Source organism: Micromonospora sp. NPDC049240, from assembly GCF_040647835.1.
Lineage (GTDB): Bacteria > Actinomycetota > Actinomycetes > Mycobacteriales > Micromonosporaceae > Micromonospora.
The window spans coordinates 1-109594 of the sequence record NZ_JBEZCX010000015.1 but is presented as its reverse complement, the minus strand read 5'-3'; the positions used below and the strand labels follow the sequence as shown (position 1 = coordinate 109594).

Genomic DNA, 109594 nt, shown 5'->3' with positions numbered 1-109594 from the left:
GCCACCGTTGACGTACTTCTCGTTCTTCAGGATGGTGCCCGCCTGGTTGACGGCGGTGGCGATCTGCGGGTCGTTGAACGGGATGCCGTGGGTGGTCCACTTGTCGTAGACCTCGGGCCCGCCGGTGCGCAGCAGGACGTCCTCGATCCAGTCGGTGGCCGGCCAGCCGGTGGCGTCACCGGACTCGATGCCCGCGCACCACGGCTTGGTGCCGCTCGCCGCGATCTTGTCGCTGAGTTCGATCAGCTCCTGCCAGGTGGTCGGGACCGACCAGCCCTTCTCCTTGAAGGTCTTCGGCGAGTACCACACGAAGGACTTCACGTTGGAGCCGAGCGGGGCGCCGTAGAACTGCCCGTTGACGGTGCTGTACTTCAGCCAGTCGGGGGAGTAGTTCTGCTCGGCCATGGCCTTGGTGTCGGCGCTGGCCGGCTTGAGCTTGCCGGAGTCGACGAACCGCTTGAGCAGGCCCGGCTGCGGGATGAAGGCGATGTCGGGGGCGTTGCCGCCGTCCACCCGGACGGGGAGCTGGGCCTCGAACTCGCCGGAGCCCTCGTGGTCGATCTCGATGCCGGTGCAGTCCTCGAACTCCTTCCAGGACTGCTGGAGGCGCTCGTCCTCGATGTCCCGGATCGACGAGTAGATCGAGACCTTCTTGCCGTCGTGGCCCTGGTACTTCTCGTATGCGGCGCACTCCGCCGAGCCCGCCTTGTCGCTCTTCTTGTCGTTGCCGGTCCCGCAGGCGGCGACGCCGAGCGCCAGCCCCAGCACGCCGGTGACCGCGAGAGCCTGGCGCGATCTGGCAAACGCCATGCCGATCTCCTTCCTTGCCGGCGCGTGGGGGAAATCGAATGCGCGCCGGTCCGATGGTCGTCCCCACATGTAAGCGCTTGCATCCCGTCCGGTCCACCCCCGGCCGGACACGGCCCGGTAACAATCCCGAAATTCGGACACCGGCACTGGGCGCGCTCCCAGGGATCTTCCGTCGAACGGAACTTTCTGCCACGCTGTCCGTATCAGATTGAAGACTTTCAACATAGGAGGTAGTGGATGCGCAAGCGGTGGCTCAGTCTGGCGGCGGGTGTGGCGGTCCTGGCCGCGACCCTGGTCCCGGCGGCGCCGGCGATGGCCGCGCCGACGTTCAAGGTTCCGTTCCCGTGCAACCAGTCCTGGTCCGGCCAGACGCGGACCAATCACAGCCCGGCCAACGCGATCGACTTCAACCGCACCGATGACCTCGGCGACCCGGTGGTGGCCAGCGCGCCCGGCACCGTCGACGTGGTGACGAACCTCGGTGACACGAGCTACGGCAAGTACGTCCGGATCAACCACGGCGGCGGCTGGACGACCTACTACGCGCACCTCAACGCGTTCAACGTCTCGGTCGGGCAGACCGTCGGCTACGGCCGGGTGATCGGGTACGTCGGCACCACCGGCGGCTCCACCGGCCCGCACCTGCACTACGAGCAGCGCTCGAACGGCAGCGCCGTGAAGATCAATTTCAACGGCGCGCAGGCCCTCTACTGGGGCACGAAGACCTACACCAGTGACAACGGCTGCGCCGGCGCGGACACCGGGGCCGGCACGGTGAACACCGCCGGCACGGCCCTGACGGTCCGCTCCGGGCCGGGCACCGGCTACAGCGCGGTGGGCACGGTGGCCGACGGGGCCAAGGTGACGATCTACTGCCAGACCAGCGGCACCAGCGTCACCGGCACGTACGGCACCAGCTCCATCTGGGACCGGATCGGCTCCGGCCGGTTCATCTCCGACGCGTACGTCTACACCGGTTACGACGGGTACATCCCCGGCGTGCCCCGCTGCTGACCCCGGTGGGCGCGGGGGTGTCGGCTCCCGCGCCCGCCCCGGTCAGGCGTTCAGTCGCCAGATGGCGAAGTTGAGCGCGGCGGCGAACGTGACCCACGCCCAGTACGGCAGCATCAGCAGCGTCGCCGGCCGGGACACCCGCCGGAACAACGCCACGGTCACGCCGATCGCCAGCCACATCAGCACGATCTCGGCGAACGCCAACCCGTAGCGGCCGGCGCCGAAGAAGAGCGGCGTCCAGACCGCGTTGAGCACCAGTTGGACGCACCAGGCCCAGAGCGCGGGGCCGAACCCGACCCGGCGCCAGACCAGCCAGCCGGCGATCGCGATCAGCGCGTACAGCACGGTCCACACCGGGCCGAACAGCCACGACGGCGGTGCCCAGGCGGGCTGTTCCAGGCTCTGGTACTCCGCGGAGGTGCCCCGGACGCCCAGCCCGCCGATGGCGGCGGCGGCGAACGTGGCGGCGCCGAAGCCGAGCAGGGCCCACCACTTCCGGGCCCCGGCGGTACGCCGGCCGGCGCGTTGCGACATCTCCATGGTCGAGATATTGCCGCTGGCCGGGGGAGGCAAACCCCGCCGGATACGGAAAACGCCGGGATCGTCGGGTCCGGACGCTCCGGTCTGGGAGGACAGAGCGCCGGGCCCGACGACCCCGGCGGGTCTCGGGTGCTGCGGACGGGCGGTTACGTGTTGAAGATGCTGACACCACCCGGGCCGACCAGCAGGCCCACGACGATGAGAACGATGCCCCAGAGGATCTGTCGGCGGAAGAGGGCAAGAATTCCGGCGACCACGAGTACGACTGCGAGAATCCAGAGAATCAGCTCCATGGCGGCTGGATACCCGCCGGCCCGATCCCGGAAACCTCCCTCTCAGTCGACCTGATCCCCGAGGTGGAAGACGCTGTAGGCCTGCTTGATCACGGGGTGCGCGACGTTACGGACCCGCACCCCGCCCGGCGTGGTGCCGCGCTCGGTGCCGTGGTGGGCGTGCCCGTGCAGGGCCAGTGCGGTGGGCGCCGAGTCGATCGCCTGCCCGAGCTGGTAACAGCCGAGGAACGGGTAGATCTCCAGCGGCTCGCCGGCGAGCGTGTCCGGCACGGGGGCGTAGTGGGTGAGCGCGACCAGCGCGTCGCACTCCAGCGCGAGCAGCGCGGCCGCCAGCGCGTCGGCGCTCTCCCGGGTGGTCCGCACGAACGATTTCATCTCCGGCTCGCCGAAGTCGCTGGCGCAGCGCCCGGCGAACCCGCCGCCGAAGCCCTTCACACCGGCCACGCCCAGCCGCCCCCCGGGGCACTCCAGCACCGTGCCGGTGCCCTCCAGCACGGTGATCCCGGCGTCCTGGAGCACCTTGACCACCTGCGGCACCTGGTCGCACTGGTGGTCGTGGTTGCCGAGCACGCTGATCACCGGCACGCCGAGATCGCCGAACTCCCGCGCCACGCAGCGCGCCTCGGCCTCCGTGCCGTGCCGGGTCAGGTCGCCGGCGAGCAGCAGCACGTCGGCGCAGTCCGGCAGCTCCTCCAGCGCCGGACGGAACCGGCCCACCACGTCCTCGTCCACGTGCACGTCGCCGACGGCGGCGATCCGGATCACCATCGAACCTCCCTCACGGCAGTTCCTCCACCTGGGTGGGCGCCTGCGTACGGATCACACCGATGTCGCTGGTCACCGGCGTGTCCGGGAAGCGCTCGGCCACCCGCCGCAGGATCTCCTCGCGCCGGTGCGGGCTCTCCACCTCGCCGGAGAGCACCAGCCCGCGCTCGCGGCGCAGCACCGTGATGCCCTGCTCGGCCACGGACGGGTCCTCCGCCAGCATGTTCTGGATCTCCGCCTCGACGTACTCGTCGGGCGGCACGTCGCCGGGCTGTCCGGTCACGGGGTCTCCCTTCCGCCGGGCACGCCGTCGGGCAGCACGTCCAGCCGGTCGAGCAGCACCAGGAACGCCTCCGCGTACGGCGAGTGCTGCGTTTCCTTGCGTACCCGGTCCCAGTCGATCTGTTCCCGCAGCGAGCGGGCGAGCGGCAGGGCGCGGGCGAAGTCGCAGTAGTGCTGGGAGAAGCTGAGCAGCTTGTGCACCATGAGCTGGCTGGCCGAGAGCACCGGCATGTGGATCGCGTCGACCGGCCGCACGATGGTGTCGGCGAAGGTCTCCTCGGTCACCGGGGTCTCGATCGGCCGGTGGATCAGGTCCACCATCCGGCCCTCGTCGTAGACCTTGACCAGCCAGTCCTCCGGCGGGCGCTCGGCCGTGAAGCCGGCCTCGACCAGCGCCTCCAGCGCCCGGTCGACGTCGGCCTCGCGGAGCAGGAAGTCGACGTCGTGGTCGCTGGAGTGGCCGCCGTGGGCGTACACGGCGAAGCTGCCGCCCAGGGCGAACGGGATCTCGGACTGCTTGAGCACGGCGGCGACCTTCTTCAGCGTGTGGACCAGGGTCTCGTCCCCGCGCTCGGCCATCTGGCTCTCCCGTCGTCGTCGTGGGCGGTGAGATTGAGTTGCCTACCCGGCGGACGCTCCGGTCACACCTTCCGCATCCACCTGGGGAGGAACACGACAAAAGGGCGCTTGCGAGCATCCGTCGGATAACCTCGGGGAGGTGGCCAGCTCACTGCGGACGCGGCGCGGCGGAGCCCGACTGCGCACCGTCGCCCTGATCGGTATCGACGGCTCGGGCAAGACCACCCAGGCCCACCTGCTCGCCGAGGCGCTGACCGCGGCCGGCCACCGGGCCACCTACCACCGCAACGCCGGCGGTCGACGCTGGCTCGGCCGGCTCGCCCAACGGGTCGGCCGCCCGGACGCGCAACGCCTCGTCGGGCGCGACGGCCTGCTCGCGGTCGAGTCCGTGCTGCGGTGGCTGGCCATCGCGCTCGCGCTGCTGAGCTGCCTGGCGACCGGCCGCACGGCGGTGATGGACCGGTGGTCCGTCTGCCAGTACGCCAGCATCCGGGCGCACGGTGGGCAGCGCTGGGAGCGGCTGGCCCGGGCCGGCTACCGGATCTTCCCGCCGCCCCGGGTCACCATCCTGCTGACCGTGGACCCGGCCGAGGCGTACCGGCGGATCGAGCGGCGCGGCACCGACCACGAGAGCATGCGGTGGCTCACCGCCGCCGACGCGGCCTACCGGGCGCTGCCGGAGTACGCCGGCTTCGTGGTGGTGGACGGCAGCGGCCCGCCGGAGGAGGTGTCCCGCCGGATCCGGGCGCACCTGAGCGAGTGGCTGCCGGACGACCCGTCCACACTCGCCGGCCCGTCGCCGGACGGCACCCCGCGCCCGTCGGGCGGCGGCCGGGACGGCCCGGTGCCGGCTCAGGCCCGCCCGTAGACCGGGACGCTCGCGCCGCTCGTCGGGGCGGACTCCGCGCCGGCCAGGAAGCGGATCACCGCCGCGATCTCGGCCGGCGGCACCCACCGCCGGTGGTCCGCCTCGGGCTGGGCGGCCCGGTTGGCCGGGGTGTCGATGACGCTGGGCAGCACCGTGTTGCAGCGCACCCCACGCGGTCGGTACTCCACCGCGATCGCGTTCGCGAACGCCTGCACGGCGGCCTTGGCGGTGGCGTAGCCGGCCGCGCCGGGGAACGGGGCCACCGCCGCCCGCGCCGACACGCAGACCACCGCGCCGCCGCCGGCCGCGACCAGGTGCGGCAGCGCCGCCTGGGTGACCAGGTAGGTGGGGCGCAGGTTGATCCGCAGCATCCGCTCGAACTCCTCGACCGGCGTCTCGTGCACCAGCCCGCCGCTGGCGTACCCGCCGACGAGGTTGACCACGGCGCGCAGCGGCGCCGCGGGCTCGGCGGTGGCTGTCGTCACCGCCCGCGCGGCCCCTTCGGGAGTGAGCAGGTCCGCCACCACGGGGACCGGACCGGACGGCTCGGTCGTCGTCGGGCCGCCCTCCCGACCGGGTACGACCACCCGCCAGCCGTCCCGCAGGAACGCGGCGGTGACCGCGCCGCCGAGCCCACCCGTGCCTCCGGTCACCAGCACCGTCCGATCCGCCATGGCCACACGTTAGCCGCCGGGCGCGTGCGGGGCGGTTCGGCCGGCTGACCGGTGCTTCGGCGGCGGCCGTCCGGGCCGAAAGGACGGCGTGCGGTCGATCGGACGATCCTCCGGCGGGCGCGAGTCGACCGGACCGGAGGAGGCGGCCGGGCTGCGGTGATGGGACCCTGGGCACGGGGATCGGGCGCGGATGGCGGTAAATTTCCCGATACGCGGCGTCATGGTTGACGCTTACGCCCAGTGAAAGTAAGTTTCATCCGTGGCGAAGAGTCCGAAGATTTCTGCGAGTCACGAGCCCGGTGGACTGATCGTCCACATCAGCGGCCTCCTGCCCTCGCTGTCCCCGGCCGAGCAGCGGGTGGCCCGGCTGGTCGTCGCCGATCCGGCGGACGCGGCCCGGCGCACGATCACCGACCTCGCCACCGCCGCCGAGACATCCGAGGCGACCGTGATCCGGTTCTGCCGCTCGGTCGGCATGAACGGCTACCCCCAGCTGCGGATCCGGCTCGCCGCCGAGGCCGCCCGTCGGGTCGAGCCGCCGGACGCGCGGGTCGTCGGCGGCGACATCCCGCCCGGCGCCGACCTGGCCCAGATCATCGCCACCATCGCGTTCAACGACGCACGGGCCGTCGAGGAAACCGCCGAGCAGCTCGACCCGGCGGTCTGCGAGCGGGTGGTCGAGGCGATCGGCGCGGCCGGCCGGATCGACGTCTACGGCGCGGGCGCCAGCGGCTTCGTCGCCTCGGACTTCCAGCAGAAGCTGCACCGCATCGGCCGCATCGCGTTCTACTTCCCGGACGTGCACACCGCGCTCACCTCCGCCGCGCTGCTGGGCCGCGGCGACGTCGCGGTCGGCATCTCCCACACCGGCACCACGTCCGACGTGATCGAGGTGCTGGAGCAGGCCCGGGCGCGCGGCGCCACCACGGTGGCGCTCACCAACTTCCCCCGCTCACCGATCACCGAGGTCGCGGACCACGTGCTCACCACCGCCGCCCGGGAGACGACCTACCGGTCCGGCGCGACGGCCAGCCGGCTGGCCCAGCTCACCGTGGTCGACTGCCTCTTCGTCGGGGTGGCCGCCCGGAGCCGGGCCCGCACCAAGAAGGCCCTCGAAGCCACCGCCGAGGCGGTCCAGTCGCGTCGGGTGGGTCCCGGGCGGAGGCGGGCATGACGGCGGGTCGGGTGGAGCGGGACGAGGTGACCACGGTGCGTCCGGTGGTGCGGGTCGGCGCGCCGACCGAACGGCGCAACCCGCACAGCGTCGACCTCGACCTGATGTCGACCCGGGACGTGCTCGCCGTGATCAACGAGGCCGACCGGCGGGTGCCGGCCGCGGTGGCCGCCGTGCTGGACGAGATCGCCGAGACCGTCGACCTGGCCGTGGCCGCGCTGCGCGGCGGACGCCGGGTGCACTACTTCGGCGCCGGCACCTCCGGCCGCCTGGGCGTGCTGGACGCGGCCGAGCTGGCCCCCACGTTCAACTCGCCCCGGCACTGGTTCTGCGCCCACCTGGCGGGCGGCCCGGAGGCCATGTGGCGGGCCGTCGAGGACGCCGAGGACGACGAGCGTGGCGGCGCCGCCGAGGCCGCCAAGTGTGTCCGCGCCGGGGACCTGGTGGTCGGCCTGGCGGCCAGCGGGCGCACCCCGTACGTCCTCGGGGCGCTCGCCGCGTCCCGGTCCCAGGGTGCCGGGACGGTGCTGCTCTGCGCGAATCCGGAGGCCGAGGCCGCCACGTCGGTGGACGTGTTCATCGGGGTGGACACCGGTCCCGAGGTGGTCACCGGGTCGACCCGGATGAAGGCCGGCACCGCGCAGAAGCTGGTGCTCAACACGTTCTCCACGGCCGTGATGGTGCGTCTCGGCCGGGTCTACTCGAACCTGATGATCGACATGGTGGCCACCAACGCCAAGCTGCGCGGCCGGATGATCTCGATCCTGGTGGAGGCCACCGGCTGCGCCGAGGAGGTCTGCGCCGTCGCGTTGCGGGAGGCCGACGGCGACCTCAAGACCGCCCTCGTCTCGCTGGTCTCCGGCGCCGAGGTGCCCGCCGCCCGGGCCGCCCTGGCCCGCGCCGCCGACCAGGTCCGCGGCGCCCTGGCCCTGCTCGCCTCCTGATTCCACCCGATCCCACCCGCCGGGCGCATCCGCCCGGCGGGTGCGACGCGTATCACGTGGCGGGAGGGGACGGCTCTCCCCGTGCGGATTGTTCAACGAGGCGGAGGGTAATCCTTCCCGTGGCTGAACCCACCGGTCCACGGGCGCGTATCACGCAGTGACCAGGATCCCAGAGCGGCGGTGACGCGGCTCGCTGTGTTCATGGAAAACGCAATGGTGCCATTCCATGGGTGACGGCGATTCCGCTGCTCCGGGCCGCGTCCACCGGGGGGTCCGCAGACCGCCGAGCAGGGGTCCTGACAGGAAACATGGACCCGGCTCTCAGCTAGCACTCAGGCATTCGTGACAGTTTCGACTCACGGCATGGAATCCCCGACACGTCACATCTGTTGTGTAGGTGTCAGCACCTACGGGCACAGCGGAGGTTACGGGGAGGGCTGATGAACGTGGGGATGGCAAGGAACCGGGCAACCGGCGCGAGCGAGGGGACCGTGGCAATCGTGGACAAGAACATCGGCATGCGTACCGACGAGGTCGCCGAGGAGCGGGACCTGGTCGGCGTCTACCTGCACGAGATCTCCCGGACGCCGCTGCTGGACGCCGCCCGGGAGGTGGACCTCTCCAAGTCGATCGAGGCCGGCCTCTACGCCGAGCACCTGATCGACTCCGACCGGATCCCCGACGGGGCCACCCGGGAGGAGCTGGAGCGCGTGGTCGCCGACGGCGAGCGGGCGAAGGACCTGTTCATCCGCGCGAACCTGCGGCTGGTCGTCTCCATCGCCCGGCGCTACGTGCGCTCCGGCATGCCCATGCTGGACCTGATCCAGGAGGGCAACACCGGCCTGGTCCGGGCGGTCGAGAAGTTCGACTACGAGCGGGGCTTCAAGTTCTCCACCTACGCGACCTGGTGGATCCGGCAGGCGATCAGCCGGGCGATCGCCCAGCAGGAGCGGACCGTACGGCTGCCCGTGCACCTGGTGGAGGACGTCAACCGGATGCGCAACGTGGCCCGGCAGCTCACCCGCGAGCTGGGCGCCGACCCCGAGCCGGAGCAGATCGCGGCCTCGCTCGGCGTCACCGTCGAGCGGGTGAACGAGCTGGTCCGCTGGTCGCAGGACACCGTCTCGCTGGACACCCCGGTGGGCGACGACGGCGACACCAACCTCGGTGACCTGGTCGCCGACAGCGACGCCCCGTCGCCGGAGGAGATCGTGCTCACCGGCCTGGAGCGGCAGCGGATCGAGGGGCTGCTCAACCACCTCGACGACCGGTCGGCCGGCATCATGCGGGCCCGCTACGGCCTGGAGGACGGGCGGGAGCACTCGCTGACCGAGGTCGCCTCCCGGTTCTCGCTCTCCCGGGAGCGGATCCGCCAGCTCGAGATCCAGGCCCTCGGCCGGCTCCGCGAGCTGGCCCGCGCCGAGGGGCTACAGGCGGCCTGACCTGGTAGTAATGAACGACGAAACGGCCGGCGTCCGACAGGGGGACGCCGGCCGTTTCGCTGCCGTGGATCAGACCCGGCCGTAACCGGCGATCGACATGATGTTCATGCCGCGTTTGCTGACGTTGCGGCCCGCGCTGGGCGCGTCGATGATCTGACCGCCGCCGACGTAGAGGGCGACGTGCCCGAGCCCGGAGTAGAACACCAGGTCACCCGGTTGCAGCGCGCTGCGGCTGATCCTGGTCGTGGCGCTCCACTGGGCCGCCGCGTTGTGCGGCAGCGACTTCCCGGCGGCCCGCCAGGCGGCCAGCGTCAGGCCCGAGCAGTCGTAGCTGCCGGGGCCCTCGGCACCCCACCCGTACGGCTTGCCGACCGCGCCGTAGGCGTACCGCACCGCCACCCCGGCCTTGCCGGAGACGGCCGGCGGCTTACCCGCCGAACTCGCCTTGGCCGGCGCCTCGGTGGCCCGCCCGTACGCCTGGCGGCGCATCTCGTAGAGGCGGGACAGGTCCCCCTCGATCCGCTTCTTACCGGCGGCGAGCTGCTTGGCCTGCGCCGCCTCCCGGGCCAGCGTGACGTCCAGCTTGGTCTTCTGGTCGATCAGCCGGCGCTGGTCGGCGGTGAAGCCGGTGATGGTGCGCTGCCGCTGGCGGGTGAGCTGGTCGAGCGTGCCCAACCGTTCCGGCAGCGCGGCGGTGCCGCCCGGCTCCAGCAGCGCCGCCGCGGTGCGCATGCCGCCGGTCTTGTACGCCGTGGCGGCCAGCACGGCCACGTCGGCGCGGCTCCGCTCGGCCTGTTCCTGCAACGGGCCGATCTTGGCCGCCAACGTGGCGGCCTCGGCCTTGTTGGCCTTGATGTCCTCGTTGAGCTTGTTGTAGGACTCGACGATTCGCTCCAGCTCAGTCGAGGACTTCTCGATCTGCTTCGTCAGCTCGGCGGGGGTGGGCTCGGCCCGAGCCACCGACGCCGGGGCGAGCAGCGCGGCCGACAGGCCGGCCACCGCCAGCGAGCGGAGCAGCATCCGTAAGGACGACAAGAGCGGAAAGCTCCTCTCCACGGTCGGCGGGCCGCGTCTGGACGACCCGTCGACGCCGGGCCGGCGCCATCCAGGCGGATGGCGGTCGACCGGACCGACCTGGACAACCTAACCCGTGATCGGAGTGAACGGGAGTTCAAGCAGGGGCGAAAGTTGGCAAAGTGTCGGAAAGTGACAATGATGACGTTCACGGTCGGTGACCGTTTTCCGGCATGGCGAATGCGCCACACAATGGGACCCGGATCCGGGATTCCCATCGCGGGATCCGTGCCCCGGGAGGCCACCGTGCAGACCGACCGCTCCGCCACCCACCCGCCCCGCGCCACCGCGCCCGGCCTGCTCTACGCCCGGCCCGGCATCGTCGTCACCGCCGAACGCTTCACCGTCGGCCGCACCAGCTGGCCGGTCGCCGAGATCACCCAGCTCCGGACCGCCCGCGGCCCGCACGACCGGCTCGCCGTCCGGGCGGTCGCCGCCACCGCCGCGCTCATCGCGTCGGCCGGGCTGCTGCTCGGCTTCACCGGCGGCCTGCAACGGCTCACCGCCGGGGCGTACCTCACGCTCGGCGCGGTCGGGCTGCTGCCGCTGCTGCTCGTGCTCGTCGGCGACCGCTGGCGGCCCCCCGCGTACGAACTGTGGGGCCGGCTCCGGGGCACCGAGGAACTGCTGTTCAGCAGCGACGACGAACGGCAGTTCGGTCAGGTCGCCGACGCGCTGCGCCAAGCCCGGGAGCGGGCCCGCCGCGACGGCCGGACCGACCCGCCGAGCACCGGCCCGTGGCGCCCGACGCGCTGAGCCCCGGTCAGCCGGCCACCGGCTCCGGGGTGCGCGACCGGCGCTCGGCGGCCACCCAGTGGCTCACCCGCCGCTCCGCGTAGAACGAGACGAACGGCACGGTGCCGGCCAGCATCACCAGCAGCATCCGCTTCAGCGGCCAGTCCGCCCGGCGGGACAGGTCGAACGTCAGCGCCAGATAGAGCATGTAGAGCCAGCCGTGCGCGACACCCACCACGGCCACCACGCTCGGGTTGTCGAAGCCGTACTTCAGCGGCATGCCGATCAGGACCAGCACCACCAGCGCCACGCCCACGATCCAGGCGATCACGCGGTACCGGGTAAGGGCTCCGCCCACCGTCGTCCGTCCTTCCGCACCGGCCTCAGCCGGGATAGTCGCCGGGCCGGGCGCCCGGATTGGCGTTCAACCAGGAAAGGTAGCGGTTGTACGCGGCCAGCTCGCCGTCGTCCGCGCCCTCGGTCGGCGTCGACGGCACCCGGGCGACGCGCACCGGCCGGCGTACCGCCGGGGTCGGCGCGACCGGCTCGTCGCCGGCGGTCGCCGGCGGCGCGTCCTCCGCCGACGGACCGGGCGCGGCCCGCAGCGCCTGCCGCACCTCGCGCCACCAGACGAAGACCACGAAGCCGGCGAAGACCGGCCACTCGATCGCGTACCCGAAGCTCAGCGCGTTGCCCCCGGCGGCGCGGGTGACCTGCCACCAGCCCAGCCCGAGGAAACCCACCACCAGCACGACCATGGCCACATGGCGGGCGATCCACGCCGGTGTCCGGAGCCGCTGCATGCCATCGAGGGTACCGGGGCCGGCGGTCGTCTCCGACGCGGCGTCGTAGGTGGCGTGGGTTTGGTGGCACAGCGGGTGGGCATCCGTCTAGTCGCCAGCCCGAACGAGACGAGGGGGCGACGATGACCGAATCGGTACGCCGGGACACCAGCCCGGAGCAGCGCGTCACCGAGTGGGACGGTGACCACGCCCGCGCCGGGGCCACCGACGGCGACCTGCCCGGCGTGGATCCCGCCGAGCTGAGCGACGAGGACCTGATCCGGGAGGTGCAGAGCCTGCACCGGACCCGGCTGGACACGCTGCGGCACGCCACCGACTCCGCGCTCGCCAACCACCTGCGCCGCACCGCGGAGCTGGAGACCGAGTACCTGGCCCGGCACCCCGGCCGGGAGATCGACCCGCACCGGCTGCGGGACGCCTGATGGCCAGCCACGCCGAGCGCGGCATGTCCGCGCCGCCCGAGGTGGTGTTCAACACCGCCACCGACCCGGACCGGTCCGCCGCCTGGCTGCCCGAGGAGCTGCGCGGCTCCGGCGCCTGCCGGGTGGAGGTGCTCGACGCCGACGACATGCGGGCGCGGTGGAGCAGCGCCGACTGGTCCGCGGAGATCGACGTGGAACCGGCCGACGCCGGTGGCGCCCGCGTCCGGCTGGACCTGGCCGGCCCCGATCACGGCCTGGCCGACGAGATCCTGGCCAACCTCGACCGCGAGGTCGGCGACAACCTGACCGCCGGCTGAGCCCGGCCGTCATGACGACGAGGGAGACCGGGTTGACCGGGAGTGGCCTGAAGCAGAAGGTGGCGCGTCTGCGCCAGGCGTACGCGCCGCACGAGCACCGGCCGCTGGAGGGCTACCTGAAGGCGATGGGCACCTACGCCGGCGTGACCGGCGCGCTGGTCGGGCTGGTCCGGGCCACCGGCCGACCGGTGCCGGAGCGGCCCTCGCCCGCTGACGTGGTGCTGCTCTCGATCGCCACGCACAAGCTGAGCCGGCTGCTGTCCAAGGACGCCATCACCAGTCCGCTGCGGGCCCCGTTCACCCGCTACGACCACCCGATCGGCAGCGGCGAGGTGATGGAGCAGGTCCGGGACGAGGGCAGTCCCACCCGGCACGCGCTCGGCGAGTTGGTGAGCTGCCCGTTCTGCCTGGCGGTGTGGGTGGCCACCGGGCTCACCGGCGGCCTGGTGCTGGCCCCCCGGCTGACCCGGCTGGTGGCCACCGCGCTGACCGCGGTCGCCGCGTCCGACTTCCTCCAGATGGGGTACGCGGTGGCCCAGCGGGCCGCCGAGGGCGGACACCACGGGGAGTGACCGTACGACGAAGGGGCCGGCGCGTACGCGCCGGCCCCTCCGTCGTGCCGCTCGATCAGGTAGGGGTGGTGCCGTGGTCCTCGCCGGCCCAGCCGCGTGACGTCTCCGGCTCCCGCTCGTCCTCCCCGGTGACGATGTCCCGGTCCACCGCGGTGCGGTCGTGCTCGTTGGCGAAGTCCGGCTCCGGCAGCGTGTCCACGCCCTCCGGGGGCTGGCCGAGCGCCGCCAGGTGCTCGTGCTCGGGTTCGCGGTCGGTCATGTCGGGTCCTCTCGTCGGCGGGGGCTCAGGCGACCGTGCCGCCCAGCAGGTCCGCCACCTCGTCCACCGCGTACTCGCCCTGGGGGAGCGCGGCGATCCGGGTGAGCAGCTCCGCCGGAAGCTCGGCGGCCACCGCGCGGCGGTAGATGTCGGTCTGACTGATCCGCTCCTGGCCGTGGTAGAGGTCGTCGAGCAGGTCGTCGAGCGGCCTGGTGTCCGGCTGCTCGGTCACGGGCGCGTCATCGGTCACGCCGACCACCTACCCGGCCCCGAACCGGTCAAACGCCGCCCAACGGAGCTCAGGCGGGGGTGGGCAGCGCGGCGCGGCGGGCGCGGACCGCCTGGGCCAGGTGGTCGAGCACCTCGTCGGTGGTGTCCCAGCCGATGCAGGCGTCGGTGATCGACCGGCCGTACTCCAGCTCCCGGGTCGGGTCCAGGTCCTGCCGGCCGGCGTGCAGGAAGCTCTCCAACATGATCCCCACGATGCCGCGCTGCCCGGCGGCGAGCTGCCCGGCCACGTCCGCGGCGACCACTGGCTGGTTGCGGTGGTCCTTGCCGCTGTTCGCGTGACTGGCGTCGATCACCACGCGTTCGGGCAGTCCGGCGGCGCGCAGCAGGTCCAGCGCCCCGGCCACCGACTCCGCGTCGTAGTTGGGCCGGCCACCACCGCCGCGCAGCACCAGGTGCCCGTCGGCGTTGCCCCGGGTGTGCATGATCGCCGGGATGCCGGAGACGTCGATGCCGGGGAAGACGTGCGGTACGCCGGCCGCCCGGATCGCGTCGACAGCCGTGCCGATGCTGCCGTCGGGGCGGTTCTTCATGCCGATCGGCATGGACAGGCCGGAGGCGAGCTGCCGGTGCACCTGGCTCTCCACGGTCCGGGCGCCGATCGCGCCCCAGGCCACCGTGTCGGCGATGTACTGCGGGGTGATCGGGTCGAGGAACTCGCAGCCCACCGGCAGGCCCAACCGCAGCACGTCGAGCAGGAGCGCCCGCGCGGTCCGCAGACCGGTGTTCACGTCGCCCGAACCGTCAAGCGCCGGGTCGTTGATCAGACCCTTCCAGCCCACGGTCGAGCGCGGCTTCTCGAAGTAGACCCGCATCACCACGAGCAGGTCGTCGGCGACCCGGTCGGCCGCCTCACGCAGCCGTCCGGCGTACTCCAGCGCGGCGGCCGGGTCGTGCACCGAGCACGGGCCGACCACCACCAGCAGCCGGTCGTCGGCGCGGTCCAGCACCCCGGCGACCGCGCGCCGGCCGGCGATGACGGCCTCGGCGAGCGGCGCGTCGAGCGGCAGGTGATGGTGGAGCAGGGCCGGGGTGGTCAACGGCACGACGCGGTCGATCCGCTGGTCGATGACCCGGCGGGCGTCCGGAGACGTGGTCACGGTGGGAATCCTTCCGCCGACCGCGCCCCGGGGCCGGCGCCCAGGGTGTCGAGCCGGCTGCTCGCATGCGAAAGGGCAGGGAATCATCCCTGCCCGGCCGGCTCGAAGAGGAGGTGACGTCAGCTCACGGTCGAGTCACCGGCTCCTCCAGCCGGCTGCCTAAACCATCGATACGACCGCGTCACGTCAGCCAGCGTACCCGACGCGCCCGGGAATGCCCGTGCCGTTCCGCCAAGCGGGACGCGGGGTATGGGAGAAGCCATGAGCCATCATCAGAGCGACCAGGACCGGATCGAATCCCGTGCGCACCTGCTGCCCGAGGAGGCGGCGGCGGGCAGCGACGACGCGCAGGCCCAGGCCGACGCGATCCTCGCCGAATCGGATCTCCGGGAGGAGGACCAGAACGCCGCCCCGGACACGGTGCTGGAGCACCGCACGTCCGCCGAGACCGTCACCCCCGTCGAGCCTCCCGACTGAGCGGCGCGCCCCGGCCGCGGCGGGACCCCCGGTAACTGGCGTCCCGCAACCGGGCCAGCGGGCCGGTCAGCCGCAGCCCCGGCGGCACGTTGCCGATCGGGTCGAAGGCCGGCACGGCGTCCTCCGGGCCGCCGTGCCGGCCGCTCAGGCGTACCTCGCCGAACGGCCGCCACGGACCCACCGCCGAGGCCACCGCGAGCACCAGCCGGGGCTCGTCGCCGGTCACCGCCGCGTCGGCCTCGGCCAGCGTGCGACCCAGGTCGGGTGAGTCCGGGTCGGCCAGCACGGCCAGGAACAGCCGCCGGGCCCCGGCCCGGAACGACATGATCGAGGTGTACGTCCCGGTGAAGCGCCGCCGGGGCAGCGGCAGGTTGCGCAGCACCGGCGCGGCGCCGCTGGAACTGACCAGCAGATCGATCGGCGGTTCCGGGTCCCGGTGCAGCCGGACCGCCACGCCCAGCACGTCCGGCCAGCCGGGCGGCGTCGGCGTGCCCTTGGAGAGCCGGACCGTGGCCGGCCACCGGCCCGGCAGGTCCAGCAGCGGCACCCCGGTCGGCGGTCCCGGCGTACCCCAGATCATCGCCTCGGCGGCGAACACGCGACCGGCGGGATGCAGCAGCCGGGCGTGCCGGAGCCGGGCCAGCGCGGCGGCGGCCCGCTCGACGGCGGACGGTGCGGGGGTCATGCCGAGCTGATACCCCGTCGCGCGGCGACGACGCGGGCGCGGCTCCCCTTTCCGCCCACCGGATCGGATAGCGTCGTGCCATGCCCGACAGCGGTTTCCCCTGGCCGATCGAGACGACCCGACTGGACAACGGCCTGCGTGTGGTGGTGAGCGAGGACCGCACCGCCCCGGCCGTGGCGGTCAACCTCTGGTACGACGTGGGGTCCCGCCACGAACCGGCGGGCCAGACCGGCTTCGCCCACCTCTTCGAGCACCTGATGTTCGAGGGCTCGGTGAACGTGGCGAAGACCGAGCACATGAAGCTGATCCAGGGCGCCGGCGGCTCACTCAACGCGACCACCAACCCGGACCGGACCAACTACTTCGAGACCGTTCCGGCCGAACACCTGGAGCTGGCGCTCTGGCTGGAGGCCGACCGGATGGGCGGCCTGGTGCCGGCGCTCACCCAGGAGACGCTCGACAACCAGCGCGACGTGGTGAAGAACGAACGGCGGCAGCGCTACGAGAACGTCCCCTACGGCGACGCCTGGCTGCGGCTGCTGCCGCTGCTCTACCCGCCCGGCCACCCCTACCACCACGCCACGATCGGGTCGATGGCCGACCTGAACGCCGCCGACCTGGCCACCTTCCAGACGTTCCACACCACCTACTACGCGCCGAACAACGCGGTGCTCACCGTGGTCGGCGACGCCCCCGCCGCGGAGGTGTTCGCGCTGGCCGACAAGTACTTCGGCGGCCTCGCGCCGCGCCCGGACATCCCGCCCGCCCCGGACGGCCGCACCGTGCCGGCGACCGGCCGTCCGGCGGTGGAGACGGTCACCGCCGACGTGCCCGCCCCCCGCGTCTACCTCGCGCACCGCACCCACCCGTTCGGCGCCACCGGGTACGACGTGACCACGGTCCTCGCCACCGTGCTGGGCAGCGGCCGGGGCAGCCGGCTCTACCAGCGGCTCGCCGACGGGGAACGGATCGCCCAGCCGGACCTGATCGGGGCGTACGGGGTCGACCTGGCGCACGCGCCGGCCCCGCTGATCGCCACCGCCACCGCCCGCCCCGGGGTGACCGCCGAGCGGCTGCGCGACGGGCTGGCCGAGGTGGTCGACGAACTGGCCACCGTGCCGGTGACCGCCGCCGAGCTGGACCGGGCCAAGGCGCTGCTGAGCACCTCGTGGTGGCGGCAGATGTCCACCGTGGACGGCCGCGCCGACACGCTCGGCCGCTACGCCACCCAGTTCGGCGACCCGGCCCGGGCCGCCGACCGGCTGCCCGGCTGGCTCGCCGTCACCGCCGAGCAGATCGCCGAGCAGGCCACCGAGCTGCTCGGCGCCGCCGACCGGGCGATCCTGACCTACCTGCCCGAGGAGACCTCATGACGCTGATCGCCACCCGTCCCGGCCCGGGCGCCGCCCGCGCCTACCGGTTCCCCCAGGTGGTCCGGCGGACGGTGGCCGGTGGTCAGGTGGTCGCCGCGCACCTGCCCGGGCAGAACCTCGCCGTCGCGTTGCTGCTGCTCGACGGCGGCGCCGGCCGGGAGCCGGTCGGCAAGGAGGGCCTCGGCGCGGTGCTGGCCAAGGCGCTGGAGGAGGGCACCGCGCACCGGGACGCCACCGCGTACGCGCTGGCCGTCGAGGCGCTCGGCACCGAGCTGGTGGCCGGGCTCGACTGGGACTCGTTCCAGGTCAGCGTGCAGGTCCCGGTGGAGCGGCTGAGCGCCGCGGTGGAGCTGATGGCCGAGGCGGTCCGCACGCCGCGGCTCGATCCGGCCGACGTGTTGCGGGTCCGCGACGACGAGGCGACCGCGCTGCGGATGGACTGGGCCAACCCGGGCCCGCGCGCCGACGCGGTGCTGCGCGCTGACCTGTTCGGCGTGGCACACCGGTGGGGCCGCCCGCTCTACGGCGACCCGGGCAGCGTGGCCGCGCTGGAGGCGGACGACGTCACGGTCTTCCACTCGGAGTGGTTCATCCGCCCCGGCACGCTGATCGTCGCCGGCGACCTGGAACGGATCGACCTGGAGGCACTCGGCGCGGCGGCGTTCGTCGGCACCGGTGGCGGCCCGGTCGACCGGGGCGGCCCGATCGACGTGCCGCTCGCCGACCGGCGGCGGGTCATCCTGGTCGACCGGCCCGGCTCGGTGCAGTCGACGCTGCGGCTGGGCCACCCGTCCCCGCACCGCGGCCACCCCGACCACGTGCCGATGACGCTCGCCGGCACCGTGCTCGGCGGCGCGTTCACCTCCCGCCTCAACCACCTGATCCGTGAGGTGCGCGGCTACACGTACGGGATCCGGGGCGACTTCGCCTCGTCGCGGCGGTTCGGCCGGTTCGCGGTCAGCTCCGGCGTGCAGACCGCGGCGACCGCGCCGGCGCTCGTCGAGTCCGTGGGGGAGGTCTCGCGTACCCGGGAGACCGGGGTGACCGAGGAGGAGCTGGAGGTGGCCCGCTCCTGGCGGGCCGGGCAGCTCTCGGTCGAGTTGCAGAGCCCGCGGGCGATCGCGTCGGCGCTCACCACGCTGGTGGTGCACGACCTGCCGGACGACTACCACGCCACGCTGCGCGAGGCGCTGCTCGCGGCCACCGTCGAGGAGGTCTCCGCGGCCGCCGCGACGCACCTGCACCCGGAGGCGCTGACGCTGGTGGTCGAGGGCGACGCGGCGGTGATCCGGGACGAGCTGGTGGCCGCCGACCTCGGCGAGGTGGTCGACCACGCGTGACCGGTGGGGCGGCGGGGTGTGTGATTCCCGTCGCCCCGGCCCGCGCGCTGGGAAACGCTTCCCGCCCGCCCGGCCCGGCTGGGTAGCCTCGCGGGCATGAGGATCGGCATTGTGGGTGCCACCGGCCAGGTCGGTGGCGTGATGCGGCAGGTGCTGGCGGAACGCGAGTTCCCGGCGGAGCAGGTGCGGTTGTTCGCCTCGGCGCGGTCGGCCGGGCGCGCGCTGCCGTGGCGCGACGGCGAGGTCACGGTCGAGGACGCGGCCACCGCGGACTACCGCGGCCTGGACATCGTGCTCTTCTCGGCCGGCAAGAGCACCGCGAAGGAGCTGGCGCCCCGGGTCGCCGAGGCCGGCGCCGTGGTGATCGACAACTCGTCGGCGTACCGGATGGATCCGGCGGTGCCGCTGGTGGTCGCCGAGGTCAACCCGCACGCCCTCGCCGACCGGCCCAAGGGCATCGTGGCCAACCCGAACTGCACCACGATGGCCGCCATGCCGGTGCTGCGCCCGCTGCACGCCGAGGCCGGGCTGGTCAGCCTGGTCGTCGCCACCTACCAGGCGGTCTCCGGCGCCGGCCTGGCCGGTGTGGCCGAGCTGGACGACCAGGTCCGCAAGGTGGCCGAGGGCGCGAGCGCGCTCGCCTTCGACGGCACCGCCGTCGAGTTCCCCGCGCCGCGCTCGTTCGCCGCGCCGATCGCGTTCAACGTGCTGCCGCTGGCCGGCTCGATCGTCGACGACGGCTCCGACGAGACCGACGAGGAGCAGAAGCTGCGCAACGAGAGCCGCAAGATCCTGGAGATCCCGGGGCTGAAGGTCTCCGGCACCTGCGTACGGGTGCCCGTGTTCACCGGTCACTCGTTGCAGATCAACGCCCGGTTCGCCCGGCCGATCGACCCGGCCCGCGCCCGCGAGCTGCTCGACGGCGCGCCCGGGGTGGCGCTGCGTGACGTGCCCACCCCGCTGGCGGCGGCCGGCCAGGACCCGACGTTCGTCGGGCGGATCCGGGTGGACGAGACGGTCGAGCACGGGCTGGCGCTGTTCTGCTCGAACGACAACCTGCGCAAGGGCGCGGCGCTCAACGCCGTACAGCTCGCCGAGCTGGTCGCCGCCGAGCGCTGACCCCGCCCGGGACCGCACCGCGGGAGGCGTCCGTGCCGGCACGGACGCCTCCGCAGCGGGTATGCGGGGCCGGTTGCCGGCGACCCGCGCCGGCGGGTGGGGGGAACGATGGCGACCGGATCGGGTACGGAGGACGCCGACGAGGTCGAGACCGGGCTGCGCTCGGACACGGCCCGGGCGATCGGGTTCAGCGACGCGGTCTTCGCCATCGTCGTCACCCTGCTCGTGCTCGACCTGCGTGTGCCCGAGGTGGCGCCGGGCGGGCTGCTGCGCGCGTTGCTCGACCAGTGGCCGGTCTACCTCGCCTACGTCACGTCCTACCTGTACGTGGCGGTGAACTGGCTGAACCACAAGGGGGCGTTCCACCGGGTCCGCTGCGCCGATCGGGGCCTGCACTGGGCGAACCTCGGGGTGCTGTTCAGCGTGGCGCTGCTGCCGTTCGTCACCGCGCTCGTCTCCCGCGCGGTGGAGAAGGGCGACGCGTTCGACGAGCGGGTCGCGGTCACCGCGTACGCGGTGGTCGGCGTCGCCCTCTCGGCGGCCTGGCTCTGGCTCTACCACTACCTGAGCCGGCATCCGGAGCTGCTTCAGGCGGGCGTGAACTCCCGGTTCTTCGAGGTCGAACGGGTCCGGGCGGCGCTCGGCGTGGTCGCGTACGCGATCGCCGGTCTGGTGGGCTGGGTGAGCGTGCCGGTGGCGCTTGTGGTGCTCCTGCTGCTGCCGCTCTTCTACGGGCTGTCCAGCAACGGCTCGTACGAGATCCGCCGGCGGATCCGGCGCCGGGGGTGAACCGCCCGAGTTACCCCGCCTGCGACGGCGGGTAGACCGCGGTGCCGACACCGAGAGGGGAGCACCATGACAACGGTCGGAGAGTTCATGACGACCCGGTTGGTGACGATGGACGGCAACGACACGCTCACCGCGGCGGCGCAGGAGATGCGCGACAGCGCCATCGGCGACGTGGTGGTGACCGACGGCGACAACGTGGTCGGCATCGTCACGGACCGGGACATCACGGTCCGGGGCGTGGCCGAGGACCGTAACCCCGCCACCACCCGGCTCAACGAGATCACCAGCAAGGACGTGGTGACGGTGAGCCAGTACGACGACGCGGTGGCCGCCGCCGACCTGATGCGCACATACGCGGTCCGCCGGCTCCCGGTCATCGAGGACGGGAAGCTGGTCGGCCTGGTGTCGATGGGTGACCTGGCGGTGGAGCGGGAACCCCAGTCGGTGCTCGCGGACATCAGCGCCGACGACCCCAACAACTGACCTGCCGACGCGGTGACGCCGCCCCCGGTTCGGGGGCGGCGTTCCGCATGTCCGGTCCGGTCGCCTCACCCGATCCGGGCGAGGTTGACCCGGGGCGCGGAGGGGACCCGTCCGGTCGACGAGGAGACCGCCGAGCGCGGGAGGAGTCACCTTCGATGGTGGACATGGCCACGAGATTCTTCGAGGACCTGGACCGGCGCGGGTTCGAGCCGCTGCTGGTCAAGACGTCCGGGACGCTCCGGTTCGACCTGCACGAAGGCGCGCGGACCACGCACTGGCTGCTGGAGGTCGACCGGGGCAACCTGCGGGTCCGGCAGGAGGACGGCGAGGCGGACACCGTGATCGGGACCGAGCCCCGGCTCTTCGGGGCGCTCGTCGACGGTGAGGAGAACGCCATCGCGGCGTTGCTGCGCGGCGACATGACAGTCGTCGGCGACCCCCGGCTCGTGTTGCAGATCGAGCGCGTCTTTCCGGGCCCGCCGGACTCCCGCGGGCCGCGCCACGCATTCGCCAGGAGGGCCGCCTGATGGCCGGGAACAACACCGTCCGGATCCTGGACGGCAACACGTTCGTGGTCTCCGAGGACACCGGGGACATCGAGGCCACGCCGACGGAACCGACCGGGCTGTTCTCCCTCGACACGCGGTACCTGTCGAAGTGGGTGCTCACGGTCAACGGCGAGCGGCTCAACGCGCTCTCCTACGACGACCTCCAGTACTACGAGGCGCGCTTCTTCCTGGTGCCCGGCATGGCCACGCACTACGTCGACGCGAAGCTGTCGGTCATCCGGGAACGGGCGGTAGGCGGCAGCTTCCGGGAGACGCTGACCGTGCTCAACCACGACGAGAACGCGGTGGACCTGGAGATCCGGATGGACGCCGGCGCGGACTTCGCCGACCTCTTCCAGGTCAAGGACGAGATCCTCAACAAGAAGGGCGAACTGTACGCCGAGGCGGAGTCGGACCGGCTGCGGCTGGGCTACCGGCGGGGCAACTTCAAGCGGGAGACGGTCCTCTCCGCGAACCAGCCGGCCCGCTACGACAATCGGGGCTTCGCCTGGAGCATCCACCTGGAGCCCAACGAACAGTGGGACGTCCTCATCGACGTGCAGACGTTCGCCATCGGCCCGGGTGGCCGGGACCTGCGGATGGGACTACGCGCACACGGCACCGAGCGGCTCGCGCTCCAGCACGACCTGGAGGAGTGGATCGACCGGGCCCCCAAGGTCAACAGCGAGCACGACCGGGTCGCCGCGACCTACCGGCGGAGCCTGGTCGATCTCGCCGCGCTGCGCTTCTCCCCGCTGTCGCTGGGCGGGCAGACGCTGCCCGCCGCCGGCCTGCCCTGGTTCATGACCATGTTCGGCCGGGACAGCATCCTCACCTGCCTCCAGGTGCTGCCGTTCGCACCCGAGATGTCGAAGACCACGCTGCGCATCCTGGGCGCGCTCCAGGGCACCCGGTTCGACGACTTCCGGGACGAGGACCCGGGCCGGATCCTGCACGAGATGCGGTACGGCGAGACCGCCGCGTTCGAGGAGCAGCCGCACTCGCCCTACTACGGCTCGGTGGACGCGACCCCGCTGTTCGTGGTGCTGCTCGATGAGTACGAGCGGTGGAGCGGGGACGTGGCGCTGGTCAAGGAGCTGGAACGGGAGTGCCGTGCCGCGCTGAAGTGGATCGACGACTACGCCGACCTGGTCGGCAACGGCTACATCTGGTACGAGCGGCGCAACACCGACACCGGCCTGGAGAACCAGTGCTGGAAGGACTCCTGGGACTCCGTCTCGTACGCCGACGGCACGCTGCCGCCGTTCCCGCGGGCGAGCTGCGAGGTGCAGGGGTACGCGTACGACGCGAAGATGCGCGCCGCCCGCCTGGCCCGGGAGTTCTGGGGCGACCCCGCGTACGCCGATCAGTTGGAACGCGAGGCGGCGGAGCTGAAGGCGCGGTTCAACCGCGACTGGTGGGTCGCCGACGGCGGCTTCTACGCGCTCGCCCTGGACCCGGAGGGGCGGCAGTGCGACGTGCTCAGCTCCAACATCGGCCACCTGCTGTGGAGCGGCATCGTCGACGACGAGCGGGCGCCGCAGATCGCCGCGCATCTGGTCGGGCCGCGGCTCTGGTCCGGCTGGGGGGTACGGACGCTGGCCGAGGGCGAGGTCCGCTACAACCCGATCGGCTACCACAACGGCACGATCTGGCCGTTCGACAACTCGTTCGTCGCCTGGGGCCTGCGTCGGTACGGCTTCGCCGACGAGGCGGCCACGGTCGCCAGCGGCATCCTGGACGCGGCCACCTACTTCGACGGCCGGCTGCCGGAGGCGTTCGGCGGCTACCAGCGGGAGCTGACCAAGTTCCCGGTGGAGTACCCGACCGCGTGCAGCCCGCAGGCCTGGTCGACCGGGGCGCCGCTGCTGCTGATCCGGACGATGCTGGGGTTGGAGCCGCACGAGGGGCACCTGGCGGTGGACCCGCAGCTGCCGATCGGCATGGGGCGGATCGAGGTGCTGGACATTCCGGGCCGGTGGGGCCGGGTGGACGCGTTCGCCCGGGGCCGGCTCGACCTGCACAACCCGACCGGCTGACCCCGGCCGGCTGAACCCTGGCCGGCTCAGTGGCCGGCGGGTGGCCCGTCGGCGTGCGCCTCGTTCGGCGGCAGCAGGCAGAACTCGTTGCCCTCCGGGTCGGCCAGCACGGTCCACCGGGGCAGCTCGCGGACCACCGTCGCGCCCGCCTCCAGCACGGCGGCGCGCTCCTCGGCGTCGCCGACCAGGTCCAGGTGGATCCGGCCGGGCGCGGGCAGCTCACCGGCCGGGCTGATCCACAGGTCCGGCCGCCGCCCGTGCGGGTCGCGCAGCAGCACCGCCTCGGCCGGCCCGAGCGTACGGCCGGCGAGCTTCGCCCGGTCCGCCTCCGCCACGGGCAGCCCGCTGACCGCGCTCCAGAACGGGACGAGCAGGTACGGATCGTTGCAATGGATGACTATCGCGGCTAGATCGGGCATACCACCGAACCTAGTCGGCCCGGGCCGCCGGCAGGACGTTGTCCAGGAACGCGGCGGTGACCGCGCGCAGGTCGGGGCGGGCAAGGTCGAGCGCGTGACCGCCGTGGGTGAGCCAGAGGTGCGTCGGGTGGCCGGCGGCGAGCAGCCGGCCGGCCAGCTCCACCGCCTGCGCGGCCGGCACCGGCACGTCGTCCCGGCCCTGCACCAGGAGCACCGGCACGCCGGCGCCGAGATGACTGGCGACGGTGGCGTCGGCGGTGGCCGGATCACCGGCGGCCGGCGGGTGCCCGAGCAGGTCGGCCCACGGGTCGTCGCCCGGGGGCCGGCGGCGCCGCTGCTCGTCGTCGAGCGGGTCGACAGGCGCCCAGTACGCCAGCGTGGCCGTCACGTCGCCCGGCCGGTCCACCCCGCGCAGGGCCAGGTGCAGGGCGAGCGTCCCGCCGGCCGAGTCGCCGCCGACCAGCAGCGGCCGGCCGTCCGCGGAGGCCCGGGCCGCCCGCGCGGCGGCGCGTACGTCGTCGAGCTGGGCCGGCCAGCGGGCCTCGTGCGAGAACCGGTAGTCGGCGGCGACCACCCGAAGGCCGAGCGACGCCGGCTCTGCCCAGGGCAGAGTGGCGCTACGGTCGGGTAACCTACGCGCGGTAAAGTTGCCGGATGCCGGAACTCGTGTACCCGCCCGTGATCACCGCCGCCAAGACGATGTTCCGCGCTCTCGACCTGCGCCTGGACGTGATCGGCAGCCACCACGTGCCGCGCACCGGCGGGGCGGTGCTCGCGTCCAACCACGTGAGCTACCTCGACTTCATCTTCTGCGGCTACGGCGCGCACGAGTCCCGCCGGCTGGTCCGCTTCATGGCCAAGGAGAGCGTCTTCCGGCACCGGGTCTCCGGCCCGCTGATGCGCGGCATGAAGCACATCCCGGTCAACCGCGCCGCCGGCGCCGGGTCGTACGCCGCCGCGGTCGGCGCGCTGCGCCGGGGCGAGGTGGTCGGCGTCTTCCCGGAGGCGACGATCAGCCGGTCCTTCACCGTCAAGGACCTCAAGAACGGTGCGGCCCGGATGGCGCAGGAGGCCGGCGTGCCGCTGCTGCCGGTGGCGCTCTGGGGCACCCAGCGGCTCTGGACCAAGGGGCGCCCGCGCACCCTGACCCGCCGGCACACCCCGATCACCATCCTGGTGGGGGAGCCGATGGACCCGGCCGCCTACCCGGACGCCACCGCCCTCACCGCCGACCTGCGCACCCGGCTGTCGGCGCTCGTCGACCGCGCCCAGCGGGACTACCCGGACCAGCCGGCCGGCCCGGACGACGCCTGGTGGCAGCCGGCCCACCTGGGCGGCGGCGCGCCCACCCCGGAGCAGGCCGTCGAGCTGGACCGCTCCGACCGCCGCTCCCGCAGCGCTTCCTGACCGTGCCGCCCGCGCGGGGGCAGGTGGCCTGCCTTGCCGCGCGGGTCGGGCCATGCCTTGCCGCGCGGGCGGGGAGAGCAATCCGGCAGCCTACGAACTTGATGGCGAGAATGGGTCACGGCCTGCGGAGTGCGGTGGGGCGAAAGCACGGCGGGCCGGACCGGACGAGGCCGCGCCGAGCCCGGCTCGCTTCCCGGCCCGGGCTTTCGCGTCGACTCCGGTCAGGGCTTCGCGCGTGGACCTGCCTTCCGGCCCCGGCCCCGGCCCCGGCCCCGGCCCCGGCCCCGGCCCCGGCTTCGCGGCGCGAGGCTCATGAGTCATCCATGCCATCAAGTTCGTAGGCCGCCCGGACACGTGGACTGGGCCACGTCGGGTCTACCCGGGCGCCGATCGGCAGGACCAGGCGGGCGGCCCTGCGGTCGGGCGGCCCTGCGGTCGGGCGGCCCTGCGCGGCCCCGGGCCGCATCGGGGGGACGACGATCGGCGAGGGTCAGCAGGCGGAGCCGGGTCGGTCGCGGGCCAGGAAGTCGAACCGCGGCCAGGGCGACTCCTCCGCCACCGGCTGACGGTAGTAGTCGTCGCGGGACAGGAACTCCACCGGCAGCGAACCGGGCAGGGTCACCACCCCCACCGTCGGGCCGGGGGACGCCGCGACCCGGGTGGCGAGCGCGTCCCGCTCCGGCGGGGACAGGTCGACCAGATCGGAGTGGGCCAGCCGGAACCCGGCCACCGCGCGGCGTACCTGCCGGGCCAGCGCGGTGACCAGGGCGACCGGGCCGGTGAGCGCCAGCGCCGGCTGCCGGATGGTGCGCAGCGCGTCGCAGACCACCCGCAGCTCCGCCCTGTCGTCGTCGATCTCGACCAGCTCCAGCCGGGACGGCCACTGCCAGCGGATCTGACCGCTGACCAGGCGGGACAGCCGGACCTGGCGCCGGTGCCGGGCGCCGGTCGGGCCGCCCCGCCCGGGGACCAGGGACAGCTCGGAGCCGGTGCAGAGGTACGCCAGCCGCCGGTCGGTCACGGTGACCGACGCCGCGTCGGGCAACGCCCAGCAACGGACGTCCTCGGTGGGGCCGAGCAGGTGACCGGTGACCGGCAGCCGGTGCTGGGCGAGCAGCCGCTCACCGGGGTCGAGCACCAGCGCGTAGCGCCGGTCGAGCAGGGGACGGCTGGGGTCGTCGTCGGCGTCGAAGCGGTGTGGCCCGATGAAGAAGGGTGCGGCGTCCTCCGGCACGGTACGACCTCCCGGGACGGTTGGCGGTACCGGTGAGCCTGACCGATCACCGGGGCGGCTGTCATGACACCCGTTAGGGGGTCGGCCGGTCGGCCGACGCCTGTGACCGGTAGATGCCGATCTCTTCCGGTCGGACGAGGCCGTCCTCGATCGCGCGGGCGAGCAGCGCCGCCTTGGTGGCCGCCGGACGTCCGGCCCGGGTGTACTTGATCCGGGCCCGGTCCACGTACTGCTTCACGGTGTGCTCGCTGATCTGCATCCGGCGCGCCACCGACGCCTTCGACATCGACTGGAACCACAGCAGCAGCGCCTCACGCTCCTTGTCCGACAGGGACGGCCGGTCCGGCCGGGCGTCGCCGACCATCGCGCCGGCCAGTGCCGGCGGCACGTACGGGCGGTCGCTCGCCGCCGCCAGCACGGTGGCCACGCAGTGTTCCCGCCCCTCGTGCTTGGCGAGGAACGCGACCGCGCCCGCGTCCAGCGCGGCCAGCATGGTCTGCGGGTCGGTGTGCTCGGAGTAGACCACCACCCGCCGCCCGGCGGCGCTCAACTCGGCCAGCTTGTCGAGCACCATCCGCCCGTGCAGCCGCAGGTCGAGCAGCACCACCTCGGCCCCCGGCGCGGCCCGCAGCACCGTGTCGGGATCGTCGCCGGTCGCCAGCACCCGCAACCGCGGCTCGGAGGAGAGCCAGGCGCGCACCCCGTCGATCACCACGGGATGGTCGTCGACGATCGCCACCCCGACCGGCTGCCCGGCGTTCACGCCTGCCGCCAGCGGGTCTGCGTCCATCTGATCTCCCCGTCCCGCTCGTGCAGGTACGTTACCGGCCCGTTCCCCTCGGGCGGCGGCAGCGGATCGTCCGAGCCGTCGTGATCCGGTGTCACCAGGCTGACCACCACCTCGTCCGGGCCGGCGACCACCGTCAGCCGCGCCCCGCCGCGGGCGCCGGCGAGCGCCGCCGTGAGCGGGTCGGCCAGGGCCCGCCGCACGTCGACCGGCAGTTCCGGCGGCGTGCCGACCGCCACCAGCTCGATCGGCAGACCGTTCCGCTCGGCCAGGTCGGCGGCGGCCCGCAACTCGTGCAGTAGCGGGTCGGGCACGTCGTCGGACTCGGCGATCAGCCGGCGCAGCCGGGCCGCGGCCAGCACCGCGCGGCGGCGTACCGCCGGGTCGGCCGGGTCGGCGTCGCCGGCCGCCAGCGCCGCCAGCACCTCCTCGGCGGTGCCGCTGACCAGGGCGAGCCGGGCCTGCCGTTCGCTCCGGGCCCGCTCGGCGGCCTCCCGTTCGGCGGCCACGGCCAGCGTCGCCGCGGCGGTTCCGGCCCGGTCCCGGGCCAGCGCGGTGAGCGCCGCCGCGCCGGCGAAGACCGCCACCGGCAACGTGGAGGTGCCGTAGACGTACATCGCGTACCGGCTCAGGTCGGCCGGCGCGGTCGTGCCGTGCAGCACCACCGCCACCAGCGCGATCGTCGCGTGCGCGGCGAGCAGCGCCAGCAGCCAGCGCACCGGCCGCTGCCAGAGCACCAGCAGGAAGAACCAGGCCAACCCGCCCCACACCCAGTTGGCGGTGGTGAACAGGAACCGCTCACCGGCCGCCGCGAAGACCGCCGCGTCGACCGCCAGCAGCACCGCGGCCAGCCGCCGGGCCGGGGGCAGACCACCACCCAGCAGGCGTACGCCGGTGGCGACGCCGACCAGCGCGGTCACCAGCCAGCCGGCCGCCACCACCGCCGGGGCGGCCATGCCCGGCCCCGCCGCCAGCACCGCCGGCAGGCTGACCGCCAGGTGCCAGGCCAACGCGATGCCGACCGCCACGAGCCGGGCGCCCCGGTCCGACGCGTCCGCCACGGCGTGCGCCTGGGGCGCCGCCCCGGCCGTCCCGGCGCGTGCCACCGGCCGGAACCGGGGCGCCGCGCCCACCGCCGGGCCGGTGTGCACCGCGGTCCCGCCCGTCAGCGTCGTACCCGACTCAGCCGCCATCGGACCACTCCAGCCGGACCCGGGTGCCGGCGCCAGGGGCGGAAGTCACCACCGCCCGGCCGTCCACGGTGGCCATCCGCCCGTGGATCGACTCGCGCAGCCCGTACCGGTGGGCCGGGACCGTGCTCGGGTCGAAGCCGGGACCGTCGTCGGCCACCTCGACCGCCACGGCGCCGCCGACGCGGACCAGGCGCAGCGTGGTGGCCGCGCCCGGCGCGTGCCGGGCCACGTTGGCCAGCGCGGCGGCGGCGCTGTCGGCGAGCGCCGCGGCGACCTCCGCCGGCAGCCGGCACGGCGGCAGCGTCGCGGTCACCGTCAGCTCCGGCAGCCCGGCCAGCACCGTGCGCAGCCGCTCGTCGAGGTCCACCTCGCCGGGTGCGGTCCCGGTCCGCGCCCCGGCCAGGGCGCTGAGCGTACGTAGATCCGCCGCGCACCGCTCGCGCAGCGCCACGGAACTGCCTCCGACCGCGCCCAGCCCGACCATGGTCAGCGTGCCGAGCACGGTGTCGTGCAGGTCCCGGTTGTGCCGCCGCTCCGCCTCGCGGGCGGCGCGCGCCACCACCGCCTCGCGGGACAGCCGCTGGTAGCCGGCGAACGCGGCGTCGGCCCGGCCGAGCCAGCCGCGCATCACCGCGGTCATCACCGCCGCGCAGCCGGTCTGCACCAGCAGCGTGCCGGTGTGCGCGCGGGCCTCGACCGGGTTCCCGGCCAGCGTGGCGCCGGTCGCGTAGGCGGCGGTGACGAGCAGGCCGGCCGGCACCGACCAGCGGGCCGGCGCGGTGGCCTGCGCGTTGATCACGGTGGTGCTGGCCAGCACCGCCACCCAGCTCGCCTCGCCGGGCAGCACCTCCGGCGCGACGAGCCACGGCACGGCCAGCGCGGCGGCGGTGGTCAGCGCCACGTCGCCGGCCACCAACGCGCCGCCGACGCCGTGCCGGAACGCGCGGACCGCGTACCAGCCGGACCACGCGGTGAGCGCGACGACGGCCGGGACCAGCAGCGCCACCCGCACCGGCGCCGTCCGCACCGACAGGGCGACCACCGCACCGACCAGCCCGCAGGTGAGCCGGAGCAGCGCCGGCAGCGTGGTGAAGACCAGCGTGAACGCGCCGCCGGCCGGACGGTCCAACGGGGACCGTGGCAGGGTCGTGGCGGCAGCCACCGGCATCGGAGAGGTGTCCTTCCGGCAGCGACCCGTCCGGGTCCGCGCGGCAAAGATTGACGCCGGAGAATAACACGCTTTGTCAGAAACCGTCACCCTCGGTACGCGGCGCGTCGCTACCCGGCCGGCGAAAGCGGAGCTGGACCGTCCGGTTTTCGGGTCAGTCGTGCCGGCGCAGCCACTCCAGGGCCGACCCGGCGTGCCGGAGCACGGAGATGTGCCCGTCCTCGGGGAAACGGCGCAACTCGGCCGACGGGCAACGGCCGGCCAGCCACTCGGCGTGCGCCACCGGCGCGATGCCGTCGCGGTCGCCGTGCAGCAGCAGCACCGGCTGCGCGACGTCAGCCGGATCGAAACCCCACGGCCGCACGTACGCCAGATCGTCGTCGATCAGCCCACCTTTACCGGACGCGACCGCCGGGCCGACCACACTGTCGAACCAGGACCACTCGGCGCGCAGCGCGGCCAGGTCGGTGTCGGTAAACCCGAAATCGTACGACTCGTCGGCGGCCTCGTGCGCCTCCTTGGCGGCCCGTCCCGCGGCGGCGGCCCGCAGCGACGCCGCCCCGGACGGCGCCATGCCGGCGAACCAGTCCAGCCCGGCCGCGCCGTACGGCGCCAGCCCGGCGCCGACCACCACCGCGACCACCCGCTCCGGCAGCAGCGCGCCGCAGGCCAGCGCGTGCGGGCCGCCGCCGGAGTGACCCATCACGGCGAACCGGTCGAGGCCCAACGCGTCGGCCACCGCGGCCACGTCGGACGCCGCCGACGCGACGTCGCGATCCGGCAGCGGGGTGGAGCCGCCGTAACCGGGCCGGTCGTGCGACACCCAGCGCAGCCCGAGGCGGTCGGCGGCGGCGAACAGCGGGGCCGGCGGGGCGCCGACGTTCGGCGTGCCGTGGTGCCAGAACACGGGCAGCCGGCCCGCCCCGCCGGTGTCGTAGACGTGCAGGACGCGGCCGTCGGGCCGGCGGAGATCCGTCTCGGTCACCATGGACGGACCCTAGCGGCGACCGCCGACACTCCCACCCGCGCGGATGCGGATGTGGTGCACTTTCCGGATGGCCCCACCGCCGGCACCTCTTCCGCCCGACGTCGACGCGCGACTCGCCCACGAGCGCAACGCCTGGCTGTGCACGCTGCGCCCGGACGGCTCCCCGCACCTGACGCCGGTCTGGTTCGTCCACGCAGACGACGTCTGGTGGGTCGGCTGCGAGGCCGGCAGCGTCAAGGCCCGGAACGTGGCGGCGGACCCGCGCGTCTCCCTGGCGCTGGAGGGTGGCGACCACCCGGTCGTCGCGGAGGGCGCCGCCCGGCTGCACCACGGCGACTTCCCACCCGCCGTCGTCGCCGCCTTCGCCGACAAGTACGCGGGCTGGGACATCCGGAAACCCGTCACGCCGGACGGGGCACGGGTCCTGCTGGAGATCCCGGTCCGGCGGTGGCTGCTCGCCGGCACGGCACGCTAGCGCCTCGGACCTGCGGGCATCTCATGTGCGCGCCGGTCGTGGTAGACCGGTACGAGAGTCCGGACGGGGAGGACGACAGTGGAACAGCGTGCCTTCTGGCTCGACGAGAACGTCGATCGGGAGCGCGGTGCCGCCGGGCGCGGTCGCTTCGAGAACGAGGTGCTCCGGCGTACCGATGAATTCGCCGCCACGTGGGGTGACATCGCGCCGGTCGCCTTCGCCGCGACGGCCTGGCGGCTCGCCACCGGGCTGACCCCCGGCTACGTCCGCTGGCACCGGCGGATCGTGTCGGCGACCTGCGCGCCGAGCCCGTGGGACGGCAGCCTGATCGGTGCCGTGTCGGTGGTCTCCCGGTGGCCGGCCGAACTCACCTGGACCCGGCAGTGGCAACGCGACCGGGGATGGCGGGACTGGCCGCAGTCGTTCGGCCAGTACACGACGCCGACCGACCAGGACCTGACGCGCAGTCCGCACCTGCGCGCCACGCTTCAGGTGGAGGCGCCGATCCCGCTCGGGGACCTGCCGCCCGCTCCCGACGGTCCGGAGGATTCGGTGGCCTCCGCGGCCCGGCGGGCGGTCGTCGTGCTGACGCGGGAACTCAACGAACTGCTTGGCCCGGTGATCGGTCAACTGGAGGCCGGCGTGCCGGCGAAGGGTGCCTGACCCGTCCTGAAACGAGACCGACCGTCGGTCAGTCCGGCCTGGGGGCGAACGGATTGCGACGGGGTTGCCGCAGCTCCCGGTCCGCCGCGCAGAGGTGGCTCCAGGCGGCGCCCGCCACCGAGGCCAGATCCGGCAGCGCGCTGCCCCACCTCGGCGCGCGGTCGCCGAGGTGATCGAGGTAGCGCTGGTGGACCACCAGCTCGCGGTACCGTCGGTCGTGCCGCCAGAGCGCGTACGGCTGCTCGCGCAGCCACCCGCAGGCCGCATCGCCCTCGGCGATCAGATCCGCGGTCGGCGGCAGCGTTGGAAGCGGCTCGTCGCTCTGCCGGTCGCCATACTGCCGGAGGTAGGCCAGGTATCCGTCCTCGTCCCGAGGATGGGTGACATGGACGCCGAGGACGACGGTGAGTGCTACGGCGAGCACGCCGGCCACCGCGAGTCCCAGCACCGTTCGCAGGTGTCTGCGCGTGCGGCTCTGTATGCGGCTCCGCATGCGGCGATGATAGGTCGAGACGATCGCGCCCGCGGACCCCGAGGATCCTGTATGTCGACCGAACCGGAGCCGGGCCTCGCGCCCGAGCACGTGGGACCCCGCCATACCGGGGACGAGCCGATCATGATGACGGTCGACGGGCAGGAGTTTCGGGTCAGAAGGCGGCTCGGGCGGCCCGCCGTCTACGACTTCGACTGGTTGAGTGGGCCGCACGACTACGGCTTCACCAGTTCCGGTCCGGCGATGACCCGGGCGGAGATGGAGGAGGCCATCCGCGCCTTCCTCCGGGACATCGACCCGGTCACCGGCTACCTGGGGGAGTAGCGGTCGTGCGTCCTGCGCTGGGCGTGGACGAGCCAGGCAGTTTGCTCGACGTGTCGCGGGGTCACCACAGGGCGGCGGCCGGCTGGACGCGCCTTTAATCCGGCCGGGGATAACCCGGCCGGATGTCCAAAGGAATGATTAGTCGCGCACCCGTACGACGCAGTACGTGGTGTCGGGAGTCGCCGGTACGGACAACCGCGCGTTGACCGCGTACAGGCTTGAGCCGAAGGAGACCACAGCCGACGGCTCGTCGAGGTCGCAGTCCCGGATCACGTCGATCGGCGTGGCCCGGGTGAGCTGCTCGTTGAGACGGAACTTGGCGATCACGTTGTTCCGGTTGCGCACCACGTACAGCGTGCGCCCCCGGAGCAGGAGACCGTCGCCGTTGGCGACCGACACACCGCCCGTGCTGATTCGGGCGGCCATGCCCGCGCGGGGGTCGAAGCAGTAGAGCCGGCCGGTCCTGGCCTGCACGACGATGAGCTTGCCCGCCCAGGCGGCGACGATGCCCGTGTTGCAGGCGTCGGCGTCACCGAGCCCGGCCGGCAACGGCAGCGCGCGTACGCCCGACTGCCCGGGCAGCGACCCGTGGCGGCCGAACTCGACGCAGTAGACCTTGGCCTTCTCCGAGTCGGTGAAGAACATGGCCTTGTCCGTGGCGGCCACGCCGTCGATGAACCCGCCGCCGAAGTCGTACGTCGCCAGGCACTCGCCTGTCGACTCACGGTAGACGGCCGCGCCGCCCATGTTGCCGCAGGCCGCCCAGATCCGGCCCCGTTCGACGGCCAATCCCGTCGCCTGGGTGCCGGCCACCGGCGGCACGAGCAGCATTCCGTGGCCGGTGCGCAGGTCGGCGCACCAGATACAACCGTCGGCCATCGAGCTGACGTAGATCTTCGTGCCGGTGCCGCGGGCGATGCCCTCCGGGCAGAACCCGTTCGGCAGGTTGATCACCGAGGGATATCGGCCGTTCCGGTGGTGGGCCGATGCCGGCGCCGCGCCGATGGCGACCCCGACGGGCGCGGCAACGGCCGCGGCCAAGAGCGTTCGTCTGTGCACTGTCGTGCTCCTTCGCTAGGCGAGCGAACACATATATGGATACCTGTGGATCAAATGCCGGAGCTACCTCGTCATTGCTCGGCAGGTGGCCGCACGGAGCCTCGCATGTCGAACTCGCCGATCGGCCGCGAAGCATCTGCGCAGAGATTCGCGCATGCTGGCGGCTTTCCATTCTTTCCCAGAAACGGGAATGCCATCGGGTCGACGATCGCCTCCGGCATTCTCAACCTGGCTCATTTACCTGCTGGTGTCGGTGGCACCGCAGGAGCGGTGGGGTAAGCATCACCCGAGCGTGCAGGCGGGATCGAACCCCGCACCCTTGCCCCTTGCGCAAGAGTGCTCCGTCTGTTGAGCTACCAGCATCATTGCCGCACGAACGCGGCCGGCACCGTGGCATGCGTGGTCAGAACGTCAGGCCGTTTCTCCGTAGCCGGACTGCTCGATCGGTTCGGAGTGGCGCGCATGGGGACCGATCTCGTCGGAGTGAACGAGGCCATCCTCAATGGCTCGTGCCAACAGTGCTGCCTTGGTCGCAGCGGGTCGGCCGGTCCGGGCGTACTTGATCCGGGCTCGATCGATATATTGCTTGACGGTGTGTTCGCTGATTCTCATTCGGCGTGCCACCGATGCCTTCGACATTGACTGAAACCAGAGCAACAGGGCCTCGCGTTCCTTGGGAGATAGAACCGGCCGGTCGGCACTCTGGTCGGCAGCGATCGCTCCAGCCAGGACGGGTGGCACGTAGGGCTGATCGCTGGCCGCTGCAAGTAGTGCCTGGACAAAGTGCTCGCGCGACTCATGCTTGCCAAGAAAGGTGATTGCGCCTGCCTCCAGCAGCGACATGGCAGTATCAGGGCTCGTGTCTTCTGAGTAGACCACCACTCGCCTACCTGCCCTACTAAGTTCGGCGATTTTGTCGATCACCAATCGACCGCCCGACCGCAAGTCGAGCAGGATCACGTCGACTGGTGACTGTTCATCGGCGAGCAAAGTCTCTAGGTCCGCGCCGGTCGAGCGCAGCGCCAGCCGAGGTTCGGCGGCAAGCCACGAGCGAGCGCCTTCGATTACCATCGGATGCTGATCAACGATTGCCACGCTGATGCGGGATTGTGGCGGTGCTTCCTCATCGTCGGGCGGCACTGTTGACTGGTCGGTCGGTCCGGTTGTCTCCCGTTGAGGATCGGTCGGTTTTGTGCGCTGCGACGATGCCAGCGTATGCGTAGCCGACTTGTTGCGATAGTTTGCAATGAACCTGACCGGTTCGGGCGTTTCTCGGCCGAGCTTTTGATCCAGTACGAGGCGCAGTCGGGCGGCTGCCACATGCTCTGCGGTTATGTCACGCTGCTGGGTCATAGCGATGGCCGCCCTCACTGTTACCCGAGAGATCGCTCAAGAGTTCGTCGAGCACACGACCTTGGAACACATCGATCAGCAGGCACTCATCGCGCTTCGCCAAGTCGGACTGGGCGAGCTTGGTCAGCAGCTTGAGTCCTGTGACCCGCTTTACCGGAGCATCATCTAGTGCGAGTTCTGCCGCCCAGGTGAAGCGCCTCCACCATTCCTCACGACGCCCTGCCAGCTCCCGCTGTTCGGTCGCCCGATCAGACCCGTGCACGGACAGTCGGACTCCGATCAAGGCACCGGCCGCAGTCATCAAACCGACCACGACCGCCATACCGGCCTGCAACCAGGTATTCACCATCTCGTCCCGGGCTGTTGAGGTTTGGAGATAGATGCTACTGCCATAGGCGATGGACTGATATCCCACGAGGGTGCCGTGGCTGCCGCAACGATCGTGCGGGTGGTCGGCGACCGTCGTGGCATGGCGATCGCTGCCGCGCCGGCTTCGCTGGCTTGCTTTCAGGAGAGATGTTCCAGGCACCCGGCAAACAGCCATCACCGTGGAAGTGCTGCGGCTGGGCACGGGTGACGCGGTGGGCTCCGAGTGGGGCGGGCCCCCGTCACCCAACAGTGCCGGCCAACGTTTCCGCAGCTAAGAGGGTGTGCGCCCGGCAGGATTCGAACCTGCGGCCTTGGGATTAGAAGTCCCCTGCTCTATCCGCTGAGCTACGGGCGCGCGTCGACGGTCGTCGCGCCAAGAGGGTACCGCCGGCCCCGGCCCGGCCGGGGGTACGGGTGGGCGCGTCCACGTCGCCGCCCAGCGTGCCACGCCGGTGCCCGGACCGGCATCCCCGTTCCGGCGGGTCCCGGCCCGGCGACCGCATCTCGATCCGTACCCTCGGCGGATGCTGCTCGACCAGGACACCGAAAACGAGATCATCTTCGCGCTGTGCCAGCACCTCGGACGGGCCATCCTGCCCGTCTCCGGGGCGACAGGACCGGGGGCTCCGGCCGGCACGGTCGGTACCGCGTTCTTCTACAGCGAGCTGGTCGGCGCGACAGACGACGGGGAGATCGCGCACGAGTGGCTGCTCACCGCCGACGCGCTCACCGACCGGGCGTACGGGGAGATCGGGCTGCGGCCCAGCGTCACCGAGCCGGCCGAGGGTGCGGACGAGCCGATCGAGCTGGCCGGCTTCGCCGACCACTGGCTGCACCTGCCGGAGCTGGGGCTGGCCGCGATGCCCACCGGTGGGCTGCACGGCTACGCCGACGACCGGGGCTGGCGCTGGCGTACCCAGCAGGTGACCGAGGCGGTCGCCGCGCCGGCCGACGCGGTGGCCCGGATCGGTGCGACGCCCAACTCGGCGTTCGTGCTGGCCCTGGGCGTCGCCGAGGACGGGTCACGGCCGTTGGAGGCGGTGGCCGAGCGGGTCGCCCGGCACGGCGACTCGGTGCGGGTGACCACCGAGCTGCCCACCGGTTACGTGGGCGCGCCCGTCTTCGCGGTCGAGGCCGGGCCGGACGGCGGGCCGGTGCCGCACTGCCTGGGTGTGCTGCTGCCGTCCCGCGACGGTGGGCACCCGGTCGCCACGTTCGACCGGATCCGGTCCGCGCTCGTCGAGGTCGTCGACGGCTGACCGGTACGGGCCGGGCCCGCGCCGGCGACGGGATTGTCGGGTCGGCCGCCGGTTCAGCCTTCGGCGGTGGCGCCGGCCGGTTCGTCGGCCGGCCGGCGCGGGGCCGGTGGCGCGGTCTCCGGCTCGGTCGGGCCCACCCGGAGGAAACCCTCCGCCCAGCGCCCGACCTCCGCGAAGACCTTTTCGCGTACGGCGGGACTGGACAGCGTGAGGTCGTGCAACCCGCCGTCGAAGCGGGCCAGGGTGACGTGCCGGCCGAGCCGGGGCGCCCAGCGGACCATGTGCTCCACGTCGAGCACCGCGTCGGCCCCGGTGGCGCTGTCGTGCCACTTCGTGCCCCGGAAGGTGCGGGTGGAGCAGGCCAGCAGCACCGGCACGGGAATGTCCAGGCCGGCGCGTAGCCGGCGCTGGCCGGTGCGGATCGCGTTGAGCCAGCCGGCTCGGACCGGGAATCCGGCGAGCGGCTTCCACTCCAGGTCGTAGCGCCACTCGCCACGGTGGTCGGCGTGCAGGCTCTCGCCGTACACGGTGCCGAGCCCGAACGGCAGGATGCGCTGCGGCGCCCGGCGGCCCAGGCGGGAGACGGCGGCCGCGAGGGGTCGACGGACCACCCAGGGGGCGTTGATGTCGAAGAAGGGACTGTTCAGCACGATGCCGTCGACCAGGCCGGCGTCGCGGCGGGCGTCCGCCCAGAGCGAGATGATCAGCCCGCCGGTGGAGTGGCCCATGGCGAGCAGGGTCTCGTGCCCCTCCTCGGCGCGGATGATCTCCGCGGCGGCGTCCAGCTCGGGGAAGTAGTCGCTCAGGTCACGGCAGAAGTTCGGGGTCTGGTGCGGCAGCAGGCTGCGGCCGTACTTCCGCAGGTCGAGGGCGTAGAAGTCCCAGCCGCGCTCGGCGAAGAAGTCGGCCACGTGGGTCTGGAAGAAGTAGTCGACGAAGCCGTGCACGTAGAGCACGGCGCGGCCGGTCGGCCGGTCGGCCCGCCGGCGGACCAGGGTCGCGACCACCGGCCCCTCGTCGTCGGTGCCCAACTCGATGGTGCGCCGCTCGTAGGGCGCCCCCAGCACGTCCGGTTCCACGACCGCGACGGTACGCCGCCGAGCTACCCGGCGGTAGGGGTGTAAGGAGGGGGCCCGGCTTAACGCATTCGGTAGAGGCGGGGGCCCCGCTTGACAGCGACCTGTCGAGCGGGGCCCCCGCCTGACCGGAAACGGTGGTGGCCCGCCCGCCGGCACCGTGCGGGCGGGCGTACCGGAATCAGGCGGTCTCGGCGTCCTCGCGCTCGCCCACCTGGAGCGGGACGGCCGCGGGCTGCTCCGTCGGGCGCAGGTGCTTGTTGCTGCGCGGCTCCTGCCGGGTCTTCGCGTCGTTGAGCTTGCGGCGCAGATCGTCCCGGACGTCGTTGAGCGCGGCGTGCAGGTCCTCCTCCGTCGAGGTGGTCACGATCTTCTGCCGGCCGGCGACCCAGCACTCCAGCGTCACCTTCTGGCCCCGGGCCTCGCGGTCCTTGACCGACACCTCCAGCTCGGTGGCGTCGGCGTGGAAGCTGGCGAGTCGGGCGTCAAGCGTCCCGAACTGCTCGGCGATCCAGTTGCGGTCACCCTGGGAGAACCCGGCGCCGACCCGCAGGCACTCGGCCACGGTCGCGGGGTTCGCCACGGCGCTCATCGCGCTGCCTCGCGGACGTCTCGGAGAAGCATCGGCGCTCCCTTTCTCTCGGTTGATCATTACTTACCCAGCCGGCGGGTTTCCGGAACGCCCCGCGCCGGTCACTTTCCGATCATGTGTCCCCGCAGGTCGACGCCGTAGGGGCCATCGGCCTAGCAGATCGGGACCTTGATCAGGCGGTTGTCCACAAGGCGGTCCGTCATCCACAGGCGGGAGCCGGCGGGTGGCCCGGGCGGGTCGTCCCGGCCCACGCTCTCCCGGACAAGCCGATCCCTGGGAGGGGCGATGTTCGATACCTACGTCACGATCGTCGGCAACGTGCTGACCGCGCCGGAGTGGCGGCGGACCACGCAGAGCGGAACGCTGGTGGCCAACTTCAAGGTCGCCTCGACCGCCCGCCGGCTCGACCGGGACAGCGGCCGCTGGGTCGACGGCAACAGCCTGCGGGTCCGCGTCAACTGTTGGCGACGCCTGGCCGAGGGCGTGGCCGCCTCGGTGGCGGTGGGCGATCCGGTGATCGTCGCCGGCCGCCTCTACACCCGGGACTGGACCGACGAGGCCGGTAACCACCGCACGCTCTACGAGCTGGAGGCGGTCGCGGTCGGGCACGACCTGTCCCGGGGCCGGTCGCGCTTCCTGCGCAACCAGCCACGCGCGGCCACCAGCTCGGTCGAGGACGCCGAGGCGGAGCAGCGGGTGCACGGCGAGGCGACCGAGCCGGTGCCCGACGAGCAGGTGCCGGCCCGGTTCGACGACCGGCCGCTCGACGACGACTTTCCGCCGCCGGAGTTCGGGCCGGCACGGGTCGGCCTCACCGGCACGCTGGACCGGGTGATCGAACTCGACCCGTTCGACGACCGGCCCGCCGGCCCGGGGACCGGCGGCGGGACGCGGCCGGGCGGCGGCCCGACCGCCGGCCGGGACACCCGGCTCGGTGGACCGGGGGTGGGCGAGGACGACGAACTGGCCGCCGAGGAGGGGGACGGGCCGGCGCTGGCCGAGGACGACGAGTTGGCCGAGATCGAGCTGCCGGCCGAGGCCGAGCTGCCGGCCGAGGCCGAGCTGCCGACCGAGGACGGGTCGGGCGGTGCGGGATCGGCCGGTGCGGCGTCCGCCGGCGGGGCTGCCTCGGGCCGTCGCGGCCGGCGGCGTACGCCGGTGCCTGCCTGAGCGGCCGGCCGGGCAACGGGCAACGGGGGTGCGGGGTGGCGGCGTCGGCGCTGCCACCCCGCGGCACGGCCCGCTCCGGACCGCCGGTACGGCTAGGCTGGCCGGCCGGAGGTGGTGACGGGTGCGGCAGGCGACCGCGATGGCGAACGCGACCGGGCTGGTGGCGGGATACGCGCTCGACGCGCTGTTCGGCGACCCGCGCCGGTTGCATCCGGTGGCCGGCTTCGGCCGCGCCGCCGGTACGCTGGAGCGGCGGGTCTACCGTCCGGACCGCGCGGCCGGCGTCGTGTTCACCGCGCTCGCGGTCGGCGCGCCGGTGCTGCTCGGGGCCGCCGCCGGGCGCGTCACCCGACGGCATCCGGTGGCACGGGCCGCGCTGGTGGCCGCCGGCACCTGGACGGTGCTCGGCGGGCGGACGCTGCGGCACGAGTCCCGTGTGATGGCGCGGGCACTGCGCCGGGCCGACCTGCCCGCCGCGCGGGCCCGCCTCGGTCATCTCTGCGGACGGGACCCGTCGACGCTCGACGAACCGGAGCTGGCCCGGGCCACCGTCGAGTCGGTCGCCGAGAACACCTCCGACGCGGTGGTCGCGCCGCTGGTCTGGGGCGCGGTCGCGGGGCTTCCCGGCCTGCTCGGCTACCGGGCGGCGAACACGCTCGACGCGATGGTCGGCCACCGCTCGCCCCGGTACGCCCGCTTCGGCACCCCGGCCGCCCGGCTGGACGATCTGCTCAACCTGGTGCCGTCCCGGCTGACCGGGCTGCTCACCGTGGCCGTCGCGCCGGTGGCGCACGGGAACCGCGCCGCCGCGTGGCAGGTGTGGCGACGGGACCGGGCCGACCATCCGAGCCCGAACGCCGGGCAGTGCGAGGCGGCGATGGCCGGTGCGCTCGGCGTCCGGCTGGGCGGGCGCAACGTGTACTTCGGTCGCTCGGAGACGCGGCCGTTCCTCGGTGACGGGCCTCGACCGGAGGCGCGGCACCTGAAGCGGGCCGCCCGGGTCTCCGGCGCGGTGGGGTTGGCCGCGCTCGGCCTGGCCGCGCTCTACCCGGTGACGGTGGGTCGGCTCGCCGGTGCCGCCGGCCGGGCCGCGCTGCGCACGGTGGCCGGCTGGTCGGCGGTGGCCGGCTGGTCGGCGGTGGCCGGCTCCCGGACGGTGGCCGGGGCTTCGCCGGCGGGATCGGTCGCCAACCGGGGGAGCGGGCGGTGAGCGGCGGGCTGCTGGTCGCCGGCACCACCTCCGACGCCGGCAAGAGCGTGCTCACCGCCGGCATCTGTCGCTGGCTGCGCCGCCGGGGTGTCCGGGTCGCCCCGTTCAAGGCGCAGAACATGTCCAACAACTCGGCGGTGGTGGTCGGCCCGGACGGCCGGGGCGGCGAGCTGGGCCGGGCGCAGGCGATGCAGGCCGCCGCCGCCGGGCTCGCCCCCGACCTGCGCTTCAACCCGGTGCTGCTCAAGCCGGGAAGCGACCTCGCCAGCCAGGTGGTGCTGCTCGGTGAGGCGGTCGACACGGTCACCGCCGGCAACTACCACGCGTTGCGCCCCCGGCTCGCCGCCGCCGCGTACGCGGCGCTGGCCGAGCTGCGCGCCGAGTACGACGTGGTGATCTGCGAGGGCGCGGGCAGCCCGGCGGAGATCAACCTGCGGGCCGGCGACTACGTCAACATGGGGCTGGCCCGGCAGGCCGGCCTGCCGGCGATCGTGGTCGGCGACATCGACCGGGGCGGCGTGTTCGCCTCGATGTTCGGCACCGTGGCGCTGCTCGACGCCGCCGACCAGGCGCTCGTCGCCGGCTTCGTGATCAACAAGTTCCGGGGCGATCTCGGGTTGCTCCGCCCCGGGCTGGACATGCTGCACCGGGTCACCGGCCGCCCCACGTACGGGGTGCTGCCCTGGGCGCTGGACCTGTGGCTGGACGCGGAGGACTCGCTCGCGTACGGGCGGGTGCTCGGGCGGCCGGCGGCGCCGCGCGGCACCGACTGGCTCGACGTGGCAGTCGTCCGGCTGCCCCGGGTCAGCAACGCCACCGACGTGGAGGCGCTCGCCACCGAGCCCGGGGTCCGGGTGCGGCTGACCGTCGAACCGGCCGAGCTGGCCGCCGCGGACCTGGTGGTGCTGCCCGGCTCGAAGTCGACGGTCGCCGACCTGGCCTGGCTGCGGGAGACCGGCCTGGCCGACGCGGTCCTCGGGCACGCCGCCGCCGGCCGTCCGCTGCTCGGCATCTGCGGCGGGTTCCAGATGCTCGGCCGGGCGATCCACGACCCGGTGGAGAGCCGTCGGGGCAGCGTCCCCGGCCTCGGCCTGCTGCCGGTCGAGGTCACGTTCGACAGGCGCAAGACGGTCCGCCGGGCCGAGGGCACGGCGGCCGGCGACACGGACGTGCCGGTGGACGGGTACGAGATCCACCACGGTCGGGTCTCCGCCGCCGACCCGGGCCTGCCGCCGCTGCTGCGGTACGCCGACGGCACCGGCGAGGGCGCCCGGCTCGGCGCGGTGTACGGCACGCACTGGCACGGCGCGTTCGAATCCGACGCGTTCCGTCGCCGGTTCCTCGCCGAGGTCGCCGGCGTGGCCGGCCGGACCGGCTTCAAGGTCGCGCCGGACACGTCGTTCGCGGCGGCCCGGGAACGGACCCTGGACCTGCTCGGCGACCTGGTGGAGGAGCACCTCGACACCGACGCGTTGTGGCGGTTGATCGAGTCCGGCCCGCCGCCGGGCCTGCCGTTCGTGCCACCCGGCGCACCCGACTGAACCGCCGCGTCGGGCCGCCGGCACCGGCCGCCGCGAACGGGCGACCACGACGGCAGCCGGCTGCCGCGAACGGGCGGCGGGGTGGCTCAGACGCGTACGTCGGCCGGGCGGTCGGACATCGGCAGCCCGGCCTCCCGCCAGCCCTGCACGCCGCCGATCATGTCGGTCGCCTGACGCAGCCCGAGCGTCTGGAGGCTGGCGGCGGCCAGGCTGGAGCTGTAGCCCTGGCGGCACACGACCACGATCTCGCGGTCGTACCCGATGGCCTCCGGGATACGCCACGCGCTGGCCGGGTCGAGCCGCCATTCCAGCACCGTGCGGTCGATGACGATCGCGCCGGGCAGCTCGCCCTCCTCGCGACGCTGCGTCTCGGTGCGGGTGTCGATCAGCAGCGCCCCGTTGCGGACCGCCTCGACGGTCTCGTGCGGGGTGAGCCGGCGGAGGCCGGCGCGGGCCTGTTCCAGGAGGGCGTCGACGCCCGGACACATCACGTCATGGAGCACCCCCAGATCATGCCCACCGGGCCGCCGCGCCGCCCGGTGAAACGGCCCGCCGGGTCGCAGGATCCAGCGGACGGGGGAACGTTAGCGTCGGTCGGGTGAACGTCGAGGTGGTCGAGGCGTACGCCGGGTTGGTCCGCCGGGTGCTGGCCGGGCCGGCGCGGTTGGGGCGTACCCGGCTGGTGGCGGTCGACGGGCCGAGCGGCGCGGGCAAGAGCGTGTTCGCGACGCGCCTCGCGGACGCGTTCGCGGCGGTTCCGGGCGGCGTCCGGCCGCCCTTGGTCCGCACCGACGACCTGCTCGACGGATGGGACGACCAGCTCACGTTCTGGACCCGCCTGGAGGAGTGGGTGCTCGGCCCGGTACGGGCCGGGCGGGCGGGCGGCCACCGCCGGTACAGCTGGGTCCGCCGTCGCTTCCTGGACCGGGTGGTGCCGGTGCCGGCCGGGCCGGTGCTGATCGTCGAGGGGGTGAGCGCGGCGCGTGCCGCGGTGCGCCCCGAGCTGACGCTGTCGGTGCTGGTGACCGCGCCGGCCGAGCTGCGGCTGGCCCGGGCGCTGGCTCGCGACGGGGGCCAGGTGCTGCCGGAGCTGCGTCGCTGGCACGCCGGGGAGCGGGCGCACTTCACCGCGGACGGCACCGCGGCGGCGGTGGACCTGGTGGTGAACGGTGCGCCCGACCTGCCGCACGACGCGGACCGCTACTTCGTGCGCTTCGGCCGGCGACCGGGCTGGGAGGGCGTGGCCGGGTAAGGCCGGCATACGATTCCGGTCATGACCACTCCGATCATCTCCGAGTCCGACGTGCGGGCCGCCGTCGAGCGGGAACTGCCCGGTGTCCGTGCCGACCTGGAACGACTCGTCCGCATTCCGGGCATCGCCTTCGAGGGCTTCGATCACTCGCACGTGGAGCGCTCCGCCGAGGCGGTGGCGGAGCTGCTGCGCGGCTGCGGCCTCGACACCCGGATCGTCCGTTCCGGCGGCCAGCCGGCGGTGATCGGGACGAAGGCGGCCCCGCCCGGCGCGCCCACCGTGCTGCTCTACGCCCATCACGACGTGCAACCGGTCGGGGACCTGTCGCTGTGGGAGTCCGACCCGTTCGAGCCGGTGGAGCGCGACGGCCGCCTCTACGGTCGGGGCGCCGCCGACGACAAGGCCGGGATCATGGCGCACGTGGCCGCGCTGCGCGCGTTCGGCGACCGGCTCCCGGTGGGCGTGGTGCTGTTCGTCGAGGGCGAGGAGGAGTACGGCTCGGACTCGTTGGAGCGGCTGCTCGCCGAGCACCGGGACGACCTCGCCTCGGACGTCATCGTGATCGCCGACTCCACCAACTGGGACGTCGGTGTGCCGGCGCTGACCACCTCGCTGCGCGGCATCGTCAACTGCTTCGTGGAGGTGCGCACGCTCGACCACGCGGTGCACAGCGGCATGTTCGGCGGTGCCGTGCCGGACGCGCTGACCGCGCTGGTGAGGCTGCTCGGCACGCTGCACGACGACGCCGGCGACGTCGCGGTGGACGGCCTGGCCGGCCGCGAGGGCGCCGTCGTCGACTACCCGGAGGACCGGTTCCGCGCGGAGGTCGGCCTGGTCGACGGCGCGCGGTTGTTCGGCACCGGCCGGATCACCGACCGGCTCTGGACGAAGCCGGCGCTGGCGATCCTCGGCATCGACGCGCCGGCCACCGGCGAGGCACCGAACGCGCTGGTCCCGGCCGCGAAGGCGAAGCTGAGCGTACGGCTGGCGCCGGGCGACGACCCAAAGAAGGCATACGCCGCGCTGACCGCGCACCTGGAGCGGAACGCGCCGTGGGGCGCGCAGGTGACGGTGACGTTCGAGCACGACGGCGCGCCGTGCGTGATCGACGCCAGCGGGCCGATGTTCGACGCGGCGCGGGCCGCGTTCCGGGGCGCCTGGGACGGCACCGACCCGGTCGACATCGGGGTGGGTGGCTCGATCCCGTTCATCGCCACGTTCCAGGAGATGTTCCCGCGGGCGGCGATCCTGGTGACCGGCGTGGAGGACCCGCACGCCCGGGCGCACGGCCCGAACGAGAGCCTCCACCTGGGCGAGTTCGCCCGGGTCTGCCTGGCCGAGGCGCTGCTGCTGGCCAAGGTGGCCGAGGCGGGCCGCGTCTGACCGGCGGACGTCGGCAGGCACGGTGGCCGGTGTGGTCAGGGCGGCCGGCGCCGTCACGATGCCCGGCTGCGTCACGGCGCCGGGCTCTGCGTCACGGTGGCCGGCTCTGCGTCACGGTGCCGGCCGTCACGGTGGGTGATGAAAGGGCGAGGCGATGCGGTCGGAAGCGATATGCCTGACGGTCATAATTATGCCTCTGCGGTATATCGCCTTCGACCCACCTCATCGCCCGGTCGCGCCGCGCCCGGTGTCGAAACCGTAACTTCGGGATGGATGTCGGAGTTTGCGGTGTGTCGGCGAGCTGGGTGTTATAGCCTTTCGAACATGCGTACGAACGACGAGATGGCGCGGCTCCAGGCCGCCGTCCGTGCTCTGGGGGACGTCGACGTCTCCGCGTGGCCCGAGGCCACGCTCAAGGAACAGCTCGGTGAGCTCTCTGCCACGCTGGTCACGCTCGACGCGCTGCTCACCCGGGTTGCCGACGGCGTGCGCGGGCGCGGCCTGCGCGTGGAGGAGCCGGTCTCGGCCTGACCTCCCGCCCGGCCGCGCGATCCGGCCGGCTGCGCAACCCGCGCGATCCGGCCGACCGCGCGATCCGCGCGATCCGGCCGACCGCGCGATCGGCTCGGCGGAGCGATTCGGCCGGCCCGGCGCACCCGATGCGGTGGGCCGGGCCGCCGGAAGCGCCCCGCTGTCACAGGTGACTGGCAGGATGTGGGCGTGCGTTTCGCGGAGCTGGCGGCCACCTCGGCCGCGGTCGGTGCCACCGGTGGTCGGCGGGCCAAGGTGGAGCTGCTGGCCGCCGCACTGCGCGGGCTCGACCCGGCCGAGATCGCGGCCGGCGCCGGCTATCTCGCCGGTGAGCTGCGCCAACGGCAGACCGGCGTCGGTTGGGCGGGGCTGCGTGACCTGCCGCCACCGGCCGCCGTGTCGACGCTGACCGTGTCCGGCGTCGACGCGGCGATCGAGGAGATCTCCCGGGTCGGCGGCACCGGCTCCCAGGCCCGCCGACGGGAGCTGGTCGGCCGGCTCTTCGCCGCTGCGACCGCCGACGAGCAACGCCTGCTGGTCGGGCTGTTCCGGGGGGAGCTGCGTCAGGGCGCCCAGGCCGGTCTGCTCGCCGAGGCGGTGGCCCGGGCCGCCGAGGTGCCGGTCACGGTCGTCCGGCGGGCCCTGCTGCTCGCCGGCGACCTGCGGGCGGTGGCGGTCGCGGCGCTCACCGGCGGCGCCGCCGCGCTGGCCGGGTTCGGGCTTCAGGTGGGCCGCCCGCTCGCGCCGATGCTGGCCCAGAGTGCGCCCTCGGTCGACGAGGCGCTGACCGCCACCGGCACGCCGGCGGTGGTCGACGTCAAGCTCGACGGCATCCGCATCCAGGTGCACCGTTCCGGGCAGGACATCGCGGTGTTCACCCGCAGCCTCGATGAGATCACCGGCCGGCTGCCCGAGGTGGTGGCCGCCGTCCGCGCGTTGCCCGCCCGGGAGCTGGTGCTCGACGGCGAGGCGATCGGGCTGGACGCCGCCGGCCGGCCGCTGCCGTTCCAGCAGACGTCGAGCCACGCGGCCCGGCGCACCACGCCCAGCACCACCGGCCGCACCCCGGTCGCGCCGGCCGTGCTCGCCGCCGCCGAGCGTGCCGGCGAGCCGGTGCTCACGCCGTACTTCTTCGACCTGCTGCACCTCGACGGCGCCGACCTGATCGACCTGCCCGGGCGGGAGCGGTGGGCGACGCTGGCCCGCGCGGTCGACCCGGCGCTGCTGGTCGGCCGGGTGGAGGTGGACGACGCGGCGCAGGCCGCGGCGGCGTTCGCCGCGGCGGTCGACGCCGGCCAGGAGGGGGTGGTGGTCAAGGACCCGGCCGCGCCCTACGACGCCGGGCGGCGCGGCGCGGCCTGGGTCAAGGTCAAGCCCCGGCACACGCTCGACCTGGTGGTGCTGGCGGTGGAGTGGGGCAGCGGCCGGCGCCAGGGCTGGCTGTCCAACCTGCACCTCGGCGCCCGCGACCCGGGCACCGGCGAGTTCGTCATGCTCGGCAAGACGTTCAAGGGGTTGACCGACGAGCTGCTGCGCTGGCAGACCGAGCGGTTCCTGGCGCTGGCCGTGGAGAAGGGTGACTGGGTGGTCCGGGTGCGGCCGGAGCAGGTGGTCGAGATCGCCTTCGACGGGGTGCAGACCAGCAGCCGCTACCCGGGCGGGATGGCGCTGCGCTTCGCGCGCGTGGTGCGCTACCGGGACGACAAGACCGCCGCCGAGGCGGACACGATCGACGCGGTCCGGGCGATCCACGCCGGCCGGGTCACCGGCTGAGCCGGCCGGCCCGGGCTCAGGGGGCGGCGGGCCCGGCGGCTGCCGGTTCGGCGGCCCGGTCCACCGGCACACGCGGGCCGTCCAGGCCGGCCCGTCGCCGGGCCTCCCGGCGCGCCACCCAGCCGTAGCCGACCAGGCTCATCACCGCGAAGATCCACCACTGCCACACGTAGCCGAAGTTCTGCCAGTTGTTGGTGTGCCCGATCGGCACCGCCTGGAACGCCGGGTCGGCGGCCGGTGTCTGGCCGTCCAGCAGCACATAACCGCCGGTGACCGGGTAGGGCAGTTGCTTCGCCAGGCGGGAGATGTCGATGCGACGGGCCTCCAGCTTGCCGTCGCGGCGGGCCACCCCACCGCCGCCGCTCTCGCTGCCGACCACCCGGCCGGTGACGGTCACCTCGCCGGCCGGCGCCACCGGCACCGAGGGCTGGACGGTCGCGCCGGCGCCCGGGACGGGCGGGATCCAGCCGCGGTCGACGAGCACCGCGGTGCCGTCGGCGAGCACCAGCGGGGTGAGCACCTCGAAGCCGACCGTGTTGTCGACGGTCCGGCCGCGGATCAGGACGACGTTGGCGTTGTCGTAGCTGCCGGTGGCGGTGACCCGGCTCCAGGTGAGGCGCTCCGCCGGGGCCGGGCCCACGCTGCCCGGGCCGCCGGTCGGGGCGGGCAGCGCGTTCCGCAGCGGCGCGGGCGTCATGGTGGCGCCGGCGTCGATCCGCTCGTTGACCGCCGTCCGCCCGTGGTAGCGGTCCAGCTGCCAGTTGCCCAGGAACACCATCACCGCGGCGGCCACCAGGGTCAGCGCCAGGTAGCCCAGCCAGCGCGGGGTCAGCAGGAACCGGTACACGGTGGTCAAGGCTACCCGTATGAGCGGGGCCACTCGCGGTTGCCGGCGGTGATCGGGGCGGCGGGCGGCCGTCGTGGAGCGGACCGGACGGGTATGGTCACGCGGGCGGAAATCACCCGGAGGATCCAGGAGTCGAGAATGACCGACGTGCCGCGGGTCGTGCTGAGCGCGCCCTCCTCGGGGCACGGCACCGGTGCCCTCTCCCTCGGCCTGCTCGCGGCCCTCGCCGACCGGGGGCTTGCGGTGGCCGGGTTCAAGGTCGGCCCGGACCAGGTGGACGCGGCGTACCTCGGGCTGGCCGCCGGCCGGCCGGGGCGCACGCTGGACCCGCGGCTGGTCGGTCCGGAGCGGGTCGGCCCGCTCTTCGCACACGGTGCGGCCGGGGCCGGGCTCGCGCTGGTGCAGGGCACCATGGGGCTGTACGACTCGGTGGCCGGCCGGCCGGAGAGCGAGTCCACCGCCGCGGTCGCCACCGCGCTGCGCAGCCCGGTGGTGCTGGTGGTGGACGTGGCCGCGATGGGCCAGTCGGTGGCCGCGCTCGTGCACGGCTTCCGGGCGTACGACGAGCAGCTCTGGTTGGGCGGCGTGATCCTCAACCGGGTGGCCTCGCCCCGGCACGAGACGCTGCTGCGGGAGGCGCTGGACGACGTGGGGGTGCCGGTCTACGGCGCGCTGCGCCGGCACGAGCTGCCCCCGGTGCTGCCCGCCCGCCGGCACGGCGCCGCGCCGGTGGTGCGCGGCGACGCCGAGGCCGAGCGCGGGGTGCGTCGGCTCGGTGAGGCGGTGGCCGCCACCGTCGACCTCGACCGGCTGCTCACGCTGGCCCGCTCCGCCCCCGCGCTCACCGTCGAGCCCTGGTCGCCCGACCCGGCGGACGGGCCGTCGGACGCCGCGGAGCGGCCGGTGGTCGCGCTGGCCGGTGGCCCGGCCGGCAGCTACAGCCATCCGGAGACCGTCGAGCTGCTGCGCGCCGCCGGCGCCGAGGTGGTCACGCTCGATCCGCTGCGCGACGAGGCGCTGCCCGCCGGGGCCCGCGCGCTGGTCGTCGGCGGCGCGCTCCCGGAGACGTACGCGGAGCAACTCTCCGCCAATCGCCGGCTCTGCATCGCGGTGGCCGAGCTGGCCCGCTCCGGACGGCCGGTGGTCGCCGAGGGGGCCGGCCTGCTGTGGCTGGCCCGTGAGCTGGACGGTCTGCCCATGTGCGGGGTGCTCGACGCGGTCGGCACGGTCCGGGACGGCCTGGTGGTCGGCTACCGGGAGGCCACCGCGGTCACCGGCAGCGTGGTGGCCCCGGCCGGCGTGACGGTGACCGGGCACAAGCAACACGCGGCGGTGCTCACGCCGCGGGCCGGTGACCGGCCGGCCTGGCAGTGGGGCGGGGGCACGCCGGAGGGCTTCGTCCGCCACGGGGTGCACGCCTCGCAGCTCGTGCCGCACTGGGCCGCGCTTCCCGGTGTCGCCGAGCGGCTGGTGGCCGCCGCCCGGGCGTCCGTGGCGGCTCCGGCGTGATCGGTCAGGTGGCGGTACGCCGGTTCCCGGCGCTGACCGTCTCCACTCCGCGGATCGAGGTGCGCCGGCTGGTCGCGGTGGACGCGGAGGCGGTGGACGAGGTGTTCGCCGACCGGCAGACCCAGCGTTGGCTGCCGCTGGCCGAGGCGGCCGGGCAGATCGACGGGCGGGCCTGGTGCACCGAGCTGGCCCGGCAGCGGCGGGACAGCGGCGACGGTGACCACTGGGCGGTGGTGCGGCGGGAGGACCAGCGGGTGGTCGGCTGCCTCTGGACCCGGCGCACCGACTGGGGCGCCCGGCTCACCGAGGTGTCGTACGCGCTCGCGCCGCACGCCCGGGGCTTCGGCCTGGCGGTGGAGGCGGTGGACGCGGTGGCGATCGCGTTGATCCTGGAGCACGGCTTCCAGCGGGTGGAGCTGCGGGTGGCGCCGGGCAACGTCGCCTCCCGGCGGGTTGCCGAGAAGGCCGGCTTCAGCTACGAGGGCCTGCTCCGCAACGCGGGTTTCGTCCGGGGCGCCCGCGTCGACCTGGAACTGTGGTCCTTCGTAGCCGCCGACCTCCACTGAGCCCCCACCCGCCCCCGGCCCGCCCCCGGCCCGCCTCCCCCACCCCGTCCCGCCCGCCCGATGTCGATCAAGGAGTTCGCGTCGGGGATCGGGCGATCCCGGGGCGCAAACTCCTTGATCGACTAACCCGGGCGCACCCCCGGGCGGTCGGTGGGGCGGTCAGCCGACGATCTGGTCGGAGGGCGGGGTGAACTGGCGCGTCGGTTGGCCCTTCAGGGCGTCGCGCAGCGTCTCGGCGACCGCGTTCACCGGGATCTGGGACTGCCCGTCACCCACCGCGTTGAACGGGTTGTCCGGATCGGCGATGAAGCTCGCCGCGGCCAGCTCCGGGGTGTAGCCGACGAACCACGCCGACCGGGTGCTGTCCGTGGTGCCCGTCTTGCCGGCGACCGGCCGACCGACCGTCTTCCGTACGCTGTCCGCCGTCGACCAGCCGCCGCAGCTCCCCTTGGCCGGGGTGTCGCCGGTCGGGCAGCGGGCCGCGTCGGTGGCGGCCCGGGCCGCGTCCGCGTTGACCACCTGGCGGCACCGGGGCTTGGCCACCTCCCGCCGCACCCCGCCCGGCGTGGACCAGGTGGCCGGCGTGCCGTCCCGATTCATGATCGCGTTGACCGGGATCGCCTCGCAGTAGCGTCCGTCGGCGGCGACGGCCGCGTACGCGTTCGCCATCTCCAGCGGGGTGGCGTCGGAGACGCCGAGCGTGAACGCGCCCCACTTCCTCGCCTTGACCGGTGACGCCTGCTCCTTGTCCACGTCGGTACGCCAGCGCAGCCCGAGCTGTTCGGCCAGGCGCACCCCGGCGTCCGCGCCGACCTTCTCCTCCAACTGCACGAAGTAGGTGTTCACCGACTTGCCGAAGCCGGACCACATGGTCTGCCGGCCGGTCATCGCGCCGCTGGCGTTGGACGGCGCCCAGCCGTCGTAGATCGCCGACTGGTACCGGTAGGGCGAGTCGTACGCGGTGGACAGCGGCATCCCGGCGTTGAGCGCGGCGAGCATCGGGAACATCTTGAACGTGGAGCCGGCCTGGTAGCCGGGGAGCGTCCCGCCGCCGAGCAGCGGCGCCACCGTGTTCGGGTAGTTCGCCTTGACCTTCGGGCCGGCCTCCGGGTTCGAGCTGTTCGGGTTCTCGGCCAGGTCGAGCGAGTAGTTCCGGTTCACCGCCATCGCCTTGATCCGCCCGGTGCCGGGCTCGGCGACCACGATGCCGTTGGCGAACGGGCTGCCGGTGTTGTCCTTGGCGCCGACGTTCTTCTCGGCCGCCGCCTGCGTCTTCGGGTCGAGCGCGAGCACGATCCGGTAGCCGCCCCGACGCAGCTTGTCCATCCGTTCGAGGCGGTTCTCGCCGAACGCGGGCTGGGCGCTCCACCAGTTCTTCAGGTAGTCGCAGTAGAAGCCCCAGGCACGGTGCGCGCCGTCGATCGCGGCGCAGTCGTTCGGCGGGTCGGTCAGCTTCAGCTTGATCGGCTGGGCCTTGGCCGTGGCGGCGGCGTCCGGTGACAGGTAGCCGAGGCGGGCCATGTTGTCCAGCACGTAGTTGCGTCGGCCGGTGGCGTCCTTCTGGTCGGAGGTGATCGGGTCGTACTCGGAGGGGGACTTCACCAGCCCCGCGAGCGTGGCCGCCTCGACCGGGGTGAGCGTGGCCGGCGTCTTGGAGAAGAAGATCTGCGAGGCGGCGTAGATGCCGTACGCCCGGTGGCCGAAGTAGGCCGAGTTGAGGTAGCGCTCGAGGATCTGCTCCTTGCTCAGGTGCTTCTCGATGTCGAGCGCCATGCGCATCTCCTTGACCTTGCGCAGGCTGGTCTGCTGGGTGGCCTCCTGGACCTCCTTCGGCGTGCTCGCGCTGTCCCGCAGCGCCATCCGGACGTACTGCATCGTGAGCGTCGAGGCGCCCTGGGAGACGCCGCCGGAGCGGGCGTTGGAGACGAAGGCGCGCGCCACGCCCTTCGGGTCGACGCCGTGGTGCTGGTAGAAGCGGTTGTCCTCGGCGGCGACGATCGCCTGCTGGATGTTCGGCGACATGTTCTCGATCTTGGTGTACTGCCGGTACTCCTCGTAGAACATGGTCAGCACGGTCTTGCCGTCGGGCGCGTAGAGGTACGAGGTCTCGGCCGGCAGCGCGGTCTTGAGGATGTTCGTCTTCTGCTCCACGGCGTGCGCGGTGGCCTTCGCGCCGATGCCGGTGACGGCGGCCATCGGGTACAACGCGGCGGCGACGACGATGCCGGCGATCAGCCCGGCACGGAGAAGGGGCACGGCACGACCGGCGGACGCAAGGGGTCGGTTGCTCACGGGGTCAAGCTATGACATTTCCGATTCGGAAATGAGAAGAATTCATAAACGGGCGAGCCGTGACGCGACCCACGCCGGGATGCGCTGTCCCGGGACGCGGCTTCCCGGCAGGATCGCGGTCATGCCCGCACCTCCGCCCGCCGCCGCGCCCGTCGAACCCGACCTGGCACACCACGGGGACGCCGAGGCCACGCCCGGCCTGGTGGACCTGGCGGTCAACGTGCGCCGCGCCCCGATGCCCGACTGGCTGGCCGACCCGGTCACCGCCGCGCTGGGCGAGCTGGCCGCGTACCCGGACCCGGCCCCCGCCCGCGCCGCCGTCGGTCACCGGCACGGGCGACCCCCGGACGAGGTACTCCTCACCGCCGGCGCCGCCGAAGGCTTCGTGCTGATCGCCCGCGCGCTGCGCGACACCCGCCACCCGGTGGTGGTGCACCCGCAGTTCACCGAGCCGGAGGCCTCGCTGCGCGCCGCCGGTCACCGGGTGGACCGGGTGCTGCTCGACCCGGCCGACGGCTTCCGGCTCGACCCGGCCCGGGTGCCGGCCGACGCCGACCTGGTCATGGTCGGCAACCCCACCAACCCGACCTCGGTGCTGCACCCGGCGGACACGATCGCCGCGCTGGCCCGCCCCGGCCGGGTGCTGGTGGTCGACGAGGCGTTCGCCGACACCACCGTCTCGCCCGGCGTCGACGGCGAGCCGGAATCCCTCGCCGCCCGCCGCGACCTGCCGGGCCTCGTGGTGGTCCGCAGCCTCACCAAGACCTGGGGGCTGGCCGGGCTGCGGATCGGCTACCTGCTCGGCGCCGCCGACCTGCTGGCCCGGTTCGCCGCCGCCCAGCCGCTCTGGGCCGTCTCCACGCCGGCGCTCGCCGCCGCCACCGCCTGCGCCGGGCCGGTCGCGGTCGCGGCCGAGCGCGCGATCGCCGCCGGGCTCGCCGCCGACCGCGAGCACCTGGTGGGCCGCCTGTCCGGCCTGCCCGGGGTACGCGTGGCGGGGCGCCCGGCCAGCGCCTTCGTCCTGATCCACACCCCCGGCGCCGCCGCGCTGCGGGAGCGGCTGCGCGAGCACGGCTGGGCGGTACGCCGGGGCGACACGTTCCCCGGGCTCGGCCCGGACTGGCTCCGGATCGCGGTACGCGACCGGGCCACCACCGACGCGTTCATCGAGACACTGGCACGGATCCTGGAGGCATGATGCTGGAGTCCACCGTCGCGGCGATCCGCCCGCTCGACGAGTCGGCCATGGCGGCGGCGCGCGAGCTGCAGGGCCGGCTGACCAAGCCCGCCGGCTCGCTCGGCGCCCTGGAGCCGCTCTCGGTACGCCTCACCGGGCTGGCCGGGACCTGTCCGCCGCCGCTGCCCGATCCGGCCGCGGTGGTGATCTTCGCGGGCGACCACGGGGTGCACGCCCAGGGGGTGACCCCGTGGCCGCAGGAGGTCACCGCCCAGATGATCGGCAACTTCCTGGCCGGCGGCGCGGTGGTCAACGCGTTCGCCCGGCAGGCCGGCGCCTCGGTCACCGTGGTCGACGTCGGTGTCGCCACCCCGCTCCCGATCGGCCCGTCCGCCGACCCGGCCGCGCTCGCCGCCGCCTCGGACGATCCGCTCGTCGACCCGGCCGCCTCGGACGGCCCGCCCACCGCCCCGGCGGTGCTCTCCGCCAGCCTGGTCGCGACGCCCGCCGACCCGGCCGGGCCGCGTCTGGTGGCGGCGAACGTGCGGGCCGGCACCCGGGACATGACGGTCACCGCGGCGCTCACCCGGGACGAGGCCCGGGCAGCGGTGGAGACCGGCATCCGGATCGCCGGCGAGCTGGTCGACGCCGGCGCCGGCATCCTGCTCACCGGCGACATGGGCATCGGCAACACCACGCCGGCCGCCGCGCTGGTCGCCGCGTTCACCGGCGTCGACGCGGCGGCGGCGACCGGTCGGGGCACCGGCGTGGACGACGAGACGTACGCCCGCAAGGTCGGCGTGGTGCGGGCCGCGCTGGAGCGGCACGCCCCCGATCCGGCCGACCCGCTGGGCGTCCTCGCGACGGTCGGCGGGCTGGAGCACGCCGCGCTGGCCGGGCTGATCCTCGGCGCCGCCGCGCGTCGGGTGCCGGTGCTCCTGGACGGCGTGATCGCGGTCAGCGCCGCGCTGGCCGCCGCCGCGTTCGCGCCGGACGCGGTGGGCGCCATGGTCGCCGGACACCGCAGCGCCGAGCCGGGCGCCACGGTGGCGCTGCGGCACCTCGGGCTGGAACCGCTTGTCGACCTGGGGCTGCGGCTCGGCGAGGGCACCGGCGCGCTGCTCGCGTTGCCGGTCGTCACCGGCGCGGTCCGGGTGCTGCACGAGGTGGCCACGTTCGACTCGGCCGGGGTGGCCGAGAAGTGAGCGGGCCGGCCCCGGAGGCGTCGCCCAGCCCGTACCCCCTCGGGTTGCGGTTGGCCGGTCGGCGCGTGGTCGTGGTGGGTGGGGGAGCGGTGGCCACCCGGCGGGTGCCCGCGCTGCTCGACGCCGGCGCGGACGTCCTGCTGGTCTCGCCGGAGCTGACGCCGGCGCTGCGTGCCCACGCCGACGCCGGGCGGCTGCGCTGGGAGCCGCGTCGCTTCGCCGTCGGTGACCTGGACGGTGCCTGGCTGGCGCACGTCGCGGTGGACGACCGGGCCGCCGCCGCGGCGGTGAGCGCCGCCGCGGCCGAGCGGCGGATCTTCTGCGTCCGGGCCGACGACCGGGTCGCGGCCAGCGCGTGGACGCCCGCGGTGACCCGGCACGGCCCGGTGACGGTGGCCGTGCTCGGCGGTGGCGACCCGCACCGCGCGAGGGCGGTCCGTGACGCCGTCCGCACCCTCCTGAGCGCAAGGAGGGGCCCCCTGTTAACGGATTCGGTAGAGGAGAGGGACCCGCTTGACGCCCGCACCGCCAGCACCGCCGACGCCTCCGGTGCCGGCCGCGGTGGACGCGTGGCTCTGGTCGGGGCCGGGCCCGGCGATCCGGAGCTGATCACGGTGAAGGGCTGGCGGCTGCTCACCGAGGCCGAGGTGGTGGTCACCGACCGGCTCGTCCCCGGGCTGCTCCTGGACGAGTTGCGGCCGGACGTCGAGCTGGTCGACGCGTCGAAGATCCCGTACGGGCCGTCGCGCGCCCAGGAGGAGATCAACCGGATCCTGGTGGACCGCGCCCGGGCCGGCAAGGTGGTGGTCCGGCTCAAGGGCGGCGACCCGTACGTCTTCGGGCGCGGTGGCGAGGAGTTGCTTGCCTGCGCCGAGGCGGGGGTGCCGGTGACCGTGGTACCGGGGGTGACCAGCGCGATCGCGGTGCCCGGGGTGGCCGGGGTGCCGGTGACCCACCGGGCGGTGGCGCACGAGTTCACCGTGGTGTCCGGGCACGTCGCGCCGGACTCGCCGGCATCGCTGGTGAGCTGGGAGTCGCTGGCCGGTCTGCGGGGCACGCTGGTGGTCCTGATGGGCCTGAAGAACCTGGCGGCGATCGCGGCGACGCTGATCGCGCACGGCAGACCGCCGACCACCCCGGCGGCGGTGATCCAGGAGGGCACCACCGCCACCCAGCGCACTCTCCGCTCGACCCTCGGCGCGGTGGCCGCCGACGTCACCGCCGCCGGCCTCCGCCCACCCGCCATCGTGGTCATCGGCGACGTCGTCAACGCCCTGACGACCCCCTGACCCCCTGACCCCCTGCCCGCGCGCCGCCCCCCGTGACGTCGATCTTGCACTTGGTGCCCCCGAGATGCCCTGATTGGCCCGTTTGGTCGGGGCGGTAAGTGCAAGATCGGCGCGGGTGGGTGGGGTGGGCGATGTGGGGCGGCCCGGGACCGTGGGGTCCCGGGCCGCGTCAGAGGTGGTCGGGTTACTGCTTGAGCATGTTGTCCAGGAGCAGGGCGCAGCGGATCAGGCCGAGGTGGCTGTACGCCTGGGGGTGGTTGCCCAGGCCCCGCTCGGCCAGCGGGTCGTACTGCTCGGGGAGCAGGCCGGTGGGGCCGGCCGTGTCGATCATCTGGGTGAACAGCTCCTCGGCGTCGGTGCGGCGGCCGGTGCGCAGGTACGCCTCGATCAGCCACGCCGTGCAGATGTGGAAGCCGCCCTCCCGGCCGGGCAGGCCGTCGTCCCAGTGGTAGCGGTAGACCACCGGGCCGCTGCGCAGGTCCGCCTCGATCTTGAGCACGGTGGAGAGGAACCGCGGGTCGTCACCGGGGAGCAGCCCGGACAGGCCGATCCAGAGCGACGAGGCGTCCATCTCGTCGTGCCCGTACGCGACGCTGTACGCCTCGGCCTCCGGATGCCAGCCCTCGTCCAGCACGTTGGCCCCGATCCGGTCGCGCAGGTCGACCCACTCCGGCCGGTCCTGGCCGCCGTGCTGCCGCACCACGTGCAGCGCCCGGTCGACGGTCATCCAGAGCATGACCTTGGAGAACACGTGGTGCCGGGGTGGGAGGCGGGCCTCCCAGATGCCGTGGTCGGGCTCGTGCCAGCGGCGGCGTACCGCCTCGACCATGTTCTCCAGCACCCGCCACTCGTCCTCGCGGACCGAGCCCCGGGCGTCGGCCACCGCGGCGATCAGATCCGCCACCGGGCCGAACACGTCGAGCTGGAGCTGGTGGTTGGCCAGGTTGCCCACCCGCACCGGCCGGGAGCCGGCGTAGCCGGGCAGCGTGTCGATGACCGCCTCGGCGCCCAACTCGTAGCCGTCGACGGTGTAGAGCGGGTGCAGCCGCTCCGGGTGCCCGCCGGTGCGCTCCACCACGCCGTCGATCCAGCGCAGCAGCCCCTCGGCCTCCTCGGTGGAGCCGAGGTCGACGAGTGACCGCGCGGTCATCGCCGCGTCCCGCAGCCAGCAGTAGCGGTAGTCCCAGTTGCGGACGCCGCCCAGCTCCTCGGGGAGCGAGGTGGTCGCCGCGGCGAGGATCGAACCGGTCGGCTCGTGGGTGAGGCCGCGCAGGGTCAGCGCGCTGCGGGCGACCAGGTCCCGGGCGGTGGTGGGCAGCCGCAGCGAGGCCACCCAGTCCTTCCAGGGCTGCTCGGCGGCGGCCTGCCGCTCGTGCACCGGCACCCGGTGCGGCTCCAGGCTCTGCGTGCCGAAGCGCAGCTCCAGCACCACCTGCCCGCCGGCGGCGGAGAGGTCCACCACCGCCTTCGCGGTCTCGTACCCGGCGTCGTTGGTGACCTCCCACTCGACGCCGGGGGAGTGCAGCGCGACCGGCTCGTTGGAGCCGAGCACCAACAGCCCGTCGTCGAGCGGCTGGAGTTGCACCGCCACCTGCCCGAACTCGGGGCGCGGGGCGAACTCGACGCGGGCCCGTCCGGTGCCGCTGAGCACCCGGACCAGGGTCGAGTCGCCGCTGACCACGGCCGGGTCGTCAGGTGTGGTCTCCCGGACCGGCAGGTCCAGCCAGTCGGTGACGGTCAGGCCGGACCAGCGGGTCTCCACCGTCATGGTGTTGCTGCGGTAGCGCTGGCCCAGCGGGATGCCGCCGCGCTCCGGGCCGATGGTGAAGTGCCCGGCCGGGCTGCCACCCACCAGGTCGGCGAAGATCGCCGCCGAGTCCGGCTTCGGGTGGCACAGCCAGGTGATCTTGGCTTCCGGTGTGACGAGCGCGACCGTACGCCCGTTGGCGAGCATCGAGTGCCGCTCGATCGGCACCGCCCGCTCCCCGAAGAGCCAGTGCCGCCGGGTCTCCAGCAGCAGGCCGAGCGCGCGGGCCGCCTCGATCGGCTCGGCCACCCGGTAGTCGGCCTGGGTGTCGCCGGGGCCGATCTTGATGCCGACGTCCGGCCCGTGCAGGTTGCCGAACGCGTTCTCGTCGGTGACGTCGTCGCCGATGAAGAGCACCGCACCGGCCGCGAGCTGGGTCCGGAGCTGGTCGACCGCGGTGCCCTTGTGGGTGGCCACCACCGACAGCTCGATGACCTCCTTGCCCTGGGTGACGGTGACACCGTCCCAGGTGGCGGGGCCGCCGCGGACCGCGTCCACGGCGGCGGCGGCGACCTGCGGGTCGACCCCTCGCGTGTGCACGGCGACGCTGGCCGGCTTGCGTTCCAGCCGGACGCCCGGGTGGGCCGCGGCGATCTCGCGCAGTTCCTGGCGGAGCCGGTGCCGGACCGCGATCAGCTCCGGGCTGAGCCGCTCGACGAAGCCGATGTCGAACTCGGAGCCGTGGCTGCCGACCAGGTGCACCTCACTCGGCAGCCGGGAGAGGGTGGCCAGGTCGCGCAGCGCGCGCCCGGAGACCACCGCGACGCTGGTCTGCGGCAGCGAGGCCAGCGCGCGGATCGCGGCCACCGACTCGGGCAGCGGTACGGCCCTGGTCGGATCCTCGACGATCGGCGCCAGTGTGCCGTCGTAGTCGCAGGCGATCAGGAGTTGGGGAGTCCGGGCGATGCGGCCGATGGCGGCACGCAGTTCCGGGTCGAGCACGCCACCGGAGGAGGTGGCGGCAGCGGGCGGGGTCACGCAGCCTCCGTATCGGGGACACCGAGCTCGCTGAGGAACGACTTGGCCCAGTGGCCGACATCGTGGCTGCGCAGATGGCGCTGCATGACGCGCATCCGGCGGCGGGCTTCGGGTTTTTCGACGTGCACGGCCCGGAGCAACGCGTCCTTCACCGCGTCCGGGTCGTGCGGATTACACAGGAACGCCTGGCGCAGCTCGGTGGCGGCGCCGGCGAACTCACTGAGCACGAGCGCGCCGCCCTGGTCGGCGCGCGATGCGACGTACTCCTTGGCCACCAGATTCATTCCGTCTCGCAGCGGGGTCACCATCATCACGTCGGCGGCGACGTACATCGCCGCCAACTCGGAGCGACTGTACGACTGATGCAGATAATGAACAGCCGGCACGCCGACCCGGCCGAATTCACCATTGATCCGGCCAACCTCGCGTTCCACCTTCACCCGAAGTGCCTGGTAGTGCTCCACGCGCTCGCGGCTGGGCGTGGCGACCTGCACCATAACCGCGTCCGGAACTGTCAACTTTCCGTCAGCAAGGAGTTCTCGGAAGGCCTTGAGTCGAAGCTCGATGCCCTTGGTGTAGTCGAGCCGGTCGACGCCCAGGATGATCGTCTTGGGGTTGCCCAGCTCCTCGCGGATCTGCTTGGCCCGGGCCTGGATCGTCGGGTCCTCGGCCAGCCGTTCCATCTCCCTGGTCTCGATCGAGATGGGGAACGCGCCGGCCTTCACCTGCCGGCCGTCGACCTGGATCATCTGCCCCTCGTAGCGCAGGCCGAGCAGGTGCCGGGCCAGCCGGACGAAGTTCTGCGCCGCCAGCCGCTGCTGGAAACCGACCAGGTCGGCGCCGAGCAGGCCGCGCAGGATCTCCGCGCGGAACGGCATCTGCATGAACAGCTCGATCGGCGGGAACGGGATGTGCAGGAAGAACCCGATCTTCAGGTCGGGGCGCAGCTCGCGCAGCATCGCCGGGACGAGCTGGAGCTGGTAGTCCTGGACCCAGACCGTGGCGCCCTCGGCCGCCACGTCCGCCGCGGCCTCCGCGAACCGGGCGTTCACCAACCGGTACGCCTCGCGCCAGCGCCGCTTGTAGGCGGGCGTCTCGACGGCGTCGTGGTAGAGCGGCCAGATCGTCGCGTTGGACTGGCCCTCGTAGTAGCGCTCCAGTTCCTCGGCGCTCAGCGGCACCGGGTGCAGCCGGATGCCCTCCAGGTCGAACGGCTCGGGCGCGGCGCCGGTGCCGCCGGCCCACCCGACCCAGGTGCCCTGGTGCTCGGCGAGCACCGGGTGCAGCGCGGTGACCAGGCCGCCGGGGCTGCGCCGCCACTGCCGTCCCTCGGGTGTGCTCACCTCGTCGACCGGCAGTCGGTTGGCCACTACGACAAAGGAGCTACGGACGGTCACGATCGGCCACCTCCGGGTACTGACGGGTCCACCGCGATGAGCGTACTGAGCGTAGCTGCGGCGTCTGATCCCCCGTGCCGGAGTCCACTACCCGCCCCCGGAACCGCCGAACCCTGCCCGTGATCTTGTCGACACCCGGCTCAGAGGTCGATGACCGGCCATTCCTTCGGCAGCACCTCGCCGAGCAGCTCCCGCCGGTCCGTCATGATCGGTGTGGTGGCCCGAGCGGCCTCCAGCGCCGTCTGGGCCAGGTCCATGCTGCCCAGCGTGCGCGACCAGCCGCCGAGGAACATGCACATGTCGTGGGCGACCGGGGCGACCACCACTTGGTCGAGGTCGCCCAGAATGTCCAGCAGGCGCCACCCGTCGGTGGTCACCCGGCGGTACGCCTCGGCCAGGCAGAGCGCGGGCACGAGCACGGACTGCCCTCGGTCCGCCACCTGGACGATCTGCTCGCCGACCGTCTCGGCGCCCTCGGAATAGGCCAGCAGGCACGCGGTGTCGAGCACCAGCCCGGGGTCAGCCACCGACGGTCAACCGGCCACGGGACGACTCGCTCAGCAGCGCCGCCGCCCGGGCGCGCAGTTCCGGCGTGATCGCTGCCTGGGCCTCGTCGAGCGTGCGTCCCGCCTCGGCCAGCCGGTCCTCGGCGAGTCGGAAGCCGACCTGTCGCAGGGCCCGACGGGTGCGTTCCCCGGCCATCCGCTGCCGCACGCTCTCCGTGACAAAGGCGGAGACGTTGGGTTCCTCCGCCAGTCGAGCCGCGACGTCGTCCGGGACGCTGATCGCGATCTTCTTGGTCATACCGGTAAGGCTATCCAGTGGTATCGAGGGGTGCAATGCGCCACGCCGTACCAGGGCTGGGGTGGGGTGATGTGGGCGCGGCCGCCCGTACCTGTCAGGATTGACGGCGGCGTGCGCACGGCCGGCTCCCGGCCGGCGGCGGCGGGCGGAGTCGAAGCCCGCGCCCCGCACCCCGCAAGCCCGCGATCGCAACCGACGGAGGTAGCCCGCACCGTGGCTCACTACATCTACGTCCTGGAGAAGGCACGCAAGGCGCACGGCGACAAGGTCGTGCTGGACAACGTGACGTTGAGCTTCCTGCCGGGTGCCAAGATCGGTGTGGTCGGCCCGAACGGCGCCGGCAAGTCCAGCCTGCTCAAGATCATGGCAGGGCTGGACCGGCCGAGCAACGGCGAGGCCCGGCTCATGCCCGGCTTCACCGTCGGCATGCTGGCGCAGGAGCCGCCGCTGAACGACGCCAAGACCGTCCTGGGCAACGTCGAGGAGGCGGTCGCCGAGACCAAGTCGAAGCTGGAGCGGTTCAACAAGATCGCCGAGCAGATGGCGACCGACTACTCCGACGAGCTGATGGAGGAGATGGGCAAGCTCCAGGAGGAGCTGGACAACGCCGACGCGTGGGACATCGACTCCAAGCTCGAACTGGCCATGGACGCGCTGCGCTGCCCGCCGCCGGACGCCGACGTGACCCAGCTCTCCGGTGGTGAGCGCCGCCGGGTGGCGCTGTGCAAGCTGCTGCTGGAGGCGCCCGACCTGCTGCTGCTCGACGAGCCCACCAACCACCTGGACGCGGAGAGCGTGCAGTGGCTGGAGCAGCACCTGGCCAAGTACGCCGGCACCGTCCTGGCCATCACCCACGACCGGTACTTCCTCGACAACGTGGCCGGCTGGATCCTGGAGCTGGACCGCGGCCGGGCCATCGGCTACGAGGGCAACTACTCCACCTACCTGGAGAAGAAGGCCGCCCGGCTCTCCGTCGAGGGTCGTCGCGACGCCAAGATGCGCAAGCGCCTCACCGAGGAGCTGGACTGGGTCCGGTCGAACGCCAAGGCGCGGCAGACCAAGTCCAAGGCCCGCCTCGACCGGTACGACGAGATGGCCGCCGAGGCGGAGAAGACCCGCAAGCTGGACTTCGAGGAGATCCAGATCCCGCCGGGCCCGCGCCTGGGCAGCACCGTCATCGAGGCGCACAACCTGACCAAGGGCTTCGGCGACCGGGTGCTGATCGACAACCTGTCGTTCTCGCTGCCGCGCAACGGCATCGTCGGCATCATCGGCCCGAACGGCGTCGGCAAGACCACGCTGTTCAAGACCATCGTCGGGCTGGAGCAGCCGACCGGCGGCGAGGTCAAGGTCGGACCGACCGTCTCGCTGTCGTACGTCGACCAGAACCGGCAGGGCCTCGACGGGGACAAGACCGTCTGGGAGGTCGTCTCCGACGGGCTGGACCACCTCATGGTGGGCAAGGTCGAGATGCCGTCCCGGGCGTACATTGCCGCGTTCGGCTTCAAGGGGCCGGACCAGCAGAAGCCCACCAAGGTGCTCTCCGGCGGCGAGCGCAACCGGCTCAACCTGGCGCTGACGCTGAAGATCGGCGGCAACGTCATCCTGCTCGACGAGCCGACCAACGACCTGGACGTGGAGACGCTCTCCAGCCTGGAGAACGCGCTGCTGGAGTTCCCCGGCTGCGCCGTGGTCATCTCCCACGACCGGATGTTCCTGGACCGGGTCGCCACGCACATCCTGGCCTGGGAGGGCGACGACGCGAACCCGGCCAGGTGGTTCTGGTTCGAGGGCAACTTCGAGGCGTACGAGAAGAACAAGATCGACCGGCTGGGCGCCGACGCGGCCCGGCCGCACCGGGTGACCTACCGCAAGCTCACCCGTGACTGACCGGTTCGTCTACCACTGCGCGCTGCGCTGGTCCGACCTGGACGCGTACGGCCACGTCAACAACGCCCGCTTCCTCACGCTCTACGAGGAGGCCCGGGTGGCGATGATGTTCGCCGGCGGCCGGGCGTGGGGCGTCGACTCGTTCGCCGACGGGGTGGTCATCCGCCGGCACGAGGTCGACTACCTGCGCCCGGTCGACTACGCGCTCGGCCGGGCCAGCGCGGAGGCGGCGCCGACGGTGCGGATCGAGCTGTGGGTCGACGAGATCCGGGCCGCCTCCTTCTCGGTCGCGTACGAGCTGTACGACGGTGACACGCTGGCCGGCACCGCCCGGTCGGTGCTGGTCCCGTTCGACCTGTCCACCCAGCGCCCGCGCCGGATCTCCGCCGACGAGCGGGTGTTCCTGCTCCGCCACGCCCCCGGGCTGACCGGATGACCGGGACGACGGGCGGGCACGGGTTGACCGGGGTGGCCGACGCCGGCGCGTTCCTCGCCCGGCTGGTCCGGCTCGACCCGGCCGTCCTGGTCCGGCTCCGTCCGGTGCCCGGCGCCGGCCGTACCGCCCTCTGGGCCCGCCTGCCGTGGGGGGTGCTCGTGGTGCGTACGGTGCCCGGGGACGCGCCCGGCGACGTCACGGTCGCCGCCGCGGACCTGTTGGCCGAACTCTCCGCCGGTGGCGCGGCGCTGCCGCGGCGACGCGACGACGGTTGGCGCTGGCCGCTGCCGCCACCGGTCAGCCGCCCGGTCGAGCTGCTCCCCGGCGCGGAGCTGCGCCGGATCGCGGACGCGGCGGCCGGGACGCTGCGCGAGGCGGCCACCCACGGGGTGGCGGGCCGGGCGGTCGGCCAGCGGGTGCTGCGGGACGCGCTGCTGGACCACGTCGCGGTGGTGGTGACCCCGGACGGCGAGCCCGGCGCGCCGGTGGAGGTGTCGCAGCGGCTGGTGCAGGGCGTGGTGCGGCTCGGCTTCCTCGGCACCGGCGCCGGCGACGTTCAGGTGCGGGTTGCCGGCCACTGGGTCGGGCTGGTCGGCCCGTACGGGGCGGCATGGTCGCGGACGGTCGCCGACCTTGCACTCACGCCTACCCGGGTTCATCCGAACGGATGACCCGGCATCATTCTTCCGGGCTGGGGCGGCCGGTGGGGGGATGCCTCCTGCCGGCTGTCCGGGTACCGTCCATCCTCGGATCCAACGCACCGTAGGCGGCTGGATCCGCTGGGGAGTGAGGTGCGCGAGCGATGCCGTGGTGGTCATGGCGCCCCGGTCCCGCCGGTGGCGGCGATCCGGAAACCCGAAGCGGGACCACAGTGGACGACAGCGTCCGGGTCGGGCCACCGACCCCACGCCGGCCGGACGACGACGCGGCGGCGCCCGAGCGGCCGGTCATCGCGGACATGCCGGCCACGGTCGCCCCGGTCACGCTGAGCCGGGTCTGTGACGCGCTCGACCTGCTCGACGTGCGTTACCTGGCCGACGGTGACGGCAACCTGCTGGCCATGTGGGAGCGGCACGCCGTGCTGGTCGCGCTGGAGGGGCCGGAGGACGAGATCCTCGTCATGCGGGCCCGTCCACACGCGACCGTGCCGCCGGACTGGGCCGACCGGGCCTACCGGGTGGTGAACGAGTGGAACCACACCCGACGGTTCTGTAAGGCGTACATCGGCGACCCGACCGAGCGTGGCCAGCTCCCGATCTACGCCGAGCTCCAGGTGCCGCTCGGCGCCGGCACCCACGACGCGCTGCTGGTCGAGATGCTCGACTGCGGCGCGGCGGTGGCCACCACGTTCGTCGACTGGCTGCACGACGAGGGCGCCCTGCTCTGAGCCCGCGCCGCCGGGGCGCCGGTCAGCCGGCGGCCGGGTCGTCCGCCACGTTCACCATGAAGTACGCGGCCCGCTCCAGGTAGTCCCAGAGCGCGACGGCGAGCTGCGGCGGCAGGTCCAGCGTGTCCACCGCGTGCCGCATGTGGCGCAGCCAGGCGTCGCGTTCGGCGGCGCCGATCCGGAACGGGGCGTGCCGCATCCGCAACCGTGGGTGCCCGCGCTGGTCCGAGTAGGTGCGCGGGCCGCCCCAGTACTGGATCAGGAACAGGGTCAGCCGGTCCGCCGCCGGGCCCAGGTCCTCCTCCGGGTACATCGGCCGCAGCAGCGGGTCGTCGGCGACGCCGGCGTAGAACTCGTCGACCAGCTTGCGGAAGGCGGGTTCACCGCCGATCGCCTCGAACAGCGTCATCGACTCGCCTGGGGAAGTCACGCTCCCATCCTGCCAGGCGCGCCCCGGTGGCCGCGCCCGCCCGCCCGCCGGGCGGCGGAGGTCACGTCACCGCGTGCCGGTGCCGGGCGGGCTCCCGCCCCCGGTCGCCCCCGGCCGGCTCCCGGGCCGCCGGAGGGCCGCTCCCGGCGGCCGACTCGGCGCGGGCGGCGTCGACGGCGGCCCCGATCGTCGCCGGGCGGGGCCAGGTGACCGCCGCGACGATCATGAGCAGCACCCCGGCCGCGCTCCACAGCCCGACCACCGTCGGGATGGTGAACCGCTCGGCGAGCGCGCCGGTGGCCAGCACCGAGACGCCCTGGAGGATCTGCGTGCCGCTGGCCATCACGCCGAACGCCCGGGCCCGGTAGCCGTCCGGCAGCGCCTGCACGAAGAGGCCGTTGGCGACCGGGACGATGCCGCCGACCGCGAAGCCGCACGCGGCGGCCAGCAGCGCCACCACGACCGGCGGCGGATCGAGGAGCGAGGGTACGAGCACCGCCGGCGCGAGGACCGCCAGCGGCGGCATCAGGGCCAGCCGGCGGGCCGGCGTGGCGAGCCGGCCGATCAGCAGCCCGCCGATGACGTAGCCGATCGGGTTGGCGGCCATGATGACCGCCTGGGCGGTGCCGGTGTCCATGCCGCCGTCGGTGCGTTCGGCGGCCCAACCGGCGGCCAGCCCCTCCGGCACGATCGAGAAGAGCATGGCACTGAACACCAGCACCGCGATGGCGCGCAGCACCGGCCGTTCGAAGACGATGCGGAAGCCCTGCGCGGTCTCCCGCAGCAGGTGACTGCGGTGCGCCTCGGTCATCGACGGGGCGCGGTCGCGCAGGCCGAACCGGACCAGCGCGGCCGACAGCGCGAACGTGCCCGCGTTGAGCAGCAGCGCGGTGCTCGGATCCAGCACCGCGATGGTCGCCCCGGCGAGGTAGCCGACGACCTGGGCGGCCTGCGCCGCGCTGGTCGAGGCGGCGAGGCCCACCACCAACCGGTCGCCGGTGAGGACGTGCGGCAGCAGCGCCGAGCGCGCCGCCTGGCTCGGCGGGTTGGCCAGCGTCGCCAGGAAGATCAGGCCGAGGATCGACCAGGCCGGCATGAACGGCATGGCGACCAGCACCATCAGCGCCATCCGGATCAAGTCGCAGAGCACCATGACCCGGCGGTAGCGGTGCCGTTCGGCGAGCGCCGAGAGCAGCGGGCCGCCGATCAGCCAGGGCAGGTAGCTGGCCGCGAAGGCGGCGGCGGAGAGCGCGACCGACTGGGTCTCGCGCAGCACGAGCACGGTGACCGCGGCCTTGGCGAGGTAGTCGCCGACCCAGGACAGGACGTTGGCGGCGAACAGCGCGCGGAACTCCGACTGGCCGAACACGTCACGGAAGGTGGCCGGACTCTCCTCGGCGGGTCGCTGGTCGGACACCGTCGCCTCCATCGTTCCGAGCCGGCCACTTGTGATGGCCCGACCGGGAACCGTCGTCAGATCAACCGATCGGCGAGGACACGACACACTCCCCGGGGGAGCGTGTTCACCGGATTCTGCCCGATCGTCTGACAACTGACTAGGGCGAACGGATTGATCGTCGCATCTCCGACTGAACGAACGGACGATACCCGAGGGGCCGCGCGAGGCGCGACCCCCGGAAATCGGTCGTCCACGCCGGCCCTCAGGCGGCCCCGCCGGTGCCTGTTCCCTCCGGCCGGAGGGGCGCCGGCGGCTGCGGCGGCAGCCCGGGATAGAGCCGGGCGGCGGCGATCCGGGCGGTGATCCCGGAGTTCTCCAGCGCCTCCGCGAGGCGGCGGCGCAGCTCACGGCCGACCGCGAACTGTCCGTCGGCGGTGGTCTTGACCACGGTCCGGATCACCGCGCCGTCGACGGTCATCTGTTCCACGCCGAGCACCTCCGGCTGCTCCACGACCTGTGGAGCCAGCTCCGGGTCCAGCGCCACCGACGCCGCCGCGGTCCGCAGCACGGCGGTGGCCTCCTCGGTGCCGGCGAAGCCGATCGGCAGGTCCACCACGACCAGCGCCCAGCCCTGGCTCTTGTTGCCGACCCGGATGATCTCCCCGTTGCGGATGTACCAGAGCACGCCCCGGCCGTCGCGGACCGTGGTGACCCGCAGGCCCACCGCCTCCACCACGCCCGTCGCCTCGCCGAGGTCGACCGTGTCACCCACCCCGTACTGGTCCTCGATCAGCATGAACAGGCCGGCGATCAGGTCCTTGACCAGGCTCTGCGCGCCGAAGCCGAGCGCCACGCCGGCGATGCCGGCGCTGGCCAGCAGCGGCGCCAGGTCGAAGCTGAACTCCTTGAGCACCATCAGCAGCGCGATGCCGAAGACGAACGCGGTGACCATGCTGCGCAGCACCGACCCGATCGCCTCGGCGCGCTGCCGCCGGCGTTCCGGCACGAACTGCTCCGGGTCGAGGGCGGCGCTGGGGATCCGCTCGCGCAGCGGACGGAGCATCGTCGGCACCGAGCCCTGCGTGGTGGTGCGCACCAGCCGGTTGATGGTGCGGTGCATCGCCCAGCGGGCGGCGACGGCCAGCAGCAGGATCAGCGCGATCCGCAGCGGCTTCAGCAGGATCCAGTAGCTGCTCTCGGCGAACCAGGCGGAGTTGGTGGCCCGGTACACCCACTCGCAGGAACTGCTGCCCTTGCAGTCCGGGCGCCGGTCGGAGACGGCGGACAGCACGGCGGTGATCAGGTCGGAGACATTCACGGGAAATTCGTACCGCACCGGCGGCGCCGGGACCGCACGGGCCCGCCCCGGCGGCGGCGGGCCGGGCGGCGATCATCCCGGGCGGAACCGGTCATCTTGGTACGCCGGTGTCGTTCCCCGGGAGCGCGTCGACGATTGGTGCGGCAATCCTGATTGGCCGGTGTCGACCTGCTCTTACCCGCATTTACCTGTAGATCACTGGTATTACGGGTCTATTCCCGGCGGGGGAAAGTGTGTTCCGGGAAGTGTGCTGCCGAAACGTGATTCTCATGGATGTGAATGTTTGACGAGTGCGATGGGAAGACCTAGTCTCACGCCATGAACAAGATGAAGCGGATCGTATTCGGTTGGGCCGCAGTTCCGGTCCTGCTGACTCCCCTCGCTGTCGCCACCCCGGCGCAGGCGGCGTTCAGCGATTGCCCGTCGGGGAAGTTCTGTCTGTTCTCCGCACCTCGCGGGGCGGGCGTGCTCGCCACGTACAGCACCGGAGACGTGAACCTCGGCGACGACATCGGCCCGCAGGGCATGAACAACAACACCGAGAGCATGTGGAATCGCACCTCCGACACGTGGTGTGTCTGGGACGGGACGGGCTACCAAGGGGGCTTGGTGGCGCTCATGCCGGCGGGGCAGAAGATTGACGTGATGAGCACGAATACCGAGAACAGGATCAGCTCGCTGAAGCGCTGCTGAAAACCGCCTCCGGCGGAGTGGTCGCTTATTGCGCGGAATGCGTCGCCCAAGCCACGTCGGTGAGCCTTCTCGGACCGGGTGGTCCCGGCGGGAAGTGGTGCCGGCGCGGGATCCGGTGGGACCGGCGTCCGCGCCCGCGCGTCATGGCGGGGCTCGGCGGGACGGCGGCGCCGCCGCCCGGCCGGGCCGCCGCCGTGGCCGGCTCGCGGGCCCGCCTCCGGTGCGCCCGCGCGGGGAGGTGGGCGTCGAGCTTCGACAACTGTCGATGGTTTCTCGACTGCCCCGATGGCGGTCCACCTCGATTCGAGATGATCAATAAACCACTTCCGGGATTAGTGCGTGCAATCCGGGGCGCGATCAGGGACTATTGGCCCAACGGACGTCGGTGATCCGGCCGGCGCCGGGGCCGTTCCGCGCAGTGCGCGGGGCGGTCTCGGCGTGGTGGCGGCGGGAGGGCTGGACCGGGAGGGTGAGCGCGATGCCTGACATACGACCCACGGCGGGCTCCGGTGCACTCGTTCTCAATGCCACCTACGAGCCCCTGTGCGTCGTGTCGGTGCGTCGGGCCGCCATCCTCGTCCTCTCCGCCAAGGCGGTCTGCGTGGCCGACGGCGAGGGCATCCTGCACAGCGCGCGCAACGCGCTCCCGGTGCCCTCCGTGGTGCGGCTGACCCGCTACGTCCGGGTGCCCTACCGCACCCAGGTGGGCCTCTCCCGCCGGGGGATCTTCGCCCGGGACGGGTGGCGGTGCGCCTACTGTCGCGGGCCGGCGGAGACCATCGACCACGTCTTCCCGCGCAGCCGGGGCGGCCGGCACGCCTGGGAGAACGTGGTGGCGGCCTGCGCGCGCTGCAACCACACCAAGGGCGACAAGACGCCCGCCGAGTTGGGCTGGCGGCTGCACCACCTGCCGGCGGCGCCGAAGGGCAGCGCCTGGCGGGTGCTGGGGCACCGCGCCCCCGACCCGCGCTGGGCCGACTGGCTCGACCTGCGCGAGCCGGAGCCCGAGGCGGCCTGACCGGCCGGCCGCTCAGCGCGCCTGCACCAGCGACGCGTAGACGACCAGGTTGTCGGCGTACCCGGTCTCGCCGCCCACCCAGCGCCCACCGCAGGTGATCAGTCGCAGGTTGGGGCGGCTGAAGTCGCCGTAGACCTCCTGCACCGGCAGCTTCTCCTTGCCGTACCGCTCGATCGAGGTCACCTCGAAGACCGCCACCGACCGGTCCTGGCGGGTCACCTCGATCCGGTCGCCGTCGTCGAGTTCCCGCAGCCCGTGGAAGACGGCCGGGCCGGTGGTGGTGTCGACGTGACCGACGAGCACCGCCGGGCCGTACTGGCCGGGGGTCGGGCCCTGGTCGTACCAGCCGACCTCGCCGGCCCGGCTGACGTCCGGCACCGCGATGCTGCCGTCCGGCGCGATGCCCACCCGGTGCACCGGGGCCCGCAGGTTCAGCTTGCCGATGGTCAGGTCGGTCGGCGGGCTGGCCGGCAGCACCGGGAACTTCTTCGGCGGTGGCCGCAGGCCGGCGACGATCCGGTCCGGCAGCACGCTCGCGCCGGTCACCCGCTCCACGCCGAGCATCGCCACGATCAGCGCCATCAGGCCGGCCACCACCAGCACCGGGATGCCGGGGCCGGGCGTCGGGGCGTACCGGCGGGTGGTGGGCGTGGTGGTGCGGGCCGCGACCGGGCGGACGTGCGGGTCGGCGGTGGTGACGCTGGCCGAGAACGCGTGCCCGGCGGCGTGGGCGATCCGGCGCGCGGCCCGGGACGTCACGCGGAGCGCGGCCCGCAGCCGCCCGGTCCGGTCCGGCGGGTCGGCGACGGGGCGGGTCCGGCCGCGGCGGGCGCGGCGCGTTGAGCGGGCCATGGCCGCGTCCCGTCAGACGCGGCCACCGGGCTTGCGGCGGGCGCTCACGCCGGCCACCACGGCCACCGCGGCCAGGCCACCGACCAGCAGCAGCGAGCCGGCGCCCCGACCGCCCGCGGTGCCCCCGCCCCCGGTCGCCGGCCCCTTGCTCGGCTGCGACATGTTCAGCACGGTGAGCATGGTCGAGGCGGTGTTGCCGTTGGCGCAGTCCAGGTTCACCGGGTAGTCGCCGGGCGCCTTGTTGCCGGGCACGGTGACCGAGCCGGTGAGGAAGCCGTTGTTCGACCGCAGCGTCACCCGGCCGAACGCGTCCGAGGTGACCTGGGCCTGGCGGTTGTTGTTGGCGTCGCAGCCGGCCCGGAGGTTCACCCGCGAGCCCGCCTGGACGCTGTTCGGCGTCACCTCGATGAAGACACTCTCCCCGGCCCGGGCCGGTACGGCCGTGGTGAGGACGAACGCCGCGACCAGGCCGAGCAGGCCCAGTACCGCTGACAGCGCGCGATGTGACAGGAGCCCTGGCATGATTCCCCCCTCCCGGTGCGACGGCGCACCGGAATCCTGCTGACGGGCAGCAGGGGCTGCCTTCCCGGCCGGCCGGGGAGTTAACCGGGGGCCGTTCCGCTACCGGAGGCGTTAACCGGGGGCCCCGCCTTTCACCACGGGGTGCCAGGAGAGGGGGGTGGAGAGGACCATGGTGCTGGAAGGCTGGCCGTAGGGGGCCAGGCGGTCTATGACGGCCTCGAAGTCGCCCATCGAGGCGGCGGCGACCTTGAGCATGCTGCACGCGTCGCCGGTGATCCGGTGGATCTCCATGATCTCCGGCCACCGCGTCACCGTCGGGTCGTTGAGGATGCAGCGCGCGCCGTAACAGGACATCCGGATCAGCGCCAGCACGGTCCGCCCGGCCCGGGCCAGGTCCACGTGGGCGTGGTAGCCGGTGATCACCCCGGACTCCTCCAGCCGCCGGACCCGCTCGGCGACGGCCGGCGGGGACAGGTGCACCCGGCGGGACAGCTCGCTGAACGAGAGCCGGGCGTCGGCCTGGAGCTCCCGGAGCAGCGCCCAGTCCATGTCGTCCACGCGGCGGCCTTTCTTCCGTGAAGTCGGAGAGCCGAGATGCTTTCGGCTCGTGAGGTCAGACCACCATACCGCCGTTGAACCGGCATTCCCTCGGCGCGCGTACCGGCGAGATCATGGCGATTACCCCGCGCACGGACGGAGATGACGGTGGAACAGACGACGGCGGTGCGCCCGGCCACCCCGCAGCAGCGGGCGGCCCGAGCGGCGCGCAACGGAGGCGAGCCGACGCTGGAGTTCGCCGAGCGCGTGCCGTACGACGCGTACGTGCACGCCAGCACGCTGCACCAGCTCCAGCAGCCGCTCAGCGACGACCCGGGCGAGATGTCCTTCCTGATGGTCAGCCAGATCATGGAGCTGTACTTCAAGCTGACCTGCCACGAGCTGCGGCACGCCCAGCGTGAGCTGCGGGCCAACCGGATCTGGGAGGCGCTGCCGCCGCTGCGCCGCGCCGCGCTGCACCTGGAGGGGCTCAACGCCGCCTGGCAGGGGCTGCGCTGGATGACGCCGGCCGACTTCAACCGGTTCCGGGACCGACTGGGCGAGGGGTCGGGCTTCCAGTCCGCGATGTACCGGCAACTGGAGTTCCTGCTCGGCCTGCGGGACCCGGCGCTGATCCGCCCGTTCCGCCGGCAGACCGACGTGCACGCCGAGCTGACCGCCGCGCTGGCCACGCCGAGCCTCTGGGACGACGTGGTGGCGCTGCTCGCCCGCCGTGGCTTCCCGCTGCCGGCCGAGCTGCTGGAGCGGGACGTCGCGGTCGAGCACGAGTCGCACCCGGCGGTCGAGGCGGCCTGGGTGCGCGTCTACGGCGACGGTGGTCCGGACAACCACCTGCGCCTGCTCGGCGACGCGCTCACCGAGGTGGCCGAGCAGTTCGGCGACTGGCGGTGGAACCACGTCAAGGCGGTGCAGCGCACCATGGGCGCGAAGGTCGGCAGCGGCGGTTCGGCCGGCCTGGCATGGTTGCAGCGCAGCATGGCCCGGGTGGTCTTCCCGGAGCTGTGGTCGGCCCGTACCGCGATGTGACCGGAGAACACACGATGATCACCCCCGAGAGCGAAGCCCACCGGCTCGACGCCGCCGACGCCGGCCACCGGCACCTGTTCCACGTGCCGCCGGCCGAGGGCGGGCGGTACCCCGACGTGGCGTACCTGGCCGGCAACTCGCTGGGCCTGCAACCCCGGGCCACCCGCGACGAACTCGTCGCCGACCTGGACGCCTGGCGTCGGCTGGGCGTGGAGGGGCACCTGGAGGCGGAGCGGCCCTGGCTGTCGTACCACGAGTTGTTGACCGCGCCGGCCGCGCGACTGGTCGGCGCGCTGCCCACGGAGACCGTGGTGATGAACTCGCTCACGGTGGACCTGCACCTGCTGATGGTGAGCTTCTACCGGCCCGCCGGGGAACGCACGAGGATCGTCATCGAGGACAGCGCGTTCCCGTCGGACAGCTACGCGGTGCGCAGCCAGGCCCGGTTCCACGGCCTGGACCCGGACGCCACGGTGGTGCGGCTGAAGCCGCGCCCGGGTGAGAACACCCTGCGCACGTCCGACGTCACCGACTTCCTGGCGGCCGAGGGGCACACGGTGGCGTTGCTGCTGCTCGGCGGCGTCAACTACCTCACCGGCGAGCTGATGGACATCCCGGCGATCACCGCCGCCGGGCGGGCCGCCGGCGTGGTCGTCGGCTGGGATCTGGCGCACGCGGCCGGCAACGTGCCGCTGGCCCTGCACGACTGGGACGTCGACTTCGCCGCCTGGTGCTCCTACAAGTATCTGAACTCCGGTCCGGGCGCGCTGGCCGGCGTCTTCGTCCACGAACGCCACCTCGGCGACGCGTCGCTGCCCCGGTTCGAGGGGTGGTGGAGCACCGAGGCGGCCACCCGGTTCGAGATGACGCCGGTGTCCCGGCCGCCGGCCACCGTGGAGGCGTGGCAGATCTCCAACCCGCCGATCCTCGCGATGGGCCCGGTACGCACCTCGCTGGCGCTGTTCGACGCCGTCGGCATGCCCGCGTTGCGGGAGCGCAGCCTGCGACTCACCGGCTGGCTGGAACGGCTGCTCGACGAGGTGACGCCCGGCCGGCCGCTGACCGTCATCACACCGCGCGACCCGGCCCGCCGGGGTTGCCAGCTCTCGGTGCGGATTTCCTCGGGTAACGCGGGCGAGCTGACCAAGCGGCTAAGGCACGAGCACGGCGTGATCGCCGACGCCCGGGAGCCGGACGTGGTCCGGTTCGCGCCGGTGCCGCTCTACTCGACGTACCACGACTGCTGGCGGGTCGCCGACGCGCTGGCCGCGACCGTGGAGGCCGCCTCATGAGCACGGAACGCGACGAGATCGCGGTGGTCGGCGCCGGGCTGGCCGGCTGCCTGCTGGCGTGTTTCCTGGCCCGGCGCGGCTACCCGGTGGCGCTCTACGAGCGGCGGGGGGACCCGCGCACCGGCACCGTCGAGCGCGGGCGCTCGATCAACCTGGCGCTCTCCGAGCGCGGCCTGGACGCGTTGCGCCGGATCGGCCTGGACGGGCAGGTGATGGCGGACGCGCTGCCGATGCGCGGCCGGATGATCCACCCGGTCGAGGGTGAGCCGCAGTTCCAGTCGTACAGCGTCTCCGGCGACCGGGCGATCAACTCGATCAGCCGGGGCGCGCTGAACAACGCGCTGCTCGACGCCGCCGCCGCGCTGCCGGGCGTGCGGGTCGCGTTCGACCACCGGCTGGTCGGCCTCGACCCGGTCGGCGGCGAGATGACGTTCGAGACCCCCGAGGGCAAGGTCACCGCCACCGCGTCGGTCGTCCTCGGCGCGGACGGCGCCGGCTCCGCGGTGCGCGGGCAACTGCTGGCGTACGGGGGGCTGACCGAGAGCCTGGACTTCCTCGACTACGGCTACAAGGAGCTGACCATCCCGCCGATCGGCGGGGAGTTCGCCCTGGACCCGGGCGCGCTGCACATCTGGCCGCGCGGCACCTCGATGATGATCGCGCTGCCGAACCCGGACCGCTCCTTCACCTGCACGCTGTTCTGGCCCACCCACGGCAGGAGCAGCTTCGCGTCGCTGAGCAGCCCGGCCGCGATCGAGCGGTTCTTCGCCGACCACTACCCGGACCTGGTGCCGCTCGCGCCGAACCTGGTCGACGACTACCAGCACAACCCGGTCGGCGTGCTCGGCACGGTGCGCTGCACGCCGTGGCAGGTGGCCGGCCGGGTCGGCCTGCTCGGCGACGCCGCGCACGCCATCGTGCCGTTCTACGGCCAGGGCGCGAACTGCGCGTTCGAGGACGTGGTCGAGTTGGACCGTTGCCTCGACGAGTGCGACGACGAGTGGGCCGCCGCGCTGCCGCTGTTCCAGCACCGCCGCCAGGACGACGCGGAGGCGATCGCCCGGATGGCGCTGGCCAACTTCGTGGAGATGCGGGACAAGGTCGCCTCGCCGGTGTTCCGGGCCCGCAAGTCGGTCGAGCACGCGCTGGAACGGGCGCTCCCCGGCCGCTACGTCTCCCAGTACGAGCTGGTCTCGTTCTCCACCACCCCGTACGCGCAGGTGCGCCGCCGGGTCCGCCGGCAGTACGCCGCCGTCGGCGCGGTCGCGGCCGGCGCGGTGGCGCTGCTGGCCGCCGGTGTCGGCGCGGCGTTGGGGAGGCGGCGATGACGCGCTGGGACCCCCGGCTGATGACCGGGCACGCGCCGGACGGCCCCGGCCTGCTACGCAACTTCGTCGGCGGCGCGTTCGTCGACGCCGGCCCCCGGTTCACCAAGCGCAGCCCGGTCACCGGCGAGCCGGTCTTCGAGGTGGTGGAGGCGTCGGAGTCGGTGGTCGACGACGCGGTGGCCGCCGGCCGGGCCGCGCTGCGCGGCCCGTGGGGCCGGATGGGGGAGCGGGAACGCGCCGAGGTGCTGCGCCGGGTCGCCGACGAGTTGGAGCGCCGCTTCGACGACCTGGTGGCGGCCGAGGTGGCGGACACCGGCAAGGCCATCTCGCAGGCCCGCACGCTGGACATCCCGCGCGGCGCGGCCAACTTCCGGGCGTTCGCCGAGATCGTGGCGACCACGCCGACCGAGTCGTTCACCACGGTCACCCCGACCGGCGGCCGGGCGCTCAACTACGCGGTCCGCAAGCCGGTCGGCGTGGTCGCCGTCATCGTGCCGTGGAACCTGCCGCTGCTGCTGCTCACCTGGAAGGTCGCCCCGGCGCTGGCCTGCGGCAACGCGGTGGTGGTCAAGCCCAGCGAGGAGACGCCGGCGTCGGCCACGCTGCTGGCCGAGGTGATGGCCGCGGCCGGCGTGCCGGACGGCGTGTTCAACCTGGTGCACGGCTTCGGGCCCGGTTCGGCCGGCGAGCACCTGACCCGGCACCCGGGCGTCGACGCGATCACGTTCACCGGTGAGTCGGCCACCGGCAGCGCGATCATGCGGGCCGCGGCCGACGGCGTGAAGGCGGTCAGTTTCGAGCTGGGCGGCAAGAACGCCGGCCTGGTCTTCGCGGACGCCGACCTGGACGCGGCGGTCGCCGGCTCGGTGCGGTCCAGCTTCACCAACGGCGGCCAGGTGTGCCTCTGCACCGAGCGGATCTACGTGCAGCGGCCGGTCTTCGAGGAGTTCACCGCGCGGCTGGCGAAGCGCGCCGACGAGTTGGCGTACGGCTGGCCGGCGGACGAGGCCACGGTGAACATGCCGCTGATCTCGCACGCCCACCGGGACAAGGTGCTCGGCCACTACGCGCTGGCCCGTACCGAGGGCGCCGAGGTGCGCGCGGGCGGCGGCACGCCGCGCTTCGGCGACGGCCGCGACGGCGGGGCGTACGTGCAGCCGACCGTGCTCACCGGCCTCGGGCCGGACGCCCGGACCAACCGCGAGGAGATCTTCGGGCCGGTCGTGCACGTCGCGCCGTTCGACTCCGAGGACGAGGCGTACGCGCTGGCCAACGGCACCGACTACGGCCTGGCGGCGACCGTCTGGACCCGGGACGTGGGCCGGGCGCACCGGGCCGGGGCGCGGCTGGACGCGGGCATCGTCTGGGTCAACACCTGGTTCCTGCGGGACCTGCGCACCCCGTTCGGCGGGGTGAAGGCGTCCGGGGTCGGCCGGGAGGGCGGCGTCCACTCGCTCGACTTCTACTCGGAACTGACGAACGTCTGCGTGGACCTGGCGTGAGCGCGAGGAGTGAGCCGGGTTTGCGAGCCCCGCAGTCGCGAACGAAGGGTGGACCTGCGTGAGCGCGAGGAGTGAGCCGGGTTTGCGAGCCCCGCAGTCGCGAACGAAGGGTGGACCTGCGTGAGTGAGAATGGCCGGCAGCCCGAGGACCGTGAGCGAGGAGCCGACATGACCGTGGACATCGAGGCCGCCAACCGGGAGCTGGCGGTGGCCCGGCAGGAGGGGAAACCCTGCCCGCCGCTGCGCGGCCGGCTGCTGCCGGAGGGCGACGTCGAGGCCGCGTACCAGGCGCAGCAGGTCTACACCCGGCAGCGGCTCGGCAAGGGGCGCCGCCGGGTCGGCGCGAAGATCGGCCTGACCTCGCGGGCGGTGCAGGAGAGCTTCGGCGTCTTCCAGCCCGACTTCGGAATCCTCTTCGACGACATGGCCGTCGGCGACGGTGTGGAGGTGCCGATCGACCGGCTGCTCCAGCCCCGGGTGGAGGCGGAGATCGCGTTCGTGCTCGGCGTCGACCTGCCGGACGAGCGGGTCACCACCGTCGACCTGGTCCGGGCCGTGGACCACGTGCTGCCGGCCATCGAGATCGTCGACTCGCGGATCGCCGGCTGGGACATCTCCATCGTGGACACGATCGCGGACAACGCGTCCAGCGGGCTGTTCGTGCTCGGCACCGCGCCGCGCCGGCTGGCCGACGTGGACCTGCGGCTGTGCGGCATGGTGCTGGAGCACGCCGGGGAGCCGGTCTCGGTCGGCGCGGGCGCGGCCTGCCTCGGCAACCCGCTGCACGCGCTGGCGTGGCTGGCCGGCACGCTGGCCCGCGCCGGTGACCCGCTGAAGGCCGGTGACGTGGTGCTGTCCGGGGCGCTGGGTCCGATGGTGCCGGTCACGCCCGGCGCCGCGTACGAGGCGCGGATCTCCGGGCTCGGCTCGGTGCGGACCTGCTTCTCGAAGGAGACCACCTCATGAGTGTCGGCGTGGCGGTGCTCGGGTCGGGCAACATCGGCACCGACCTGATGATCAAGGTGCTCAGGCTCAGCACCGAACTGCGGATGGTGGCGATGGCCGGCATCGACCCGGCCTCGGACGGGCTGGCGCGGGCCCGCCGGCTCGGCGTGACCACCACCGCCGACGGCGTCGACGGCCTCGTGGCGCTGCCCGGGTTCGCCGACGTGGAGCTGGTCTTCGACGCCACCTCGGCCGGCGCGCACCGCCGCCACGACGAGGTGCTGCGCGCACACGGCCGGACCGTGGTCGACCTGACCCCGGCCGCGCTCGGCCCGTACGTGGTGCCGCCGGTCAACCTCGACGAGCACCTGGCCGAGCCGAACGTCAACATGGTCACCTGCGGCGGGCAGGCCACCGTGCCGATCGTGCACGCGGTCGGCCGGGTCACCCCGGTCGCGTACGGGGAGATCGTCGCGTCGATCGCCTCGAAGTCGGCGGGGCCGGGCACCCGGGCCAACATCGACGAGTTCACCGAGACCACCGCGCGGGCCATCGAGGTGGTCGGCGGCGCCGAACGCGGCAAGGCGATCATCGTGCTGAACCCGGCCGACCCGCCGCTGCTCATGCGGGACACCGTCTACTGCCTCTGCCCGGACGCCGACGCCGACCGGGCCGCGATCGCCGCCTCGGTCGCCGACATGGTGCAGACCGTGCAGGAGTACGTGCCCGGCTACCGGCTCAAGCAGGAGGTGCAGTTCGACCCGGTGGACACGTACGCGCCGGTGCTCGGGCGGCACGTCTCCGGGCTCCAGGTCTCGGTGTTCCTGGAGGTCTCCGGCGCCGGGCACTACCTGCCCGCGTACGCCGGCAACCTGGACATCATGACGTCGGCCGCGCTGCGCACCGCCGAGCGGCTGGTCACGCTCCGGAAGGCGGCTGTGCGATGACCGACCTCTACATCCAGGACGTGACGCTGCGCGACGGCATGCACGCCATCGCCCACCGATACACAGTCGACCAGGTCCGCACCATCGCCGCCGCGCTCGACGCCGCCGGGGTGGCCGCCATCGAGGTCGCGCACGGCGACGGGCTGGCCGGCTCCAGCGTCAACTACGGCCACGGCGCGGCCTCCGACGCGGAGTGGATCTCGGCCGCCGCCGAGGTGCTGACGAACGCCCGGCTCACCACGCTGCTGCTGCCCGGCATCGGCACCATCGCCGACCTGAAGGCGGCGAAGGCGCTCGGCGTGACAAGCGTGCGGATCGCCACCCACTGCACCGAGGCGGACATCTCCGCCCAGCACATCGCCTGGGCCCGGGAGAACGACATGGACGTCGCCGGGTTCCTGATGATGTCGCACCTGAACGACCCGGCCGGGCTGGCCGCCCAGGCCCGGCTCATGGAGTCGTACGGCGCGCACTGCGTCTACGTCACCGACTCCGGCGGCCGGCTGCTGATGTCCGACGTGGCGCAGCGCGTCGACGCGTACCGGCAGGTGCTGGCGCCGGAGACGCAGATCGGCATCCACGCGCACCACAACCTGTCGCTGGGCGTGGCGAACAGCGTGCTGGCGGTCGAGCACGGCCGCGTGCTCGGCGACGGTCCGGTCGGCTCGCCGTCCGGGCGCACCGTGCGGGTGGACGCGTCGCTGGCCGGCATGGGCGCGGGCGCCGGCAACGCCCCGCTGGAGGTGTTCGTGGCGGTCGCCGAGCTGCACGGCTGGAAGCACGGCTGCGACGTGTTCGCGCTGATGGACGCCGCCGACGACCTGGTCCGCCCGTTGCAGGACCGGCCGGTCCAGGTGGACCGGGAGACGCTCTCCCTGGGGTACGCGGGCGTCTACTCCAGCTTCCTGCGCCACGCCGAGCGGGCCTCGGCGAAGTACGGCGTGGACGTGCGCTCGATCCTGGTCGAGCTGGGTCGCCGCCGGATGGTCGGCGGCCAGGAGGACATGATCGTGGACGTGGCACTGGACCTGGCCGGTAAGGAGAACTCATGATCGGGCCGGACGTCGCGGGGATCGCCGAGAAGCTGGGCGCGGCGGCCGACTCCGCCACCGCCATCCCGCAGCTCGCCGCCGAGACCGGCCTCGACGTGGACGCCGCGTACGCGGTGCAGGCCGCGTTGGTGCAGCGCCGCCTCGACCGGGGCGAGCGGCTGGTCGGGCTGAAGATGGGGTTGACCAGCAGGGCCAAGATGGCCCAGGTCGGCGTGGACGAGGTGATCTGGGGCCGGCTCACCGACGTGATGCGGGTGCCGGACGGCGGGACGGTCGACACCGGCGGGTTCATCCACCCCCGGGTCGAGCCGGAGGTGGCGTTCCTGCTGGACCGGCTGCCCGAGCCCGGCGAGCCGGTCGGCTCGTTCACCCGGGCCGTCCGCGCGGTCGCCCCGGCGATCGAGCTGATCGACTCCCGGTACGCGAACTTCACGTTCTCGCTGCCGGACGTGGTCGCGGACAACACCTCGGCCGCCGCGTTCGCGATCGGGCCCTGGTCACCGGTGCCCGACGGGCTGGACAATCTGGGCGTGCTGCTGGAGATCGACGGGCGGGTGGCGCAGGTCGGCTCGACCGCCGCCATCCTCGGTGACCCGCGCCGCGCGCTGGACGAGGGCCTGCGGCTGGCCGGCCGGTACGGTGTGCGGCTGCGCAAGGGCTGGGTGTTCCTGGCCGGCGCGGCCACCGCCGCGGTGCCGCTGCGTCCGGGCGCGCACGTCCGCGCCGTGGTGGAGAAGCTCGGCGCCGCCACCCTGAGGGCCCGCCCATGAGCAGCCGCGTGGTGGCCGGGAAGGCCGTGCCGCGCGGCGCGTTCCCGCACGTCAAGGTGGCGGGCGGGTTCGTCTTCGTCTCCGGTACGTCGTCGCGCCGGCCGGACAACACGTTCGCCGGTGTGTCGGTGGACGAGTTCGGCACCACCGACCTGGACATCCGGGCGCAGACCCGGGCCGTGGTCGAGAACATCCGGGACCTGCTCCGGTCGGTGGGCGCGGAGCTGACCGACCTGGTGCAGGTCACCAGCTACCTGGTCAACATGAACGACTTCGGCGGCTACAACGAGGTGTGGGCGGAGTTCTTCGACGCCGCCGGGCCGACCCGGACCACGGTGGCCGTGCACCAGCTTCCGCACCCGCACCTGCTGATCGAGATGCAGGCCGTCGCCCTACTTCCGTCGGGAGGTTCCCATGAGTGAGATCGCCGAGCCGTTCAGCTTCTCCGGCTGGATCGGCGAGAACCAGCACCTGCTCAAGCCCCCGGTGGGCAACAAGGAGATGCTGCCCGGCAGCGACGACTTCATCGTCATGGTGGTGGGCGGGCCGAACCAGCGCACCGACTTCCACGTCGACCCGTACGAGGAGTTCTTCTACCAGGTCAAGGGCAACATGCACATCAACCTGATGACGCCCGAAGGGCCGCGTACGGTGCACGTGCGCGAGGGTCAGATGTGGATGCTGCCGCGCAACACCCCGCACTCGCCGCAGCGTCCGGAGGCCGGTTCGATCGGCATGGTGATCGAGCGGGTCCGCGAGGAGGGCACGCTGGAGAAGTTCCAGTGGTACTGCGCCGAGTGCAGCAACAAGGTGCACGAGGTCGAGTTGCAGGTGCGCGACATCGCCGCCGACCTGCCCCCGGTCTTCGCCGCGTTCTACGCCGACGAGAAGGCCCGCACCTGCGACAACTGCGGCGCGCTGCACCCGGGCAAGGGCTGATGCCGGTGCCGGTCGTCGACGTGCACACGCACGTCGTACCGAAGGGATGGCCGGACCTCGACGCGGCCTGCGGCGGGTCCGGTTGGCCCTGGTTGCGGGTCGACTCCGAGCGCGCCGCCATGATCATGGTGGGGGAGACGGAGTTCCGGCCGGTCGGCGCGGCGTGCTGGGACGCGCCCACCCGGCTCGCCGACATGACCACCGACGGCGTCGACGTCCAGGTCGTCTCGCCGACCCCGGTCTTCTTCGGCTACGACCGTCCGGCCGACCAGGCGGTCAAGGTGGCCCGGATCTTCAACGACCTCACGCTGGAGGTCACCACCGCCGGTGGCGACCGGCTGGTGCCGTTCTGCCAGGTGCCGTTGCAGGACCCGGACGCCGCCTGTGCCGAGCTGGACCGCTGCCTCGCGGCCGGGCACGCCGGTGTGGAGATCGGCAACCACGTCGGCGACCGGGACCTCGACGACGCCGGCATCGTGGCGTTCCTGACCCACTGCGCCGAGGTCGGCGCGCCGGTCTTCGTGCACCCGTGGGACATGCCCGGCGGGCCCCGCCTGAACCGGTGGATGGCCCGGTGGCTGACCGGCATGCCGGCGGAGACACACCTGTCGGTGCTGGCGTTGATCCTCGGCGGCGTGTTCGACCGGGTGCCGGAGACGCTGCGGATCTGTTTCGCGCACGGCGGCGGCAGCTTCCCGTTCTGGCTGGGCCGCGCCGACAACGCCTGGCACCGCCGCGGCGACCTGGTACGCGGCGCGTCCGCCGCGCCGCCCAGCTCGTACGTCGACCGGTTCAGCGTCGACTCGGTGGTGTTCGAGCCCGCCGCGTTGCGGCTGCTGGTGGACACCATGGGCGTCGACCGGGTGCTGCTCGGCAGCGACTACCCGTACCCGCTGGGGGAGCGGCCGGTCGGGCAGGTCGTGCACCGGTCCGACTTCCTCACCGACGCGCAGCGGACCGCGCTGTTGGGCGGCAACGCCCTGCGCTTCCTCGGCCTCGACCGGCGGACCGCCGTCCGCGAGTTGCTGGCGATCGACCGGGACTGGACAGGGCTCATCGACGACAAGTCCCCATCGCCCTGACGGTCGCCAGCAACCGCGGACGGCCGCGCGGCTCAGGAGTGCGGACAGGTGTCGCGGTACTCCTCGATGGCGCTGCCCCGGGGCGCCGGGCAGAGGAACTGCTCGTAGCGGGTGTCGTCGTCGACGAACCGCTTGAGCCAGGAGATGCTGTACTTCGCGACCGTCACGTTCGGCGAGGTCGGCGCGGAGTGGGTCGCCGCGTTCAGCTCCAGGTACGCCTTGTCCAGGGTGGCCGGCAGGCTGGTGTAGAACGGCTCCGAGTGCGACGACACCGGCGCCACCGTGTCGTTCTCGGCGCCGACGACGAGCGTCGGCACGCGTACCGACGACCAGTTCTTCACGGTGTGCCAACCGGTCAGCGGGATCGCCGCCTGGAGCGTGGGGCGGGTGTTGGCCGCGGACAGGCTGCCGCCGCCGCCCATCGAGTGCCCCATCACCGCGAGCCGGTTGCGGTCGATCCGGGTCCGTACCGCGCTGGTGGTGGTCAGGTAGTCCAGGGCGGCCAGGAGTTGGGTGCCCCGGCTGGCCGGCTGGTCGTAGACGGAGAGCGTGTCGATGGTGATGACCACGAAGCCCTGGGAGGCCAGGCGCGGTCCGAGCCAGGCGACCGAGGACTGGCTGGCGGTGAACCCGGGGGAGACGGCCACCGCGCCGAACGTGCCCTCGGCGGTGCTGGTCGGGTAGTAGATCGTGCCACCCCGGAATCCGCTCACGGCCGACGCGGCGACCGTGGTCTGGGCGATGGCGAACGGACCCCGGGTGGCCTCGATGCTGGCCACCGTGGGCGCGGGACCCCGCTCGTAGGGGTTCGCGGCCAGCGGGGCGACCGGGGCGCCGTCGCGGGCCCCGGCCGGCGCGGCGGGCAGCGCGGTGAGCCCGGCGGCGGCCAGGGCGAGGGCGAGCAGCGGGCGGAGGGTACGCGCGAGACGGCGGCGGTGGGCCGGCCGGCCCCGGGGCGGGGGGTCGTGCGGGGCGGTGATGGGTTGCACGGCATGCTCCTGGCGGTGGTCGGGGTGAACATCGATCGAAGATGACCGATTAATTGATGGTCCGTGCCGCGTCCGTCGCGCGGCAATCCCGATCCGGTCATGCCAGCCGGGTATGGCCGGGCCGCCGCCCGGCCGGACGTGTCGGCCGGCGATCCCGCCACGAAGCGGGCAGGATGGTGGCCATGGCCGAGCCGCACGACCTGACCGCGCTGGAGCAGGCCGCCGCGATCCGCCGGGGCGAACTGTCCAGCCTGGAACTGGTCGAGCACCACCTGCGCCGGGTCGACGCGCTCGGCGACACCGTCGGCGCGTTCGTCACGGTCACCGCCGAGCGCGCCCGAGCCGCCGCGCGGGCCGCCGACGCCGTGCCGACGGACGCGCGCGGGCCGCTGCACGGGGTGCCGACCGCGATCAAGGACCTCACGCTGACCGCCGGCGTCCGGACCACGTTCGGCTCGGCCGCGTTCGCCGACTTCGTCCCGCCCGTCGACGCCGACGTGGTGCGCTTCCTGGCCGGCGCCGGGCTGGTCAGCCTCGGCAAGACCAGCACCTCCGAGCTGGGCTGCTCGCTCTACTCCGAGGGGCGGGTCGCGCCGCCGGCCCGCAACCCGTGGGACCTGGCGTACACCGCGGGTGGATCCAGCGGCGGCGCGGCGGCCGCGGTCGCCGCCGGCCTGGTGCCGGTCGCGCAGGGCTCCGACGGCGGCGGCTCGTTGCGCATCCCGGCCGCGCTCTGCGGCCTGGTCGGCCACAAGCCCAGCCGGGGCCTGGTCTCCGGCGGCCCGCTCGGCTTCGGCGCGTTCGGGCTGCCCACCAACGGCCCGCTCGGCCGCACCGTCGCCGACGTGGCGGCGCTGCTCGACGTGCTGGCGCAACCGGTGCCCGGCGAGCCCTACCTGCCGCCGGCCGCGCCCGCCGGCGGCTACCTCGGCGCCGCCCGCGCCGCCGGGCCCGGCCGGCTGCGGATCGGCCGCTTCACCACCGGGATGCTCGCCGACGAGCCGGTCCACCCCGACTGCGTGGCCGCCGTCGACCGGGCCGCCGCGCTGCTCGCCGACGCCGGCCACGACGTGGTCGAGGTTCCCGCGCCGCTCGGCCCGGAGGCGTGGCCGATGTTCGAGACCGTCTGGTACGCGCTGGCGCTCGCCCCCGTCCCGGCCGGTCGGGAGGACGAGCTGCTGCCGCTGACCCGGTTCCTGCGCGAGCGGGGCGAGGCGATCGGCGCCGCCCGACTGATGGCCGCGCTCGGCGAGCTCCAGGCCCAGGTCCGCCGGGGCGCGCGCCGGACCGCCGGCTGTGACCTGCTGCTCTGCCCCACGCTGACGGCCCCGCAGGCGCCGGTCGGCGCGTTCGCCGCGCTCGACCCGGCAACGGATTTCGACAGGCAGCGGCGTTTCTCGCCGTACTGCGCGGTCTTCAACGTCACCGGCGACCCGTCCGTTTCGCTGCCGGTCGGCCGGACCGCCGAGGGCCTGCCGGTCGGGGTGCTGCTCACCGGCCGGTACGGCGACGACGCCACGCTGATCGCCACTGCCGCGCAACTGGAGCACTGCTGTGGCGGGTGGGATCAGCACCCCGCAATCTGGCGGGCCGTCGACTCCGCTAACGTGAACATCACAAGCGAGGTCGGGCGCGGCCCGTCGTGACCGTCCACCCGACCCGGAACATTCCTGGTCTCTCTTCCGCCTGGGGGCGTTGGGATTGTCTGTTACCGAGACGTTGGTGGTCTTCGTCGGCATCCCGGTCGCCGCGGTGCTGGTGATCGCCGGTCTGGCGGCCGCCGGCAGCCGTGGCCACGGTGGCGGCGTCAAGCGCTACCGGCCGGGTCGGCCCTTCGACTTCACTCCGGTCTGGTTCCTGGGCCGCCCGGAGCAGCTGGCCGACTCGGCCGGCACCGCGCTGACCGCCGGCGCGCAGGCGCCGGCGCTGACCAGCCACAAGCAGGAGCAGGCCGGCCGGGAGGCGCCGGCCGGTGGAACCGGAGGCGCAAGTGACCGTTGGTGAAGCGCGGCCCACGACCGGGACGGGCACCCCGCCCGACGTGCTGGACGGGCCGTTCTCGACCCGACAGCTGCTCCGCATCGACGAGGCGCTCCGCCTGGCCGACCAGGGCACCGGCCTGGTCTTCTCGGTCTACGTGGGCGGCCTCGACGAGCCGATCCGGGAGCACGCCGAACGGCTGCACCGGCAGCTCGCCGAGCCGGACAAGTCGGTGCTGATCGCGGTGTCGCCCAACCAGCGGCAGCTGGAGATCGTCACCGGCAAGTACGCCCGCAAGCGCATCCCGGACACGTACGCGAAGCTGGCCGCGCTCTCCATGGTGGCGTCCTTCGGCGGCGGCGACCTGGCCGGCGGTGTCATCCAGGGCCTCGACCAGCTCGCCAGCCACGCCGGCAAGGGCTGAGCAGCCGACCGCACACACGACGAAGCCCGGCCCGCGCGTCACGCGTGGGCCGGGCTTTCTCGTGGGCTCAGCGGGGCCAGGCGGAGGGGTCCAGCCGCATCGGCCACGGCTCGTCGATCTCCACGGGGTCGTCGGGCCCGATGGTGCCGAGCGAGTCGTAGTGGACGCCCTTGGTCAGTTGGTAGCGATAGATGACCGGCCCGAATTCACCCCGCTCCACCCGCCAGTAGTGCTGGATGCCGGCCTCGGCGTAGACGGACGGCTTGGTGAAGCGGTCGTGCCGCCGACTGCTCGGCGACTCCACCTCCACCACCAGCGCCACGTCGGCCGCGTGCAGCCACAGGCCGTCGCGCGGCGCATTCGGCTTGACCACGCTGATGTCCGGAATGAGATTGCTGCCAGGCGCGCGGAGACCGGCTTCCCGGATGACCCGCCATCCTTCAGGCGCAGTGAGACGTAACGCCATGCGCAGATCGTCCGCCAGCTCCTGGTGGGCGAACCCCGGAGGTGGAGTCACGTGGAGGCTCCCGTCGATGATCTCGTAGCGGTTCCCGTCCTCGGGCAGGCTGAACAGATCCTGCTCCCGCCAGTCGCGCTCGGGCGGCCGCCACTCGTAGATCGGCTGTGCCATCACGTCCACCTCCTCCGTACACGATAAAGGGCCGGGGCCGGCGCGGGCTCCCGCCCACGCCGGCCCCGGCCGTCGTATCCCTGCTCAGGCGCTGCGGGCGTCCCGCTCGCGGGCCTTCAACGCACGGACCACGCCGTCGCGGCCCTCGGCCACCAGCCGGCGCAGCGACGCCGGCCGGCCGTCGCGGGCCAGCCACGCGTCGGTGGCCGCGACAGTGTCCTCGTCGACCAGGTACGCCGGGTAGGCGAGCTGCACGAACTCCTGCGCCGGCTCGCTGTCCCGCTGGGCCCACACCTGGTCGACGACGGCGAAGTAGCGCTCCCGGTAGGGCGCGGTCAGCTCCACCTGCGCCGGGTGGGTCAAGCCCTGCAACAGCGCGCGGTTGCGCCAGTTGGGCAGCGCGTCCGGGCCGGTGAGCTGCGCCCACACGGCGGCCTTGTTCGCCTCGGTCGGCACCAGCGCGTACGCGTACGCGGCCTCCCGCTCGCCGCTGGCGGTACGGTCGCTCGCCAGCTCGGCCTCCACCTCGGCGACCCCGGCCGCGCCGTTGGCGACAAGCGACTGGAGCACGGTCCACCGCAGCTCGGTGTCGACGGTCAGACCGGCCGGCACCCCGCTGCCGTCCAGCCAGCCGCGCAGCGTCGCCAGGTCCTCGCCGGAGCGGGCCGACGAGGCGTACGCCCGGGCCCAGGCGAGCTGGAAGCCGCTGCCCGGCTCCGCCGCGGCCAGCGCGGTCCGCGCGGTCCGGGCCAGGTCGGCCCAGCCGGTCGGCGCCCACTCCGGGTCGGCGTAGAACGTGAGCGCGGTGGACGCCTGCCGCAGCGTGGCGGTCACCAGGTTGATGTCGGTCTCGGCGGTCAGCCCGGCCAGCACCAGCGCCACGTAGTCGCGCGCCGACAGCTCGGCGTCCCGGGTCATGTCCCAGGCGGCCGTCCAGCACAGCGCCCGGGCCAGCGACGAGTCGAAACCGGCGATGTGCTGCACCACTGTCGACATGGACCGCTCGTCCAGCCGCAGCTTGGTGTAGGTGAGGTCCTCGTCGTTGAGCAGCAGCACGTCGGCCGCGGGCTTGCCGTGCAGCGCGGACAGCTCGGTCAGCTCGCCGGTCACGTCCACCTCGACCAGCTCGCGCCGGACCAGCCGGCCGTCGGTCAGGTCGTAGAGGCCCACCCCGATCCGGTGGGTACGCAGCGTCGGGTGCCCGGCCGGCGCCTCCTGCCGCACCACCACCCGCTCGTACGCACCGTCGGCGCCGATGGCCACGTCCGGGCGCAGCGTGTTGACCTGCGCGGTCTCCAACCACTGGGCGGCGAACTTGCGCAGCTCCCGGCCGGAGGCCGCCTCCAGCTCGGAGAGCAGGTCGTCGAAGGTGGCGTTGCCCCAGGCGTGCTTGCCGAAGTAGGCCCGCAGGCCGGCCAGGAACGGCTCCTCGCCCACGTACGCGACGAGCTGCTTGAGCACGCTGGCGCCCTTGGCGTACGTGATGCCGTCGAAGTTGACCTCGACCGCCTCCAGGTCCGGCATCTCGCAGTAGACCGGGTGGGTGGAGGAGAGCTGGTCCTGCCGGTAGCCCCAGTTCTTCCGGATCGACAGGAACGTCGTCCAGGCGTCGGTGAAGCGGGTGGCGTGGGTGTTGCACCAGTGGCTGGCCCACTCGGCGAACGACTCGTTCAGCCACAGGTCGTTCCACCAGCGCATGGTGACCAGGTCACCGAACCACATGTGTGCCAACTCGTGCAGGATCGTGTTGGCGCGCTGCTCGTACTCGAAGTCGGTGACCTGCGAGCGGAAGATGTAGTGCGACTCGGCGTGCGTGACGCAGCCGAAGTTCTCCATCGCGCCGGCGTTGAAGTCCGGCACCCAGAGCTGGTCGTACTTGGGCAGCGGATAGCGCACGCCGAACTTCTCCTGGAAGAAGTCGAAGCCCTGCGTGGTGATCAGGTGCAGGTCGTCCGCGTCGAGGTGGGGCGCCATGCTGGCCCGGCAGAAGTAGCCCATGTCGATGCCGTCGTGGGTGTGGCGCACCTCGTGGTACGGCCCGGCGCACAGCGCGGTGATGTAGGTGCTCATCCGCTCGGAGCGGGCGAAGTGCAGCGTCTTCATGCCCTCGTCGGCGGCCTCCTCGCGGGCCACCGGCATGTTCGACACGACCTTCCAGTGGTCCGGGACGGTGGCGTGCCAGGTGTAGACGCTCTTCAGGTCGGGCTGGTCGAAGCAGGCGAAGACCCGCTGCGCGTCGGCGGTCTCGAACTGGCTGTACAGGTAGGTCTCGCCGTCGACCGGGTCGACGGTGCGGTGCAGGCCCTGACCGCTGTTCGAGTAACCGAAGTCGGCGTCGACCACGAGGACGTTCTCGGCGGCCAGGCCGGTCAGCGTGAGACCCCGCTCGGCGGACCAGTCGGACAGGTCGACCGGCTCACCGTTCAGCGTGGCCGACCGCACCGTGTCGGCGGCGGCCTCGATGAACGTGGTCGCCCCCGGTTCGGCGCAGCGGAACCGGACCTCGGTCACCGAGCGGAACGTGCGGCCGGTGGGCTGCACGGCGGTCGACAGGTCGAGGCTGATGTCGTACCCGGTCACCTCGAGCAGGCGGGCCCGCTCGATCGCCTCGACCTGGGTCAGGTTGCGCACTCCCGGCACTGTTCGTCTCCATCCCAGTCGTCTCGCCGCGCCCCGCGGCACCGGCCTCCCCGTCCGCTCGTGACGGGCGGTCCGAAACCGAGTCTTCCATGCAGACGCCCCATTCGGCGGCCGAGGTCAGGCTCTCATTCGGGTGCGTGTCGATGCGGTGCGGGGTGAGACTCGACAGGAGAAGGCGCCGGAAGGCCGGCGCGGGGGGGAATACGCGAAGGGACGATACCGTGACCGAACGTATCACCGCGGACATGTGGTTCGACCCGCTCTGTCCGTGGGCCTGGATCACCTCCCGCTGGCTGCTCGAGGTCGAGCAGGTCCGGGACGTGGACATCCGGTTCCACGTGATGAGCCTGTCCGTGCTCAACGAAGGCCGGGACCTGCCCGAGGAGTACCAGGACATCATGCGCAAGGGCTGGGGTCCGGTACGGGTGTGCATCGCCGTCGAGCAGGCGCACGGCGCCGAGAAGCTGGCGAAGCTCTACACCGCCATGGGCACCCGGATCCATCTCGGCCGGCAGGACCTGGACCGGGACATGCTGGTCGGCGCGCTCACCGAGGTCGGGCTGGACCCGGCGCTCGCCGACGCCGCCGAGTCGACGCAGTACGACGACGCGTTGCGGGCCAGCCACGAGGCCGGCATGCGTCCGGTCGGCACCGAGGTCGGCACCCCCGTGGTGCACGCGCCCGGTCCGGACGGCGGTCAGGTCGCGTTCTTCGGCCCGGTGATCACGCCGGCGCCGAAGGGCGAGGCCGCCGGCCGGCTCTGGGACGGCGTGCTGCTGGTGAGCGCCACCCCCGGCTTCTACGAACTCAAGCGCACCCGTACCCAGCCCCCCATCTTCGACTGAGGTGCAAGGAGGGGCCCCCGCTTAACGCCTCCGGTATAGGCGGGGGCCCTTACTGACACCGTGCCGAGCCCCGCGCCGCCCGTCACCGGGCCGGTGCGGGGCTCGTTTCACCGGGTGTCCCAGCCGGCGGCCCGCTTCTGGCCGCACCACGGCAGCTCCTGGAGGCGTTCTGAATGGGTAAGCACCGCCGCCTGTCCGACGACGCGACGCAGCCGGCGACCGAGGATTCCGGTGCGACGTACTGGTCGGTGGCCGAAGGCGACTGGCCCGCCGGGCCGGCCGGGCTGGCCGACCTGCTGGCCCCGCCGATCGTGGTCGGGGTGGCCCGGGTGGTGGCCACCTCGCGGATCACCCCGCCCGAGGCGGACCGCCCCGCCCGTGTCCCGACCCGGTTCGGCCCCGCCGCCCCGCCGGCCCTCGCCGGGGCGACGACGGTACGCCTCAACGCCGGCTCCCGCCCGTCCACGCCACCCCGTCGACCGGTCGGTCCCGGCCGCCACCGTGACCCCGTCGCCTGAGCCGCCCGGCCGTTGAGAAGGGGCCCCACCTCTACCTCAGGCGTTAATCGGGGGCCCCTCCTTTCACCTGGTGGAAGGGGGCGAGTCCGGCGGCGGGGTCGGAACGGGCGCGGGTAGCGTCAGCGGACATGACGGTCGTGCATCCGATCGCCCGGGCCTGGATCACCACTGGCGGCACCGGCGCGCAGAACTACGACGAGTTCGCCGACGACGCGGAGATCACCGCCATCGTCGAGGCGAATCCGCACAGTGCCCTGGGCATCGAGATGCCCCACCGGGCGCCGGGCAGCCTGGGGAAGTCCTTCCTCGACGCGCTCCCGGACGCGGTGTCCCGCCTCGCCGAGGCCAAGGCGGACGGCAGCTACACCCCGGCCGAGCAGGTGGTGGTGCTCTACCGGATCAGCGCGCCGGGGGAGGAGAACGCGTACGGGCTGTGGGCCATGGTCGACACCGACCAGATCTCCACCCGCGCCGACGAGCCGGGCCTGGTGATCCGCAACGAGGACGTGTTCATCGCCAAGGTGCGGGAGCGCGTCGCGCTGGCGGAGGCCGTCGGCCACCTGCTCTCACCCGTACTCCTGCTTCAGACCGGACGCGGCGACGAGCTGCACGCGGCGCTCGCGGCGGCGACCGAGACGGCCGGCGCGCCCGCCGCGACCGACGTCGACCAGTCCGGCCGGACGCACGCGATCTGGCTGGTCGGCCCCGGCCCCGCGCAGGACGAGCTGACCGCGCTGGCCGGTGGCGGCGAGCTGGTGGTCGCGGACGGCAACCACCGCAGCCTGGCCGCGCAGACCGGCGGCTTCCCGCGCTTCCTCGCGGTGGTCACCACGCCCGCGTCGGTCGCCATCCAGCCCTACAACCGGCTGGTCAGCGAGCTGACCACCACCCCGGACGAGCTGCTCGACCGGCTCCGCGCCGCCGGCGCCGAGGTCACCGAGGCCGCCGGCCCGGTCGGCGTCCCGGCCACCGGCGGCGTCGTGCACCTGCACCTCGCCGGCCGGGGGTACGCGGTGGCGCTGCCGCACGTCGGCGCCGGCCGGCTGGAGAACCTCGACCACGCGCTCGTCGAGCGGCTGCTGCTGCGCGACGCGCTGGGCCTCGACCCGGGCGACAAGCGGATCACGTACGTGGGCGGCGACTACCCGGCGAGCTGGCTCACCGGTGAGGTCGACGCCGGCCGGGCCGAGCTGGCCGTGCTGGTGGCGCCGGTGACCGTGGACGACTTCGTCGCGGTCAACCTGGCCCGGGAGAAGATGCCGCGCAAGAGCACCTGGTTCACCCCGAAGGCGCGGGCCGGCCTGGTCGTCGCCGAGCTGCCCCGCTGAGCACCCGTGTGACGAATCCGCCTCCGGGTCGCCGCCCGCGCGTCGGCCCGGGGGCGGGCCTGTCAGACTGCGCGGTATGCGCGTCTATCTGGGATCCGACCACGCCGGTTTCGAGCTGAAGGTGCACCTGGCCAACCACTTGGCCAAGCAGGGCTACGAGGTGGTGGACGTGGGTCCGCACGCCTTCGACCCGGACGACGACTACCCGGCGTTCTGCCTGCACACCGGCGACCGGGTGGTCGGCGACCCGGGCAGCCTCGGCGTGGTGATCGGCGGGTCCGGCAACGGCGAGCAGATCGCCGCGAACAAGGTGGCCGGCGTCCGGGCGGCGCTCGCCTGGAACATCGACACCGCGCAGCTGTCCCGGGAGCACAACGACGCCAACGTCGTCGCGATCGGCGCGCGACAGCACACGCTGGACGAGGCAACCGCCCTGGTCGAGGCGTTCCTGACCACGGCGTTCTCCGGCAATCCCCGGCACAGCCGGCGCATCGCCCAGGTGGCCGACTACGAGCAGAGCCGCCGGCTGCCCGAGCTGCCGGCCTGACGCGTCCGGCCGGGCCCGGCGCGGCCCGGCGTGGTGGTCAGCGTCCGCCGCGCGGCAGGTCCTCGCGGGGCACCCAGTTGCGGCGCACCAGCACCACCCGTGCCTCGGCCGCGGCGAGGTCGTCCTCGCTGGGGCGGGCGGCGTCCCGGGCCCGCAGCGCGGCGGTGACGCTCACCTGCGACGACCCCGAGCCGACGAGACCGCGTAGCCCCCGTTCGCCGTCGTCGGCGGACGGGGCGCCGCGACGCCCGCGAGGCTCCGACGACTCCAGCTCGGCGCGTCTGACGCCGCGCGGCGCCCTGGAGCCGTCGTCCGACGATTCCGGCTCGGCGCGTCTGACGCCGCGCGGCGCCCTGGAGCCGTCGTCCGACGATTCCGGCTCGGCGCGTCTGACGCCACGTGGCGGTCGGGGGGCGACATCGTCGTCGACCGCGGCCGTGGCCGCGCTCGTCTCCCCGGCCGCCGACGGCTCGGTCGCCTCGCCGTGATGCCGCAGTCGCCGCCGCCGCCGCTCCGCCTCACCCACCCCCCGACCGTACCGCCCAACCGCGCCGCCCACCGGCCTCGTCCGTCCGCGTCGGACGATCATGAAGTTGGCGGGGACGATCCGGACACACCGCACCGCCAACCTCATGATCGTCGACGAGGGGCGGGACCGGATGGGTCAGAAGTTCTCCATCGGGGACGGGGCACGGTGCCAGGTGAAGGCGGGGGTGGCGGCGGCCAACGTGTTCGGGAGCAGTTCGCGGACCCGGCCGGCGGCGGCCAGCGCAGCCGGCGTGGTGCCGCTCAGCAGAAGTTCGCCGAGCGCGCGGACGTCGCAGGCCACCCCGGCCGGCGAGGTGGTGGCCGAGCACTCGGCGCCGGCCGGCCCGCCGACCAGCCGCCACCGGCCGGTGTTCTCCGGCAGCAGATCGTCGGTGACCTCGATCACCACGTCCACGTCGGTGGCGTACCGGCGGGCGGCGAGCGCGGCCGGCACGTCCACCACCCGCACCCAGAGCGCGTCGGCGAGCTGCGGGGCCAGTTGGCGCGGCTCGTCCACCAGGCGCAGCAGCGGCTCGTCCACGGCGGCGGTCGGGAACGACAGCCGCCGGGTCAGGTCGACCGAGAGCAGCAGCCGCCACAGCGCCAGCGACGCCTCCGGGGTGACGGCCACCACCTCGCCGACCTGCACCTCGCCCCGGGGGACGTCGCCGACCCAGTCCTCCTTCGTCCGGTAGAGCGCATAGCCGTCGAGCCCGTCCGGCCCGTGGTGCAACAGCACCCGGCGCTCCGTGGCGCCGCCCCGGCGTCCCTTCGCGTCCAACAGCACGTACGCCCACCAGCGCTCGTCCCGTCGGGACCAGCCGGGGCGGTCGGCGCGCGCCCGCTCGTACAGTCGGGCCAACTCGTCGGTGTGCGGGGCCGGCCGGTCCAGGCGCAGCGTGCCCTCGGCGGGCGTCGGGGCGGGCAGCCGCAGCCCGGTGGTGTCCGCGGTCAGCATCAGCCGCTGCGCCGCCGAGCCGTAGCCGAAGCGGGGATAGATGCGGCCCTCGCTGGCCCAGAGCACCGCGACCGGCTCCCGCCCGGCGTCGCGGATCTCGCGCAACTGCCGCCGCATCAGGCCGGTGAGCAGGCCGCGACGGCGATGCGTCGGGGCGACCGCCACCATGCTCACGTGCGCGGCCGGCACGCTCCCGCCCGGTACGGCCAGGTCGCGGCTGAACGCGCCGGCGTGCGCGACCGCCGTCCCGCCGTCGCGGATCAGCAGGGAACGTTCCGGCTCGAAGATCGGGCGCTCGACCTCCTGCACCTCGGGGTCGGTGTCGCCGTGGAAGCAGAGCGCCAGGAAGGCGGCGATCTCGTCGAAGTCGTCGGCCCGGGGCACCACCGCGTCGGTCATCGCCCGTGTCTACCCCATCGCCGCCGGGGTCGGCACCCTATTTGCCGGGTGGCTACCCTCGACAGCGGAGGCGGACGTCGGTCGAGGGGGAGGACGAAGCATGGCGGACCAGACACAGCCGTGGGCGGAGCGCACCGTGGAGGTGCCGCCCCAGCCGGGGGTGGTGCCCTCCCAGCGGGACGCGTTCCAGCGCGGGGTGGCGGCGGTCGGCCGGCCGCGTACGCCCCGGACGGAACAGTTCCCCACCGTCGAGCACGGGGCGTCCGGCGACTGGGCCGACGCCTCGACGCCCCGCCGGTCGATGAGCTGGCACCTCGCCCAGGCCCGCCGGGGCGGGGAGTGGAGCGCGGCGGGCGCCCTGTTCACGTTCGTCTGTTGGGGCATCTGGGCGATCTCCGGCCGGGGCAACCTGGTCGCCCCGCTGCTCACGTTCGTGCTCAGCCTGCTCACCGCCGTCGGCCTGTTCGCGCTGGCCCGGCTGCTCGGCCGGCTGATCCTGGAGCGGCAGCTCGGCCGGGTGCGCCGCAGCGCGCGGGGCGCGCACATGATCACCGCGCTGTTCCTGGCCGGCGTCGGGGTGGCCTACCTCCAGCAGACCGAGTGGGTGGTCTCGGCCTGGAACTGGGTCACCGGCAACTGACGTCCGGGACGCGCGGGTCGGTCGGCTTCGGTGCCGCCGCCCGCGCGTCGTTCGTCGAGGTGTCCTCGCCGCCGCAGGCGGTGAGCGCCGTGACCGCGACGCAGGCCAGGAGAACAGGGAGGATGCGCACCGGTTTCACGTGAGCGCACGCTGGTCGGTGCCGGTTCCATGATCGACGAGGATGCGCGGGCGCTCGCCGCGGGCGGGCGACGCTGCCGCCGCCCGCCCGGGCCCCGGTCGCGGTACGCCGCGACGCCGGCCGTCACTCCACCAGGACGGCGCTCGCATTACCCCGCGCCGCCCGGTTCATCCGTCGCCCGTTGGGCTGAGGGCTCACTGCTCCTCGGCGTCGGCCTTCGGTGAGGCGACCCGCGCGGCGGGATCCTCGACACCCGGCTCGCCGTGACCGCCCTACCCCCGGCCGTGGCCGGAAACCGCGGTCCCCGGCCGAGGTGCCGGCCGGGGACCGCCCGGGTCAACGCGCCCCGGCCGCGTAGTCGCGGGCCACCCGGACCAGTTCCACCAGGCCACCGGCGTACTCCTGGGACTCGCCGTGCGCCTCGTCGAAGGGCGGCTGGAAGCCGACGCCCTCCCACTGCCCGGTGGCCTCGTTCCAGCGGTCGTTGCCGACCTCGAAGTCCCAGGCGAAGATGCCCAGCTCGTAGTAGAGCTGGTCGGCCGAGTTGCCGGCCGCCGAGTAGAGCACGTCGGCGACCGGGCCGGTCTGCGACGGCCAGGTGACCGTGCCGCGTTCGGTGGCGATGGCCCCGACGATGCGGCGCGCGCTTGCCAGGAACAGCGTCGACTCGTCGATCGACGGCCGCGGCAGCGTCACCCGGCCGTCCGCCCGGTACGCGCCGGGCGGCCACATGAAGTAGCCGCCGTAGGAGTGCACGTTCATCGCGAACTTGATGTTGGGATGCGCCCGGGCCAGGTCGATCACGTTGCGGCTCTCCGCCTCGGACAGCTCGGCGGTGCCCGCGTAGTTGCCGGACAGGCAGTTGGCGCTGGCGCCCACGTACCCGTCGAACAGCGACCCGACCGTGTAGTTGCGGTTGACGTCCACGCCCCAGGTGCTGCGGTACCTCGGGTCGCGGGCGGTGCCGGTGCAGTGGTTGACCAGGTTCTTGCGCTGGAGGTTGTAGTCGTGGAACGAGTAGTTCGCGCCGTCCGGGTTCACGGTCGGGATCACGAACACGTCGACCTGCTCCAGCAGTTGCCGGGTCGCCGCGTCGGTGCGGGCGTTGGCCAGCAGCCGTTCCGCGAACTCCAGCGTGACCAGCGGCGTCGCCCACTCCCGGGCATGTTCCTGCGAGTACGCGAGCACCCCGACCCGGGAGCCGTCCCGGTGCCTGCCGATCCGCAGCGCCTGCACGGTCCACGGCCGGGTCGGCACCTCGGTGCCCTGGAGGCCGTCGTCGAGGCGTACCGGGCCGGCCACCGGCATCGGCAGTCCGGCCGAGCCGTCCTCCACGGTGGCCCGGAAGCGGCTGCCCTGCCGCACGTTGATCGCGGCGGCGACGTCGTCGGTGCTGCTGGTCACCTTGCCGGCGGCGTCGGTGGCCAGGGAGACCGTGAGCACCCGGTCCCGGTACCGCACGGTCAGCGGCCGGCTGGCCCGACCCGGGTCGACGGTACGCGCCTGCACGCCGTTCATGCCCTGGTCGCCGAAGCGCACCGACTCCACCACCAGGGCGGCGACGGCCGGGTCGCCGAGGTACGCGGCGGCGGTGCGTCGGTAGCCCTGGGTGCGGTTCGGCAGGTCGATGACGTCGACCAGGTCGCGGTACTGGCGGCCCAGCCGGGCGATCCGCGCCCTGATGTCGACGGGCGTCAGGTAGGCGTCGATGAAGTCCTTCTGGTAGCCGGCCGGCTGCGGCGGCGGGGTGGCGTCCGGCCAGCGCGCCGGGGTGACCGGCCGGCTCGTGCCACCCAGGCTGGAGGTGGCGGTGAACTGCACCGGCTGGCCGGGAGCCGGCTGCGGCAGCGCGTAGTGGTACTGGTACTCGCCGGAGTCCTCGAACCGGTACAGCGGGAAGGAGCCGGTGGCACCGTCCGCCGTCCGCCAGCTCACCGTGATCTCCACGTCCGGGTCGTCGGTGGCGGTGGTGGCCACCTGGGCCTGGAGGAACGTCTTCCCGCCGGTGGTCCACCAGTACGCCTGGAGGAACTGGAGCGTGTCGGTGCCGTCGGCGGCGCGCAGTCCGGCGCGGGTACGGGCCTGCGCCGCGCGGGCGCTCTCGGCGAGCCGCCGGGTGCCGTCGTCGGCGCGCTGCACCACCTGGAGCGCGCTCGCCCCCTGCCGGGTGAGGTCGGCGAGCTGCCGGCCGGTGAGGACGAGGTCGGCGACCGGGTGGCCGTCGCGGGAGCGGGGGCGGTTGGCCAGGTCGGCACCGGCAGCGACCAGGCGGGCGAGCTGCGCCTCGTCGGCCAGGCGCACCCGGACCAGGGCGGTCTCGGTGGGGGCGAGGGTGATCGCGGGGGCGGCCGGCGCGGCCACGCCGGGACCGGGGTGGGACAGGGCGGCGGTGATCAGGATGCCGGTGGTGGCGAGTGCGGTCCACCGTCGTCGGACGAACAAGGTGCCTCCTGACGGACGTCGATCTCACTGCCCCCAGACCAGTCGAGACATCGACGCCTGTCAAGCTCACTTTCGGTCGCGCCGGTCGGGTCGTGGTTCACCGGCGGCCGGCGGCGCACCGGCGGCACCGGTCAGCCGGCGAACCGGTACAGCCGGAACTCCTTCTCCGCGCCGCACACCAGCACCTCGGTGGTCCAGGAACACGACTCGCCGCGGATCTGCTTCACCTCGCCCATCTCGACCGGCTTGCCGTCCACCGCCAGCCCGGCGAGGACCTGGTCGTCCTCGTAGCCGCTGGGCGCCTTGCCGAAGAGCAGCAGGTTGCCGGCGTCCAGCCGGACCGCCACCCCGTCCCGGTCGCGCAGCACCGCCGTGCCGTCCGGGGTGAACACCGTCACCGCGTCCCGGGGCGAGTCCCGCGCGGCCAGCAGGTGGTCGCCGAGCGGGACCAGCCGCTGCGCGCCCGGGGCCGGCCAGCGCCGGCTGTCCTCGCCGTCCGCCACGACCACCACCCGGGTGTCGTCGGCGCCCGCGCTCGGCACCTCCAACAGGCAGGCGCGGTGCTCACCACAGGTGACCAGCGCCCGCGCCCGGCTGTCCCGTTCCGTCGCCTCGTACCGCACGTCCGGCGTGCCGAGACTGCCGAGGTCGTAGGAGACCAACCGCAGGCCCCGGTCGCTCTCCGCCACGTACAGCCGGTCGTCCCGGGCGGCCACCGGGTCGTCCAGGTCGGCCACGTTGCCCCGGCTGCGCAGGATCTTTCCGTCGTCCATGGCCACCACCCGCACCGACCGGTCCGCGCCCACCTGGACCAGCCGGTCGGCCTCGCCCGACCAGGGCGCACGGGGCGAGCCGTCCCGGTACGCCGTGCCGTCGAGCGCCGCCCCGGTGGCGACCGGCACCACCACGGTCCGGGCGTCGCCGTACTCGGTGCGCGGGTTGGCCCGCTCCCACCGCTGCCGGCCGTTGTCCAACCGCAACCCGACCAGGCGGTTGCCGGCGCGGTCCAGCCGGACCACGGTGTCGGCGCTGACGAAGATCTGGTCGTCGCCCTGGATGTCCATGGTCCACCGCTGCTCGCCCGAGTCGCCGTCGAGCACCGCGAACGGTCGGGGGGTGCTGGTGCCGGAGGCGTCGGCCACCACGGCCACCCCGTCCGGCAGCGCCCGGACCCCCGCCCACCGGTCGGCGCTCGCCCGGGTCTGCTTCTCCCAGATCCGCCGGCCGGTGGCGGCGTCCACCGCGACCACGTTCAGCCGGTCGTCGGGCAGCGACCAGGCCAGGTAGGCGCGGTCGGCAAGCGTCGCGGTGAACATCTCACCCGGCCGCTCGTCGCCCGCGGCCACGGTCCCGACCAGCTCCGGCGGGTGGAAGTCCAGCGCCGGGTGCCGGTCCCGGAACACCCAGAGCAGCGTCGCCGCCGTCACGCCGACCACCGCGAGCGCGGCGCCCAGCGCGAGCCACCGGCCGCGCCGGCCGCCGCCGGAGGACGCGCCGTCCGGCGTGCCGGGACCGCCCGCCGGGGGCGCCCAACCCGGGGGTACGCCGGGCGCGGCGTGCGTCGGCGCGGGCTGCCCGGCCGACGTCGCGGGAGCACCACTCCCGGCGTACGCCGGCGCGGCGTACCCCGCAAGGGTGTGGCCGGCCACGTCGGCGACCAGCGTGCCGTGCGGGCCGCCGGGCGCGGTGGTCGCCGCTCCGGCGGTCGGGCCGGCGACGGTGGTCGCCGCGCCGACGGTCGCCGCCCGGTCCTCGGACGTCGGGCCGGGCGTCGGGTGGGCCACGGTCGGGTCCGGCGTCAACGAGCCGGCGGCCGGTGCTCCCGCGGCCCCGGCCGGTGCGGCGGGGCTTCCGGCGGGCGGCCGGGCACCGGGCCGGCCGGCCCGGCGGGGCAGCGGCAGATCGGTCAGCGCCCCCTCGGCGACCGGGAGTTCCGGCTGCTCCAGCACGGTCGGCGCGATGCCCAGCTCGGCGTGGAGCAGCCGGGCCACCAGCGGGATCCGGGTGGAGCCGCCGACCAGGAACAGGCCGGAGAGCTGCTCGGGCCGCACCCCGGCGGCGGCGGTCACCCGCCGGGTCTCGGCGACCGCGCGGGCGAGCAGCGGCGCGGCGAGACGCTCGAAGTCCTCCCGGGTCAGCGGCACGGCCGCCTCCACCCCCGGCACGGCCACCGGCGCGACCATCACCCGGGAGAGCATCTCCTTGGCCCCGCGCACGTTGTCCCAGAGCTGCTGCCGGTCGCGCCGGTCGGCGGTGGTCGCCGGGTCGGTCAGCCGGGCCCAGCGCCCGGGGTGGGCCGGACCCACCAGCTCGCCGAGCCGCCCGAGCAGGGCCGCGTCCAGGTCGAGGCCGCCCAGGTCGTCGATCCCGCCGGTGGCGACCAGGTGGAAGCCGGAGTCGCCCCACGGGTCGGCACCCTCGTTGCGCAGCACGGCCACGTCGAGCGTGCCGCCGCCGAAGTCGAACACCGCCACCGCGCCGCCCACCGGCACCGGCCGGCGCAGCACCTGGGTGAAGTAGCGGGCCGCGGCCACCGGCTCGCGCAGCAGGCGGGTGCCGGGCGCGATCGGTCCGGCGAGCGTGTGCTCGGCCGCGGCCGGCCAGCCGGCCAGTTCCAGCGCGTCGTGCAGCACCTGCCGCCGGGCCGGCGGCCAGACCGCCGGATGCGTCACCACCGCCGGGGGCAGCAGACCGACCGCGGCCACCGCGGCGTCCGCGACCATCCGCAGCGCCGTGGCCAGCAGCTCCGCCGGCCGGTACGCCCGCCCGCCCAGCTCGACGGTCTCCTCGTCGACCCGCCGCTTCGGGTTCGGCTCGTAGCCGGCCGGGTCGGCCTGGGCCAGGCGCTGGGCGTCCCGCCCGACGTGCAGGTGGCCGGCGGTGTCGGCGTACACGCCGGACGGCAGGATCGGGTGGCCGTCCACCAGCAGCGGCCGGGTGGTCCCGTCCGGCCGGCGCAGCACCGCCACCGTGTTCGAGGTGCCGAGGTCCACGCCGAGGGCGAAACCGTCCTGCTGGCCTGACATCCGTCACTACCTCCACCCGACGAGGGGCACGTCCGGCCCCGCATCGTACGCAGCCCGCGCCGCCCCGCCCCTCACCCGGTACGCGGAATCGGGTGGCCCGGCCGGGTGGTCAGCGCCTACCGTCGCCGCCATGAAGGTGCTCTCCGTGAACGTGGGCCGGCCCCGACCCAACCCCTGGAAGGGGATCGCGTCGACCGGCATCGACAAGCGACCCGTCGACGGCCCGGTCGCGGTCAGCGCGCCCGGCCCGAAGGGCGCCGGCGAGGTCGGTCTGGCCGGCGACCGGGTCTACGACGTGGCCCACCACGGCGGCACCGACCAGGCGGTCTACGCGTACGCCCGGGAGGATCTGGACCGCTGGCAGGCCGAGCTGGGCCGGCCGCTGGGCAACGGCAGCTTCGGCGAGAACCTGACCACCACCGGTGTGGACGTGAACGGCGCGCTGGTCGGTGAGCGGTGGCGGGTCGGGGCGGAGCTGGTCCTGGAGGTCTCCTGCGCGCGCATCCCGTGCGGCACGTTCCAGGGCTGGCTGGGCGAGCAGGGCTGGATCAGGCGGTTCACCCGGGCCGCGGTGCCGGGGGCGTACCTGCGGGTGGTCGAGCCGGGCGCGGTCCGGGCCGGCGATCCGGTGGAGGTCGTGCACCGGCCGGACCACGAGGTGACCGTGGCGTTCCTGTTCCGGGCCGTGACGACGGAGCCGGACCTGCTGCCCCGGGTGCTGGTGGCCGACGCGCTGCCGGCGGAGGACGCGGAACGGATCCGGAGACGAATCGACGCCTGAACGCCGGTGGAGCGGTGGAGCGGGCGACGGGAATCGAACCCGCGTAGTCAGTTTGGAAGACTGAAGCTCTACCATTGAGCTACGCCCGCGAGCGCCCCGCGTCGACGGGGCACACGCGACAGCGTACCGAATCCTCCGGGCCGCACGCGCATCCCCCACCGGCGGACCGCGCGCCCCACGCGGGCCCGTGGTGCCCCGGTCACCCGCGGGAGGGCCCGGACGGCATACACTCTTTGTCGCCACGGGGTGTGGCGCAGCTTGGTAGCGCACTCGCTTTGGGAGCGAGGGGCCGTGGGTTCAAATCCCGCCACCCCGACTGTCGTTCGCGACCGGATCGTCCCGGGAACCGCCGGTTTCTCCGCGCGGTACCCGGGCCCTGCCGATGCCGCAGGCCGACTCGCCTACACTCGATGCGCGCAATCACGCCCCAGAATCGACACCCAGATCCGTCAAGGAGTACGCCTGTGAAGAGCACCGTCGAGACTCTGAGCCCGACGCGCGTGCGGCTCGCCATCGAGGTGCCGTTCGTCGAGCTCGAGCCGAGCCTCAAGAAGGCGTACCGGGAGATCGGGCAGCAGGTCCAGGTTCCCGGCTTCCGCCGGGGCAAGGTTCCCAGCGCCGTGATCGACCAGCGGGTGGGCCGGGGGACCGTCCTCAACGAGGCGATCCAGGAGGCCATCCCGCAGAACATCCTCGCCGCGGTCCGGGAGCACGACCTCAAGACGCTCGGCCGCCCCGAGGTCGACATCACCGAGTTCAACGACGGTGACTCGCTCAACTTCACCGCCGAGGTCGACGTCCGTCCGGAGATCACCCTGCCGGACCCGGCCACCATCGAGGTGACCGTCGACGAGATCGAGATCGCCGACAGCGAGATCGACGAGCAGGTCAACAGCCTGCGCGAGCGGTTCGCCACGCTGAAGACGGTGGAGCGCGCCGCCCAGGACGGCGACTTCGTCCAGATCGACCTGAACGCGACCGTCGACGGCGAGGACGTCCCCGGCGGTTCGGCGAGCAACATCTCGCACGAGGTCGGCAGCAAGCAGCTCCTGCCGGGGCTGGACGAGGCGCTGGTCGGCCTGGCTGCCGGGGACAGCACCACCTTCACCACCCAGCTCGTCGGCGGTGACTTCGCCGGCCGCGACGCCGAGGTGGCGGTGACCGTCCGCACGGTGAAGGAGAAGGAGCTCCCCGAGCTCGACGACGACTTCGCGCAGATGGCCAGCGAGTTCGACACCATCGAGGAGCTGCGCGCCGACCTGCGCGAGCGGGTCACCCGCGGCAAGCAGGTCGAGCAGATCTACGCCGCCCGCGACAAGGCGCTGGAGCAGATGGTGGCCGCCGCCGAGGTGCCGGCGCCGGAGGGTGTCGTCAAGGAGGAGGTCGAGAGCCGCAAGGCCGCGATGGTCGACCAGCTCGAGCGCATCGGCGCCTCCCTGGAGGAGTACCTCGCGGCGGAGGAGAAGACCGAGGAGCAGATCGACGCCGAGCTGACCGAGGCGGCGACCGACGGCGTCAAGATCCAGCTGCTGCTGGACACGCTCGCCGACGCGGAGGACGTGCAGGTCTCCGACGACGAGTTCGGCCACGAGATCGTGCACCGGGCGCAGCGCGCCGGCATGGCCCCGCAGCAGTACTACGACCAGCTCGCCCGCTCCGGCGCCGCCGCGGCCGTCTTCGGTGACGTCCGGCGGGGCAAGGCGCTCGCCGCGGTGATGGAGAAGATCAAGATCAAGGACGCGGCGGGCAACGAGGTCTCCCTCGACGCGCTGCGGGCCCAGAACGAGGCCGAGCACGACCACCAGCACTGATCGTTCCGGCGACGGCCGTCGTCCCGCGCTGTGCGCCGGGCGGCGGCCGAAACCCTTTCCGGGGTACGCCGTGCGGGTGACTGCGCTGAGAGCGAACAGTGCCCCGACCGGGAGTACGCCCGTAGGGCGAGCGGTTAGTGTCGGACAGGACGGTACGGAGAGCGAAGGGCTGCCATGACCGACATGCACATCCCCAAGAAGTCGCTCCGGGCGATCGAGGCCCGCGGTGGCGACTCCATTGGCAACCTCGACGACTCGGTCTACAACCGGTTGCTCAAGGAACGCATCATCTTCCTGGGCAGCGAGGTGAACGACCAGGTGGCCAACCGCATCTGCGCGCAGCTGCTGCTGCTCGCCGCGGAGGACCCGGACCGCGACATCTTCCTCTGGATCAACTCGCCGGGTGGCTCGGTCTACTCCGGCATGGCGATCTACGACACCATGCAGTACATCGACAACGACGTGTCGACCGTGGCCATGGGCATGGCCGCCTCGATGGGTCAGCTGCTGCTCTGCGCCGGCACCAAGGGCAAGCGCTACGCCCTGCCGCACGCGCGGATCATGATGCACCAGCCCTCGGGTGGCCTCGGCGGCACCGCGTCGGACATCGCGATCCAGGCCGAGCAGATGCTCTACACCAAGCGGATGTTCCAGGAGCGGGTCGCGCACCACACCGGCCAGTCCCAGGCGCAGATCGAGGCGGACTCGGACCGCGACCGCTGGTTCACCGCCCAGGAGGCCATGGACTACGGCTTCATCGACAAGGTGATCATCGGGGCCACGCAGGTTCCGGATGGCGCCGGGACCCTGAGCTGACCGAGGAGCTGACGATGACCGACCTGAGCCTGCCGCCCCAGTTCGCGGCCGTGCACAACCGCTACGTCCTGCCGTCGTTCGTCGAGCGCACGTCGTACGGGATGAAGGAGTCCAACCCCTACAACAAGCTCTTCGAGGACCGGATCATCTTCCTCGGGGTCCAGGTGGACGACGCGTCGGCCAACGACGTGATGGCCCAGCTGCTGACGCTTGAGGGCACTGACCCGGACCGCGACATCATCATGTACATCAACTCGCCCGGCGGCTCCTTCACCGCCATGACGGCGATCTACGACACCATGCAGTACGTCCGGCCGGACATCCAGACCGTCTGCCTCGGGCAGGCGGCCAGCGCGGCGGCGGTGTTGCTCGCTGCCGGTACGCCGGGCAAGCGCATGGCGCTGCCGAACTCGCGGATCATCATCCACCAGCCGGCCACCGAGGGCGGCTACGGCCAGGGCTCGGACATCGAGATCCAGGCCCGGGAGATCCTGCGGATGCGGACGCAGTTGGAGGACATGCTGTCCCGTCACTGCAACCGGCCGATCGAGCAGGTCCGTAAGGACATCGACCGTGACAAGATCATGACGGCCGAGGAGTCCAAGGAGTACGGGCTTGTCGACACCATCCTGACCAGCCGCAAGAAGGGTCTGCTGGCGACTCACGCCGCGGGCTGAGCACGAACGGGGATCGGAGGTCGGCCGGGGGCGGTTCCCGGCCGACCTCTGACACACCCGTTTTGGGGGTCGGAGAAAACCCGGCCACCGGGTAACGTCGGGTCTGTACCGCTCCGGGGTCGGATCGGGGGATCCGACAGCACAGCAGGACGACAGGACGGACGGGCGCGGTGGCGTCCGCAGGTCAGGGCCGGCGCTCCGGCCGATGAGTGCAGGGAGAACGTAGGTGGCACGGATCGGTGACGGCGGCGACCTACTGAAGTGCTCCTTCTGTGGCAAGTCACAGAAGCAGGTCAAGAAGCTCATCGCGGGCCCCGGGGTCTACATCTGCGACGAGTGCATCGATCTCTGCAACGAGATCATCGAGGAGGAGCTGGCCGAGTCCGGCGAGGTGAAGTGGGAAGAGCTTCCCAAGCCGATGGAGATCTGCCAGTTCCTCGACAACTACGTCGTCGGTCAGGAGCAGGCCAAGAAGGCGCTCGCCGTCGCGGTCTACAACCACTACAAGCGGATCCAGGCCGAGGCCGCGGGCGCGCCCGGTTCCGGCAGTGACGGCGTCGAGCTGGCCAAGTCCAACATCCTGCTGCTCGGCCCGACCGGTTGCGGCAAGACCCACCTGGCGCAGACGCTGGCCCGGATGCTCAACGTCCCGTTCGCGATCGCCGACGCCACCGCGCTCACCGAGGCGGGCTACGTCGGCGAGGACGTGGAGAACATCCTCCTCAAGCTGATCCAGGCCGCCGACTACGACATCAAGCGCGCCGAGACCGGCATCATCTACATCGACGAGGTCGACAAGATCGCCCGCAAGTCGGAGAATCCCTCGATCACGCGCGACGTCTCCGGCGAGGGCGTGCAGCAGGCCCTGCTGAAGATGCTGGAGGGCACGGTGGCCAACGTGCCGCCGCAGGGCGGTCGGAAGCACCCGCACCAGGAGTTCATCCAGATCGACACCACAAACGTGCTGTTCATCTGCGGTGGCGCGTTCGCCGGCCTCGACCAGATCATCGAGTCCCGCACCGGCTCCGGCGGCACCGGCTTCGGCGCCCGGCTCCGGTCGGTCTCGGAGCGGTCGACCGACGACATCTTCAGCCAGGTCATGCCGGAGGACATGCTGAAGTTCGGCCTGATCCCGGAGTTCATCGGCCGGCTCCCGGTGATCACCAACGTGCGCAGCCTCGACCGCAGCGCGCTGGTCCGGATCCTCACCGAGCCGCGCAACGCGCTCGTCCGGCAATATCAACGCCTCTTCGAGCTGGACGGCGTCGAGCTGGAGTTCGAAGAGCCGGCGCTGGAGGCCATCGCCGACCAGGCCATGCTCCGCGGCACCGGGGCCCGTGGCCTGCGGGCGATCATGGAGGAGGTGCTCCTCTCCGTGATGTACGAGGTGCCGAGCAACCCCGACGCCGCCCGGGTGCTGATCACCCGCGAGGCCGTCCTGGAGAACGTCAACCCGACGATCGTGCCCCGCGAGTTCACCGGCCGGCGTCGCCGGGACCGCGAGGAGAAGTCGGCCTGACCGCCCGTCGCGACCGCGCCCGGGTCAGCTCGGGCGCGGTCCGCGTGAACGGGTCCGGCGGTCCCACTCGCCCGACGGGGTGACCGCCACCATCATCAGTCGCACCGGCTCGTCGCCGGCCGTGCGGTAGCCGTGCTCCCGGTCGGCGTGGAACTCCACCGTCTCGCCGGCGTCCACCCGGTGGTCGACGCCGTCGACGGTGACCGTGACGGCGCCGTCCAGCACGTGCAGGATCTCCCGCGTGCCGTGGGCGTGGTCGGGGGAGTGCAACGCCTCGCCGGGCCGCATCCGCCAGTCCCAGAGCTCCACCAGGTCGGGCTCGCCCAGGCCGCTGAGCAGGCGGGCGACGCCACCGTGCGCGCCGCGCCACAGCACCGGCGCCTGGTCCGCCGGGGTGATCCGGACGGTGCTCTCCTCGGCCGGCTCCAGCAACCGGGCCATGCTGACCCCGAACGCGTCGGCCACCCGGCAGAGCGTGCCGATGCTCGGGTTGGTGCGGGCGCCCTCGATCTGCACCAGCATCCCCTTGCTGACCCCGGACCGGCCGGCGAGTTCCTCGAAGGACCAGCCGCGCGCGGCTCGCAGATCGCGTACCTGCCGGGCGACCGCGGCGGTCACCGCGCCCACCCGCCCACCGCTTTCGGTCATCATACTATCCTTCACGGTCACTATTGTGATACGACTGCCGGATGCTTCCCATTGTGCTCGCCGCGGTCTCCGCGATCGCGTTCGGCACGGCCGACTTCTCCGGCGGCAAGGCCTCCCGGCACGCCGACCCGATCGCCGTGACCGTGGTGTCGCAGATGATCAGCCTGCCGCTGCTCGGTGTGCTGGTGCTCGTCGTGCCCGGCGCACCGACCACAGGCGACCTGGCCTGGGGCCTGCTCGCCGGCGTGGCCGGCGTGGCCGGCGTGGTGCTGCTCTACCGCGCGCTCGCCACCGGCGTGATGGCCGTCGTGGCACCGGTCACCGCGATCACCGCCGCGATCGTGCCGATCGTCGCCGGCCTGCTCGTCGCCGACTCCCCGGGCACCGTCGCGCTGGGCGGCGCCGGGCTGGCCGTGGTGGCGATCGCTCTGGTGAGCCTCGGCGAGCGCGGCGGCGCCGGCCGCGTCTCGGGGCGGATCATCGGCACCGCGCTCGCCGCCGGCCTGCTCTTCGGCATCTTCTTCGCGCTGCTCGGGCAGGCCGGCGAACGCGCCGGCATGTGGCCGGTGCTGGCACTGCGCGTCAGCTCCATCGCGTTCGGTCTGGCGCTCGCCGCCCGCGCCGGTGTCCGCCTGCGGCTGGGCCGGCGGGTGCTCGGCTGGGCCGCCGCGGCCGGACTGCTCGACTCCGCGGCGAACGCGCTCTACCTCGCCGCCGCCGCGCGGGGCCATCTCAGTGTGGTGGCGGCCATCGCGTCGCTCTACCCGGCGAGCACGGTGCTGCTCGCGCTCGCCGTGGATCGGGAACGGCTACGACCGGTGCAACTGGCCGGGCTCGGATTCGCCGCCGCCGCGCTCGTGCTGGCCAGCGTCTGAGCCCTGTCGTCCAGCGGCCGGCAGCCGTACCCTCTCCTCATGCGCGTCGCCGTCTGCCAGCTCAACGCCCACGACGACCGGGCGGCGAACCTCGCCGCCGCCGAGGCCCTGCTGGTCCGGGCCGCGGCGGCCGGCGCCGACCTGGCCCTCCTGCCGGAGTACGTGGACTACCTCGGCCACGCCGACCGGATGCCGCCGGCCGAACCGGTCGACGGCGCGGTGGGCCGATTCTTCGCCGAGACCGCCCGCCGGCTCGGCCTCTGGGTGATCGCGGGCTCGTTCCACGAGGCCGGCCCGGACCCGGCGCACACCTGGAACACCTCACTGGTCTTCGACCGTGCGGGCGCGCTCGCCGCCGCGTACCGGAAGATCCACCTGTACGACGTGGAGATTCCCGGCCGGGTCTCCTATCAGGAGTCGGCCACTGTCGCTCCGGGGGAGAAGCCCGTGGTGGTCGACGTCGAGGGTCTCCGCGTCGGCCTGTCGATCTGTTACGACCTGCGGTTTCCGGAGCTCTACCGGCAACTCGCCGTCGACGGCGGCGCCGAACTCCTGGTCGTGCCGGCCGCGTTCATGATGCACACCGGGCGGGACCACTGGGAGGTGCTGCTGCGGGCCCGGGCGATCGAGAACCAGTGCTTCGTGGCGGCGGCCGGCCAGACCGGTGACCACGACCCGGGCCGGACCTGTTTCGGGCGGAGCATGGTGGTGGACCCGTGGGGGACGGTGGTGAGCCAGGTTCCGGACGGCCCGGGCCTGGCGGTCGCCGAGGTGGACCTGGAGCGGCTGCGGACCATCCGGGCCGAGCTGCCCAGTCTCGCCAACCGCCGGCTCTGACCCGGCTCAGGTCTCCAGGAGCACACCCAGCACCGCGAAGCAGGCGATGGCCGCGGCGGTGACCAGCAGCGCGGTGGCCATCCGGGACGGGCCCCGGCGGACCAGCCGTCCCACCGACAGCACCAGCACGGCGAGCACGAACGCGCCGATGACCAGCTGCCAGAACGGCAGCAGGAGACCGAGTAGAGCCTCCTCGGCGAGGGCCGGGAGCCGGGACAGGTCAGCCATGCGGACCACTCTGGCACGGCGGGTCCCGATCCGGACCCTCCCCGCGAGCGCCATCCCCGGAACCCGGGTCACCACAGATAATGACGATCATTGATTTGCCTTCCGGAGCACCTCCGCGTAACTTTCTCTCTGCACGCGGGAAGCCGGGGCAAACCGGCCGAGAGCGGGCATCAGGATGGTGGCGGTGACGCCGAGCCAGACTGAGGATTCGGGCGGTGCGGAAACACTCCGGGAACACGGGGTTGCAAACGCGAAGCCGACCGGGTAGAGTTCGGAAGCCGGCAGGGAGCCGGGCGGGTGGCTGCGAGAGCGGCGCCGGCCGGTCCGCCGGAAACCACGACAGCAACGACCGCCGGGTACGGCGTGCGTCAGCGTGGATCGGCTCGAACCAAGGTGATCACCTCGGACCTGAGGTTGACAGCCAAAGTCGAACCGGGTAAGTTAGAGAGGTTGCCCCAAGCGGGGGTCCTGCGATGCAGGGTCTCGGGTTGGTGTGTGGTTGTTCTTTGAGAACTCAACAGGGTGCTTGATAAGCCAGTGCCAATTGTTTTATACCCCGGACTGGTCAGGCTTTGGTCTGTCTG

112 protein-coding genes, 3 tRNA genes and 4 pseudogenes (1 of these 119 cut by a window edge) are annotated in these 109594 nt (G+C 73.4%); 67 read left to right on the top strand and 52 right to left on the bottom strand.

The window, feature by feature from the left end; genetic code table 11:
• A protein-coding gene (locus AB0B02_RS23150) for an ABC transporter substrate-binding protein (RefSeq protein WP_281937483.1) crosses the window boundary here: on the bottom strand, positions 1 to 810 show its 5' portion. Its footprint begins 531 nt before the window's first position; the window shows 810 of its 1341 coding nt (coding positions 1-810); its start codon is at positions 808 to 810; its stop codon lies off the left edge, out of view.
• A gap of 237 nt (positions 811 to 1047) precedes the next feature.
• Here AB0B02_RS23150 and AB0B02_RS23145 point away from each other — a divergent pair, with 237 nt between their 5' ends.
• Positions 1048 to 1824, top strand: a complete 777-nt coding sequence (locus tag AB0B02_RS23145) for a peptidoglycan DD-metalloendopeptidase family protein (RefSeq protein WP_357303347.1) — start codon at positions 1048 to 1050, stop codon at positions 1822 to 1824.
• Positions 1825 to 1866: 42 nt separating this feature from the next.
• Here AB0B02_RS23145 and AB0B02_RS23140 read toward each other — a convergent pair whose 3' ends face one another.
• The 5 genes and pseudogenes from AB0B02_RS23140 to AB0B02_RS23120 form a co-directional block, all read right to left on the bottom strand.
• Complete coding sequence (locus tag AB0B02_RS23140; RefSeq protein ID WP_357303344.1) at positions 1867 to 2364, bottom strand: TspO/MBR family protein; 498 nt, start codon at positions 2362 to 2364, stop codon at positions 1867 to 1869.
• Positions 2365 to 2510: 146 nt separating this feature from the next.
• Positions 2511 to 2657 carry a GPGG-motif small membrane protein gene (locus tag AB0B02_RS23135; protein WP_013288160.1) on the bottom strand — a complete coding sequence of 49 codons (147 nt, stop codon included), beginning with the start codon at positions 2655 to 2657 and terminating at the stop codon, positions 2511 to 2513.
• Between the two features lie 42 nt (positions 2658 to 2699).
• The gene (locus tag AB0B02_RS23130; RefSeq protein ID WP_281937476.1) at positions 2700 to 3425 is read right to left on the bottom strand and encodes a metallophosphoesterase; all 726 of its coding nucleotides are present in this window, start codon (positions 3423 to 3425) and stop codon (positions 2700 to 2702) included.
• A gap of 10 nt (positions 3426 to 3435) precedes the next feature.
• A complete protein-coding gene (locus AB0B02_RS23125; protein ID WP_281938565.1) occupies positions 3436 to 3645 on the bottom strand; it encodes a hypothetical protein in 210 nt (69 codons plus the stop codon).
• 56 nt (positions 3646 to 3701) lie between these two features.
• A pseudogene (locus AB0B02_RS23120) lies at positions 3702 to 4286 on the bottom strand (nucleotidyltransferase); the annotation flags it as partial.
• Between the two features lie 136 nt (positions 4287 to 4422).
• On the opposite strand from AB0B02_RS23120, the gene AB0B02_RS23115 reads away from it, so the two are divergent.
• The gene (locus tag AB0B02_RS23115) at positions 4423 to 5151 is read left to right on the top strand and encodes a dTMP kinase (RefSeq protein WP_281937472.1); all 729 of its coding nucleotides are present in this window, start codon (positions 4423 to 4425) and stop codon (positions 5149 to 5151) included.
• Here AB0B02_RS23115 and AB0B02_RS23110 read toward each other — a convergent pair.
• Positions 5136 to 5825, bottom strand: coding sequence for an SDR family NAD(P)-dependent oxidoreductase (locus tag AB0B02_RS23110; RefSeq protein WP_281937470.1), 690 nt, complete (start codon positions 5823 to 5825; stop codon positions 5136 to 5138). The two genes, AB0B02_RS23115 and AB0B02_RS23110, sit on opposite strands and share 16 nt — an antisense overlap.
• Before the next feature lie 259 nt (positions 5826 to 6084).
• On the opposite strand from AB0B02_RS23110, the gene AB0B02_RS23105 reads away from it, so the two are divergent.
• The 3 genes from AB0B02_RS23105 (at position 6085) to AB0B02_RS23095 (ending at position 9385) form a co-directional block, all read left to right on the top strand.
• The gene (locus AB0B02_RS23105) at positions 6085 to 6999 is read left to right on the top strand and encodes a MurR/RpiR family transcriptional regulator (RefSeq protein ID WP_107157071.1); all 915 of its coding nucleotides are present in this window, start codon (positions 6085 to 6087) and stop codon (positions 6997 to 6999) included.
• Positions 6996 to 7943, top strand: a complete 948-nt coding sequence (murQ, locus tag AB0B02_RS23100) for an N-acetylmuramic acid 6-phosphate etherase (protein WP_357303338.1) — start codon at positions 6996 to 6998, stop codon at positions 7941 to 7943. Before AB0B02_RS23105 ends, murQ begins: the two co-directional genes overlap by 4 nt.
• 452 nt (positions 7944 to 8395) lie before the next feature.
• On the top strand, positions 8396 to 9385 hold the full coding sequence (locus tag AB0B02_RS23095) for a sigma-70 family RNA polymerase sigma factor (RefSeq protein ID WP_281938564.1): 990 nt from the start codon (positions 8396 to 8398) through the stop codon (positions 9383 to 9385).
• Positions 9386 to 9454: 69 nt separating this feature from the next.
• Here the strand turns inward: AB0B02_RS23095 and AB0B02_RS23090 are convergent, their stop codons facing one another.
• Positions 9455 to 10420 carry a C40 family peptidase gene (locus AB0B02_RS23090; RefSeq protein ID WP_281937466.1) on the bottom strand — a complete coding sequence of 322 codons (966 nt, stop codon included), beginning with the start codon at positions 10418 to 10420 and terminating at the stop codon, positions 9455 to 9457.
• Positions 10421 to 10705: 285 nt separating this feature from the next.
• On the opposite strand from AB0B02_RS23090, the gene AB0B02_RS23085 reads away from it, so the two are divergent.
• Positions 10706 to 11215, top strand: a complete 510-nt coding sequence (locus AB0B02_RS23085) for a DUF6232 family protein (RefSeq protein ID WP_357303334.1) — start codon at positions 10706 to 10708, stop codon at positions 11213 to 11215.
• A 7-nt stretch (positions 11216 to 11222) separates the two neighbouring features.
• Here AB0B02_RS23085 and AB0B02_RS23080 read toward each other — a convergent pair whose 3' ends face one another.
• Together AB0B02_RS23080 and AB0B02_RS23075 are read right to left on the bottom strand one after the other, a co-directional pair.
• On the bottom strand, positions 11223 to 11552 hold the full coding sequence (locus tag AB0B02_RS23080; protein WP_281937463.1) for a DUF3817 domain-containing protein: 330 nt from the start codon (positions 11550 to 11552) through the stop codon (positions 11223 to 11225).
• Positions 11553 to 11577: 25 nt separating this feature from the next.
• Positions 11578 to 11997, bottom strand: a complete 420-nt coding sequence (locus tag AB0B02_RS23075) for a hypothetical protein (protein WP_357303331.1) — start codon at positions 11995 to 11997, stop codon at positions 11578 to 11580.
• 122 nt (positions 11998 to 12119) lie between these two features.
• Between AB0B02_RS23075 and AB0B02_RS23070 the strand changes: the two genes are divergently transcribed.
• From AB0B02_RS23070 to AB0B02_RS23060, 3 genes are read left to right on the top strand one after another with little or no spacing between them, the layout of a single operon-like run.
• Positions 12120 to 12419: a DUF6158 family protein gene (locus AB0B02_RS23070; RefSeq protein WP_281937459.1), complete on the top strand. Its 300-nt coding sequence runs from the start codon at positions 12120 to 12122 to the stop codon at positions 12417 to 12419.
• Positions 12419 to 12736 carry an SRPBCC family protein gene (locus AB0B02_RS23065; protein WP_281937457.1) on the top strand — a complete coding sequence of 106 codons (318 nt, stop codon included), beginning with the start codon at positions 12419 to 12421 and terminating at the stop codon, positions 12734 to 12736. The genes AB0B02_RS23070 and AB0B02_RS23065 overlap by 1 nt, the downstream gene beginning before the upstream one ends.
• Positions 12737 to 12747: 11 nt before the next feature.
• Positions 12748 to 13308, top strand: coding sequence for a DUF1360 domain-containing protein (locus tag AB0B02_RS23060; protein ID WP_357303328.1), 561 nt, complete (start codon positions 12748 to 12750; stop codon positions 13306 to 13308).
• 55 nt (positions 13309 to 13363) lie between these two features.
• Here the strand turns inward: AB0B02_RS23060 and AB0B02_RS23055 are convergent, their stop codons facing one another.
• Genes AB0B02_RS23055 through AB0B02_RS23045 form a run of 3 tightly spaced genes read right to left on the bottom strand, consistent with a single transcriptional unit; the run spans position 13364 to position 14964 of the window.
• Positions 13364 to 13567: a hypothetical protein gene (locus tag AB0B02_RS23055; protein ID WP_107157081.1), complete on the bottom strand. Its 204-nt coding sequence runs from the start codon at positions 13565 to 13567 to the stop codon at positions 13364 to 13366.
• 25 nt (positions 13568 to 13592) lie between these two features.
• Positions 13593 to 13817, bottom strand: a complete 225-nt coding sequence (locus AB0B02_RS23050; RefSeq protein WP_091069627.1) for a hypothetical protein — start codon at positions 13815 to 13817, stop codon at positions 13593 to 13595.
• 49 nt (positions 13818 to 13866) lie between these two features.
• Complete coding sequence (locus tag AB0B02_RS23045) at positions 13867 to 14964, bottom strand: 3-deoxy-7-phosphoheptulonate synthase (RefSeq protein ID WP_357303480.1); 1098 nt, start codon at positions 14962 to 14964, stop codon at positions 13867 to 13869.
• Between the two features lie 252 nt (positions 14965 to 15216).
• On the opposite strand from AB0B02_RS23045, the gene AB0B02_RS23040 reads away from it, so the two are divergent.
• Positions 15217 to 15432 (top strand): hypothetical protein, encoded by a 216-nt coding sequence (locus AB0B02_RS23040; RefSeq protein ID WP_281937453.1) that lies wholly within the window; start codon positions 15217 to 15219, stop codon positions 15430 to 15432.
• Here the strand turns inward: AB0B02_RS23040 and AB0B02_RS23035 are convergent.
• Positions 15407 to 16117 carry a phosphodiesterase gene (locus AB0B02_RS23035; RefSeq protein WP_357303325.1) on the bottom strand — a complete coding sequence of 237 codons (711 nt, stop codon included), beginning with the start codon at positions 16115 to 16117 and terminating at the stop codon, positions 15407 to 15409. The two genes, AB0B02_RS23040 and AB0B02_RS23035, sit on opposite strands and share 26 nt — an antisense overlap.
• 80 nt (positions 16118 to 16197) lie before the next feature.
• Between AB0B02_RS23035 and AB0B02_RS23030 the strand changes: the two genes are divergently transcribed.
• The 7 genes from AB0B02_RS23030 to AB0B02_RS23000 all read left to right on the top strand — a co-directional run bounded on the left by AB0B02_RS23030 (position 16198) and on the right by AB0B02_RS23000 (position 23808).
• Positions 16198 to 17490: a pitrilysin family protein gene (locus AB0B02_RS23030; protein WP_281937449.1), complete on the top strand. Its 1293-nt coding sequence runs from the start codon at positions 16198 to 16200 to the stop codon at positions 17488 to 17490.
• Entirely contained in the window at positions 17487 to 18830 is a 1344-nt protein-coding gene (locus AB0B02_RS23025; RefSeq protein ID WP_357303321.1) for a pitrilysin family protein, read from the top strand. Before AB0B02_RS23030 ends, AB0B02_RS23025 begins: the two co-directional genes overlap by 4 nt.
• Positions 18831 to 18926: 96 nt before the next feature.
• The gene (locus AB0B02_RS23020) at positions 18927 to 19949 is read left to right on the top strand and encodes an aspartate-semialdehyde dehydrogenase (RefSeq protein ID WP_357303318.1); all 1023 of its coding nucleotides are present in this window, start codon (positions 18927 to 18929) and stop codon (positions 19947 to 19949) included.
• Positions 19950 to 20057: 108 nt separating this feature from the next.
• Positions 20058 to 20738 (top strand): TMEM175 family protein, encoded by a 681-nt coding sequence (locus tag AB0B02_RS23015; RefSeq protein ID WP_357303315.1) that lies wholly within the window; start codon positions 20058 to 20060, stop codon positions 20736 to 20738.
• Between the two features lie 66 nt (positions 20739 to 20804).
• Complete coding sequence (locus tag AB0B02_RS23010; protein WP_107157087.1) at positions 20805 to 21221, top strand: CBS domain-containing protein; 417 nt, start codon at positions 20805 to 20807, stop codon at positions 21219 to 21221.
• 155 nt (positions 21222 to 21376) lie between these two features.
• Positions 21377 to 21748 (top strand): SCP2 sterol-binding domain-containing protein, encoded by a 372-nt coding sequence (locus AB0B02_RS23005; protein ID WP_357303311.1) that lies wholly within the window; start codon positions 21377 to 21379, stop codon positions 21746 to 21748.
• On the top strand, positions 21748 to 23808 hold the full coding sequence (locus tag AB0B02_RS23000; protein ID WP_357303308.1) for a glycogen debranching N-terminal domain-containing protein: 2061 nt from the start codon (positions 21748 to 21750) through the stop codon (positions 23806 to 23808). Before AB0B02_RS23005 ends, AB0B02_RS23000 begins: the two co-directional genes overlap by 1 nt.
• Before the next feature lie 26 nt (positions 23809 to 23834).
• On the opposite strand, the gene AB0B02_RS22995 is transcribed toward AB0B02_RS23000, so the two are convergent.
• Both AB0B02_RS22995 and AB0B02_RS22990 read right to left on the bottom strand, forming a co-directional pair.
• Positions 23835 to 24227 carry a VOC family protein gene (locus AB0B02_RS22995; RefSeq protein ID WP_357303305.1) on the bottom strand — a complete coding sequence of 131 codons (393 nt, stop codon included), beginning with the start codon at positions 24225 to 24227 and terminating at the stop codon, positions 23835 to 23837.
• A gap of 10 nt (positions 24228 to 24237) precedes the next feature.
• A complete protein-coding gene (locus AB0B02_RS22990; protein ID WP_357303477.1) occupies positions 24238 to 24837 on the bottom strand; it encodes an alpha/beta hydrolase fold domain-containing protein in 600 nt (199 codons plus the stop codon).
• Between the two features lie 44 nt (positions 24838 to 24881).
• On the opposite strand from AB0B02_RS22990, the gene AB0B02_RS22985 reads away from it, so the two are divergent.
• Positions 24882 to 25634, top strand: coding sequence for a lysophospholipid acyltransferase family protein (locus AB0B02_RS22985; protein ID WP_281937436.1), 753 nt, complete (start codon positions 24882 to 24884; stop codon positions 25632 to 25634).
• Between the two features lie 490 nt (positions 25635 to 26124).
• Here AB0B02_RS22985 and AB0B02_RS22980 read toward each other — a convergent pair whose 3' ends face one another.
• The 5 genes from AB0B02_RS22980 to AB0B02_RS22960 all read right to left on the bottom strand — a co-directional run bounded on the left by AB0B02_RS22980 (position 26125) and on the right by AB0B02_RS22960 (position 31004).
• The gene (locus AB0B02_RS22980; protein WP_357303301.1) at positions 26125 to 26868 is read right to left on the bottom strand and encodes a hypothetical protein; all 744 of its coding nucleotides are present in this window, start codon (positions 26866 to 26868) and stop codon (positions 26125 to 26127) included.
• A gap of 73 nt (positions 26869 to 26941) precedes the next feature.
• Positions 26942 to 27658 carry a response regulator transcription factor gene (locus AB0B02_RS22975; protein ID WP_107157094.1) on the bottom strand — a complete coding sequence of 239 codons (717 nt, stop codon included), beginning with the start codon at positions 27656 to 27658 and terminating at the stop codon, positions 26942 to 26944.
• Positions 27628 to 28848: a hypothetical protein gene (locus tag AB0B02_RS22970; RefSeq protein ID WP_357303297.1), complete on the bottom strand. Its 1221-nt coding sequence runs from the start codon at positions 28846 to 28848 to the stop codon at positions 27628 to 27630. Before AB0B02_RS22970 ends, AB0B02_RS22975 begins: the two co-directional genes overlap by 31 nt.
• The gene (locus AB0B02_RS22965; protein WP_357303294.1) at positions 28838 to 30016 is read right to left on the bottom strand and encodes an ATP-binding protein; all 1179 of its coding nucleotides are present in this window, start codon (positions 30014 to 30016) and stop codon (positions 28838 to 28840) included. The genes AB0B02_RS22970 and AB0B02_RS22965 overlap by 11 nt, the downstream gene beginning before the upstream one ends.
• Before the next feature lie 154 nt (positions 30017 to 30170).
• A complete protein-coding gene (locus AB0B02_RS22960; protein ID WP_357303291.1) occupies positions 30171 to 31004 on the bottom strand; it encodes an alpha/beta hydrolase in 834 nt (277 codons plus the stop codon).
• A 67-nt stretch (positions 31005 to 31071) separates the two neighbouring features.
• On the opposite strand from AB0B02_RS22960, the gene AB0B02_RS22955 reads away from it, so the two are divergent.
• Entirely contained in the window at positions 31072 to 31479 is a 408-nt protein-coding gene (locus tag AB0B02_RS22955) for a TIGR03618 family F420-dependent PPOX class oxidoreductase (RefSeq protein WP_281937424.1), read from the top strand.
• Between the two features lie 78 nt (positions 31480 to 31557).
• Positions 31558 to 32142 (top strand): hypothetical protein, encoded by a 585-nt coding sequence (locus tag AB0B02_RS22950; protein WP_357303287.1) that lies wholly within the window; start codon positions 31558 to 31560, stop codon positions 32140 to 32142.
• A gap of 28 nt (positions 32143 to 32170) precedes the next feature.
• On the opposite strand, the gene AB0B02_RS22945 is transcribed toward AB0B02_RS22950, so the two are convergent.
• A complete protein-coding gene (locus tag AB0B02_RS22945; RefSeq protein WP_357303284.1) occupies positions 32171 to 32635 on the bottom strand; it encodes a hypothetical protein in 465 nt (154 codons plus the stop codon).
• Between the two features lie 51 nt (positions 32636 to 32686).
• On the opposite strand from AB0B02_RS22945, the gene AB0B02_RS22940 reads away from it, so the two are divergent.
• Entirely contained in the window at positions 32687 to 32959 is a 273-nt protein-coding gene (locus AB0B02_RS22940; RefSeq protein ID WP_357303281.1) for a hypothetical protein, read from the top strand.
• A gap of 138 nt (positions 32960 to 33097) precedes the next feature.
• Here AB0B02_RS22940 and AB0B02_RS22935 read toward each other — a convergent pair whose 3' ends face one another.
• The 4 genes from AB0B02_RS22935 to AB0B02_RS22920 form a co-directional block, all read right to left on the bottom strand.
• Positions 33098 to 33913, bottom strand: coding sequence for a superoxide dismutase (locus tag AB0B02_RS22935; protein WP_357303278.1), 816 nt, complete (start codon positions 33911 to 33913; stop codon positions 33098 to 33100).
• 516 nt (positions 33914 to 34429) lie between these two features.
• Positions 34430 to 35158 carry a response regulator transcription factor gene (locus AB0B02_RS22930; protein WP_308447832.1) on the bottom strand — a complete coding sequence of 243 codons (729 nt, stop codon included), beginning with the start codon at positions 35156 to 35158 and terminating at the stop codon, positions 34430 to 34432.
• 196 nt (positions 35159 to 35354) lie between these two features.
• The gene (locus AB0B02_RS22925; protein WP_357303275.1) at positions 35355 to 35942 is read right to left on the bottom strand and encodes a hypothetical protein; all 588 of its coding nucleotides are present in this window, start codon (positions 35940 to 35942) and stop codon (positions 35355 to 35357) included.
• Between the two features lie 80 nt (positions 35943 to 36022).
• A tRNA-Arg gene (locus AB0B02_RS22920) sits at positions 36023 to 36095 on the bottom strand.
• Positions 36096 to 36264: 169 nt separating this feature from the next.
• Between AB0B02_RS22920 and AB0B02_RS22915 the strand changes: the two genes are divergently transcribed.
• A complete protein-coding gene (locus tag AB0B02_RS22915) occupies positions 36265 to 36999 on the top strand; it encodes a hypothetical protein (protein ID WP_281937411.1) in 735 nt (244 codons plus the stop codon).
• 53 nt (positions 37000 to 37052) lie between these two features.
• Here AB0B02_RS22915 and AB0B02_RS22910 read toward each other — a convergent pair whose 3' ends face one another.
• Both AB0B02_RS22910 and AB0B02_RS22905 read right to left on the bottom strand, forming a co-directional pair.
• Positions 37053 to 38078 carry an alpha/beta hydrolase gene (locus tag AB0B02_RS22910; protein WP_281937409.1) on the bottom strand — a complete coding sequence of 342 codons (1026 nt, stop codon included), beginning with the start codon at positions 38076 to 38078 and terminating at the stop codon, positions 37053 to 37055.
• Positions 38079 to 38256: 178 nt separating this feature from the next.
• On the bottom strand, positions 38257 to 38667 hold the full coding sequence (locus AB0B02_RS22905) for an HPF/RaiA family ribosome-associated protein (RefSeq protein WP_107162685.1): 411 nt from the start codon (positions 38665 to 38667) through the stop codon (positions 38257 to 38259).
• Between the two features lie 285 nt (positions 38668 to 38952).
• Here AB0B02_RS22905 and ssb point away from each other — a divergent pair, with 285 nt between their 5' ends.
• The 3 genes and pseudogenes from ssb to AB0B02_RS22890 all read left to right on the top strand — a co-directional run.
• Positions 38953 to 39837 carry a single-stranded DNA-binding protein gene (gene ssb, locus AB0B02_RS22900; protein WP_357303270.1) on the top strand — a complete coding sequence of 295 codons (885 nt, stop codon included), beginning with the start codon at positions 38953 to 38955 and terminating at the stop codon, positions 39835 to 39837.
• A 97-nt stretch (positions 39838 to 39934) separates the two neighbouring features.
• A pseudogene (locus tag AB0B02_RS22895) lies at positions 39935 to 41047 on the top strand (cobalamin biosynthesis protein).
• A pseudogene (locus tag AB0B02_RS22890) lies at positions 41044 to 42755 on the top strand (cobyric acid synthase); the annotation flags it as partial. The pseudogenes AB0B02_RS22895 and AB0B02_RS22890, both read left to right, overlap by 4 nt.
• Here the strand turns inward: AB0B02_RS22890 and AB0B02_RS22885 are convergent.
• Positions 42675 to 43076, bottom strand: coding sequence for a rhodanese-like domain-containing protein (locus tag AB0B02_RS22885; RefSeq protein ID WP_281938558.1), 402 nt, complete (start codon positions 43074 to 43076; stop codon positions 42675 to 42677). The pseudogene AB0B02_RS22890 and the gene AB0B02_RS22885 overlap by 81 nt on opposite strands.
• Before the next feature lie 110 nt (positions 43077 to 43186).
• Here AB0B02_RS22885 and AB0B02_RS22880 point away from each other — a divergent pair, with 110 nt between their 5' ends.
• From AB0B02_RS22880 to AB0B02_RS22865, 4 genes are all read left to right on the top strand, one after another.
• The gene (locus tag AB0B02_RS22880) at positions 43187 to 43840 is read left to right on the top strand and encodes a hypothetical protein (RefSeq protein WP_357303267.1); all 654 of its coding nucleotides are present in this window, start codon (positions 43187 to 43189) and stop codon (positions 43838 to 43840) included.
• Positions 43841 to 43861: 21 nt separating this feature from the next.
• Positions 43862 to 45223, top strand: coding sequence for a dipeptidase (locus AB0B02_RS22875; protein WP_281937399.1), 1362 nt, complete (start codon positions 43862 to 43864; stop codon positions 45221 to 45223).
• 324 nt (positions 45224 to 45547) lie between these two features.
• A complete protein-coding gene (locus AB0B02_RS22870; protein WP_091571646.1) occupies positions 45548 to 45754 on the top strand; it encodes a hypothetical protein in 207 nt (68 codons plus the stop codon).
• 189 nt (positions 45755 to 45943) lie between these two features.
• Positions 45944 to 47527 carry an ATP-dependent DNA ligase gene (locus AB0B02_RS22865; RefSeq protein ID WP_357303263.1) on the top strand — a complete coding sequence of 528 codons (1584 nt, stop codon included), beginning with the start codon at positions 45944 to 45946 and terminating at the stop codon, positions 47525 to 47527.
• Positions 47528 to 47543: 16 nt separating this feature from the next.
• Here the strand turns inward: AB0B02_RS22865 and AB0B02_RS22860 are convergent, their stop codons facing one another.
• A complete protein-coding gene (locus AB0B02_RS22860; RefSeq protein ID WP_357303471.1) occupies positions 47544 to 48374 on the bottom strand; it encodes an SURF1 family protein in 831 nt (276 codons plus the stop codon).
• Between the two features lie 138 nt (positions 48375 to 48512).
• Between AB0B02_RS22860 and AB0B02_RS22855 the strand changes: the two genes are divergently transcribed.
• Together AB0B02_RS22855 and AB0B02_RS22850 are read left to right on the top strand one after the other, a co-directional pair.
• Positions 48513 to 49883 carry a cobyrinate a,c-diamide synthase gene (locus AB0B02_RS22855; RefSeq protein ID WP_281937392.1) on the top strand — a complete coding sequence of 457 codons (1371 nt, stop codon included), beginning with the start codon at positions 48513 to 48515 and terminating at the stop codon, positions 49881 to 49883.
• Positions 49880 to 50449 carry a GNAT family protein gene (locus AB0B02_RS22850; RefSeq protein WP_281937391.1) on the top strand — a complete coding sequence of 190 codons (570 nt, stop codon included), beginning with the start codon at positions 49880 to 49882 and terminating at the stop codon, positions 50447 to 50449. Before AB0B02_RS22855 ends, AB0B02_RS22850 begins: the two co-directional genes overlap by 4 nt.
• Before the next feature lie 159 nt (positions 50450 to 50608).
• Here AB0B02_RS22850 and AB0B02_RS22845 read toward each other — a convergent pair whose 3' ends face one another.
• The gene (locus AB0B02_RS22845; RefSeq protein ID WP_281937389.1) at positions 50609 to 52741 is read right to left on the bottom strand and encodes a transglycosylase domain-containing protein; all 2133 of its coding nucleotides are present in this window, start codon (positions 52739 to 52741) and stop codon (positions 50609 to 50611) included.
• A gap of 121 nt (positions 52742 to 52862) precedes the next feature.
• Here AB0B02_RS22845 and cobC point away from each other — a divergent pair, with 121 nt between their 5' ends.
• The 3 genes from cobC to cobA are packed head-to-tail and all read left to right on the top strand — an operon-like array spanning position 52863 to position 56412.
• Positions 52863 to 53939, top strand: a complete 1077-nt coding sequence (gene cobC, locus AB0B02_RS22840; RefSeq protein WP_357303256.1) for an Rv2231c family pyridoxal phosphate-dependent protein CobC — start codon at positions 52863 to 52865, stop codon at positions 53937 to 53939.
• Positions 53939 to 55123, top strand: coding sequence for a nicotinate-nucleotide--dimethylbenzimidazole phosphoribosyltransferase (locus tag AB0B02_RS22835; protein WP_281938556.1), 1185 nt, complete (start codon positions 53939 to 53941; stop codon positions 55121 to 55123). Before cobC ends, AB0B02_RS22835 begins: the two co-directional genes overlap by 1 nt.
• Positions 55120 to 56412, top strand: a complete 1293-nt coding sequence (gene cobA, locus AB0B02_RS22830; protein ID WP_357303253.1) for a uroporphyrinogen-III C-methyltransferase — start codon at positions 55120 to 55122, stop codon at positions 56410 to 56412. Before AB0B02_RS22835 ends, cobA begins: the two co-directional genes overlap by 4 nt.
• Before the next feature lie 184 nt (positions 56413 to 56596).
• Here the strand turns inward: cobA and otsB are convergent, their stop codons facing one another.
• The 4 genes from otsB to AB0B02_RS22810 all read right to left on the bottom strand — a co-directional run bounded on the left by otsB (position 56597) and on the right by AB0B02_RS22810 (position 61398).
• On the bottom strand, positions 56597 to 59197 hold the full coding sequence (gene otsB / locus AB0B02_RS22825) for a trehalose-phosphatase (protein WP_281937376.1): 2601 nt from the start codon (positions 59195 to 59197) through the stop codon (positions 56597 to 56599).
• Positions 59194 to 60594: a trehalose-6-phosphate synthase gene (locus AB0B02_RS22820; protein WP_107155943.1), complete on the bottom strand. Its 1401-nt coding sequence runs from the start codon at positions 60592 to 60594 to the stop codon at positions 59194 to 59196. Before AB0B02_RS22820 ends, otsB begins: the two co-directional genes overlap by 4 nt.
• A 140-nt stretch (positions 60595 to 60734) precedes the next feature.
• Complete coding sequence (locus AB0B02_RS22815; RefSeq protein WP_281937373.1) at positions 60735 to 61121, bottom strand: hypothetical protein; 387 nt, start codon at positions 61119 to 61121, stop codon at positions 60735 to 60737.
• A complete protein-coding gene (locus AB0B02_RS22810) occupies positions 61114 to 61398 on the bottom strand; it encodes a hypothetical protein (RefSeq protein ID WP_281937371.1) in 285 nt (94 codons plus the stop codon). Before AB0B02_RS22810 ends, AB0B02_RS22815 begins: the two co-directional genes overlap by 8 nt.
• Positions 61399 to 61611: 213 nt before the next feature.
• On the opposite strand from AB0B02_RS22810, the gene ettA reads away from it, so the two are divergent.
• From ettA to AB0B02_RS22790, 4 genes are all read left to right on the top strand, one after another.
• The gene (ettA, locus tag AB0B02_RS22805) at positions 61612 to 63288 is read left to right on the top strand and encodes an energy-dependent translational throttle protein EttA (RefSeq protein WP_281937369.1); all 1677 of its coding nucleotides are present in this window, start codon (positions 61612 to 61614) and stop codon (positions 63286 to 63288) included.
• Complete coding sequence (locus AB0B02_RS22800) at positions 63281 to 63724, top strand: thioesterase family protein (protein ID WP_107155939.1); 444 nt, start codon at positions 63281 to 63283, stop codon at positions 63722 to 63724. Before ettA ends, AB0B02_RS22800 begins: the two co-directional genes overlap by 8 nt.
• Positions 63721 to 64395 carry a hypothetical protein gene (locus tag AB0B02_RS22795; protein ID WP_357303246.1) on the top strand — a complete coding sequence of 225 codons (675 nt, stop codon included), beginning with the start codon at positions 63721 to 63723 and terminating at the stop codon, positions 64393 to 64395. Before AB0B02_RS22800 ends, AB0B02_RS22795 begins: the two co-directional genes overlap by 4 nt.
• 131 nt (positions 64396 to 64526) lie before the next feature.
• A complete protein-coding gene (locus AB0B02_RS22790; protein WP_281937367.1) occupies positions 64527 to 65111 on the top strand; it encodes a YbjN domain-containing protein in 585 nt (194 codons plus the stop codon).
• A 22-nt stretch (positions 65112 to 65133) separates the two neighbouring features.
• Here AB0B02_RS22790 and AB0B02_RS22785 read toward each other — a convergent pair whose 3' ends face one another.
• From AB0B02_RS22785 to AB0B02_RS22775, 3 genes are all read right to left on the bottom strand, one after another.
• Positions 65134 to 65520: a globin gene (locus AB0B02_RS22785; protein ID WP_107155936.1), complete on the bottom strand. Its 387-nt coding sequence runs from the start codon at positions 65518 to 65520 to the stop codon at positions 65134 to 65136.
• Positions 65521 to 65602: 82 nt separating this feature from the next.
• On the bottom strand, positions 65603 to 66970 hold the full coding sequence (locus tag AB0B02_RS22780) for an MFS transporter (RefSeq protein WP_357303243.1): 1368 nt from the start codon (positions 66968 to 66970) through the stop codon (positions 65603 to 65605).
• A 232-nt stretch (positions 66971 to 67202) separates the two neighbouring features.
• The gene (locus AB0B02_RS22775) at positions 67203 to 68231 is read right to left on the bottom strand and encodes a mechanosensitive ion channel family protein (RefSeq protein ID WP_357303466.1); all 1029 of its coding nucleotides are present in this window, start codon (positions 68229 to 68231) and stop codon (positions 67203 to 67205) included.
• Between the two features lie 345 nt (positions 68232 to 68576).
• Between AB0B02_RS22775 and AB0B02_RS22770 the strand changes: the two genes are divergently transcribed.
• A complete protein-coding gene (locus AB0B02_RS22770; RefSeq protein ID WP_281937365.1) occupies positions 68577 to 68951 on the top strand; it encodes a peptidase inhibitor family I36 protein in 375 nt (124 codons plus the stop codon).
• Positions 68952 to 69429: 478 nt separating this feature from the next.
• Positions 69430 to 69969, top strand: coding sequence for an HNH endonuclease (locus AB0B02_RS22765; RefSeq protein ID WP_107156075.1), 540 nt, complete (start codon positions 69430 to 69432; stop codon positions 69967 to 69969).
• Positions 69970 to 69981: 12 nt separating this feature from the next.
• Here the strand turns inward: AB0B02_RS22765 and AB0B02_RS22760 are convergent, their stop codons facing one another.
• From AB0B02_RS22760 to AB0B02_RS22750, 3 genes are all read right to left on the bottom strand, one after another.
• Complete coding sequence (locus tag AB0B02_RS22760) at positions 69982 to 70746, bottom strand: class F sortase (RefSeq protein WP_281938553.1); 765 nt, start codon at positions 70744 to 70746, stop codon at positions 69982 to 69984.
• A gap of 87 nt (positions 70747 to 70833) precedes the next feature.
• Complete coding sequence (locus AB0B02_RS22755) at positions 70834 to 71343, bottom strand: hypothetical protein (RefSeq protein ID WP_357303237.1); 510 nt, start codon at positions 71341 to 71343, stop codon at positions 70834 to 70836.
• Positions 71344 to 71454: 111 nt separating this feature from the next.
• Positions 71455 to 71901, bottom strand: coding sequence for an Lrp/AsnC family transcriptional regulator (locus AB0B02_RS22750; RefSeq protein WP_281937360.1), 447 nt, complete (start codon positions 71899 to 71901; stop codon positions 71455 to 71457).
• Between the two features lie 141 nt (positions 71902 to 72042).
• Here AB0B02_RS22750 and AB0B02_RS22745 point away from each other — a divergent pair, with 141 nt between their 5' ends.
• The 11 genes from AB0B02_RS22745 to AB0B02_RS22695 all read left to right on the top strand — a co-directional run bounded on the left by AB0B02_RS22745 (position 72043) and on the right by AB0B02_RS22695 (position 82784).
• Complete coding sequence (locus AB0B02_RS22745; RefSeq protein ID WP_281937358.1) at positions 72043 to 72927, top strand: tryptophan 2,3-dioxygenase family protein; 885 nt, start codon at positions 72043 to 72045, stop codon at positions 72925 to 72927.
• Positions 72928 to 72941: 14 nt separating this feature from the next.
• Positions 72942 to 74219, top strand: coding sequence for a kynureninase (gene kynU / locus AB0B02_RS22740; protein ID WP_357303233.1), 1278 nt, complete (start codon positions 72942 to 72944; stop codon positions 74217 to 74219).
• Positions 74216 to 75547, top strand: a complete 1332-nt coding sequence (locus AB0B02_RS22735) for an NAD(P)/FAD-dependent oxidoreductase (protein WP_281937353.1) — start codon at positions 74216 to 74218, stop codon at positions 75545 to 75547. Before kynU ends, AB0B02_RS22735 begins: the two co-directional genes overlap by 4 nt.
• A gap of 20 nt (positions 75548 to 75567) precedes the next feature.
• The gene (locus tag AB0B02_RS22730) at positions 75568 to 77049 is read left to right on the top strand and encodes a 2-hydroxymuconic semialdehyde dehydrogenase (protein ID WP_357303463.1); all 1482 of its coding nucleotides are present in this window, start codon (positions 75568 to 75570) and stop codon (positions 77047 to 77049) included.
• 168 nt (positions 77050 to 77217) lie between these two features.
• Positions 77218 to 78015 (top strand): fumarylacetoacetate hydrolase family protein, encoded by a 798-nt coding sequence (locus AB0B02_RS22725; protein ID WP_357303228.1) that lies wholly within the window; start codon positions 77218 to 77220, stop codon positions 78013 to 78015.
• On the top strand, positions 78012 to 78941 hold the full coding sequence (locus AB0B02_RS22720) for an acetaldehyde dehydrogenase (acetylating) (RefSeq protein WP_357303225.1): 930 nt from the start codon (positions 78012 to 78014) through the stop codon (positions 78939 to 78941). The genes AB0B02_RS22725 and AB0B02_RS22720 overlap by 4 nt, the downstream gene beginning before the upstream one ends.
• Positions 78938 to 79993 carry a 4-hydroxy-2-oxovalerate aldolase gene (gene dmpG / locus AB0B02_RS22715; protein WP_281937349.1) on the top strand — a complete coding sequence of 352 codons (1056 nt, stop codon included), beginning with the start codon at positions 78938 to 78940 and terminating at the stop codon, positions 79991 to 79993. Before AB0B02_RS22720 ends, dmpG begins: the two co-directional genes overlap by 4 nt.
• On the top strand, positions 79990 to 80763 hold the full coding sequence (locus AB0B02_RS22710; protein WP_357303222.1) for a 4-oxalocrotonate decarboxylase: 774 nt from the start codon (positions 79990 to 79992) through the stop codon (positions 80761 to 80763). The genes dmpG and AB0B02_RS22710 overlap by 4 nt, the downstream gene beginning before the upstream one ends.
• Positions 80760 to 81185, top strand: coding sequence for a RidA family protein (locus AB0B02_RS22705; RefSeq protein WP_281937345.1), 426 nt, complete (start codon positions 80760 to 80762; stop codon positions 81183 to 81185). The genes AB0B02_RS22710 and AB0B02_RS22705 overlap by 4 nt, the downstream gene beginning before the upstream one ends.
• Positions 81178 to 81702 carry a 3-hydroxyanthranilate 3,4-dioxygenase gene (locus tag AB0B02_RS22700; protein WP_281937343.1) on the top strand — a complete coding sequence of 175 codons (525 nt, stop codon included), beginning with the start codon at positions 81178 to 81180 and terminating at the stop codon, positions 81700 to 81702. The genes AB0B02_RS22705 and AB0B02_RS22700 overlap by 8 nt, the downstream gene beginning before the upstream one ends.
• A complete protein-coding gene (locus AB0B02_RS22695; RefSeq protein ID WP_357303217.1) occupies positions 81702 to 82784 on the top strand; it encodes an amidohydrolase family protein in 1083 nt (360 codons plus the stop codon). The genes AB0B02_RS22700 and AB0B02_RS22695 overlap by 1 nt, the downstream gene beginning before the upstream one ends.
• Before the next feature lie 32 nt (positions 82785 to 82816).
• Here AB0B02_RS22695 and AB0B02_RS22690 read toward each other — a convergent pair whose 3' ends face one another.
• Complete coding sequence (locus AB0B02_RS22690) at positions 82817 to 83764, bottom strand: alpha/beta hydrolase (protein ID WP_357303459.1); 948 nt, start codon at positions 83762 to 83764, stop codon at positions 82817 to 82819.
• Between the two features lie 191 nt (positions 83765 to 83955).
• On the opposite strand from AB0B02_RS22690, the gene AB0B02_RS22685 reads away from it, so the two are divergent.
• The 3 genes from AB0B02_RS22685 (at position 83956) to AB0B02_RS22675 (ending at position 86177) form a co-directional block, all read left to right on the top strand.
• The gene (locus AB0B02_RS22685; protein WP_281937339.1) at positions 83956 to 85419 is read left to right on the top strand and encodes an amidase; all 1464 of its coding nucleotides are present in this window, start codon (positions 83956 to 83958) and stop codon (positions 85417 to 85419) included.
• 73 nt (positions 85420 to 85492) lie between these two features.
• Positions 85493 to 85777, top strand: coding sequence for a hypothetical protein (locus AB0B02_RS22680; protein ID WP_281938548.1), 285 nt, complete (start codon positions 85493 to 85495; stop codon positions 85775 to 85777).
• Positions 85764 to 86177 carry a DUF5130 family protein gene (locus AB0B02_RS22675; protein ID WP_107155922.1) on the top strand — a complete coding sequence of 138 codons (414 nt, stop codon included), beginning with the start codon at positions 85764 to 85766 and terminating at the stop codon, positions 86175 to 86177. Before AB0B02_RS22680 ends, AB0B02_RS22675 begins: the two co-directional genes overlap by 14 nt.
• A gap of 67 nt (positions 86178 to 86244) precedes the next feature.
• Here AB0B02_RS22675 and AB0B02_RS22670 read toward each other — a convergent pair whose 3' ends face one another.
• Positions 86245 to 86808, bottom strand: coding sequence for a Uma2 family endonuclease (locus AB0B02_RS22670; protein WP_281937336.1), 564 nt, complete (start codon positions 86806 to 86808; stop codon positions 86245 to 86247).
• An 84-nt stretch (positions 86809 to 86892) separates the two neighbouring features.
• Complete coding sequence (pepN, locus tag AB0B02_RS22665) at positions 86893 to 89439, bottom strand: aminopeptidase N (RefSeq protein WP_281937334.1); 2547 nt, start codon at positions 89437 to 89439, stop codon at positions 86893 to 86895.
• Between the two features lie 230 nt (positions 89440 to 89669).
• Here pepN and AB0B02_RS22660 point away from each other — a divergent pair, with 230 nt between their 5' ends.
• The 4 genes from AB0B02_RS22660 (at position 89670) to AB0B02_RS22645 (ending at position 92686) form a co-directional block, all read left to right on the top strand.
• Positions 89670 to 90293, top strand: a complete 624-nt coding sequence (locus AB0B02_RS22660; protein WP_357303212.1) for a disulfide bond formation protein DsbA — start codon at positions 89670 to 89672, stop codon at positions 90291 to 90293.
• A gap of 173 nt (positions 90294 to 90466) precedes the next feature.
• On the top strand, positions 90467 to 90811 hold the full coding sequence (locus tag AB0B02_RS22655; RefSeq protein WP_281937331.1) for a hypothetical protein: 345 nt from the start codon (positions 90467 to 90469) through the stop codon (positions 90809 to 90811).
• A 128-nt stretch (positions 90812 to 90939) separates the two neighbouring features.
• Positions 90940 to 92139, top strand: a complete 1200-nt coding sequence (locus AB0B02_RS22650; protein ID WP_281937329.1) for a DUF1015 family protein — start codon at positions 90940 to 90942, stop codon at positions 92137 to 92139.
• A 76-nt stretch (positions 92140 to 92215) separates the two neighbouring features.
• Positions 92216 to 92686 (top strand): ribose-5-phosphate isomerase, encoded by a 471-nt coding sequence (locus tag AB0B02_RS22645; protein ID WP_107155917.1) that lies wholly within the window; start codon positions 92216 to 92218, stop codon positions 92684 to 92686.
• A 37-nt stretch (positions 92687 to 92723) separates the two neighbouring features.
• Here the strand turns inward: AB0B02_RS22645 and AB0B02_RS22640 are convergent.
• Together AB0B02_RS22640 and AB0B02_RS22635 are read right to left on the bottom strand one after the other, a co-directional pair.
• Positions 92724 to 92939: pseudogene (locus AB0B02_RS22640) on the bottom strand (hypothetical protein); the annotation flags it as partial.
• A 411-nt stretch (positions 92940 to 93350) separates the two neighbouring features.
• Positions 93351 to 94571 (bottom strand): GNAT family N-acetyltransferase, encoded by a 1221-nt coding sequence (locus tag AB0B02_RS22635; RefSeq protein ID WP_357303206.1) that lies wholly within the window; start codon positions 94569 to 94571, stop codon positions 93351 to 93353.
• Positions 94572 to 94671: 100 nt separating this feature from the next.
• Between AB0B02_RS22635 and AB0B02_RS22630 the strand changes: the two genes are divergently transcribed.
• Positions 94672 to 95211 (top strand): hypothetical protein, encoded by a 540-nt coding sequence (locus tag AB0B02_RS22630; protein ID WP_281937322.1) that lies wholly within the window; start codon positions 94672 to 94674, stop codon positions 95209 to 95211.
• Here AB0B02_RS22630 and AB0B02_RS22625 read toward each other — a convergent pair.
• The 3 genes from AB0B02_RS22625 to AB0B02_RS22615 form a co-directional block, all read right to left on the bottom strand.
• The gene (locus AB0B02_RS22625) at positions 95198 to 95350 is read right to left on the bottom strand and encodes a hypothetical protein (protein WP_357303202.1); all 153 of its coding nucleotides are present in this window, start codon (positions 95348 to 95350) and stop codon (positions 95198 to 95200) included. The genes AB0B02_RS22630 and AB0B02_RS22625 overlap by 14 nt on opposite strands.
• A gap of 336 nt (positions 95351 to 95686) precedes the next feature.
• A complete protein-coding gene (locus tag AB0B02_RS22620; RefSeq protein ID WP_357303199.1) occupies positions 95687 to 97792 on the bottom strand; it encodes a M14 family zinc carboxypeptidase in 2106 nt (701 codons plus the stop codon).
• A gap of 131 nt (positions 97793 to 97923) precedes the next feature.
• Complete coding sequence (locus tag AB0B02_RS22615; RefSeq protein ID WP_357303196.1) at positions 97924 to 100818, bottom strand: Hsp70 family protein; 2895 nt, start codon at positions 100816 to 100818, stop codon at positions 97924 to 97926.
• Between the two features lie 130 nt (positions 100819 to 100948).
• Between AB0B02_RS22615 and AB0B02_RS22610 the strand changes: the two genes are divergently transcribed.
• Positions 100949 to 101599, top strand: coding sequence for an MOSC domain-containing protein (locus tag AB0B02_RS22610; protein WP_357303193.1), 651 nt, complete (start codon positions 100949 to 100951; stop codon positions 101597 to 101599).
• 15 nt (positions 101600 to 101614) lie between these two features.
• On the opposite strand, the gene AB0B02_RS22605 is transcribed toward AB0B02_RS22610, so the two are convergent.
• Positions 101615 to 101688 (bottom strand) — tRNA-Gly (locus AB0B02_RS22605).
• A gap of 153 nt (positions 101689 to 101841) precedes the next feature.
• Between AB0B02_RS22605 and AB0B02_RS22600 the strand changes: the two genes are divergently transcribed.
• The 5 genes from AB0B02_RS22600 to clpX all read left to right on the top strand — a co-directional run bounded on the left by AB0B02_RS22600 (position 101842) and on the right by clpX (position 106422).
• A tRNA-Pro gene (locus AB0B02_RS22600) sits at positions 101842 to 101915 on the top strand.
• Positions 101916 to 102063: 148 nt separating this feature from the next.
• Positions 102064 to 103410, top strand: coding sequence for a trigger factor (gene tig, locus AB0B02_RS22595; RefSeq protein WP_158273812.1), 1347 nt, complete (start codon positions 102064 to 102066; stop codon positions 103408 to 103410).
• A 174-nt stretch (positions 103411 to 103584) separates the two neighbouring features.
• Positions 103585 to 104226 carry an ATP-dependent Clp protease proteolytic subunit gene (locus AB0B02_RS22590; RefSeq protein WP_107155907.1) on the top strand — a complete coding sequence of 214 codons (642 nt, stop codon included), beginning with the start codon at positions 103585 to 103587 and terminating at the stop codon, positions 104224 to 104226.
• 14 nt (positions 104227 to 104240) lie between these two features.
• The gene (locus AB0B02_RS22585) at positions 104241 to 104903 is read left to right on the top strand and encodes an ATP-dependent Clp protease proteolytic subunit (RefSeq protein ID WP_091069591.1); all 663 of its coding nucleotides are present in this window, start codon (positions 104241 to 104243) and stop codon (positions 104901 to 104903) included.
• Between the two features lie 226 nt (positions 104904 to 105129).
• The gene (gene clpX / locus AB0B02_RS22580) at positions 105130 to 106422 is read left to right on the top strand and encodes an ATP-dependent Clp protease ATP-binding subunit ClpX (RefSeq protein ID WP_281937306.1); all 1293 of its coding nucleotides are present in this window, start codon (positions 105130 to 105132) and stop codon (positions 106420 to 106422) included.
• Positions 106423 to 106446: 24 nt separating this feature from the next.
• Here the strand turns inward: clpX and AB0B02_RS22575 are convergent, their stop codons facing one another.
• Positions 106447 to 107070, bottom strand: coding sequence for an XRE family transcriptional regulator (locus AB0B02_RS22575; protein ID WP_357303186.1), 624 nt, complete (start codon positions 107068 to 107070; stop codon positions 106447 to 106449).
• A 41-nt stretch (positions 107071 to 107111) separates the two neighbouring features.
• Between AB0B02_RS22575 and AB0B02_RS22570 the strand changes: the two genes are divergently transcribed.
• Together AB0B02_RS22570 and AB0B02_RS22565 are read left to right on the top strand one after the other, a co-directional pair.
• Positions 107112 to 107945, top strand: a complete 834-nt coding sequence (locus AB0B02_RS22570) for an EamA family transporter (RefSeq protein WP_357303183.1) — start codon at positions 107112 to 107114, stop codon at positions 107943 to 107945.
• A 39-nt stretch (positions 107946 to 107984) separates the two neighbouring features.
• On the top strand, positions 107985 to 108782 hold the full coding sequence (locus AB0B02_RS22565) for a carbon-nitrogen hydrolase family protein (protein WP_357303180.1): 798 nt from the start codon (positions 107985 to 107987) through the stop codon (positions 108780 to 108782).
• Between the two features lie 6 nt (positions 108783 to 108788).
• Here AB0B02_RS22565 and AB0B02_RS22560 read toward each other — a convergent pair whose 3' ends face one another.
• Positions 108789 to 109010, bottom strand: coding sequence for a hypothetical protein (locus AB0B02_RS22560; RefSeq protein WP_281937297.1), 222 nt, complete (start codon positions 109008 to 109010; stop codon positions 108789 to 108791).
• Positions 109011 to 109594 lie beyond the last annotated feature (584 nt).

Bases quoted from the DNA above. Each gene is read 5' to 3' on its own strand.
- AB0B02_RS22780 (WP_357303243.1), bottom strand. From the start codon at position 66,970: ATGGAGGCGACGGTGTCCGACCAGCGACCCGCCGAGGAGAGTCCGGCC.
- AB0B02_RS22870 (WP_091571646.1), top strand. From the start codon at position 45,548: ATGCGTACGAACGACGAGATGGCGCGGCTCCAGGCCGCCGTCCGTGCT.
- AB0B02_RS23070 (WP_281937459.1), top strand. From the start codon at position 12,120: ATGACCGAATCGGTACGCCGGGACACCAGCCCGGAGCAGCGCGTCACC.
- AB0B02_RS22985 (WP_281937436.1), top strand. From the start codon at position 24,882: ATGCCGGAACTCGTGTACCCGCCCGTGATCACCGCCGCCAAGACGATG.
- AB0B02_RS22940 (WP_357303281.1), top strand. From the start codon at position 32,687: ATGTCGACCGAACCGGAGCCGGGCCTCGCGCCCGAGCACGTGGGACCC.
- AB0B02_RS23035 (WP_357303325.1), bottom strand. From the start codon at position 16,117: ATGACCCCCGCACCGTCCGCCGTCGAGCGGGCCGCCGCCGCGCTGGCC.
- AB0B02_RS22785 (WP_107155936.1), bottom strand. From the start codon at position 65,520: ATGACGCTGTTCGAGGCGATCGGCGGTGAACCCGCCTTCCGCAAGCTG.
- AB0B02_RS22585 (WP_091069591.1), top strand. From the start codon at position 104,241: ATGACCGACCTGAGCCTGCCGCCCCAGTTCGCGGCCGTGCACAACCGC.
- AB0B02_RS23030 (WP_281937449.1), top strand. From the start codon at position 16,198: ATGCCCGACAGCGGTTTCCCCTGGCCGATCGAGACGACCCGACTGGAC.
- AB0B02_RS23140 (WP_357303344.1), bottom strand. From the start codon at position 2,364: ATGGAGATGTCGCAACGCGCCGGCCGGCGTACCGCCGGGGCCCGGAAG.
- AB0B02_RS22790 (WP_281937367.1), top strand. From the start codon at position 64,527: ATGCCGTGGTGGTCATGGCGCCCCGGTCCCGCCGGTGGCGGCGATCCG.
- AB0B02_RS22670 (WP_281937336.1), bottom strand. From the start codon at position 86,808: ATGGCACAGCCGATCTACGAGTGGCGGCCGCCCGAGCGCGACTGGCGG.
- AB0B02_RS23065 (WP_281937457.1), top strand. From the start codon at position 12,419: ATGGCCAGCCACGCCGAGCGCGGCATGTCCGCGCCGCCCGAGGTGGTG.
- AB0B02_RS22965 (WP_357303294.1), bottom strand. From the start codon at position 30,016: ATGCCGGTGGCTGCCGCCACGACCCTGCCACGGTCCCCGTTGGACCGT.
- AB0B02_RS22725 (WP_357303228.1), top strand. From the start codon at position 77,218: ATGACCGTGGACATCGAGGCCGCCAACCGGGAGCTGGCGGTGGCCCGG.
- AB0B02_RS23020 (WP_357303318.1), top strand. From the start codon at position 18,927: ATGAGGATCGGCATTGTGGGTGCCACCGGCCAGGTCGGTGGCGTGATG.
- AB0B02_RS22685 (WP_281937339.1), top strand. From the start codon at position 83,956: ATGGCCGAGCCGCACGACCTGACCGCGCTGGAGCAGGCCGCCGCGATC.
- AB0B02_RS22905 (WP_107162685.1), bottom strand. From the start codon at position 38,667: ATGAGCGCCGTGGCGAACCCCGCGACCGTGGCCGAGTGCCTGCGGGTC.
- AB0B02_RS22835 (WP_281938556.1), top strand. From the start codon at position 53,939: ATGCTGGAGTCCACCGTCGCGGCGATCCGCCCGCTCGACGAGTCGGCC.
- AB0B02_RS22745 (WP_281937358.1), top strand. From the start codon at position 72,043: ATGACGGTGGAACAGACGACGGCGGTGCGCCCGGCCACCCCGCAGCAG.
- AB0B02_RS22960 (WP_357303291.1), bottom strand. From the start codon at position 31,004: ATGGTGACCGAGACGGATCTCCGCCGGCCCGACGGCCGCGTCCTGCAC.
- AB0B02_RS23040 (WP_281937453.1), top strand. From the start codon at position 15,217: ATGAGCCATCATCAGAGCGACCAGGACCGGATCGAATCCCGTGCGCAC.
- AB0B02_RS22615 (WP_357303196.1), bottom strand. From the start codon at position 100,818: ATGTCAGGCCAGCAGGACGGTTTCGCCCTCGGCGTGGACCTCGGCACC.
- AB0B02_RS22730 (WP_357303463.1), top strand. From the start codon at position 75,568: ATGACCGGGCACGCGCCGGACGGCCCCGGCCTGCTACGCAACTTCGTC.
- AB0B02_RS22915 (WP_281937411.1), top strand. From the start codon at position 36,265: ATGCTGCTCGACCAGGACACCGAAAACGAGATCATCTTCGCGCTGTGC.
- AB0B02_RS22700 (WP_281937343.1), top strand. From the start codon at position 81,178: ATGAGTGAGATCGCCGAGCCGTTCAGCTTCTCCGGCTGGATCGGCGAG.
- AB0B02_RS23055 (WP_107157081.1), bottom strand. From the start codon at position 13,567: ATGACCGACCGCGAACCCGAGCACGAGCACCTGGCGGCGCTCGGCCAG.
- AB0B02_RS22765 (WP_107156075.1), top strand. From the start codon at position 69,430: ATGCCTGACATACGACCCACGGCGGGCTCCGGTGCACTCGTTCTCAAT.
- AB0B02_RS22945 (WP_357303284.1), bottom strand. From the start codon at position 32,635: ATGCGGAGCCGCATACAGAGCCGCACGCGCAGACACCTGCGAACGGTG.
- AB0B02_RS23075 (WP_357303331.1), bottom strand. From the start codon at position 11,997: ATGCAGCGGCTCCGGACACCGGCGTGGATCGCCCGCCATGTGGCCATG.
- AB0B02_RS23005 (WP_357303311.1), top strand. From the start codon at position 21,377: ATGGTGGACATGGCCACGAGATTCTTCGAGGACCTGGACCGGCGCGGG.
- AB0B02_RS22650 (WP_281937329.1), top strand. From the start codon at position 90,940: ATGACGGTCGTGCATCCGATCGCCCGGGCCTGGATCACCACTGGCGGC.
- AB0B02_RS22705 (WP_281937345.1), top strand. From the start codon at position 80,760: ATGAGCAGCCGCGTGGTGGCCGGGAAGGCCGTGCCGCGCGGCGCGTTC.
- AB0B02_RS22560 (WP_281937297.1), bottom strand. From the start codon at position 109,010: ATGGCTGACCTGTCCCGGCTCCCGGCCCTCGCCGAGGAGGCTCTACTC.
- ssb (WP_357303270.1), top strand. From the start codon at position 38,953: ATGTTCGATACCTACGTCACGATCGTCGGCAACGTGCTGACCGCGCCG.
- AB0B02_RS22970 (WP_357303297.1), bottom strand. From the start codon at position 28,848: ATGGCGGCTGAGTCGGGTACGACGCTGACGGGCGGGACCGCGGTGCAC.
- AB0B02_RS22710 (WP_357303222.1), top strand. From the start codon at position 79,990: ATGATCGGGCCGGACGTCGCGGGGATCGCCGAGAAGCTGGGCGCGGCG.
- AB0B02_RS22810 (WP_281937371.1), bottom strand. From the start codon at position 61,398: ATGACCAAGAAGATCGCGATCAGCGTCCCGGACGACGTCGCGGCTCGA.
- AB0B02_RS23110 (WP_281937470.1), bottom strand. From the start codon at position 5,825: ATGGCGGATCGGACGGTGCTGGTGACCGGAGGCACGGGTGGGCTCGGC.
- AB0B02_RS22975 (WP_107157094.1), bottom strand. From the start codon at position 27,658: ATGGACGCAGACCCGCTGGCGGCAGGCGTGAACGCCGGGCAGCCGGTC.
- AB0B02_RS22795 (WP_357303246.1), top strand. From the start codon at position 63,721: ATGACCGGGACGACGGGCGGGCACGGGTTGACCGGGGTGGCCGACGCC.
- AB0B02_RS23015 (WP_357303315.1), top strand. From the start codon at position 20,058: ATGGCGACCGGATCGGGTACGGAGGACGCCGACGAGGTCGAGACCGGG.
- AB0B02_RS22720 (WP_357303225.1), top strand. From the start codon at position 78,012: ATGAGTGTCGGCGTGGCGGTGCTCGGGTCGGGCAACATCGGCACCGAC.
- AB0B02_RS22575 (WP_357303186.1), bottom strand. From the start codon at position 107,070: ATGACCGAAAGCGGTGGGCGGGTGGGCGCGGTGACCGCCGCGGTCGCC.
- AB0B02_RS22570 (WP_357303183.1), top strand. From the start codon at position 107,112: ATGCTTCCCATTGTGCTCGCCGCGGTCTCCGCGATCGCGTTCGGCACG.
- AB0B02_RS22565 (WP_357303180.1), top strand. From the start codon at position 107,985: ATGCGCGTCGCCGTCTGCCAGCTCAACGCCCACGACGACCGGGCGGCG.
- AB0B02_RS23130 (WP_281937476.1), bottom strand. From the start codon at position 3,425: ATGGTGATCCGGATCGCCGCCGTCGGCGACGTGCACGTGGACGAGGAC.
- kynU (WP_357303233.1), top strand. From the start codon at position 72,942: ATGATCACCCCCGAGAGCGAAGCCCACCGGCTCGACGCCGCCGACGCC.
- AB0B02_RS22875 (WP_281937399.1), top strand. From the start codon at position 43,862: ATGACCACTCCGATCATCTCCGAGTCCGACGTGCGGGCCGCCGTCGAG.
- AB0B02_RS22755 (WP_357303237.1), bottom strand. From the start codon at position 71,343: ATGCCAGGGCTCCTGTCACATCGCGCGCTGTCAGCGGTACTGGGCCTG.
- AB0B02_RS23025 (WP_357303321.1), top strand. From the start codon at position 17,487: ATGACGCTGATCGCCACCCGTCCCGGCCCGGGCGCCGCCCGCGCCTAC.
- AB0B02_RS23145 (WP_357303347.1), top strand. From the start codon at position 1,048: ATGCGCAAGCGGTGGCTCAGTCTGGCGGCGGGTGTGGCGGTCCTGGCC.
- AB0B02_RS23095 (WP_281938564.1), top strand. From the start codon at position 8,396: ATGGCAAGGAACCGGGCAACCGGCGCGAGCGAGGGGACCGTGGCAATC.
- cobC (WP_357303256.1), top strand. From the start codon at position 52,863: ATGCCCGCACCTCCGCCCGCCGCCGCGCCCGTCGAACCCGACCTGGCA.
- AB0B02_RS22655 (WP_281937331.1), top strand. From the start codon at position 90,467: ATGGGTAAGCACCGCCGCCTGTCCGACGACGCGACGCAGCCGGCGACC.
- AB0B02_RS22995 (WP_357303305.1), bottom strand. From the start codon at position 24,227: ATGCCCGATCTAGCCGCGATAGTCATCCATTGCAACGATCCGTACCTG.
- murQ (WP_357303338.1), top strand. From the start codon at position 6,996: ATGACGGCGGGTCGGGTGGAGCGGGACGAGGTGACCACGGTGCGTCCG.
- AB0B02_RS23135 (WP_013288160.1), bottom strand. From the start codon at position 2,657: ATGGAGCTGATTCTCTGGATTCTCGCAGTCGTACTCGTGGTCGCCGGA.
- AB0B02_RS23000 (WP_357303308.1), top strand. From the start codon at position 21,748: ATGGCCGGGAACAACACCGTCCGGATCCTGGACGGCAACACGTTCGTG.
- AB0B02_RS22590 (WP_107155907.1), top strand. From the start codon at position 103,585: ATGACCGACATGCACATCCCCAAGAAGTCGCTCCGGGCGATCGAGGCC.
- dmpG (WP_281937349.1), top strand. From the start codon at position 78,938: ATGACCGACCTCTACATCCAGGACGTGACGCTGCGCGACGGCATGCAC.
- AB0B02_RS22955 (WP_281937424.1), top strand. From the start codon at position 31,072: ATGGCCCCACCGCCGGCACCTCTTCCGCCCGACGTCGACGCGCGACTC.
- AB0B02_RS22855 (WP_281937392.1), top strand. From the start codon at position 48,513: ATGACCGACGTGCCGCGGGTCGTGCTGAGCGCGCCCTCCTCGGGGCAC.
- AB0B02_RS22645 (WP_107155917.1), top strand. From the start codon at position 92,216: ATGCGCGTCTATCTGGGATCCGACCACGCCGGTTTCGAGCTGAAGGTG.
- AB0B02_RS22695 (WP_357303217.1), top strand. From the start codon at position 81,702: ATGCCGGTGCCGGTCGTCGACGTGCACACGCACGTCGTACCGAAGGGA.
- AB0B02_RS22635 (WP_357303206.1), bottom strand. From the start codon at position 94,571: ATGACCGACGCGGTGGTGCCCCGGGCCGACGACTTCGACGAGATCGCC.
- AB0B02_RS22885 (WP_281938558.1), bottom strand. From the start codon at position 43,076: ATGTGTCCGGGCGTCGACGCCCTCCTGGAACAGGCCCGCGCCGGCCTC.
- AB0B02_RS22630 (WP_281937322.1), top strand. From the start codon at position 94,672: ATGGCGGACCAGACACAGCCGTGGGCGGAGCGCACCGTGGAGGTGCCG.
- AB0B02_RS22735 (WP_281937353.1), top strand. From the start codon at position 74,216: ATGAGCACGGAACGCGACGAGATCGCGGTGGTCGGCGCCGGGCTGGCC.
- AB0B02_RS23125 (WP_281938565.1), bottom strand. From the start codon at position 3,645: ATGCTGGCGGAGGACCCGTCCGTGGCCGAGCAGGGCATCACGGTGCTG.
- AB0B02_RS23060 (WP_357303328.1), top strand. From the start codon at position 12,748: ATGACGACGAGGGAGACCGGGTTGACCGGGAGTGGCCTGAAGCAGAAG.
- AB0B02_RS22770 (WP_281937365.1), top strand. From the start codon at position 68,577: ATGAACAAGATGAAGCGGATCGTATTCGGTTGGGCCGCAGTTCCGGTC.
- AB0B02_RS23010 (WP_107157087.1), top strand. From the start codon at position 20,805: ATGACAACGGTCGGAGAGTTCATGACGACCCGGTTGGTGACGATGGAC.
- AB0B02_RS22610 (WP_357303193.1), top strand. From the start codon at position 100,949: ATGAAGGTGCTCTCCGTGAACGTGGGCCGGCCCCGACCCAACCCCTGG.